Here is a 115343-nt window from a genome sequence, read left to right as displayed (position 1 = left end):
ATCATTACTATCCTCTTTTGTAAATGGGTGATTATTCCATAAAACAGTACCTCTATCGGCTGTAATAAAATCTAAAATCAATCTAAAAATAGTCGATTTCCCAGCACCATTCTTTCCAATCAATCCTAGAATTTTTCCATTATCCACTTTAAATGAAACGTCATTAACAGCTTTCAATTCACCAAATGATTTTTGTAAATGTTGCACTTCTAACATAAAAACACCTTCCTACATTTTTCTTTTTAAAATAGCATATACCACATTCATCACAATAAAAAATAATACTATTATTGTAGCACCCATTATTAATACGGTCCATAAAACAAGTTTTTCTGGTTGTTGATTTATTCCACCATATTTTTCATAATCAGCAACTAAAAAACCACCACAAAATCCTGTTATAGTTATGAGTATGGAAAAAGTGATTTTTGAGGCAATTAACCTAGATTTATCACTGATGAACAATAATCGTTCATCATTTAATTTAGCAAATTTCTTAAAACCTTTTGTTTGTATGTACAAATAAATAAAATATAAAATAAGTGTAAGTATTTCACCACATAATATACCCAACAAAAATCCCGAATCTTTTTTATACCCTAAATAGAGGATAAAAACAAAAACAAGAGAACTAATCATAGCTACAATACCTTGTCTATACTGTCTATCTAATTTTTTATAATTCCTAAAAAATTCTTTTAATTTATACATTTTCATCCTCCTGAAATATAAAAACATCTTCAATCGTTAAATGAAATATTTTAGCAATTTGATACGCTAATGGTAATGAAGCGATATATTTTCCTTGTTCTAACGAAATAATGGTTTGTCTGGTCACATCGACCATATCTGCAAGCATTTCTTGCGATAATCGCTTTTCTTTTCGTAATTCTTTAATACGATTATCTATTTTCATAAGCATCTACCTTTCATATTCTGTGCACCATATAAAATGTATTATTTCTTATACTGAAAGTATAGTATACTTTACATTTTGTGTCAAGTAAACTTTACAAAAAAAGTAAAGTCTATTTGACATATTATTTTTTACCAAAATATTAAATTTCATGTATAATAGACGTAGTTATGATTTTGGAGGTTATTTATATGAAGCATTTGCTAATTTTACATACTGGCGGCACTATTTCTATGAGCGAAGATCAAACAACTGGACGTGTAGCACCAACGGAATCAAATCCTTTATTAAAACATACAGAAACTTTATATTATCCAGCGCAAATTACTCAAGAAGATTTTTTTCATTTACCGTCACCTCATATCACACAAGTGGAAATGTTTGCTTTGAAAGAACGTATTGAAAGAGCCATTCAAGAGGGAATCAACGCTGTCGTTATCACACATGGTACAGACACTTTAGAAGAAACCGCATATTTTTTAGATTTAACATTACCAAAAGATATTCCTATTGTTGTCACCGGTGCTATGCGTTCTAGTAATGAACTCGGTTCTGATGGTTTAATCAATTTGCAAAATGCTATTTTAGTAGGACTATGTGATGAAAGTATTGGAAAAGGTGTTCTTGTTGTGATGAACGATGAAATTCATACAGCAAAATATGTCACAAAAACACACACAACAAATTTAGCGACATTCCAAACACCTACCTTTGGCCCTATTGGTTTAATTTCTAAAAACCGTGTATTGTATTTCCAAACGCTAACAGAATATGAAACATTTCCTATTAAAGAATTACATAAACAAAATATTCATTTAATAAAAGCTCATGCAGGCATGGATAGCTTTTTCTTAAATATGCTTACAAAAGAAAACACAGACGGACTTGTCATTGAAGCACTTGGTGCAGGGAACTTACCTCCGAAAACATTATCTGGATTAAAGCATATTATTGAACAAGATATCCCTGTTGTACTTGTTTCTCGTGCTTTTAATGGTGTCACACAAGATGTGTACGACTACGTAGGTGGAGGTAGACAATTAAAAGAAGCTGGCGTTATTTTTACAACAGGTTTAAGTGGTCAAAAAGCACGACTAAAGTTAATGGTACTTCTAAATACATCACTCACTCAACCTCTACATAAGCACTTTTAAGGAGAATATTATGAAAAAACGTATTGCTGTAATTGGTGGAGGTATTGTTGGTTCAACATGTGCCTTTTATCTTGCCAAAGCAGGTCACAACATAACCTTATTTGACGACGGGACAGGACAAGCAACAAAAGCGGCAGCAGGTATTATTAGCCCTTGGTTATCTCAAAGACGAAATAAAGTCTGGTATCGTTTAACAGCCAACGGTGCAAGTTTCTATCAAACATTATTAAGCGATTTACAAAGTCTTGGATATAACACTGATTTTTATCAACAGAATGGAACACTCGTCTTTAAAAAATCGGATAAATTATTAGATAAAATCACGAACTTAGCACATCAAAGACGGGAAATAGATACATTAATAGGTGATTTAAAACGGATGAGTGTCGATGATTTAACAACTTTGATGCCTGAACTCACTCCCCCTAGTCCTGCATTATTCGCATCTGGTGGGGCTTTGATTGATGGAAAAGATTTTATTGATACCTTACATCAAGCCTCTTCTCAATTTGATTTTCATTTTGTGAACACTAAAGTAGATATCACATCCCTAGAATTTGATGCGATTGTATTAGCGGTGGGTGCATGGTTGCCAGAATGCTTAGCACCTTTTGGACTAAAAGTAGACGTACGTGCACAAAAAGGACAATTATTTAGTGCTTGTCTATCCAATCAACAAACAGATAACTATCCTGTTTTAATGCCTCAAAGCGAAATTGATTTATTACCATTTAAAAATGGTAAATGGGTTATCGGTGCTACCCACGAAAATGATATGGGCTTTGATTTAACACCTGATTTAACCGTTTTAGAACAAATGAAAGCAGAAGCAAGTCATTGGTTACCAGAATTAGATAGATGCGATATGGAGGACATTCGTGTAGGCACACGTGCTTACACGAGCGACTACACGCCATTTTTTGGTAGTGTTCCTTACTTAGAAAATGTATATACCGCAAGCGGACTAGGTGCATCTGGTCTAACATCGGGTGCATACATTGGATATTTGTTATCTGAACTTATTCAAGAAAAAGAACTTCCAATGGATATTACACCGTATTCGCCGAGTAAGTATATTACTAAATAAATTTTATATAAAAAACATGGGGAACTGACAGACTCTAAATGTCAGTTCCCCTAGCATTAGTAGTTATTGCCCATTTCTGTGGTGATAATCTAAACGAGTTACTTCCAGCTTCTTTTAAACCCCCTCGAATTCGAGGGGGTTAAATCTGGATTGTCTAACTTTCCCAAATTCCTAAATATTCAATCGTATTAAAATTTCTCATCCAATTTGCCACAACAACATTAGGTTTTTCCTTGTTTTTATATCTCGCAATAATATAATCATTCTTAAAATCTTCTGTATAAACTTCTATTACCAAACCTTTAGCTTTAATAGTTTCTTTTTTTATTTTTATCAAAGTGATTTCCCTTTTCTAGTTCCCATGTATTGCTTAGAACCATGTAATATTATATGGCTCTAAACAACACATAGATTATTACTTTCTTGAGTTTTAATATTTTGTAGAAGTACTAAAATCTTTGATTTTATTAACATAATTATAGCATGAAAATCACCTGTAAAATCATATAGTCAAATCAATACTTACAGAAACTATATTCAAGTGACGTCTGAAGACTTGTCATTATATGTTTAATCTCCTAAATATTTAATGTAAATTTGGCAAGGGTTCCATTCATCCCATAAAGTTGGAAATACTTCTAACTCCTTATAACCTACCGAAGTATAGAAACTATTCGTAATATCATATTCTTTATAGTGGCCAGATTGAACTGTTTTCACTTGAGAATATATGTATCCCAATTTCTTAGCTAATTTTTCATACGCTTCATTTAATTGTGTTGCTGCACCTTGTCGGTGAAATTTCTTTTTTATTCCCATTACAAATATATCTGCACAGTCTGGGCTTGTAGTATTTAAAACTATAAATCCTACAATCTCATCTTGATAAAAAGAAGCCAAGAAAGGTTTGTCTTGTGAGTCAGTGATATATTCTTCTGTGCTTTCTGGCATACCAAACCATTCTGGGAGATCATAAAGAACTTCCTTAGAAATTTTTTCCTTTTCTTCCTTATCTTTTATTTCTTTAACGATAAATTTCATATTTTCTCTCCAATTTATTTGTTTTATATTTTTGTAGAAGGCTGTAAAACCTGATTTCATTGTTACTATCTACCATTTTCATAATGATGACACGAAATCCTTCAACAACATCAAAACCGACACTATCAAACAATAGGGATGGGATAGCATCATCACCCTCTAATAACAAAATGTAATCTTCAATTTTTTTTATGTTATCATAAGCTGACTATAAATGGTCATCATGATGTGTATTCTCATAAATACCTAGTAGAGTATCCACTATGCTAGTCATTCCCATACTATATGTGGTATTTTGCATATAATGAATATCCAATAATTGACTAAAATGAAAAGCAACAGCACATTTTACTAATACCTTTAACAATCTACTTGCACTTTTTATAAAACGCTTACCACATACAAACAACTGAATTATCAACTATTCTGACTTATAGTAGTTTTATTATATTTTTCTGATTTTATAATAAATCATATTGATGACCAAGATCACCAACATGATTTATTCATCTTCTCCTAAGCTTAATCCCGGACTAGCATTTAAATCTAGCTGAGCAAAATGTCCTCTTTGATATACGCTATAAGCTGCTGCACCAATCATGGCGGCATTGTCCCCACATAATTGAAATGGTGGAATCGTCAGTGGAATATTTGGAAACTGTTCGTTAAGTGTTTTTTGTAAGGTATGTCGTAATCCTTTATTGGCAGCCACACCTCCAGCTAAAACAAATTGTTTTACCGGATACGTCTGAATAGCTTTCACAGTTTTATGAACCAGTGTGTCAATAACACTTGCTTGAAAACTCGCTGCTAAATTTTCTGGCTCTATCGTGTCACCTTTTTGCTTGGCATTGTGCACAGCATTGATAACCGCACTTTTTAGTCCGCTGAAACTAAAATCAAAGTTGTCCTCTTTTATCATCGCACGTGGTAAGTTCATCGTGTCTTGTCCTTTATGCGCTAATTCATCAATCGCTTTACCACCTGGATAAGACAAATTCAAAATACGTCCAACTTTATCGTATGCCTCTCCAACAGCGTCATCTCTTGTTTCACCAATAATGTTAAATACATTATCTTCTGGCATATATACTAACTCCGTATGCCCACCACTGACAAGCAATGCCATTAACGGAAATTGTAACGGTTCTTGTAATTGGCTTGCATAAATATGTCCCGCCATGTGATTAACAGGAATCAGCGGTTTGTTGTGTGCAAAGGCTAGTGCTTTAGCAGCTGTTATGCCAATTAACAATGCACCTACTAACCCTGGTCCCTCAGTAACAGCCACTGCATCAATATCATGCATTGTGACATTGGCATCAACAAGTGCTTCATCAATCACTTGTGTGATTTGCTCAACATGATGTCGACTGGCAATTTCTGGAACGACACCTCCAAATCGCATGTGACTTTTTACTTGTGAAGCGACCACATTGGATAATTGCTCACACCCATTTTTAATCACAGCTGCACTTGTTTCATCGCAACTTGACTCAATCGCTAAAATTAACACATCATTCATCTTTTTTCCACCTATAAATCATCGCATGTTCAACTGGATTTTTATAATACTTTTTCCTAGTCGACATCAAACGAAATCCTATTTTTTCATAAAAACGTCTTGCACTCTCATTACTTTCACGCACTTCCAGAAAGCACGTATCAATATGTTTTTCACTAAAAAAGCTATGCATCATTTGCCATAAAGCTTTTGCATGCCCTTTTCCTTGGTATTTTGTTGACACAGCAATATTGGTAATTTCTGCCTCGTTTAAAATATATTGGCAACCAATAAAACCCTCTTTAGACACAAAATAAATAGTGCGATTTAATTGTAAATCATCTTCAAAATCTTTTTGTGACCAAGATAGTCCTGTTTCTTGGGCTATTTGATACAAAAAGAGAGCATCCTCGATATTAGCTTGTCGTATCATTAGTACTTCACTCTTTCCACAAGATGATGAACTTCTTGATGTTCAACTAACCATTTTTCCTCTGCTTCTGCTTTTTTCAAGTAAAGAGGTGTCAACAAGTGCGGGTCTACTGTATCGGCATTATCCGCTATTCTAGCAAGTACTCTAGCATCTGGATAAACTATTACAGACCGTGCATTTTCTAATGTTATAATGTCCTCTTGATAACTTTCTATATCTGGGCTAATAAAGACAATTTGTTTGCTGCACTGTTTTAAAAATTCCAGTAAAGAGTCAAAGGATATATGACAATTTTCTAAAATGACTTGTCCATTTTTATCATAAATACCGGCATAAACATGATGACGACGTGCATCAAAAAACGGCACAATCCACTCATCCTCTTGTGCTACATACATGTTCGCCAATAAATCTAAACTTGGTAGAGCAATCAGCGGTATCTTCAATGTATATGCTAGTGTTTTTGCATACGTTACTCCTATTCTCAATCCCGTATAAGAACCAGGACCATTGGAAACGATAATTTTTGAAATCTGTTGAGGTATTAACTGGGCTTGTTTGCACAATGTATCAACTGTTGAAGCCAACACAATACTATGCTGTAAAGTTGGATGAATATGTTCAAATGCCACTATTTCTTTATCTTTTTGTAAAGCAATGGATAATGTTTTATTTGATGCTTCTATTGCTAATGTAATCATAGTACCTCCATTTTTTCAATCTTACCTCTTATTTTAACGGATTGCTTTGCTTTTGGCAAAAAGATGATATAAAATAAAGAAAAAAATAGATATAAAGAAGGGATAAGATGCTAGAAATAAAACCGATTGAAGAAAAAGATGTCTATCACTTGTGGAAAATCGGCTTTTCAAAAGCCGATATGGAATGGACAAAATGGAACGGACCTTACTTTGAAGATTATGAAGTGTATACATTTGAAACATTTCAAAAAGAATTATCATTTTACAAAAATACTGATTACTGTTGGGGTATCTATGTTGACGATACTTTAATTGGTGCCTTGTTTAGACACTGGGAATATCAGAAAACACGGTGGCTTGAAATCGGGATTGTGATTTACGATGAAAACTATTGGAATGGTGGATACGGAACAGAAGCCTTACGTTTGTGGATACCTAAAACATTTAAAGATTTCCCAGAAATTGAACATATCGGCTTAACAACATGGAGTGGTAATAAACGTATGATGAGAGCTAGTGAAAAACTAGGTCTATTACAAGAAGCATGTATTCGTAAAGTACGCTATTGGCAAGGTGTTTATTATGATTCCGTTAAATACGGCGTGTTAAGAGATGAATGGGACACAATATAATCATTAAAAATGGTGAACTGACCTTTTAGATGTCAGTTCACCACTTTATTTAGGCTCTATAATAAATCGTGTTGGTGGGAATAATCCACCAACACGATTTTGTATATAAAAGTGGACAAAAAAAGAGAAATACCTGTATGATTAAATCACCACAATTAAACAAGGAGGTATTTCTCATGGATTATTATACAAAAAAATTATTGACATTAACAGATAAATCTTTCATAGCTGATGAACATTGGTTAGAAGAAAAAACAATAAATGGTATTCCACACCACTTTATTAAAGGTACTTGGACAAAGCCTTGCCACACCTGTCCACATTGTCATGCTAAAACACTCATCAAACATGGGACATATCAAACGAAAACATTATTACCAAAGTTTAGACAAATCAAAACTGTTTTACTTCTTAAAAGAACCCGTTATCGCTGTAAAACGTGTCTAAAAACCTGTTCTTCTTCGTGTTCTTTAGTCGATAAACATTGTTGTATTTCTAAAGAATTAAAACAACTTATTGCACTTGATTTAACGAAAAATATTTCAAGAAAACATATCTGCCAAGACCACTTTGTATCTGATGTGACCGTACAACGTGTCTTAGATAAATATACAAAACAAGTTAAACCGTCTTTTCATTATCTACCTAAGGTACTATGTATCGACGAATTTAAGTCTGTGACATCTCATTTAGGGAAGATGAGTTTTATCTGTGTAGACGGATTGACGCACCGTATTATTGATGTGTTACCTAGTCGCCAATTAGACCATTTAATCACTTATTTTAAACAATTTTCTAAAAAAGCAAGACATAGCGTTCGCTATCTTGTTATGGATATGAATGCCAATTATGGCAAACTTATTCAGAAGGTTTTTCCTAATGCCGTTATTGTCACAGATAGATTTCATATCATACAACATATACATCGGAATTTAAATACACTACGTATAAAAGAAATGAACACCTTTAAAAAAGAAGAAAAGGCTTATAAACACTTAAAGAAATACTGGAAATTATTATTAAAAGATGCCTTTGATGTAAATGATACAGACTATCACTATCACCAATCCTTTAAAACATATCTGACACACGCACAAATCCTGGATAGATTATTAGACTATAGTCCTGTTTTAAAACAAGCATATGAGTTTGTACAAGAGTTGAGATATGCTTATAGACAGCGAGATTTTGAGTCATTTATGGAGGTTATTCATCATATTGACCCGTCATTACCAGAGTGGTTTAGAAAGAAATTTGATATTTTTAAAACCTATCAGAATGGTATTTATCAAGCTTTTACCACACCTTATTCAAACGGTATCACAGAAGCTATCAACAATCATATTAAAGTCATCAAACGGATTGCCTATGGCTACAGACGTTTTTCTTATTTTAGATTGCGTATTTTAATCATACAACACCATTCTCAGTGGCAGAAAAAGAATGTGAAAAAGGTAGTGAATGGTTAATGCCATTCACTACCAACATACTCACTATTTCTCTCCACCAACACAATTTGACGAAGAGCCTTTATTTATATTTATCGTAGACTTTTATACTTTTTCAATCCAACCGTCTGGTGCATCAATATCACCATATTGAATACCAACTAATTCGTCATATAGGCGGCGTGTTACTGGACCCACTTCGGTTTCTGAGTAAAACACATGAATTTTATCTCTGTACTCAATCGCACCAATTGGTGAAATAACAGCTGCTGTTCCACATGCTCCCGCTTCACTATAATCTGACAATCTATCAATATAAACATCGCCCTCTTCTACTTCTAACCCTAGACGATGCTCTGCCAAATATAATAAAGAGTATTTCGTAATACTTGGTAAAATAGATGGAGATTTAGGTGTAACAAACTTTTTACCGTCTTTTGTAATACCAAAGAAATTCGCTGCTCCTATTTCTTCTATTTTTGTATGTGTAGCAGGGTCTAAATAAACTGCATCACTAAATCCCTGCGATTTTGCTTTTTTAGATACAATCAAACTACCCGCATAGTTACCACCAACTTTTGCTGCTCCTGTCCCATTTGGAGCGGCCCTGTCGTATTCTGTCACCATAAATCTTGTTGGTGTTAAACCACCTTTAAAATAAGCTCCTACTGGCATAACAAACACTGAAAAAATATACTCTGGCGCTGGAGCAACACCAATATTATCTCCTACACCAATAATATACGGACGTATATATAAACTTCCTCCAGTTCCATAGGGTGGTATATACTCTTCATTTGCTTTGACAACTTGTTTCACGGCATCAATAAATTTATCCATAGGTACTTCTGGCATTAACAAACGTTGACAACTTTTATTTAGACGATGTGCATTTTGATCTGGTCTAAATAAATTGATGCTACCATCTTTACAGCGATAGGCCTTTAAGCCTTCAAAAGCTTGTTGCCCATAATGTAATGCTGTTGACCCCTCAGAAATATAAATTTTATTATCTTCTGTCAACGCCCCATTGTCCCATTGACCGTCTTTCCAATACGAAATATAGCGATAAGGTGTTTTCATATAAGAAAATCCTAAATTTTTCCAATCAATATTTACTTGATTCGTCATACTTTTACCTCCAACTTGATTTACTTTTTATTGTATGGATTTCATCAATAGAAGTCAATATTTTTTATCATCAAATTTTAATCAAACTAGCGTTATATGTTCTTCTTCATGTATACTTTCATTATGAATAAGAAAAGAGGTACATCATGAATACAATTACTGCGATTGAAGTCCAAAAAAAGAAAAAAAATCGTTATAATATTTTTGTGAATGACACATTTAAATTTGGTGTTTCAGAAGATACTCTCATTAAATTTCGTCTACACAAAGGTATGGTACTAACCGATGACCTTGAGCATGAGATTTTATCTCATAATGACTATCAACGTGTTTATTTAAAAGGCATTCAGTATTTATCTTATGGCTTAAGAACAGAAAAAGAGGTGTATGATAAATTACTGTCTTTAGAGGATGTTCATATACCACTTATTGAGAATGCCATTAACCAGTTGAAAAAAGAAAAATATATCAATGATACTTTTTATGTAAAAGCCTTTATTCAAAATACATTAGCGACAACTAAAAAAGGAAAGCATGCCATTATCCAAACTTTACAAAAAAAGGGTATTGATACACAACTTATTGATGAAGGTATAGAACAATACTACTCACCTGATGAATTAGATACAGCCATTTCTGTTGCGTCCAAATATATACAAAAACAAAAGAAAATGTCAAAAAAAGCATTGTTAGAAAAAACAACGCAACATCTTGTACAAAAAGGCTATACATATGCCGTAGCCAAAGAAGCTGTTTCACATGTCGATATTGCTGTTTCAAAAGAAGATGAATTAGAGGCACTGTACGAGCATGCAGATACTTTGTACAAGCGATATGCAAAATCATACAATGGGTATATATTAAAACAAAAATTATCAAATGCTCTTTATCAAAAAGGTTTTTCATACGATGATATTAGAGCATATATCAATGATAAAATGGAGAACGAAGATGACAGATTTATTGAAAGATAATGGCATTATCTTATGGGAAAAGGAAAAAATCGAAGATTTTAGACAAACTTTATTAAAATGGTACGATGAGAATAAGCGTGATTTACCTTGGCGTCGCACAAAAGATCCGTATGCCATTTGGGTGTCCGAAATCATGCTCCAACAAACACAAGTTGTGACTGTTATTCCTTATTACACACGTTTCATGACACTATTCCCTACCATTACAGATTTGGCGAATGCTCCGGAATCTGTTTTATTAAAAGCATGGGAAGGATTAGGGTATTATTCACGTGTTCGCAATATGCAAAAAGCTGCTCAACAAATGGTTGCATTACACAATGGAAAAATGCCTCAAACATTAAAAGATATTTTGGCACTAAAAGGTATTGGCCCTTATACAGCAGGTGCGATTGCAAGTATTGCATTCAATCTTCCCGAACCTGCTGTCGACGGAAATGTGATGCGTGTTATGGCTCGCTTATTTGAAATCAATTTAGATATTGCTCAACCAAAAACACGTACTGTTATCGAAGCCTTAATGAAAGAACTCATCGACCCAAATAGACCGGGTGATTTTAACCAAGCTCTTATGGATTTAGGAACCGATATTTGTTCTGCTTCCAATCCTAAACCAGAGATTAGCCCAATTAAAAAATTTAATGCGGCATATCAAAATGGAACGATGCACATTTACCCCATTAAATCAAAAAAATCTAAAGCAACAAATGTTTATTATACAGCCTATGTTATCGAAAATGACAAAGGACAATTTTATTTGCAGCAACGCGAAGAAAATGGATTATTGGCAAATATGTGGCTATTCCCTATGGTTGAAAATAAAGTGTATGAGCAAACAGCTTTAAATATTTTTGAAAATGAAGAACCTTATACTATACCTGTTAAACAACCAACTAAAAAAGGAACTCATGAAGTATTTGAAAAAATTGGAACTGTCACACATTTATTTAGTCATTTAAAATGGCATATTGATGTCGTGAAAGTAGTTGGCCTACCTGCCAATATAAAAGGTATATGGGTACATCCAAGTGAGTTTCATAAGTACCCTATGCCAACACCTCAACAAAAAATGCTTACACTTATCAAAAAGCATAGATAAACTAAAAGGATGCACTCTATAAAACGAAAGAGGAAAATAAACGTCTGTTTTTCTCTTTTATATAATCCTTTTTAGTCAGTACTTTTAATACGAACGTATCCCAAATATTAAAATAAAGACACTCGAACATTTTTGTCATGTTCGAGTGTCTTTATTTTAAGTTTGTTTAACCTAAAGTTGCTTCTAACATCCACAACTCTTTATCATAAAATCCTTTAATACCAATTAACATATCTTGGCTTACGTGGTCGCCTTCTGTTGCATCAATACCTTTTTCTAATAGTGAAACGATAACTTTAAAGTCTTCTACAACCTCTTTAACCATTTCAATTTGAGATTTTTCTTTTGTATATGGTGCTTCTTTGATAGAAGATACTTCTAAAAATTCAGCTAATGTTGATACTGGTTTACCTTTAATCATTAAAAGACGTTCTGCTACTTCATCTAATTGTTCGTGAACTTCATTGTAGTAATCTTCAAATTTTTGGTGTAAACGGAAGAACGCTTCTCCTTTTACATAAAAATGGTGTTGATGTAGTTTAATGTATAATACACCTAAGTTCCCAACTAATTCATTTAATACTGTTTCTTTTGACATTTGATACTCTCCTTTTATATAAACAATTCTTATTTAGAATTATTATTGATAAGATAATTTTACCGTATGTTCTATTAAAAGTCAACTCTTATTTAGAATGATTTCAAATAAGATAATAAACTTAACAAATAAGAATAATTTTGTTAAACTATAGAAAAAACGTGGAGGCGTCTTATGAATGCACATGATTGGGTTAAAAAATTAAACTTAGAACCTCATTCTGAAGGAGGTTATTTCAAAAAAACATATCATAGTGATATAAATATTTCTTTGAAAACAACGACACGAGCTGTTGCAACGTCTATCCTATTTTTACTAAAAACGAACAATCCCTCTCATTTTCATCGTTTAAAATCTGATGAAACATGGTATTATCATGCAGGTCACCCATTGACTGTACACATGATTTTCCCAAATGGAGAATACAAAACTGTTTCTCTTGGATTAGGTGAACATGATGTTTTACAATTTACCGTACCTCGCGGTGTTATTTTTGGTTCAACAGTAGAAAGTAACAATGATGACGACTTTGCTATTGTTGGATGCTGTGTCACACCAGCTTTTGATTATGACGATTTTGAATTATTTACACAAAAACAATTACTTGCGATTTATCCTCAACATAAAGACATTATTCATCAATTAGCCTATGATGTATTGCCATAAACGAAAAACATCACTCTTATTTCATGAGTGATGTTTTTCGTTATAGGAGCTGTTTTAACACAACCCTAAAACAATATACTTTAAAGCATTTTTATGCTATAATGTAAAGTGATACGTTTGTATTCAATAACATAAAATATATAAATATTTAAGGAGATTATTATGATTTTTAAAGTAACTTATCAAGAAACAAAAACAGAAGCACCTCGTCGTGAACATACAAAATCATTATACATTGACGCAACTTCAAAAGTAGACGCACGTAAACGTGTTGAAGAAAATACACCATACAATATTGAATTTGTACAAGAATTAGATGAAAAACACTTAGAATACGAGCAAAAAAGCCCCGATTTTGCTTTAGTTGATTTCTAGTGAGTGGTGCTAGAAATGAAAATCAATTTACAAAATAACGAAACAGGTGTTTTCGCTCTTGGAGGGCTTGGAGAAATTGGAAAAAATATGTATGGTGTCCAATTTCAAGATGAAATCATTGTCATCGACTGTGGTGTGAAATTCCCAGAAGAACATCTATTAGGTATTGATTATGTCATTCCAGATTATAGTTATTTAATTCAAAATAAACATAAAGTAAAAGCTCTTGTGATTACACACGGTCACGAAGACCATATTGGTAGTATCCCATTTTTATTAAAAGAATTAAATATTCCAATTTACGCAGGTCCACTTGCTCTAGCTTTAATTCGCAATAAATTAGATGAACATGGTTTACTAAGAAGTGCTATTTTAAATGAAGTAAATGCTAATTCAGTTATTAAATTCAGAAAAACATCTGTTAGTTTCTATTTGACAACACATAGTATTCCAGAAGCCTTTGGTGTCATTATTAAAACACCATCAGGAAACATCGTTTCAACAGGTGACTTTAAATTTGACTTCACACCAGTTGGTGAACCTGCTGATTTACACAAAATGGCACGTATTGGTGACGAAGGTGTCTTGTTAATGTTAGGAGATAGTACTAACTCTGAAATTTCAGGATTTACAAAATCTGAAAAAGAAGTTGGAAATGCCATTCATGACATTATCAAAAAAATAGACGGGCGTATTATTTTTGCGACATTCGCATCAAATATTTCACGTTTGCAACAAGTTGTAGAAGTTGCCATTGAAACAGGTAGAAAAATTGCTGTATTCGGTAGAAGTATGGAAGCAGCTTTTGCCACGGGTCGTGAATTAGGCTACATTAAAGCACCTAAAGAAACCTTTATTGACGGACGAGATATTTCTTTATATCCGTCGGATGAAGTGATTATTTTGTGTACAGGTTCCCAAGGAGAGCCAATGGCTGCTTTAAGTCGTATTGCCAATGGTACACATCGACAAATTTCCATTCAACCAAAGGATACAGTTATTTTCTCAAGTTCGCCTATTCCAGGAAATACAACAAGTGTCAACAAAGTTATTAACTTATTGTATGCTGCTGGGGCAAATGTTATTCATGGAAAACTAAACAATATTCATACATCTGGACATGGTAGTAAACAAGAACAAATGTTAATGTTACGTTTGTTAAAACCAAAATACTTTATGCCCGTACATGGTGAATTTAGAATGCAAAAACTACACGCAGAAACAGCTGCACAAGTAGGCGTTCCACTTGAAAATAGCTTTATTTTAGAAAATGGTGAAATGCTTGCTGTTACAGCAAACTCTGCAAGACGTGCAGGTCGTTTTATTGCCAATGACATTTATGTTGACGGAAATGGTATTGGAGATATTGGGAATGTCGTTATTCGTGATAGACGTACTTTATCAGAAGAAGGATTAGTCATTGTTGTCGCAACCATTGATACAAAAGAACGTTTCTTATTAGCAGGACCTGAAATTTTATCACGTGGCTTTGTCTACATGAGAGAATCTAGCGAGTTGATTAGCGATGCTCAATCTATTTTACGTCAAGCCATTTATGACGTATTAGATAGCAATGAACCTTTAAACGAAAAACAATTACGCGAACTATTCATTGATACATTACAACCTTATTTATACGACCAAACCGAACGCAGACCAATTATTATGCCGGTATTAATTTGCTTATAAAATATGCGTTAAATCAATATCCCGATTGATTTAACGCTTCTTTTAACAAGGAGGTCTATCATAATGGACAATACTGATTTAATTAAACTTTCTAGACTCTTTAAAATAATGGGCGATCCAACTCGATTACGTATTTTATACACATTGAAAGAACAAGAAATGTTCGTAAACGACTTAGCAACAACATTGGATATGTCTATATCTGCTATTTCACATCAATTAAAAACATTAAAAGATGCCAAACTTGTAAAATCCTTAAAACAAGGAAAATTCGTCTTATATTCTTTAGATGACCATCATATCAATGATATATTAGAAGTCTCTTTAAATCATATTCAAGAACATTGTGAACATCATATCGAATAAATTAATCCAACTATAAAAAATTAGGGAACTAACACGTTACCATGTTAGTTCCCTAATTTTTTATAATACATTCTCTTTATATTTAATGTTTGAGTTAGACACTTTTAAGTTCTCATTCTTTATGATAAGTCACACCTGTATCATCTTTAAACGTTGTTGCATCAGTTACATCAAAAATAAAGCAATCAATCACTCCATATTTAGACTCAAATTGTACTTGCCAGTCATTTCCTTGTCCAACAGTTTTCTTCACGATTGGATGATAAAAAACATAGTATAATGAACCATATTTAGCATCATAACCGGGGACGTCTTTATTATATTTTATAAATGTAGGTTTACTTGGCTCATCTATTTTTTGATTTTTGTTTTTCTCAGTAGTCCCTTCAGAAAATTGATTTACTATCGTTGAAAATTGATTTAATTTTTCTAAATTTTTAGAATTTTTGTGATGACTATCATCAAGTGGATATACGGATAATATCATCTTATTATTTTCAAACCAAATATATTCAATACTACTATTTTCTTCTGCCTTATATTTTCCAGTTAATTGAAATCCCTCTGCAAGAGGCTTTATCGTTTGTTGAGTTTGAGACGCACAGCCTGATAAAAGAGCAACTAGCAATAGTAATAATCCTTTTAACATATCATCACATCTTTCTTTATTTATTTTGTCACGCTATTTTAATGTTAATTGTACTCCTATCCTTAGAAAAAGCAAGCGATTTCCTGTTTGCTTTCTTCTTTTTTGCTATAGTTTAAATAAAATATATATAAAATGAATGTTTTTATGTTATAATAATCGTATTCAATACGATTTAATGAAATACCTCTTGACAGTTGAACAATTGCTCAAGTATACTATATGTATCATTTGAACATACACTCAACTGTTACGGAGGTCTTTTTATGTCACATCATCACAACCATAACCATCACAATCACTCTCATGGACACGGACATGGGCATCATCATCACGATTATAGTCATGTCAGTGCAAGTAATTTACGTGTTGCCACATTATTAAATCTCGTCTTTTCTATTTTAGAATTTATCGGTGGCGCATTATTTAATAGTACTGCTATTTTATCTGATGCTGTTCATGATTTAGGGGATGCACTTATTCTTGTTTTTTCACTTATTTTAGAAAAGACAAGCAAAAGACCTGCCAATCAAAAATATTCTTATGGTTATAAACGCTTATCTTTAGTTGGTGCTATTATCAATAGTGTTGTTTTATTATCTGGGACAATTTTTATTTTTACAGAAGCTTTTCAAAAACTATTCAAACCTGAATTTGTGAATTCCGGTGGTATTTTCTTAATGTCTATTTTTGGTATAGCCGCAAACTTTATTGCTGCTATGAAATTAAATGGTGCTAAAAATATTTTAGATAGAAGTGTCTTTGCACATTTATTAGAAGATTTATTAGGTTGGGTAGCTGTTTTTATCACAAGTATTGTCATTTTCTTTACAAATTGGTATATTTTAGATTCTATTCTATCCATTGTTATTGGTTTAATTGTATTAAGAAATGTTATCAGCAATATTATTACAAGTTATCGCATCATTATGCACCGTACACCAAGTTTATCAGCACTAAAAAAAATCAAATCTGATATTCTTGCACTACATGGTATTGAATCTATCCATGATGTTCATTTTTGGACATTGGATAATGAACACCATGTGTTTACAGCCAAAATCCATACACATCAACCTAGTGAAGCATTAAGACATGATATTTCACATATTTTAGAGCATTATCATGTGATCGACTCCACGATTGAATGGATTTCACATCATCATGAACATTAAAAAACTCGAGAATTCGTAAAATAATCCTAGGGCGAACCGATACTCAATATCGGTTCGCCTGTTTTCATTATTCATTTCAATATGTTCCATGCTATAATAAAAATGAAGAGAGGTGACCATATGATTTCTATTTTAATTTTAGAAGACGAGGAAATTATTGCAAATGGGCTTTCATTTGCTTTACAAAGAGCTGGTTATACAACACATATCGCTTCAAACATCAAACAAGCTCAACACATTATAGCGGATACACCTATCCAGTTAGCTTTACTAGATATCATGCTACCAGACGGCAACGGGATTGATTTTGCACAAACACTGCCAAATCATATTAAATTTATTTTTTTATCTGCGATTGATGAGGAAGATACTATTGTCAATAGTTTCCACCTTGGTAGCCAAGACTATATTACTAAACCATTTCGTTTACCAATCGTTCTAGCACGTATTCAAGCTATTATTTCACGCTATCAACTCGAAATGCCTAGCTATATACGTGTACTTCATCATTTACAAGTTGATACACAACATTTAACAGTAACACCGCTAGGAGAAAATGAACCAATTAAATTTTCTAAAAATGAACACAAACTTTTCTTCTACTTTTTTAAACACATTAACCAAGTATTAACACGTGAACAAATTTTAGCGTATATGTGGGATAATGACGGCACATTCGTCAACGATAACACTTTAACTGTTACATTAAAACGACTTCGCCAAAAAATAGAATCGGATACACTCGTGATTGAAACATTACGCGGAATTGGTTATCGTTTGAAAGGAGATATTCATGAAAGTCTATCATAATCACGAAGCACGCAAATGGCTTTATGGATATTTTGTCTTATCTGCTTGCATCTTGTTACTGCTTCTTGGACTAGGTATATATTGGCAACAATTATATCGCACGCAATTACAAACAATTGCCACAGAGATATTTGCGATTAGTCAGACAAATGGCAGTTTCCGAGATTATTTTAATGGTGCTCCATTATCACAAGACGCTTTAAAAGAAGTTTCCAATTTACAAAACCATTTATTTGCACCTAAAAATATGTCCTTTGCACCAGAAACCATTTTTATATATTTATTCATCATTTGGTTTATTTTATCTGCACTTATTTTTGTCTGTATGACATTATATTTAAATAGTCTTTATAAAGAAATTGGTCAGCTAAAAGAATACGTTTCACATTTTGTTAATTCTGAAACAGTATACGATATTCGTTCGAATAAAGAGGGTACTTTATCTGCATTGAAAAATGAACTATATCAAACAGCAACAGCGCTACATTTCCAGTTTAAGACGACAAAAAAACATAAGGACTATTTGTCTAAAAATATTGCGGATATTTCCCACCAGTTGAAAACACCCTTAACATCATTACTAGTTGTCACAGATACGCTACTAGCACTACCCGTTGAAGAACGGAGTGACGAACAACTAGAATTACTCGAACCACAATTAGATCGTATCAATGTACTTATTCAATCATTATTGCTTTTAACAAGATTAGATGCCGGTGTCATCAAACTAAAAAAGGAAACAATAGACACAAAAGAATTCATAAACTCAATTCTTTCCCAACTAGATGTGCTAATTACAAATAAACATCTTGACCTACACGTTTCTTACCCCGACGGTGCAACATTATACGCCGATACATTCTACATTACTGAAGCTGTATCAAATGTGATTAAAAATGCTATTGACTATACACCAATGTACAAACAATTACGCATTTCGATTGAGGACACCGTTTTTTTCTCAACGATTTACATTTTTAACGAAGGAAGCCATATCGATAAAGAAGATTTACCATATATCTTTGAACGATTTTACCGAGGTAAAAAAGCTGTATCTTCGAGTGTCGGCATTGGACTTTCTTTAGCTTATGAAATCATCCAACAACATAATGGAAAACTCAGTGCGGAAAATACAGCTGACGGTGTATTATTTACATGCTCTATCCCAAAACCATAGTCATAAAAAGGCATACAACAAGGACCCAGAAATCGTGAAATGATTTCTGGGTCCTTGTTATTAAAAGGCTGTATAATTTTTAGGGTTGATGGCATAAGCCAGCAACCCTAATTTTATGTAGACAAAAAGGCAATTTTCTCTTAAATTAAAAGTACCACCAAATAATAAGGAGAAATTGCCTATGTCTAATATAACAGAAATCTTACTACAATTAAAGGATAAAAACATCACATTTGATCATGAAAACGTATCAGAGTGTGACATTCGACATAAAAAATCATTAGTCTTATACGGTAAATTAACCTATACACCAGATTGTTGCCCAAATTGTCACACAACCAATGGCATTGTAAAAAATGGGACACGTCAATCACGACTGTCTTTATGCCAAATTTCAGGACTAAACGCCTATTTATCACTCACTAAACAACGTTTTTATTGTAAATCCTGTCAATCATCATTTACAGCTGAAACACCTATTGTGGATAAGCATTGTTTTATCACGAACCGTTTAAAACAAAAGATAATGGACACTTTAACAGAAACCATTTCAGAAACCTACATCGCTAAACAACACAATGTATCTGTACATACGGTCAGACGTATTGTGGATAAGGTCGCCTCTACTTTAAAAGTAAATCACAACACGCAATTACCTCATCATCTATGTTTTGATGAATTCAAGTCAGTAAAATCTTCTGATAGTGCCATGAGTTTTATCTATTGTGATGCACTGACTCATCAACTGATTGACGTTGTACACGACCGTAAATCCAGCACGCTATTAGACTACTTTGCTAGATACGATACCCAGACAAGAAAAGCTGTTAAAACAATTACGATTGATATGTTTCGCCCCTATATTCAGATATCCAAGCAAGTATTTCCTAATGCACATGTCATTATCGACCCTTTTCATATTGTACAAGCATTAAATCGTGAATTAACGAAACATAGAGTGCATGTAATGAAAGCTTTACATCAGAATAATCGCCGTTTATACAACAAAATGAAACGTTATTGGAAGTTGTTTTTAAGTAACACAGATACACTAAGTAGTTATCCTTATCACCGTTTTCCACTGTTTGATTGGATGACGCATACACAAGGGATAGTCGATTATTTATTGGAACAAGTCCCAGAACTAAGAGCCACATACGATGTCGTTCATCAATTAAGAGATGCTTTACATAATAGAGATTTTGACCGATTTGAAGAAATACTCATATGGGCTAAACAGGAAGCTATTTCTCCTGGTTTACGTAGAGTATTAAGAACTTTCAAAGGGTATTTACCCTATATTAAAAACACCTTTATCTACCATCATTTGACTAACGGTGCACTTGAAGGTATCAATCATAAAATTAAAGTACTTAAGAGAAATGCCTATGGTTATCGTAACTTTTCACATTTTAGAAATCGTATTTTATTAATGTGTAAGTTATATGTACCATATACCGTACCATCTACTTCACTAGTTGCTTAATAGTTTAAGTCAAAAGTGATGTACGAATAGCTCCTTCCCCGCACAACGTAGGGGAAGAGACATGTATCGTGTACATTTTGGTGAGCCGTACATCACTTTGTGACTTAAAATAAAAAGATAGTGACGTAACATTTGTGACATCACTACCTTTTATGAGTCATCAACCCTATTTGACATAGAGCCTATTAAAAAACTAGTCTACTAATAAATGTTAAAGACTTTTTCATACCTCGTACAACCATAACATAAAAATTTTTGATGAATAGTATCTCTAAAAATTACTTCTAAAATTTCTTTATGCCTTGGACTATCCACTAAACACTTTGCATAACCTTTAATGACAAGATAAATAGCCTGTACATAAAAATCAAAGTTACCTCTAAACTCATTTTCAAAAGTATCTAAACTCCATTTTATGCTCTCTTGTGTATAGAATGATTTTATCATCTCATCACAAAATTGTTCATAAGTGGGTAAGTGTCCCCCGTCCATTTCGACATATAGACAATCTTCTTTATTCAGTGTTTCTGATAGTTTTTGCCATTCATGTTCATTTAAAAACAACATTTCATTGGTTAATGCCTTATCCACAACATAAACATCTAGTATTTCTTGTTCATCGACATTCGATTGTGTGTCCCACTTATACCAATGTAATAATTCTTCTTTTTCCTCTAAAGACTCTAACGAAAAACAGGCTTGAGAGTCGAATATAACCAAAGAAACTCTATCGGAACTATCTTTTATCATATCCTTCAAACCAAAGGATAATGTATGCCAATCTTTTAAACACGCATCTTTCAAAAGATAACTTTTTTGTATAATATCAAAAAAGGCTTGTTTTGTTTGGATTGTTTTTCCATAAAGAACCGTACAATTATCCAAATGAATATCACGTTTTTTGAATATATTTTCCCATTCTCTTTCAGATAAATAGTAAACTGCCATGTTTTCTCATTTATTTTTAGTCTACACAATACACATTGAACGATCGTTTTTTTCCTTCTACTACAACCTGCTCTACCTCTTCCTCCCAAAATGGTAAAATATATTCTTCAAAAACAAATATAATATATTCCTTCTCTGTCATATGCTCAGGATCCGTTGTTTGCCCTTTTTTTCCTTCATCTTTTAGCATAAATTGACTAAAATTCTTTATCACAAAACAAATAGGTGCTGTCCAATGAAACCATGATAACTCTCGCATTCTATCAAGAAACGCAGGCCAATTCGTACCATTGATACGTTCGGGTTCTGGAAAACGATAGCGGTGTTCATCGGGTAATCGGAATGTTTCTATCATGGCATCAATAAATGCATGCAACGTTTGGATGTCTTTGCCGTCTATTTCAAAATACATTACATTTTCTTTGTTCATATTATTATAAACAAATCCCCATTGTTTTGATGTGACATAATAAATTTTGTTTTTCACTTCTAAATTCTCCTTATTAGTGTTCTCTTAGAACCATTTCATAGTAAAATTGGACTTTAAACCAGAGACAAATCAATTTCATTGTCTCTGGTTTTTCTATCCTATGTTCTTTTTCTTACAAAATTCTTGTCATTTTCTATACTGAACTAGACTTATAATAGAAGCACTTATTCTCTTCTATTTTTGTTGCATTTCTGACTTCGTCACAGTATTTTAAATGATATCTGGGAGAAATATTTCAATACCAAAAGGAGCATCATCTAATCTCTTTTCTTCTCTTAAAAGGTTATTTAATGGGTTATTATTCAAGTTTAGTCTACACAATACACATTGAACACTCTTTTTTCTCCCCCAACAACAATCTGCTCAATTTCTTCTTCCCAGAACGGTAAGATAACTTCTTCAAAATTCCACATAATATATTCCTTATCTCTTATATACTCAGAGTCATTTGCATGTTCTCTATCACTTTTCGTTTCAACCATAAACTTTCTGAAATTCTTTATTACAAAACAAATAGGTGCTGTCCAGTCATCAAACCATAGTAAATCTGTCATTCTATCACGAAACGCAGGCCAATTCGTGCCATTGATACGTTCGGGTTCTGTAAAACGATAGCGATGTTCATCTGGTAATTGAAACGTCTCTATCATAGCATCAATAAATGCATGCACCGTTTGTATCTCTTTCCCGTCTATTTCAAAATACATTACATTTTCTTTGTTCATATTATTATAAACAAATTCCCATTGCTTTGAGGTAACATAATAAATTTTGTTTTTCATTCTTCCTATTACTCCATACTTTATAAAACAAGAAAACGTTACCACTTTTTCCGTGTTTCGTCAATATAAAACGTAGAAATTCTTTTTTAGAAAATGACATTTTGTCACTTTTTTGTCACTTTCATTTTTTATACTAAAGACAGAGAAAAGGAATACGATTAGGAGGAGATATTTCTTTTTATCATCATACATTTATACAATAAAAAATTATTAGGAGGAATAACTATGCCAATTTTAGAAGTAAAAAACTTATCAAAAATTTATGGAAAAGGAGAAAATCAAGTGGTGGCATTAGATAACATCAACTTGAGTATTGAGAAAGGAGAATTTGTTGCGATTGTTGGGTCAAGTGGATCTGGTAAATCAACGCTTTTACATTTATTAGGTGGGGTAGATAAACCAACAAGTGGTAGCGTGATTATCAATAATACGGATATTTATAAATTATCTCCTGATAATTTAGCTATTTTTAGACGCCGCCAAATTGGGCTTGTGTATCAGTTTTATAATTTAATTCCAGTTTTAAACGTTGTGGATAATATTACTTTACCCATTGAATTAGATTCACAAAAAATTCCTCAAGATTATTTAGAAGAAATTTTGAAAACACTAGGACTTTCTAATAGACGTAAACATTTACCGCACCAATTATCTGGTGGGCAACAACAGCGTGTTTCTATTGGACGTTCTCTTATCGCAAAACCTGCTATTTTTTTAGCAGATGAACCAACAGGGAATTTAGACAGTGATAACACCAAAGAAATTTTGTCATTACTACGTTTATCTCATCAAAAATATAATCAAACATTGATTGTCATTACACATGATTTAGACATTGCGCTGCAGGCTGACCGTGTGATTACACTATCTGACGGAAAAATTATCAAAGATGAGGTGATTCGTGTATGAATATTTTAAACAAATTAACATTAGCACAATTAAAAGAAAATAAAAAAAGAACGTTTTTAACAGGTTTGTCCATAACCATTATTATGTCTTTGCTTACCGCTATTGTCGTATTTCTAACGGGGATGCGTGCCATGTTCTACAATCAAACCGTACAAAATAATGGCGATTGGCATTTCCGAACAGTCGTTGATACGAAACAAGATTTAGAACAATTACAATCGGCTAGCTTTGTAAAAGATTTACTTGAATTTCAAGGTGTACCCATTCTTGATGAAGATTCTCCTAACAAAGAATTTTATGGCTATGCTTATAAATTAAATGAAGAAACATACAATAAACAAATTGGTTTCTTTGGAAAACTTTCTTCTGGAACACTACCAACTAAACCTAACGAAATAGCCATTACCAAAACTTCTCAACGTATAGAGGATTCAAACTTTACATCAGATAACCAAACAGGGAAAGGTACTATTGTCTATAAAATTGGCGATAACTATCCATTGTATATTGGGGGTGCATTACAATATTATAAAATAACAGGAATTATTAGTGACTATACTGCAAATAAATGGTTTTTCAGTGAGAACAATCCACTTCCCTCAAAAACGATTGTGTTGGGGCATGCAAATCATTTAGATGCATCGTTTTTTCCAACATTGAAAGCATACAATCATCAAACATTCGAATACAATCAGTCTGTATTAGCAACTTATGGCATCTTTGATAAAGAGAATAGTTTCTACACGGATAGCTTTGACAGCCTAAAAACTATGGCCTATTTTGTTATTGGTATATTGAGTATCATTTCTATTATGATTATTACTTCATCGTTTATGTTATCGTTAAATGAACGTTTAAAACAATTAGGTGCATTGGCAAGTGTTGGAACGACTAGACGACAAATCCGTTATATGTTGTTAATGGAGGGATTTTGGATAGGTAGTATCTCTATTATTTGTGGTATTATTATTGGTATTGTCGGTATTGGTATTTCAATCAATGTGATTAACAATATTTTAATGCGCATTCAAGAAGATGTTATTCAAATTCCAATGATAATTGATGCTCCTCTTCTGGCAGGGATTGCATTATTGGTTGCTTTTATTATTGTTTTGTCAACACTTATTCCTAGCATACGTGCAACAAAACGTACCGCTATTGAAAATATTAAGCAAGTTCCCTTTGTTCGCTATATTAAAATGAAGCAAAAAACGAAAACTGGCAAACGCAGCTTAGCTGCACGTGTATTCAAAACATCGGGACATTTGGCTCACAATTATAAAAAATTTAATAGTTCTCGAACTCGTATGATATTTATCATTTTAACATTGAGTTTAATTTCATTTAATAGTATTACAAACTTAATGATTGAAATGCAACAGGTGGCGACGGGAGCTATTCAAAAAGGTCAGCCTAAAACACTGTTTATGTCTTATGATTTAGTTGTTATGGATGTACAGAATACGGCGGATACAAAATTGTACGAAACAGCAAAAAACTGGACTGACGTTAAAGAAGTTATGTATGAAAAATACATACCCGTCGAAACGAATCTTGATATTTTAAAACAATCTAACCAAACGATACTTAGTCCTGCTCTTGCCACAGTATCCGAAAAAGAAGAAGCCGCTATTTTAAAATTAGCGAATATTTCTAAAGAAGAATTTGAAAAAGAAAACGTCGGTATTTTAGTCACTAAAGAATCTCTAACAGAAAATACATCATTAGTAAATAAAGAAACAGAGTTAGTAACATTTGGTCCTACAGCAATCGACACGAGTAAAATTAATATAACAATTTTAAAAGCGATCGACTTTACAACATTAACTGTCGGTTTATATCCTACTGAAACATTCCTTGTATCTAACAAAAACTATGCACGTATGGCAAATATTTTATACAAAGAAAATCATGTTAACGTTTATACGGGTATTACCACAACAAAAGATGCCGATGAAAAAGTGACAAATTTAATCAAAGATACATTTGATATTGAATTCATTACAAATACATCACAACAAGTACGTTCAATCAATGGATTTTTAAATATTATTCAAATCATCGTCTACGGGTTCCTATCACTCGTTTCTATCTTGTGCTTAACAGCAACTTTTAATAATGTGTCCTCTAATATTCAACTACGTCGTCGAGAGTTTGCGATGCTACGTTCTATCGGTATGACAACAAGCCAAATTAGAACAATGCTATCTATCGAAAACTTACAAGCAGGTATTACATCTATTATTGTTGCGATTTTATGTAGCATAGGGCTACAATATCTATTTTTAAATTCAATTACTGTTGGTTCAATGAAAGTATCTGGAATCATTTTCCACTATCCTCTTTCCCCAACAATCATTAGTAGCATCACTTTACTAACAATTTTAATGTTATTTAACATATTCAGCATTAGACAAGTTACAAAACATTCACTTGTTGAAGATATTGCTAACGAAACGTTATAACATAATTAAAATAAAAAGTGTGAAACGCCTATCTGGTGTTTCACACTTTTTTAGTTCTGTTTTAATAATAGTAAAACTGGCTACCACAATTTGACAAAAAATCTATTTTATTAAATGAATTTATCATGATTTTTGACGATACTGATACACAATACCTGATGTTAAAACTAAACTAAAACCAACTAACATCAATATAGATGACAAAATTGTGTTTGTTCCTGTTTTTGGTAAAACTGGTTTCTCGTTTTCACGAGATGGTGTAGTAGTTGTTGTCGTTGTTTTACTTGAATGTAGTTCTTTTGGTGGTACTGTTGGTGTATGATATGTATTTACAAATACTGGTTCATCTGGTGCTCCATTGTATAAAACAGTTGCTACTAATCTTCCAGCTTCTTCTGTCACTGTAATGGTAATAGCTATTTGTGTCATATCATAAGTAATATTTGCATTATCTCCAATAACTTCATTCATTACAAAATAATATGTACCTACTTTATCAAATGATAATGGTGTAAATGAAATCTTACCATCTTGTTTATTCGATACTTGTTCAATAACTGTATCATTTTGTTTTAAGACAAACATAAAATCTTGCCCATTTAACATTTTATTTTCTAAAACTTTTTTAGCTTTTAGCGTTACATCTACTGGTGTTGCTTTTGGTTCTGTATATGTGTTTGTAAAGACTGGTGTGGCCTCTGCTTCATCATAGGTTACTGTTGCCACTAGTTGATTGTTGTCACCTTTTGTCACCACCACTTTGACTTGTTTTTCTGTTACGTCATAGGTAATATTGGCTTGTTTATCATTTTTCTCTGAAATTGTGTAAGTAAATGTGCCCGCGGCATCAAAATGTTGTGGAGTAAATGTAATCGTGCCATCTGCTTTGTTTGTCGCTGTGGCGATTACTGCATTATCTTTTTTCAACTCAAAGGTAAATTGATTGTCCACCAACACTTTACCTGTTAATTCTTTTTTAGCTTGGAATGTTACATCTACCGGTGTTGCTTTTGGTTCTGTATATGTATTTGTAAAGACTGGTATTGTTTCTGTTTCATCATATGTGACAGTTGCCACTAGTTGATTGTTGTCGCCTTTTGTTACCACGACTTTGACTTGTTTTTCTGTTACGTCATAGGTAATATTGGCTTGTTTATCATTTTTCTCTGAAATTGTGTAAGTAAATGTGCCCGCGGCATCAAAATGTTGTGGAGTAAATGTAATCGTGCCATCTGCTTTGTTTGTCGCTGTGGCGATTACTGCATTATCTTTTTTCAACTCAAAGGTAAATTGATTGTCCACCAACACTTTACCTGTTAATTCTTTTTTAGCTTGGAATGTTACATCTACCGGTGTTGCTTTTGGTTCTGTATATATGTTTGTAAAGACTGGTATTGTTTCTGTTTCATCATATGTGACAGTTGCCACTAGTTGATTGTTGTCGCCTTTTGTTACCACGACTTTGACTTGTTTTTCTGTTACGTCATAGGTAATATTGGCTTGTTTATCATTTTTCTCTGAAATTGTGTAAGTAAATGTGCCCGCGGCATCAAAATGTTGTGGAGTAAATGTAATCGTGCCATCTGCTTTGTTTGTCGCTGTGGCAAGGACTGCATCACCGTTTTTCAATTCAAAGGTAAATTGATTATCCGTTAATGCTTTTCCTGTTAATTCTTTTTTAGCTTTTAGCGTTACATCTACCGGTGTTGCTTTTGGCTCTGTATATGTGTTTGTAAAGACTGGTATTGTTTCTGTTTCATCATATGTGACAGTTGCCACTAGTTGATTGTTGTCGCCTTTTGTCACCACGACTTTGACTTGTTTTTCTGTTGCGTCATAGGTGATATTGGCTTGCTTATCATTTTTCTCTGAAATTGTGTAAATAAATGTTCCTTCTGCATCAAAATGTTGTGGAGTGAATGTAATCGTGCCGTCTGCTTTGTTTGTTGCTGTGGCAACAACTTCATCACCTTGTTTCAATTCAAAAGTAAATTGATTGTCCACCAACACTTTGCCCGTTAATTCTTTTTTAGCTTTTAGCATTACATCTACCGGTGTTGCTTTTGGCTCTGTATATGTGTTTGTAAAGACTGGTATTGTTTCTGTTTCATCATATGTGACAGTTGCCACTAGTTGATTGTTGTCACCTTTTGTTACCACGACTTTGACTTGTTTTTCTGTGATGTCATACGTCACATTGGCTTGTTTATCATCTTTTTCTACGATTGTATAAGTAAATGTTCCTTCTGCATCAAAATGTTGTGTATCGAATGTAATTGTGCCGTCTGCTTTGTTTGTCGCTGTGGCAACAACTTCATCACCGTTTTTCAATTCAAACGTAAATTGATTGTCCACCAATGCTTTTCCTGTTAGTTCTTTTTTAGCTTGGAATGTTACATCTACCGGTGTTGCTTTTGGTTCTGTATATATGTTTGTAAAGACTGGTATTGTTTCTGTTTCATCATATGTGACAGTTGCCACTAGTTGATTGTTGTCACCTTTTGTTACCACGACTTTGACTTGTTTTTCTGTGATGTCATACGTCACATTGGCTTGTTTATCATCTTTTTCTACGATTGTATAAGTAAATGTTCCTTCTGCATCAAAATATTGTGGAGTAAATGTAATCGTGCCGTCTGCTTTGTTTGTCGCTGTGGCAACGACTGCATCACCGTTTTTCAATTCAAAGGTAAATTGATTGTCTGTTAATGCTTTTCCTGTTAGTTCTTTTTTAGCTTTTAGCGTTACATCTACTGGTTTAACAGCATTATCTTTTTTGTTAGAAATATTCAAACGAACAGGTGTTTTATCTATTTTCATTTCCGCACGCTTTGGATTGACATCTAAAATATATCCTGCTTTAGATTTTTTCTCAACGATAGTATATGTTCCTGGAACTAATTCTGGTGTAATCGCAACACCTTTACTATCTGTTGTGATTTCATAAGAAATAGAAGTATCATCTTCTTTTGTAACAACGAATACAACACCTTCTAATAATATTGTTGCATCATCAGCATCATACTTCGTGATTTTAATTTTTCCAGTTAAATCAGATTGTATGGTTGCACCAGCTTTTTGTATAGCAATTTGTTTTTGAGTATGTTGGGTAGCTGTATTATCTTCTCCTATATAAGAGTCAAATGTTTTTTGAGCTTCTCCACCAACTAATAACGATACAGCATTGCTTATTTCTGTTTGATCTCCAGGATTTGTTGTACGATATTCTAAAAGATAGCTATTTGTACCAACAGCATTCCCTAAATTTAATTCAAATGCGGTTCCACTGTCTTTTATGGTTAATAAAGCGATTGTTCCCGCAGGTGCTGCGTCAAACTCCTCTTTATTCATTGTGATTGATATATTTTCTTCAGATGTGACATCTGGTAAAAAAGATTCTTGATTATCAAATATTACTTTTTTTAATACAAATGAATCTTTTAAATAGGTTGTTAATGTATTATCTTCAATATTGATATTGTCTTTTACCGTAACATTTGTATCTCTATAATCATATTTTTGACGATTGATACGTACTTGCCAACCTAGTGTTTCTTCATTGCTATTATAACCAACTTTAAAAATACTTTCTCCAATTATTTTATAAGCATCTAAAGGATTTTCGACATAATTATATACCACCTCGTACGTTGAGCCGTCTGGAAATGTAAACTGATTACTTCCTTCTTGTAAACTCAATGTTGATTCTGCAGAAAATGCTCCTTTTACATTTGCTTCTTGTTCAATATTTTCATTAAAGGTCACTGTAATTTTTCCTGTATCTGAATCAGATACCATTGTCCCTAACTGAATATTCGTTTCTGGATGAATAAGTGGATATGAACCTGAAACTAAGTGAATATACTCAGGTACACTTACTGTAAAATAATCGCCAGATGCAAGTGTAGCACCTAATGAAGATAAATCATACTTACCTGTAAAAAACACTTTCGCATCTAGTGTTTTGGTAGTTCCTGTTTGTGTATTATTTGTTCCAGACAATGGTTTTGAACCAGAGCTGTCTTTTATAATTATATCGCTTAATGTCACTTGATTGGTTAAATCTCTTCCTGTTGCAAAAGCAGAAATACTCGGCATAAAAAGACTCAAAAACAGTATCATCAATGTGATATAATTGATTTGTTTTTTCATTTAATTATGTTCCTCTCATTAGTTAATTCAATAAGTGTACCCACCCCCGTAGGTACGCTTTTCTATTCTACTCTATTATCGTTTTCAATACAATAGCCAAACCAACAAAACCTCTCCTTCACATTAAATGTTATGGCTAAAACATAAGAAATTCCAAATCAAATAGTAAGAATGTATTTAAATCAGTATCTTTCTATTTATTAAAATTTATATCCTTTTTGTCCAATTTCTTTAACGAAAAGCAAAAGACAGTGAATAACTAAGTTTATCCACTGTTCAAATATTTGCTTTATAATACATCTCCGTTTGACGCAATCACTTGCTTGTACCAATCAAATGATTTTTTCGGTGTTCTTTTTAGCGTTCCGTTTCCTGTATTGTCTTTATCTACATAAACAAATCCGTAACGTTTTTTCATTTCTCCAGTTGAAGCGGATACTAAATCAATCCAACCCCATGGCAAATAACCAATTAAATCAACACCGTCTAACTCAACAGCTTTTTTCATTTCTTTGATATGTTCACGTAAATAGTCAATGCGATAATCGTCTTCAATATGTCCATGTTCATCAACTGTGTCATTGGCACCTAACCCATTTTCAACGATGAACAGTGGTTTGTTGTAACGCTCATACAATGCATTCATTGTGATACGCAAACCTACTGGGTCTATTTGCCAGCCCCATTCGCTTCGTTTCAAGTATGGATTAATCAGTGTTGGGAACACATTACCACTTGTTTTTTCTGAATTTTGTTCTAATGTTCCAGTTAAGCGTGACGAATAATAACTAAAACCGATATAGTCAACCGTGTTTTGTTTTAAAATCTCTAAATCATCAGATGCCATTTCCAACACAACACCATCTCGTTCCATTTGTTTTAATGCATAGTTCGGATAAGCCCCTCTTGATTGCACATCAACAAAAAAGAAATTATGTCTATTTTTTTCTGCCGCATCTAACACATCATTTGGATGACTTGTTTGTGCATAATATTGTCCAGCTGCAATCATGCAACCAATTTGCATATTTGGATTTATATCTTTTGCAACTTTTGTGACCAATGCACTTGCAACTAATTCATGATGAGCTGCTTGGTACAAGACCTGATTTTTGTTTTCGCCTGATTCAAAAGATATACCTGCTCCCATGAATGGTAAGTGCAATAACATGTTAATCTCATTAAAAGTCATCCAATATTTTACTTTTTGGCTAAAACGAGTAAACAGTGCTGTTGCATAGCGAACATAAAAATCAATCATTTTTCTGCTCTTCCAAGAACCGTATGTGTCTACTAAATGAAGCGGTACATCAAAATGGCAAATCGTTACAACCGGTTCAATACCATTTTCCAATAAAGTATCAATAATGTCCTCATAGAAAGCTAATCCCTCTTCATTTGGTTGTTCTTCTTCTCCAGTTGGAAAAATTCTTGCCCATGACACAGAAAAACGATATGCCTTAAATCCCATTTCTTTCATTAACTGAATGTCTTCTTTGTAATGTGTATACATATCAATGCCTTCTCTAGCAGGGAAATAGGTATCTTCTGGTACATCTTTATAGGATAGCTCTCCTCTCATCACAGGAAAACGATACTCACCTTGTGGAATGACATCCACACTCGCCAATCCTTTGCCACCTTTATCGTAGCCTCCTTCTACTTGATTGGCTGCCGTTGCACCACCCCATAAAAAATCTTTTCTTAACGCTACCATGATAATCTCCTTTATAAAATGGTTCCCATTTTTGAAATAGTCAAAAATGGGAACACTTATTTAGGGAAATTCCCTATTTATTGATTTTAAATAATTCCTCTCCTGCAAATACAGAAGTGTTCTCTGTTGGCGTAATTGACGTTACAGCTTCTTGATTTGTCACAAGAATAGGTGTTACACGTTCGTATCCTGCTGCATCAACTTTATCAAAATCAACTTCAACAAGTGGTGTACCCACAGCTACTGTTTGGCCTACTTTTGCCAATAGTTTGAAACCTTCACCTTTTAAATTTACTGTATCTAAACCAATGTGAATTAACAATTCAATACCATCAACTGTTTTTAATCCAATCGCATGTTTTGTATCAAAGATTGCAACAATCTCTCCATTAACTGGGGATAAAATTGTTGATTCTTCTGGAATAATCGCAACCCCTTGCCCTAACATACCAGAAGCAAATGTTGCATCACTCACGTCACTTAATGGTATAACTTTTCCTTTTACTGGAGAAACAATACGATCTGTTTGTAAATTTTCGCTTACTTTTTCAACTGATTCTTCTTTATACAAAACATACGTAATGATAAAAGATAATACAACAGATAATACTAAGCCTGCTAAAGCAACGTACAAGTAATACAATGTATTTTCACCGATATAACTTGTAATGGTTAATAAACCTGGTGAACCACCTGAGAAGTTACGTGCGTTCATAATACCTAAGAAGAAACCACCAATACCACCTGAAATCATTGTTGCGATTAAAGCTGCTTTGTTTTGTAATGTCACCCCGTATAAAGCAGGTTCAGTGATACCGAATATAGCTGTAATCCCTGCTGAAGATGCCAATGCTTTTTTGTTTACGTCTTTTGTTTTAAATGCAATCGCTAAAGCTGCCCCACCTTGTGAAACATTTGATGCAAGCATTCCTGGTTGTACGACTGTATCATACCCAATCGTCGCACGATTATTGATACCGATAGACACTAAACCATAGTGCGTTCCTGTCATAACTAAGAATGGAGAGAAAATACCTACAACTGTTGGTACAACCCATGGTCCAAATGTTTCTAAGAATTTAAAGAATGAACCTAACCATTGTCCAACAATCGCACCAATTGGTCCTAAAACTGTAAATGTCACAACAGATGTTACTAATGCTGTAATCAATGGAACAGAGAAAAACTTAATGGCTTTAGGTGAAATTTTATCCGCAAAGCGTTCCACATAACTCATGAATAATACCGATAAAATCACTGGAATAACTGTTGCTGAATAACCTACTGGTGTAATTGGTAAACCAAACAAATGAATACCCGCACCTGATTCTTTTGTTGCTGCTACTAAACCGACAAATGTTGGGTGTAATAAAAATGCCCCCATTAACATCCCTAAATATTGGTTTGTTTTAAATTGTCGAGCTGCTGTTCCACCTAAGAAAATTGGTAAGAAGTAAAATCCTGCATCTCCAATAAAGTTAAGAATTTGATAGTTTTGATCTTTTGTTGTCACTAATTTGAACACAACTAATAAAGATAAAACTGCTTTAATCATACCAGCTGCTGTAATAACTGGTAAAACTGGTGTAAAAATACCAGAAATCGTCGCCATCAATCTAGCACCGATTGTTTGTGGTTGCGTAGTATCCACTTCTTTTTCTTCCTTAAAGCCACCTAACTCAACTAAAGGACGATACACATTCGCAACATCACTACCGATAATAACTTGATATTGTCCACCACTTTGTACGACACCAACTACACCCGGTGTCTGTTTTAGAGCATTTGTATTTGCTTTTTGTTCATCTACTAAAACAAATCTTAAACGTGTTGCACAATGTATAACACTTGACACATTTTCTTTGCCGCCGACTTCTCTCAAAATCGTTTGCGCTAAATCTTTATAATTCATAAAGCACCTCTTTGACAATAATATGTTTGATAAAAAGTTGTTGCTTTCTATCTTTACGAAAGTATGATAACATCAGAGATAAGAAAAAGAAACACAATGAAAGCACTTACGAACACCGTTCTTTTTTCTGCTTGTTTTTTGTGTTTTTATTGCGAACACTGTTCTCAAATTAAGGAGTTATCATGTTAATTAAAGAAAAACTAGAAAACTTAAAATTCACAAATAGTGAACAAATTATTGTAGACTATTTATTAAAAGAACAATTGAATATTCAATACAAATCAACTAGCCAAATTGCCAAAGAAACATATAGCTCAAAATCAACAATTGTGAAAGTGGCTCAAAGACTTCATTTTAATGGGTGGAGTGATTTTAAAGAAGCTTATTTAAATGAATTAAAATACTGGGAAAATCATCATTTTGAAATTGATGCGAACTATCCGTTCACAAAACAAGATAATCTTTTAAAGGTAGCTCAAAAAATTGCTTTATTGGAACAATCAGCCATTGAAGACACTTGTTCATTGCTCGATTATGCCACTTTAAAACAAGCTGTATCTATCATACAAAAGGCAACCTACACACATTTATTCGCACTTTCTAATAATCTATTAATTTCTCAAGAATTTAAATACAACATGGCTCGTATTAAAAAGAGAGTAGATGTTCATACTGTTCAAGGTGAAGCAATGTTTGAAGCTACTCTTGCCAATAAAGAAGAATGTGCAATTATCATTAGTTATTCTGGGGAAACAGAAACTATTGTTAAAATTGCTCAACTATTACATCGGAAACAAGTTCCTATGATTGTCATCACCAATATTGGAGAAAGCAGTATTTCAAAACTAGCACAATGCGTCTTAAAAATGTCTACTAGAGAACGTTTGTATTCTAAAATTGCCACATATGCAAATGATGCTTCTATCACCTATTTACTCGATGTTTTATATTCATGTATTTTCCAATTAGATTATGAGAAAAACAGTGAATTAAGACGAGATACATCCATGATTTTTGAAGCAAGCAGACATACGAATTTCAGTCTTTTAAAAGAAAAATAAACAAATCTCACATATCTTGTACGTTTTGCTTAAAATAAAAGAGGTAAGTGGATACTAATGTACCCATTTACCTCTTTTGCTATCTATATTTATTCAATTCGTGTGCTTCCTCATATTCCTCTTGCAACCAATTATGAAATGTGGTCTTAGATACCCCTAATTGTTTTGCACCTTCTCGAATTGTGATTTCTTTTCTTTTCCACAAAGTATAAAATTCATGGAAATAACTTGGTCTTTTTTTCCTAGGTCTACCAAATTGTATTCCTTTTTTCTTTGCTTCTTCGATACCTTCCATTTGCCTTTGCTTTGTGTTTTCTCGTTCAACTTGAGCCACATAAGACAGTATTTGCAGTGCCAATCCAGAAATAAATTTACCTGTAATATTGTCAATTTCTGAGTTAGTATTCAATAATGGAAAATCTAAAACAGTAATGTCAATTTCTTTTTCCTTAATTAAATAGCGCCACTGCTCAATGATTTCGTCATAATTTCTTCCTAGTCTATCTATTGACTTTATAACTAACTCATCCCCCTTTTGCATTCGTTTTACCATTCTTTTATACATAGGACGTTTAAAATCTTTTCCTGATAGCTTATCAATATAAATATATTTTCTATCTATTTTTTCTTTAAGCATCGCTGTCATTTGTCTATCTATATTTTGTTCTTTTGTGGATACCCGTACATAACCATACTTCATTGTTCTTCCTCCTAATGATAAGTCATGGCTCGTTTCTCCTTACTTCACATAACATTCCAAACAAATGTAGATACTTTATCAAGTATACATTTTACATAATCAGCTTAATAGTTGTTTTTGTAAGATACAGTAAGTATCCTACACTCTTAACTTTAATGATTGATAAGACTATGCTATTTATATCTATTGGTTTTTTATACCAAAAATTATGATTATTCGTTACATACTACCCTTTTCCCCCATTTATTTTTTGTATTTTTTACTCATTATGTGACAAAATGTTGTCTTGTGTTGCTAAGAGTCACTTACCATCATCTCGTCCTATGTTGGTCATTAAAATTAAGCACAAAATAATAAAGAACGCTTATTTAAATAAGCATCATAAATAAAATAGTTGGCACTAATACACTTAATAGTACGTTTCTCTTCCAAAGGTGTACAAGTACAACAACCCCACTCATTATACATACAGTCAACATTGTTTTTGTATCTGTATATAAATAATCTTTGACTGAATACAACACAAGTAGTGTCATGATTGCCTGTGGCAATACATCTTTTAAATATTCTAATAAGCTAGGTACTTTTTTCATTTTTGATAAGACAATAAATGGTATTGCACGAATAAAAAAAGTGACAAAACTAGCTATCATTATCCCCAGTAGTACATATATCATACCATATTTTCTCCTTGTTTTTTATCATAAAAAAGGACGAGTAAAAAAATAATACAGCATAAACTATATATCAAAAAATACTTTGTCCCGAATAGATGTATCATTGCCAGACCTGTTACTCCCCCTATTAAAAAAGGCAATTTAGAAATTGATTGCTTCCACTGCTCAATGACAATCACAATGAATAAAGCCGTCATAGAAAATTCGACACCTTTCATATCAATAGGCAATGTATTCCCCAAAATACATCCTAATATTGTCCCACTAATCCAATAAATATGATTGAATAACGCAATATAAAAGGCAATATCTTGATGCTCATCTGTCAATTTGACACCGAGTAAGACAGAAAATGTTTCATCCGTTAATGAAAAAATCATGTATGGATATTTCCAACCCATTTTTTTGAATAACTCAACAAATCGAATACCGTAAAACAGATGCCTGCCATTGATAACAACAGTCATCAACGCAATGAACCATAATGGTGTTTGTGTTGCTAATAAAGATACTAATGCAAACTGCATAGAGCCTGCATAAATGACAATACTCATCAAAACTGCCCAATACCATTGAAATCCCGATTGTAACATCAACAAAGCAAATGCACTTCCAAGACATAAATACCCTAAGCAAATGGGTAAACTATGAAAAAACGCTTGCTTAAATGGTGTTTCTGTCATGAAATCCTCCTTATCATCCCAAGAAAAAAGAGTAAGAGAGTAATATTAAGAAGTAAAACACTCGTTTAACATTATTCTCTTATCCATAAATTTTAAATGTGTTGTTTCTATTATAATTGTCTATCTGGATTAATCATAATATTTTCAATTTTTTTCGCTTTACCACTCACGTCGTCTAGTTCAATAAAACATGCCGATAAAATTTTTCGACCACTATCAATCACTTCGTGACGAGCTGGTAAATGTGTTTGAAATCGCTCGATAATATTTTCTCTTTTTAATCCTAAAATACCGTCATACGCTCCAGTCATACCCACGTCACTTAAATATGCTGTTCCATTCGGTAAAATACGTGCATCATTCGTTTGAACATGCGTATGTGTCCCAACAACAGCAGAGGCAAGACCGTCCATAAACCACCCCAATGCTTGTTTTTCACTTGTTACTTCTGCATGAAAATCAATAAAAATATGAGGAGTATATTTGCGACATTCTTCCACAATTTCTTTACCAATTTTAAATGGATCTTCTAAAGCGTTCATAAAAACTCTACCTTGAAGATTGATAATAGCCAATTTAAGTTGATTCACGCTAATAATCGTATAGCCTTTACCTGCGACAGCTTTAGGAAAATTAGCCGGCCTTACAAGTTTTGGCGCACGGTCAATAAAATCAAAAATATCTTTATTATCCCATGTGTGATTTCCCATTGTAATCACATCAATACCTGCTTGAAGTAATTGCTTATATATTTTTTCAGTAATACCTTTACCATGAGCTGCATTTTCTGCATTGGCAATGGTTACTTGAGGACGATATTTTTGTTTTAATTTTGGTAATGTTTCTTCAAGCATTTCACGACCAATATTTCCAACTATATCACCTATAAACAAAATTTTCATGCTATCCTCTTTCTATTGTTGCACCGAGTACTTTTTCAAAATGGTCTAATGCAAACCGATGTCCATCTTCATTAAAACTTGCGACGGCTTTTTCATGAATAACAATTTTATAGCCTAATTCATAAGCATCAATTGCTGTATGTAAAACACAAATATCTGTGCATACCCCACATAAATGGATAACTTCTATATGTCTTTCACGCAAACGATGATCTAACTCTGTCCCTGAAAAAGCAGAATAACGGCGTTTGGCCATTTGATAACATTCCGGATGAGCTTTTGCATATTGTTCCAGTTTTCCATATAATACTCTACCTTGTGTATCTTCAATATTATGTGGTGGGTATAATTTTGTTTCAGGATGATACACATCATTACGTTCATGTTTATCAATCGCAAAAATAACATAGTCTTGACGTTTATTAAAGGTCTTAACCAGTTCCATAATCTTTTCTTCAATCGCTTTCCCATTTTCCCCACATGTTAACGCCCCATTATCATCAATAAAATCATTCGTATAATCAATGACAATTAAACATTCCATTACATATCCTCCAACATTGCTAAGACCATTTGTGCTGATTTTTCACCTGCTGTAACAATAAATTCATCAAATGAAACAGGTGCTTCATTGTCTGCATTATCTGAAATGGCACGTACCACAACAAATGGTACTCCTAATACATGACATGTTTGGGCAATAGATGCACCTTCCATTTCTGTACAAAGAGCATCTGGGAAATATTTTTGAATACGCGCAATACTTTCCGGAGCAGCTACAAATGTATCTGCCGATACAATCTCACCAACATTAGCTCGCAAAGATACTTTTTCGATTGCTTTTTGTGCGTGTGCCATTAACTGTTCATTCGCTTTGTAATATAATGGCATTTGAGGGATTTGTCCCACTTTATACCCAAATACCGTTGCATCTGCATCATGATAGGCTACTTGATTAGACACCACAACATCTCCAATGGATAAGCCTTTTTTCAGACTACCTGCCGAACCAGTGTTAATCACATAATCAACGTCAAATTGACTAATCAATAGTGTCGTTGCTATTGTTGAATTAACTTTTCCAATACCGGACTGTACTAGCACAATATCATGTTGATACAATCGCCCCGTAATAAATGTTAAATGATAACATTGTTTTTCAACAATATCACTCATCTTTGTTTTTAACAAAACTGTTTCTTGTGCCATAGCACCAATAATTCCTATTTTCATCTATTCTCTACCTTTCCTATTTCGTAAATGCAACATATAAAACAATACATAATAAAATACTGACAATAACGATGCCCCAATTTAAAAATCGGTTCATATCATTTAATCGATTGATTTTATATTGTTCTCTTTCTCTTTGTTCTTGCTCTTTAAGATGTGCTTGGTACATCTCATCTAATAACTGTCTATCTTCTGGTGTTAATATTTCAGGATCTTTGAAAAGCGTTTTTTCTTCTAGCTCTCGTTTTTTCCCATGATTTTTTTCCATACGTGATGCCAATATCATCACCTCACTGTTATGAATATTCTTTATTATAACATACTTTAAACAGATACTAAAACTATTCAAAAACAAGAAATTTTGATATAATAAAGACATCATTTAAAGCTACTAGAAATCACGTGGTTTCTAGTTTTTTCATGTAGAAAGGGATAAGTATGCAACTTAAAAACGACCATTTAACCCTCGCTGAACGAGGGACACTTATTAGTATCATTATCTACACAGTTATTGCATCACTAAAAATTATTCTCGGTACTCTTTTCAAATCATCGGCACTTTCCGCTGACGGTTGGAATAACTTTACCGACGTATTATCCTCCGTTGCCGTTTTTTTCGGTATCCGATTGGCAAAACAACCTGCCGATGAAGAACATCAATACGGGCACTGGAAAGTAGAAGGTATTTCTAGTTTAATGAGTTCTTTTATTATGTGTTTTATCGGATTACAAGTATTATTCTCCTCTTTTACATCACTAGTTCAACAAGAAGAACCTAATTTTGATTTAAGCCTAGCAGCCATTGGCATATTCGCCAGTGCCTTAATGTTTGCAACTTATTTTTATAATCATCGCCTTGCAAACCGTATTCAATCCATGGGATTAAAAGCCGTTGCACAAAATAACTTAGCTGATGCATTTACCAGTTTATCAACCGCTATTTCTATTTTCTTTGCAGTTTTGTTTAAATGGTATTGGATTGATAGTATCATGGCGATTTTTGTATCTGCCTTTATTTTAAATACCGCTTTTTCCGTCTTTAAAGAAAGTGCCTTCGCTCTGTCCGATGGCTTTGATACCGAACAATTAGAACCATTTAGAAAACTCATTTTATCTCACCCAGAAATACATGACGTCCGCTCCATAAAAGCACGTCATTACGGAGCAAATATTTATGTTGATGTCACAGTTTTAATGAATGCACACTTAACGGTAAAAGAAAGTCATGATGTGACTGAAACCATAGAAAAAGAATTAAGTGAACAATTTGGTGTAACCTTTACCGATGTTCACGTTGAACCTTATGAATAAAAACAACGATGAAAAACGCTCTTAAAAAATATGAGTTTATCAAATGTTCCAATATTATCAAACTAGATCTCATAAAAAGCGTATTGCTCTAAAATCTTTATGATAGAAAGCAATACGCTTTCTATCATTTAAATAAAAACAACAAAAACTCACTATTTCCACTCGATATATTCATATATCAAGTGTATAATAAATATAAGAAAGTGAGGAAATGACTATGAAAACAAAAAAATATGTTTTACTTACCTGTCTTTGTCTGCCGTTTCTTTTTCAACATAAAATAGAAGCAGCAACAAAACCTACCGGACAAACCATACACTTAAAAACAGGACAAACAATTTCCTATGACAATCATGCTATAAACGGTGGCATTCACTTAACAGAAAAAGAAAAAAGCCTTGTTGACAGTGTGACATTATATACACCATTACACAAAGGTACTTTTTATCACTACGGGCTATACAGTTCTATTCGTCTATTTTTCGATACAATGAACCTTGAACTAGGGCCTCAAAAAATAGGATTTTTTACGCATTAATCATAAATAAACGCTACCCACGGAAACGAATGTTTCCGTGGGTAGCGTTATGTTTTACTATGCTTTCTTTTTACCTACAAATACAATCAATAAAATTGCACCTAATAGTGAACCAATAATCCATGCTGCAAAAAATCCAAACGGATTGATAATACCATTTGTCATTAAAGCAAAGAATCCACCATGTGGTACACGGCTACTTGCACCTAATAACATACTTAATGCACCGGCAACACCACTTGAAAGAGCTAGAGCAGGTATAACTTTAGCTGGATTTGATGCCGCAAATGGAATAGCGCCTTCTGTAATAAACGCCATACCCATGACACAGTTTACTAATGCACTATCACGTTGAGATTCTTCCCATAAATCTTTTTTGATTAAAGCAGAGAAGAAAATTGCCATTGGCGGTACCATACCACCAACCATAACAGCTGCCATTACATCTGAACCAGCACCAGCCGCTGCTGTCGTTACTAAAGCTGTTCCAGTAGCATATGCTGCTTTATTGATTGGGCCACCCATATCAATCGCCATCATACCACCGACAACAAATCCAACAACCATTTTTAATTCTGTCGGAATAGAATCAATAAATGTTGTTAAACCATTTGTAATAGCTGCCATTGGTGCATTTAATACTAAAATCATTAAAAGTCCCATAATCAGTGTTCCAAAAATAGGGAATAAGAAAATTGGTTTTAAACCTTCCAATGATTTTGGTAACCATGCAAATGCTTTACGCAAGAATATAATAATACCACCTGCTAAGAAACCGGCAACTAATGCACCTAAAAAACCAGACGGTTGAATATGTGATGCTTCTACCAATCCATTGGAATCAGATAACACACCCGGATTCGCTAAAATACCACCCATAAAACCAACAACTAAACCTGGACGGTCGGCAATAGAATGACCAATAAAACCAGCTAAAACTGGTAACATCATTGCAAATGACAATTTACCTAATGTGAAAATAAATTGAGCAGCTGCATTGTAAGACGCATCTTTTGGATCAAACGCATTGATACCCCAGAAGAACGAAATCGCAATAAAAATACCACCTGCTACAACGAATGGTAACATATGAGAAATACCATTCATCAAATGTTTATACGCTTTACGCCCTAAACTTTCATTGGCAACATCTTGTCCCATTGTTTCACGAATATCTCCTGCTTTATAAATTGGTGCATCTGCCTTCATCGCACGCTCTACCAATTCATCCGCTTTATGAATACCGTCCGCTACTTTTGTTACAATGACAGGTTTACCATTAAAACGAGCCATTTCTACATTTTTATCAGCCGCAACGATAATCGCTGTCGCTTCTTCAATATCTTTTGCTGTTAAACGATTACCAATACCACCTTGGCCATTTGTTTCAACTTTAATCTTGATGCCTGCTTTTTTACCTGCTTGCTCTAATTTTTCTGCTGCCATAAAAGTATGTGCAATACCAGTTGGACAAGCTGTAACAGCTAAAACATACGCATCTGTTTTTGATGCTTCCTCTACCATTTCAGGTGTTTCTTCTGGTTTTTCTTCAAACTGCTCAATCACAGAAATAACTTCTTCTGGAGATTGTGCATTTAATAAAGCTGTTTTTGCATCCATATTCATCAATACTTTTGATAAACTTGCTAAAGCTTTCAAGTGTTCGCCACCTGCACCTTCTGGAGCAGCAATCATAAACACTAATTTAGCAGGTTGACCGTCAAATGATTCCCAGTTAATCCCTTGTGAAGAACGTCCAAAAACAATCGCTGGTTTTTGAATAGAAGCATGTTGTGCATGAGGAATCGCAATTTCATCTCCCACACCTGTTGTGGATTGTGCTTCACGCTTTTTCAAGTTTTCTACATACCCCTCAACATCACTTACACCTCCAACTTGTGCAAAGCGATTTGCTAAAACGGATAATGTTTCTTCTTTTGTTGTTGATTGCAAGTCTAATGTCATTGCATCTTTTATAAATAATTCTGATAATCTCATATATATTCCTTTCTACTATTGTATTTTAGTCACTGTTATTTGTGGTAATAATGTATCAATCAATTCTAATGTAGCAATACCTACCGAAAAAGCTGTTGCACTTCCCGTAGCTGCACCTTGTTTAAGTGCAGTCATATAATCTCCTGTTTGTAAGTAAGAGGACATAAATCCTGCCAACATAGAATCCCCTGCTCCTACCGAGTTCACAACCGTACCTTTAGGTACATTAGCTGTGAAAATTTGACCGTCTGTTGTGACTAACAAAGAACCCTCTTTCCCACGAGAAACAAGTACATTTTTTGCACCTTGTTTTTGTAATTGTTTTGCATAGTGGATAATTTGTTCTTCACTATCAATCACAACATCAAACAATTCGCCTAATTCATGATGATTTGGCTTAATAATAAATGGTTCATACGGCAAACATTGTGTTAATAATTCTTTTGTTGTATCTAGTACTAATTTTGTACCTTTTTCTTGACATAGTTTAGCAATCATCACATAATGTTCACTTGTCATGCCAGGTGCTTTATTCCCTGCTAAAAAGACTGTGTCTTCATTCGTCAAGACATTTTCAAAATACGTGTACAATTCTTCAAATTTCTCTTTTGAAACGTATGCACCATTCGCATTGATTTCTGTTTCTTCTTGACTTTTTAATTTCACATTGATACGTGTAATACCGTCTATCTCAATACGTTTCACTATAATATTGTCTTTTTCTAATTCTGACTGAATATACGTTCCTGAAAAGCCACCTAAAAATGCAACTGCTGTATTCACAAATCCTAAACGTTTTAAAATAACAGACATATTGATACCTTTGCCACCGGCAACGTAATTTTCTCCTACGGAGCGGTTTAAATCGCCCAAGGTAACACTCGGTACATTTATCACTAAATCAACGGCTGGATTAAATGTAATCGTATAAAGCATGTTATCCCTCCTTCACTGTATAAATATTGTGGTAACGCTGATATTTTTTAGGACAACTATCGACAACCAACATAGTATCTTCAAACGTCGCAAATTGATGAAATGATTTTTTATCGAATTTTGATGAATCGGATACAATAATTGTTTGATTGGCATGATTTTTCACGAGCTGTTTAATCATTGCCTCTTCTGAATCGGGCGTTGAGAAACCAAACGAAAAATCAATACCATTTGTTCCTAAAATAGCCATATCGAATTGATATTGTTGTAATTGCTGTAACGCCACACTCCCAATAATAGCTTGTGTCGTTTGTTTTAATTGACCTCCAACTAATAACGTTGGAATACCATATTCTAACAAAGCACTCACATGATGTACCCCATTGGTAATCACTTCATGCTTTGTTGCACTTAAAAAAGGAATAATATTGTGTGTTGTTGATCCCGCATCTAAATAAATTCTTTTTACTTGCGATAAAAAGTGCGTTGCAACATATTTACCAATCGCTTGTTTTTCCTTTGTATACCACACTAATTTATCGGTCAGTAAACTTTCTTCACTAGACGGCGTTAAACATTCTGCTCCACCATGTACTCGCTTTAGTTTTCTCTTTTCTTCAAGATACTGTAAATCTCGTCGAATGGTTGCCTGTGAACTTTTTAATGTTTCCACAAATTCAAGTACCGTGACACTCTTTTGACGTGCTAATAAGTCTAAAATCAAACGATGTCTTTCCGTTGCCAACATAAAACAGCCCTCCCTTTCCTATGCACCACCTATTATAACGATTTTTCAATCAAAATCAATCATTTTCGGTCATTTATAATCATTATTTTGACAAAAAATAAGGAAAGATAATGAGATTGTCTTTCCTTATTTATGTATTCTATTCAAAATATTTATTTATCATAAAAACATGCTTATTCACACAACCAATCAATAATATTCTTTTTTTCTATTCCGTTATAATTGGCACTTGGTTGTATTGTATCCATTGTTAATAAATATTTTGGAAATTGATCATTGATTTCTCTTAATGGACGTAGCTCCCGTTCAAGTGTTTCGGGTGCTAAAGTTGTTTCACTGACTTGATAATAAGCATACGTTCCTTTATCTGTGATAACCACAAAATCCACTTCATATTTCCCAACATTTCCAACATATACCTTCGCATATTTTCTACGCAATTCTAAATACACAATATTTTCTAAAAGATGTCCAAAATCTTCCTGATGATCTGGTAATAATAGATGTCGAAATCCTAAATCGACAGTGTAATATTTTTCTAGACGTTGCAATAACTCTCGCCCTTTTACATCAAAGCGTGGAACAGCATAAAAAAGCAGACTATCTGTTAATGCTTCAAGATAATTTTCTAAAGAACTATGAGAAATCGTCACATGTTGACTTATCAATGTATTTTTTATTTTATTGGTTGATACTAAGCTTCCAACATTACTCAACAATGTTCGAATAATTCTTTCTAATAATGACGTATTAGGATTTCCTATACGTGATACAATATCATTCACTAAAACAGAATGATAAATACCTCTTAAATATTCCACACGTTCTAAAAAGTTTTCTGTTTGCAAAAGATATGGAAAAGCACTAAATGCGTATTGATTAAAAGCATCTGATAATACAATATGGTCTTGTTTATTTGACAATCCTTGTATGTACTCTGAAAAAGATAGTGGTAGAACTTCTAATTCAACATAACGTCCTGTTAAATTAGTTGCTAACTGACTACTCATAAAATAGGCATTTGAACCTGTCATATAAATATCCACATTAGGTTTAATAAACAAACTATCTACTACTAATTCAAAATTAGGTACATGTTGAATTTCATCTAAAAAAATATAACATTTTTTATTCTCTATCAAATGCTCTTGAATATACGCATACAATCGTTTAAAATCACGCAATTCATAAAAACTTAAATCTTCAAAATTCACAGAAATAATTTGTTCTTCAAAAACACCACTTTCCATTAAATTTTTTTTGAAAAGTGTAAACAAAACAGATTTCCCAGCACGTCTAACGCCACTCACAATTTTAATGATTGGTTTATCTTTATGTCTTTGTAAAAATTCAAGATACATAGGTCTTGATACAAATTCCATATAATCACCTCAAGATGATTATACATCAAGACACAATTATTTTCAAAAATTTGAAAATAATTGTGTTTCAAGATATAAATTTCCGTTTTTTTGTAAATAACCTGTTTTCCATAGTGTTATTTCCAAAAATTTAGAAATAAATAATACACCCCGCCAGCTATGCCTAACGACATAGCTGGCGGATTATATCTAATTAATCAACTAAAACATTTTCTCCAATACTTAATAAACATAAATATTTTTTTGTAACCGGCTTATGTAAAATAGAGGTTAAGGCTGTCGCATAAACATTCATTTGTTGACGATAACGATTCATAATGGTTTCTACCGTTATATTTTGTCCAATATAGTCTGTTTTAAAATCATACAAAATAATCTCATCGTCATATTCTATATAGCCGTCAACAACCCCATGTATCAGCACTTTTTCATCTGTTTTTTCCATACTTTGAAACAGAAGATGTGCATTGACCGCTAACGAAAACGGCACTTCTCGGTGTAATAATCTCTGTTGTTTCAGCATTAACTGTCCTAAATCCGTTGAGAAGAAACGCAAAATATTATAACGATTTATTTTTTCAGCAACCTCTTGTGACATTAGCCCTTTTGAAACGAATTGATTAATATGTGTATCAATCATCTGCATTGTAACAGTCTGTTCTAAAGATATTGTTTGCATAACTAAATGAACAGCCGTTCCTATCATTGTATTTGTTACCATATCTTCCTTCATGAACATGGGTACCATTAAATCATCACTAACATAACGATTACCTTGACCTAAAGGTTGCATCTCAAGCAAATCTGGATCTTCTGCCATACGCTTCAATTCAGATACTGATTGATAGGTTGTCGTTTGCACTTGAGCCATATATGGATACACATGCTCAATCGTTTGAATAATATCTTGCATATCCTCCGAATGAGATACGTCTATTACCTGCTCCTGCACCCATTCAGTCACTGTTTTTATATCAGACACTTCGGATTGGTTTATCATTAAATCCTGTTCTTTAAAAAATTGAATGGTAAAACGAATCGGTGATTGTAACAGTACAGTTGGATATGTATAGACTGGTAAATAATTATTTTCTGCCATACGATGACGCACTAGTGCCATATTTATCCAAGATAATGCACTCTGACTAGATAAACGACTTCCCGAAGGTAACACAACTTCATTATAACTAGCAATACCGGATAATTTTTCCCAATAATCTTTTTCATTGACACAATTTCCAACTAAATATAATTTTTCTTTTGCTCTTGTTAATGCCACATATAATTTACGCATTTCTTCTGCCAATAATTTTTTCTCTTTATATCGGCTCATACCAAAACGAGCAAGTGTCGGAAATTGAAATTTTTTCTCAATATCAAAATAGTCTGTACCAATACCATATTTTTCAGTAAAGACATAGCTGGATTGACTATCTCTTTTATTAAACGATTTATTCAAGTCTAATACAAACACGACTGGAAATTCTAAACCTTTACTTGCATGAATGGTCATCAACTTAACAACATTTTCATTTCCAGTAGACAAAGATGCTTCGGATAAATCTTTATCTTTTTCTTGCATTTTTTCAATAAACTGAACAAATTGGAACAATCCTTTAAATGCCGTTTGCTCATATTCCCTTGCCCGTTCATATAAAGCATGTAAATTCGCTTGTCTTTGTCGACCAGACGGCAAACCTAATACATAGTCTAAAAAATGTGTTTCTTGGTAAATATGCCAAATTAACGACACTAAAGACTCTTTTGTTGCCATAAATCTCCATGTATTTAATCGTTCCATAAACCGTACTAATTTCTTATAAATCGCTTCATGAAAAGCATTTTGAGGTAATGAGCCACGCTCAAAATCAGCAACAAAAGATTGAACAGCTTCATAATATCCACTGGTACGTTGATTGATACGAATAGCTGCTAAGTCATTTTCATCTAATGCAACCAATGGAGAACGTAAAACAGAAACAAGTGGAATATCTTGATGCGGATTATCAATTATTTTTAACAATGACATCATAATCATAATTTCTGTTCGTTGGAAATAAGTTTCTGCTTCATCAATCTGAATCGGAATATGATACCGATTAAAAATTTCTTGAATGACAACATTATTTTTCTTTGTCGGCACTAATAACACAATATCAGCATACGTAATCGGACGTTGCTTAAATTTACCATTTTCTTTTTCTGTACTTTGAACTAAAAATGTTGATTGTATCAATCGCTCTATTTCCTTGGCAACCATCACGATTTCACCTTCTGTTTTTGTATCAATTTTAAACATTTCTGATACATCCATATCCAGTTCTTGTTCTTGATGTGTTTCTTTTTCATATAACAAAACAGAAAGTTCATATCCACTACCATCTGCATAAGCCTGACTTCCTTGAACAAGCATGGCATCATCGTCGTACGCCATATCTCCAACTTGTTGATCCATAATTTGTTGAAAAATAAAATTCGTAGCATGTAAAACTTCCCCTCTTGAACGGAAATTTTCTGCTAAAATAATACGTTTTCCACCTTGTTCATTTCCAAAAGCAAGATATTTTTCTAAAAATAAACTCGGATCAGCTAAACGGAAAGAATAAATAGACTGCTTGACATCACCTACCATAAACATATTTTTCCCGTTGGTTAAATACGATAAAATAGTTTCTTGTAAACGATTGACGTCTTGATACTCATCTACCATAATTTCTTCAAATAATTCTTGATATTCTAAAGCTACCGGACTAATATGTCGGTTTCCATTATGCATCGGTGCTAAAATAGACAATGTAATATGTTCTAAATCACTAAATTCAAGCACATTATACTCTTTCTTTTCTTGTGCATACGCCTTTGAAAATAAGGTCACAACATCAATCATTTCATCAATATACGGCAAAATCTTATGCAATAAATCAAGGTGAACCTGCTCTTGACAATAAAAAACAGCTTCAATCATATTCTCTACCGTTTTTTTCGCTTTATCACGATATACTTTAGCCTGTTCCGAAAATTCTTTTACATCGCTATCTTTTTTGATAGACGGAAAACGTAAAAATTCAATTTGTTTTATTGCTGCATAGACACTATCATAATCCTTATTTTCAACTAAACTATTTAAAACATACTCTATCAACACTTTTTCATCAGAGAGTAAACATGTGACTTTATCCAAACGTTCATCCCCATTTAAGCATTGTATCCCTTGCTCTAATTGAAAAACCGCATCTTCTAACATAGAAATAACATAGGGCTTAATAAGTGATTGAAATAAAACACTGTCTGTTAAATTATCCATATTATATAAAGACGCTAACCGTTTCAACCATTCATCTGGATTGGCATTTGCTCTTGAAAAATCATACAACGAAAAAATAAGATCTGTTAGTTTATCATCATACTTATCACTTGAGTAAGCTTTTGCCAACTGTCTAAATGACTGTCTATCATAGAGCTTTTCTTTTAACTCATGCCATACTTTTTCTTTTAAAAGCAGGATTTCTGTTTCATCTGTCATCAATCTAAAAACAGGATCCATATCCACACTAGCAAAATGTTTACGAATCACTTTTAAACAAAACGCGTGAATGGTGCTTATATTTGCTTGTGGCAACAATCTTAATTGCATTTGTAAATGACGCTTTGTATCGACATCTGTTTCAATATTGATAACATTTTTTAATTCTTTTTCGATACGCTCGCGCATTTCCTTAGCGGCTAATTCTGTATAGGTCACGACAAGCAATTCTTCTATTTTCGTTCCACGTCTTAATTTTTCAACAATACGCTTCGTTAAAACGGTTGTTTTCCCCGAGCCAGCAGATGCTGAAACTAAAATATGACTACCCGTTTCATAAATTGCCTCCCATTGCGAATCTGTAAAGGTTACATTAGTTGGTTTGACTGGTATCATCTGCATTCACTCCCTTTTCTTTCATTGCTTGTAACACATCTTCTACTGACAATAATTTTCGATATTGATTTTCTGGTAAAGTAGCATCAAATAAAGAAATACTTCTAAACTCATTTAAAGACGGTGTAAATGGTTCATCTTTAATAGGTGATAAAGGAATATCCCCAGATAAAATGCGTTGTCCAGCTTGTTTTATTTTCCATATTAAAAAGTCAAAAAAAGTATCTAGTGATTCTATTGTTGGCATAGTTTTTGTTTTATTAAATGTATTTGATTTTGTTAAACCAACCTTATAAAACATGGATACATCTGGGATTTTTTCCACATCTTCTACAGATAATGATAAAATACCATTAAATTTTTCTTGCGTATATGCCAAATCCGTCATATCGAATGTTTTGGTTTTCACTCTTTCATAAGGATAGCCTACATGATAATAAAAAGCACCCATCGTTTTTGTGTTTTCTAAATGCAACTGCTTTTTATTTTGTTCGAGCACATATAAATAGGTTATCAACTGTAACGATAATCCCTCATAAAAACGGCTTAAATCAAATTGTTTTGCACTTGATTTATAATCAACAACACTTAAATAATCCCCATTGACAACATCAATCCGGTCTATTTTTCCTCGTAAAGACAGCGTATAATCCGATAATAAATCAATTTTTGGTAAAATCAGTCCTGTCGACCCCTTTGTGTCAAAAACTTGTTCCGTCGCAATAACACGTGTATTGGTCTGCTTTTTAGCTTGATATAATTGTTGCATCACGTGTGTCAACGTATCCGTTAATAATTCTTTTGAAAAAGCCATACTTTTCGTCATTTGAAACAATCGGTACTGTGGTTTATCAAAAACAGTCGTCAATGCACGCTCAATCAATGTATCAATCTCTTGTTCGTACTGCTCCACTTGTTCAAAAAATATATCCAATGTATCATGAAAAACATTCCCTACATCTGCCGGTGTTAAAGACAACACAGGTCTTTCTTTTAACTTTAAGCCATACTGTAAAAAATGACTGTACGGATCTTTGAAATAACTTTCTAATTGAGAAACAGATAAGTATAAATGCCCTTGATATAACTCTAAAGCATTCGTTAAATGAACCGGAACATTGCGATACTCAAAACTCTTCATCAACGGCTTAAACACTTCATGATAAGGCGTCGTTTGTTGCATAAATGCAATTAAGTATCTATCTATTAAAGATAAAGTACTATCCGTATCATAATGTGTTCGTATTTGTTTCATTAAATAACGTATCACTTGTTTGCTTTTTCCTAATAATTGAGGCGTCATTCGTGTATCAAAACGCTTTTCTAACATTTCTATATATGTCGATTTTGGCTCATGTGTTTTTGGATAAAATAAATATAATTGTTCTGTTACACTCGCCAATAATTGATACACAACAAAAGGTTCTACCATTGTACGATCAAGCGTATCTAATTGTAAATAATGACCCGGTGCTAACACTTGCGTTAACCGATGTCTTTCTTCATCTGATAACAATGTTTTATTATCATATATTTTTGGAAACTGACTAGACGTTGCCCCTAAAACAAAAATCATTTTTTTAGTCGTGGCACGTCTACCGTCTAAACTTGAAATAGTGACCGTATCCAATGTAGGAGGTACTAAACTATACTCCGCCTCTTCAAAGCCACTCGATAATACCGTATAAAATGTTTGTAAATCAAATGGTATATTTCCTAGAACCATCACAAATTCATCTAATAATTGGATAAACGTCTGCCATGCCTGTTCATGTTGACGTGCTTTTTCCAACTGTCCTTGAGCAATGAAATCATCTCGCCACTGCTTTATTTTTGAAACTACTCCATGCTCCTTACAAAGCATGTATAAAGCAACTGCTGCATCTTTCATCGTACTTGCCTGCTCTAATGTTTCAATATATGGAAGCAATATACCGACAATACGTTCTCTTATATGCTCATACTTCCATTGTTCCTTATCCTCAATCCACCAACGTTTTCCGACATAACCATTTGCTAATAAATCATTTTCAAACACATCAATATCGTCTTGCGCACCTATCTCTAATAAATCTGATCGCAATAATCGCATCATATCCGTATATTGCCAATTCCGTTTTTGAATGGCATATAAAGATGCTAAAAATTCTGAAATAGGATGTGATGCCATGGTATCAGCATTATCAATAAAATAAGGTATTTGGCTTTCATGACACAAAGGTTTTAAAATCATTTCATAATCTTCAACTTGTCGCATCAAAATACTAAAATCTTTATAACGATAGTGCTTTGTCGCAACCAATCTACTTATCTGATTGATAACGGCTGTTACTTCTTCTTGTTTAGTGTCATACTCTTGAATAAATAAAGCATCTTGTTTTATTACATCATTATCTTTTCTTTCAACTGACTGAAAAGCTTCTTCCCAAAAAGAAACTATTTTCTGCATATCTTCACTATAACGCTCATATCCTTTTGTGACATCAACTTCTGAAATACGCACACTATTTTCTTGTGCTAATTGAATTAATCTTTCTCTTGTTATCATTGGAATAAGCGTTAATGGTGTTTTTTCCTTTGCTTTTTTGGATAAAGGCAAAGTTACTGATACCTTGTATGTTTTTTTCATTAAAGCAAGGATAATTTGTTGTTCCTTTGCAGAGAAATGTTCAAAACCGTCAATATAAATGGCTGTATCTGATAAATCCATTGTATGAATATGCTCGGCTAATTGGGTATATAAATCTTCTTTCTCAATATACTTACCTATTAATCTTTCATTAAATGCTCGATACAAAAGCATTAGTTCTTGCATCTTCACATACATATTTTCTTGGCTTTCTGTTGTATCGCTCGGTTTTTCTTTAAAAAAGGTATATAAATCTTCTTGTGAAATGGCACCCGAACGAAATTCTAAAAATAAATCTGTCAATTGCTTAATAAACCCTTGTTTATTAATTTGTGTACGATAAAAAACCAATTCAGATTGTTTTTCCAATAAAACATGACGAACAAGCATACTTAACCCAATTTTACTTAATTGCGGTTTCACAAGAACACCCGTGTCTTTTAATAAATACCATGCCAATCTTGAAAAACTATAAATTTGTATATCGATACTACCACTTATATCCTCATGATGTAATTGCGTTAAAACATTCATTTCTGAGTCGAATTTAATATGCTCAGGTACAAGATAAAATACTTGTTTTACTTGTTTTTGTTCAAGCAACGCTTTCATATCTGCTACACACCACGCTTGCTTATTCGTTAAAATATTTCCTAAAACAAACTGTAACATCCACGCACCTTCTTTCTCTATTTATATTATACGCAAAAAGAACAGAAATCTCATAAATTTCTGTTCTTTTTTGTTTATTTTTGTAAAATACGACTTAAAAAGGCACGTGTACGATCTTCTTTTGGATGATTAAAAATATCTTCTGGTGAACCTTCTTCTGCAATAACACCTTTATCCATGAAAACAACATGGTCCGAAACTTCTCTTGCAAAATCCATTTCATGCGTTACAACTAACATTGTCATCCCAGAATTAGCCAAATCTTTCATAACACGTAATACTTCTCCAACCATTTCCGGATCAAGTGCTGATGTTGGCTCATCAAACAATAACACATCAGGCTCCATTGCCAACGCTCTGGCAATTGCCACACGTTGCTTTTGTCCCCCAGATAATTGTGACGGACGGGCATTCACGTACTCCGCCATACCAACTTGTTGTAAGTAATGCAATGCTAACTGTTTTGCATCTTCCTCTGTTTTTTTCAAAACTTTTATAGGTCCAACTGTGCAATTATCTAATACATTTAAATTTTCAAATAAATTAAACTGTTGAAATACCATACCTAAATGTGTACGATATTTAAACACATCATGTGCTCCATCTAAAATATTTTCACCTAAATAATAAATGTCACCAGCTGTTGGCGTTTCTAGTAAATTGATACAGCGTAATAGGGTTGATTTCCCAGAACCACTTGAACCAATCAAAGTAACAACTTGTCCTTTTTTTACCGTAAAGTTAATATCTGATAAAACTTCTCTCTCACCAAAACTTTTATTTAAATGTCTAATTTCAATAACTGTTTCCATATTTTCTACCTACTCTTTCTCTTGTGCTTTTGACACTTGCATTTGATTTCCGCTTGCTAAAGAATAGCTTTGCTTACCAGATAAACGTTTTTCTAACCAACGTAAAATACGTGTAATCACAAATGTCATAATGAAGTAGAAAATACATGTTACTAAAAATGTTTGGAAAAATTGATAATTTGTTGCCGCAATAGATTTTGTCACAAAGAACAATTCTGATACACCAATGACATTTAATACAGATGTATCTTTTACATTGATAACAAACTCATTCCCCGTAGCTGGTAAAATATTGCGCAACACTTGTGGTAATACGATATATTTCATTGCTTGTAAATGTGTCATACCAATCGCTTGACACGCTTCAAATTGACCTTTGTCAATGGATAAAATACCACCACGCACCACTTCAGACATATAGGCACCGGTGTTAATTGACACAATCAATAATGCCGCAAATGTTTTATCCATATCTAAATGGAACAATAATGCTGACCCATAATAGACAACCATTGCCTGTACAATCATCGGTGTTCCACGGAAAATTTCAACATACGCATTCAATAACCAATTCACAACTTTTAAGAACACACGATATGCACCTTTTTTATCTGATAAAGGCACTGTACGAATCACGCCAATCAATAAACCAATCAATAAACCAACAATAGTCCCAATGAGTGAAATATATAATGTCACACCCATACCTGCAAATAATTGCGGATAATATTTTTGGAAAATAACACCCATTTCTTCTAAGAAATGTCCCGTTGTTTGTTCTGACGGACCACGTGATGCTTTATCCATCAATTCATCACGTTCACTCGTTGAAATTTCTGAAAGAACTGTGTTAATTTGTTCTTTTAATGGACTACCTTTTTTAACTCCGATTGCTGTTTGTACTTCTTCTGGCTTTGTTACAAATCCTTTTCCAGAAGCAAACTCAATCATTTTTAAATCTTTACTTGCGGCTACCACTTCATTGGCAACAGCTTTTTCAGATACATACGCATCTATTTTTCCACTTTCTAACGCAACACGCATAGCAGAAAAATCAGACATCGCTTCTTGTTTAACAGCACCTTTTAATTGATCAATCATATCATAGTGGAATGTGCCTAATTGTGCGGTTACTCTAGCACCAGCAAAATCATCTATGGAAGATGTATTCGCATAAGCACCGTCTTTTCTAACAATCATCATAAAGACCGATTCATAATAAGGTCCCGTAAAATCAATTTGTTGTGCTCTTTCTTCTGTGGGGGACATTCCCGCAATAATCGCATCAATTTTACCGGATTGCAATGACGGAATAAGACCGTCCCATTCCAATTTTACAATAACTAATTTACGATTTAATTTATCTGCAATTTTTTGTGCGATAGACACATCATACCCACCGGCATATTCTCCGTCTTCTATCGGAGCAGTTCCCTCACCAGCTTCACTTTGTGTCCAGTTGAAAGGTGCATAGTTTGCCTCCATCCCAACACGAAATTCTTCTCTTGTATCATTTGATGTATTATTCCCAGTACATGCTGCTAAAATAAACATCAAAAATGGAATTATCCATAATCTTCTCAATCTGTTCATACGATATACCTCTTTTTATATAATATTATGCAAATTTCTTTAAAACGTGTTTATAAATGAAATCATTTATAAACACTACATCTTATCTGCACCTATTATCATATACCTAAGAGCAACAATCGTGCTGAAAACACACGTTCGTGACGCAGGCATACAGCACCTCCTTAAATATAAAATAATGATTAGATATTATTCTAATCATTTTGTCATTTTACTATATCCTATTTGCATGAAATTGTCAAAGAAATTTACAAAACTTTTCAACAAATGCCTTATAAACAGGAAAAACAAGCAATAAAAATCATTAAATATATATAATAAAAAATTACATCAACAGAATTTTTATATATAAAGGCTGTATAATTTTTAGGGTTGATGGCATAAGCCAGCAACCCTAATTTTATGTAGACAAAAAGGCAATTTTCTCTTAAATTAAAAGTACCACCAAATAATAAGGAGAAATTGCCTATGTCTAATATAACAGAAATCTTACTACAATTAAAGGATAAAAACATCACATTTGATCATGAAAACATATCAGAGTGTGACATTCGACATAAAAAATCATTGGTCTTATACGGTAAATTAACCTATACACCAGATTGTTGCCCAAATTGTCACGCAACCAATGGCATTGTAAAAAATGGGACACGTCAATCGCAACTGTCTTTATGCCAAATTTCAGGACTAAACGCCTATTTATCACTCACTAAACAACGTTTTTATTGTAAATCCTGTCAATCATCATTTACAGCGGAAACACCTATTGTGGATAAGCATTGTTTTATCACAAACCGTTTAAAACAAAAGATAATGGACACTTTAACAGAAACCATTTCAGAAACGTACATCGCTAAACAACACAATGTATCTGTACATACGGTCAGACGTATTGTTGATAAGGTCGCCTCTACTTTAAAAGTAAATCACAACACACAATTACCTCATCATCTGTGCTTTGATGAATTCAAGTCAGTAAAATCTTCTGATAGTGCCATGAGTTTTATCTATTGTGATGCACTGACTCATCAACTGATTGACGTTGTACACGACCGTAAATCCAGCACGCTATTAGACTACTTTGCTAGATACGATACCCAGACAAGAAAAGCTGTTAAAACAATTACGATTGATATGTTTCGCCCCTATATTCAGATATCCAAGCAAGTATTTCCTAACGCACATATCATTATCGACCCTTTTCATATTGTACAAGCATTAAATCGTGAGTTAACAAAACACAGAGTGCATGTAATGAAAGCTTTACATCAGAACAATCGCCGTTTATACAACAAAATGAAACGTTATTGGAAGTTGTTTTTAAGTAACACAGATACACTAAGTAGTTATCCTTATCACCGTTTTCCACTGTTTGATTGGATGACGCATACACAAGGGATAGTCGATTATTTATTGGAACAAGTCCCCGAACTAAGAGCCACATACGATGTCGTTCATCAATTAAGAGATGCTTTACATAATAGAGATTTTGACCGATTTGAAGAAATACTCATATGGGCTAAACAGGAAGCTATTTCTCCTGGTTTACGTAGAGTATTAAGAACTTTCAAAGGGTATTTACCCTATATTAAAAACACCTTTATCTACCATCATTTGACTAACGGTGCACTTGAAGGAATCAATCATAAAATTAAAGTACTTAAGAGAAATGCCTATGGTTATCGTAACTTTTCACATTTTAGAAATCGTATTTTATTAATCTGTAAGTTATATGTACCATATACCGTACCATCTACTTCACTAGTTGCTTAATAGTTTAAGTCAAAAGTGATGTACGAATAGCTCCTTCCCCGCACAACGTAGGGGAAGAGAAAAATGTATCGTGTACATTTCGGTGAGCCGTACATCACTTTGTGACTTAAAATAAAAAGATAGTGACGTAACATTTGTGACATCACTACTTTTTATGAGTCATCAACCCTATTTGACATAGAGCCTATATAAAAGTAGCGAATGGTTCATGCCATTCGCTACCGAAATCCCTTTATCACATTATCAATGAAAAGGTAAAAATTTGATGAAAACTATTTCTCTTTACGTCTACGTGCTACAATACCTGCACCAAATAAGGATAATACACCCGCTAATAATGTATGTGAAGCAGATGTTCCTGTATGTGGTAATCGTTTATTAGCAAATGTTGCACGTGTTAAAGGTTCTTTATTATATACTTTTTCAGATTTTGATTCTAATGCTGCATCACTATTTTCATCTGGTTTCACAGTCGGACTAAAGTTTGGTCTAGTCAAACGGTTAATATCCAATGTTGGTAATGCATCTACCGTTGGGAATGTATTTGGTACGCCATTTATACCTTTACCATTTTCTCTTAATTTAATCTCTTTTTGTAGATGATATAAATTACTAATACGGTTGTATTCATCCTCTGCTTTTTTCAATTCTTCTTTAGCATCAGCTAGTTCTTTTTGAGCTTGTTCTTTGTTTTGTTTAGCTGTATTTAGCTCTTCTTGAGCATGTGTTAATCTATCTTGTAATACTTGTGGATCTACCGATAAATCTTCTTTTTCTTTATTTGCTTTTTCTAATGCTTTTGTAGCATCCCCAATTTTTTTATTTAAATCGTTCACACGATGTTGTGCATTATCAACACCTTCTTGTGCTGTTTTAACTGCATTTGTTTTTGTGATAACATCACGTTTTGCATCTTCAACACGTTTTCTAGCTGCAACTTTAACTGGGTCTTTTGCATCTAATTCTTTTTTCTCGGCTTGTAATTTTGTAAGTTCACCTTGTAAATCGGTTACTTTTTTATTTTGATTTTCTAATGTTGTAGAAAGTTGTTTTGCTTCTTCTTTTAATGTTGCCAATTCTTCACGTAAAGCAGTTGTATCGCTAGCCACTTTTGTTTCTGTCACATAGCGGAATGTTGTATCTGGTAAAAACTTCAACTGTTTACCATTAAAGCGAAGTTTTAAGCCTGTTGATTGACTTCCCACTTCTTGTAAAGCTGACAAATCGCTTGTTTGTGACACACCATCAAATGATACCCCATATCTTGTAAATCTTTTTTCTGCCTTGTCAAGAGCTATCCCCATTACAAACTCACCATTAGCCGATAAAATATTTTTGGCATGACCATAATTATGTCCCACATTTGTATATTCTGAAAACCAAATTAACACTGCACGATAAGCGACTTCTTGATCAGATAAATATTTATCATTTAACATAGCCATTTGAGTAACATTTTCATACACCAATTCAGAAGGTCTTCCGCCTGGATAATCTGTTTGGTGAAATTTACCTTTATTAGCTACTTCATCAGCATGATAATTAGCAAAATCTTGATATTTTGGATTTTTAGAAACAGTTACTTGGCCTTTCAATCCATTAATGCGTTTTAACTCATTAATATAATTTGCAGCATATTCCATAATTTTTTGGATATTTGGTGTGTATGCCTTACCTTCTTCTACTACAACTGTTTCTGTTTTTTGACCATCATAAGCTATTTTTTCCATAACTGGATTCTTTTCACGAAGTCCATCATAATAACCTTTCCAATTATTACTGTCTTTCTCTTCCTGTTTTGTGTCTGTTGCATTATCAATTTCACGTTGTTTTGCTGCAATTTCTTGATTTTTAGCAGTTAAGTCCGCTTGTGTTTTGTTACGCTCTTGTTCTGTTGTTGCTTTTTCTTGCTCTTTAGCTTTTATTTTTTGTGCATTTTCCTCAGCACCTGCAGATGGTTGTTTCTCTGCTTCTGCTAATGCTGTTTGCGCATCTTCTTGTTCTTTTTTAGCATTATCCAATGCTGTTTGTGCTTCTTCTTTGTTAGTATTTGCTGCTGATACATCTTGTTGTGCTTGCTCTAATTCTTTTTCAGCTTGTTCTTTTTTAGCTGTTTCTTCTTCAATCGTTTTTTCAATTTTTGGCAATTCTTCATCTTTATGTTCAGCACGCGTAATGGCAGCTTGTGCAGCATCGACATCGTTTTGTTTATTTGTTTCGGCTTCTTCTGCTGCTTTAACCGCATTTTGCTTGTCATCTACGTTTGTTTTAGCCTCATTTTTAGCCTTTTCTGCACTGTCGACCTCAGCTTGAGTAATCTCTTTGTCTTTATTTTCAGATACAGCAGGTTTTACTGTTTCCTCCGGTGTCCCTTCTTCCGCTTGTACTACACTCGATTGAAAACTAACTCCAGCAAATGTCGCAAGCGCTATTGTTGATGTTGCTATTGTTTTAATTGATTTTTTCATAATATTCCTCCTTTCAATTCATCACAGGATTTAAAACTAATTTCTTTTATAGAATATGATTTCTACGCCATATATTTTACTATATTATAGGATTATAAGTCAATAACACCCCGTAAATATGGACTTTATTTCATCGATTATCTTTTTTTATTAACTATCCTAAATATATTAGGATAAGAGAGGTAGATATACATGAATACACTAGGGGAACATATTGCAAAAAGAGTTAAAGAACTAAGACAAAAAGCCGGGATGACACAACAAGAGTTAGCTACAAAAGCAGACATAGATTGGTCCACATTCAATAGAATAGAAAGAGGTAAAAATAAAAATATACAAGTAAATACACTAGATAAAATTATTAAAGCATTGGAAATTGACTACCCTGAATTTTTTACGTTCACAGGTAGCAAGCATATAAAGAACCGTATTATTTCTAAAATTATGCTTTTAGATGATACGAATAAAATTTTACACATTTTTGAAGACATATTAAATTGGAAAAACCATTAAATAAGACTTTTCGGCTCTATCATAAATGGTGTTTGTCAACACGATTTATGATAGAGCCTATAAAAACAGGACTTTTCTGTACGACAGAAAAGTCCTGTAATAACGATTAACGTTTTGAGAATTGGCTTGCTTTACGAGCAGCTTTAAGACCTGGTTTTTTACGTTCTTTCATACGTGGGTCACGTGTTAATAAGCCAGCAGCTTTTAACACACCACGGAAATCTGGGTCTACTTGTAATAATGCACGAGAAATACCGTGACGAGCAGCACCAGCTTGACCAGTGAAACCACCACCGTTTACGTTTACGTAAACGTCGTAGTTACCTAATGTTTGTGTTAAGTTTAATGGTTGTTTTACAACTTCATGTAAGTATGCAAATGGAATGTAGTCTTCAATATCTTTTTTGTTGAAAACAATTTTTCCTGTACCCGGTACTAAACGTACACGAGCAGTTGAATGTTTACGGCGACCTGTGCCGATATATTGAACTTGTGCCAATGTAATATCCTCCTTAGATTAAGTTAGTAATGTCTAATACTTCTGGTTTTTGTGCAGCATGTGGATGCTCTGAACCACCGTATACGTTTAATTTTGTAAACTGTCTACGACCTAAAGAGTTCTTTTGTAACATACCTTTAACTGATAATTCTACTAAACGACGAGAATCGTTTGCACGTAACTCACCAGCTGTACGAGCTTTCAATCCACCTGGGTGGTTTGAGTGACGGTAGTAAATTTTATCTGTTGCTTTTTTACCTGTTAATTTTACTTTATCAGCATTGATAACAATCACAAAATCACCTGTATCAACGTGTGGTGTATATTGTGGTTTCATTTTTCCGCGTAAAACGTCTGCTACAACTGTTGAAAGACGTCCTAAAGGAACATCTGTTGCATCAATCACATACCATTTACGTTCTACTTCACCTGGCTTAGCCATATATGTTGTACGCATTATTTTTCCTCCAAATTCTGTTTCCTTGTTTGATACATAATAAGTTTCCGGGGCTCATCATGGGGCAAACAATACCGTATTTAATCATATATTATCGCATGTTATTTGTCAATGACTATCTTACTTTTTTCTTGTTGTTTTCTTTGCTTTTTTATAGAAAAGGCATAAAAGTACCTCTTAGTCAAAGACCATTTGACTAAGAGGAAATCACTGTATCTTATACACTACTCAAAACGAATCGCATGGAAAATATTTCTCTGCTCAAGTCTATTTAAAAAGAACTGTGTAACTGGTGCTAAACAAATCATATTGATCAATGTTCCCTCACGAATAACCAAACTTGAACCAAATGTTAACATAAATAAAACCGCCAACAACAATGTAATCACATCTACCCATTGACGTACTTTTCGAAACGTTACACCATACTTGTCAGCAATCACTTTACACGCAGCTTCCAATGGAAAAACAACTAAGTCTAAGCGAATAATAGCAGCTACTGCAAAACCAGATAGCACCACACCAGAAACAAACACTAGTACACGTAAAAAATAATGGTCTAGTGTTATCGGTGTTAAGACACGGTAAATCATTAAATTTACAACAATTCCTAAAATATATGCTGCCCCTACTTGTAACCATTGACGCCAGTGAAAATCACGACGTTGCAATAATAATTGAATAAACACGCACACGATATTGATACTCATTAAAACGGTACCGACTTCTACACTTGTTACAGTAGCAAGTGCACTACTTAAAGAATTGACACTCCCAAATCCTATATCTGCCTTTAATGTCAAGCTAACCCCCACAGCAGCAAGCATCATAAAAATCGTCGTTAATACAAAATTTGTCCCGATTTTTCTCATCTATTTTCTAACTCCTCTTATAAAATAAATATAGTATATATAAAAAAAGTCATTTTGAAAAGTGTTTTGAAAAGAAAATGAAAACAAATCATTTTAAATATGCTGCCCCCTTTTTTGAAAAGTATTTTATATAACTTAAAAAGCTTGAAATCGACCAGCTATTTCAAGCTTTTTACATCTTCACTCATTCTACGATAATAAAGGTTTTAAATATTGTCCTGTGTAGCTTTCTTTGCAGAGTGCTACTTCTTCTGGAGTACCCGTTACTAAAATGGTACCTCCACCAGCACCACCCTCTGGACCTAAATCAATGATATAATCGGCTGTTTTTATAACATCTAAATTATGTTCGATAACGATAACTGTATTTCCCGCATCAACTAATCGATTTAGTACTGTCATCAATCGTTTAATATCATCTACATGTAAGCCCGTCGTTGGCTCATCTAAAATATAAACCGTTTTTCCAGTTGCTACACGTTGTAATTCACTTGCTAATTTCATACGCTGTGCTTCTCCACCAGATAAGGTTAATGCCGATTGCCCTAATCGAACATAGCCTAAACCAACATCAACAATCGTTTGTAATTTACGTCTGATTTTTGGTACGGCACTAAAAAACACTAATGCTTCTTCAATCGTCATATCTAACACTTCTGCGATATTTTTCCCTTTATAAGTCACTTCCAATGTTTCAGAATTATAACGTTTTCCATGGCACACTTCACAAGGCACATATACATCAGATAAAAAGTGCATTTCAATTTTTAAAATACCGTCGCCTTTACATGCTTCACAACGTCCACCCTTAACATTGAAGCTAAATCGTCCTTTTTTATACCCTCTTACCTTAGCTTCATTTGTCATGGCAAACACATCACGAATATCATCAAATACGCTTGTATAAGTTGCTGGATTACTTCGTGGTGTACGTCCAATAGGGCTTTGGTCAATATCAATGATTTTATCCAATCCCTCAAAACCTGAAATAGACTTGAAGTCCCCCGGTCTTTCTTTAGAACGCCCTAATTCTCGCATCAATGCTTTTTTCAAAATACTATTTACGAGCGAACTTTTTCCAGAACCCGAAACACCTGTAACAGCCGTTAAACGACCTATTGGAAAATCAACAGACACATTTTTTAAATTGTTTTCCTTAGCACCTGTTACTTTTATCCAACCTTTATCTTCAGAACGACGTTCCTTTGGCACCGGAATTTTTTTCACACCAGATAAATATTGCCCAGTCAATGAGTTTTCATTACTCATCACCTCTTCAGGCGTTCCCGCAGCAATCACTTGCCCACCATGCTCTCCCGCAAAAGGTCCCATATCAATCAAATAATCCGCCTGCTTCATCGTATCCTCATCATGCTCGACAACCACTAATGTATTCCCCAAATCTCGCATTTTGTGTAAAGAACTAATCAAACGGTCATTATCACGCTGATGTAACCCAATAGACGGCTCGTCAAGAACATACAAAACACCAGATAAATTAGACCCAATCTGTGTTGCAAGACGTATACGTTGTGCCTCTCCACCAGATAAAGTTCCTGCCGTACGACTTAGCGTTAAATACGTTAATCCAACATTGCGTAAAAACGTTAAACGGTCATTGATTTCTTTCAAAATAGGTTTAGCAATCATTTCATCAGCAGGAGAAAAACGTAATTGTTCAAAAAACGATAAACTATCCTCAATAGATAAATCAGTCACATCAGAAATACTTTGCCCTGCAATTTTTACGGACAATGCTTCTTTATTTAGACGTTGCCCCTTACAAGTTGGACAACGTAACTCTGTCATATACAAAGTCATTTGTTCCCTTGTATAATCACTAGCCGTTTCATGATAACGTCTTTTAATATTATTTAAAACTCCTTCAAACACGATGTCCACATCACGAACACCGCCAAACTCATTTTCATAATGAAAATGAAATGTCTTTCCTTTAGACCCATTTAAAACACTATCTTGATGTTCACTAGACAAATCTTTAAATGGAACGTCCATTGGAATATTTGATTGTGTACAAAATTGTTCTAACATTGTTGGATAATAATTTGAACTAATTGGATTCCACGCATGAATAGCACCCTCTTTTAAGGTTAACGATTTATCCGGAATCACTAAATCAACATCAACAGATAATGTGCTTCCTAATCCGTCACATGCCGAACACGAACCAAACGGTGCATTAAATGAAAATAATCGAGGCTCTAATTCTCCAACAGTAAATCCACAATACGGACAAGAATGATGCTCACTAAAAAGCATGTCTTCGCCATCAATCACATTCACAAGTACATATCCGTCCGCTATTTTTAAAGCTGTTTCAATAGACTCGAACAACCGAGAACGACTTTCTTCTTTTACCATTAGTCTATCAACAATCACTTCAATCGTATGTTTTTTGTTTTTATCTAGTTCAATCTCTTCTCCTAAATCAAACATATCACCATTGACACGAACACGAATATAACCATCTTTTTTTAATTGCTCAAACACTTTTTTATGCTGCCCTTTTTTTGCAGAAATAACAGGTGCCAATACTTGCAGTTTCGTTCTTTCTGGCAAGCTCATAACCGTATCAACCATTTGTTCAACTGTTTGACTTGAAATGGGTGTGCTATCGTTTGGACAAATCGGTTTCCCAACACGTGCAAATAACAATCTTAAATAGTCATTGATTTCCGTAACTGTTCCAACTGTTGAACGTGGGTTTTTACTCGTCGTTTTTTGATCGATTGATACAGCTGGACTAAGTCCCTCAATGCTATCAACATCAGGTTTATCCATTTGACCTAAAAATTGTCGAGCGTAACTCGATAAACTCTCAACATAACGTCTTTGGCCTTCTGCATATAATGTATCAAAGGCTAAAGAACTTTTACCCGACCCGGATAAACCCGTAATCACGACAAATTGATTTCTTGGTATATCTACTGAAATATCTTTTAAATTATGGGTTCTTGCCCCATTTACACGAATCACATCTTTTGACATACTAATCTCCACTCACTTATTTTATCTTTATCCTAAAACAGCTTTTAGGATAAAGATTCGCATGTTTATTCTACCACCCTTGTTGACAAATTGTCAACAAGGGTGGCTTGTATAAAAAGGACTAAGCAAACTTAGCCCTTTTGTTATTTAATTTAATTCTGTTAGTTTACCAGTGACAGTATAAACAATGCGTTCACAAATATTAGTAATATAGTCACCTATACGTTCCAAATAGCCTGCCACTTGCACATATTCCATACCACCTGTAACAGTTTCTGGATTTTCCAAAATACCTTGTGTTGATTTATGAACAACTTTTGTTAAATAATCATCGACTTTCTCGTCCTCTTCTGCAACACGTTTTGCTTCTTCCACATCAAGACTGACGTACGCTTTTAGAACACGCGTCATCATACTTTCAACAACTAATGCCATTTCTTCTAATAGTTTTTCAATTTCTAAAATACGATTATTGCCTTTTACTGCAATCGTTGCTTGGGCAATACTAACCGCATGGTCGCCTATACGCTCTAAATCACTTGATGCTTTCATTACAGCAACAATATTTCTTAAATCAGATGCCACCGGTTGTTGTAAAGCAATCAATGTAAAGCAGCCTTTTTCTAATTGTACTTCTGCTTTATTGATATATTTATCTGCTTTAATAACTTGTTCTGCTAACTCAACATCATGTTTGACAAAGGCACTCACAGCATTTGTGACAGCTACGTTAACATCACTACCCATTTCTAAAAATTCATCATATAGCTCACTTAACTCTTCATCAAAAAATCTTCTCATTTATTATGCTCCTTTCTATTAACCAAATCTTCCTGAAATATAATCATCTGTACGTTTATCACTTGGATTACTAAAAATATGTGCTGTTTTATCAAATTCAATCACTTTTCCAGACAAGAAAAAAGCAGTATTGTCAGAAATGCGACTAGCCTGTTGCATATTATGTGTCACAATAACAATCGTATAATCAGATTTTAAATCATAAATCAAATTTTCAATTTTACCAGACGATACTGGATCTAGCGCAGATGTTGGCTCATCCATTAAAATCACTTCTGGTTTCACAGCTAAAACACGCGCAATACACAAACGTTGTTGTTGCCCTCCGGACATACCCGCTGCATTATCTTGAAGTCTATCTTTGACAGCTTCCCATAAATCCGCTTGTTTTAAACTTGTTTCAACAAGTTCATCTAATATTTGTTTATCATGTATACCATGTATTCTCGGACCAAATGCAACATTATCATAAATCGAAAATGGAAATGGGTTAGGTTGTTGAAAGACCATGCCTACTTTCTTTCTTAATTGTACCAAATCTGTTGTTGGACTAAAAATATTCTGTCCATCTACTTTGATTTCACCTGTTATCGTCACATTTGGCATTAAATCGTTCATACGGTTTAAACTACGTAAAAAAGTCGATTTTCCACATCCACTCGGTCCAATGAGTGCATTGACAGTATGTTCTTGAAATGCTAAATTCACATCAAATAACGCTTGTTTTTGCCCATAAAATAAATTGATATTAGTTGCCTCAATAATTGCCATATAGACCTCTTTCTGTATTTATCCAAATCTTCCTGAAATATATTCTTCTGTTTTTTGATGTGTTGGATTTCTAAAGATTTTAGATGTTTTATCAAATTCAATCACTTCTCCAGATAAGAAGAAAGCTGTTTCTGTTGAGATACGTGCTGCTTGTTGCATATTGTGTGTCACAATAATAATGGTATACATATCTTTTAATTCTGCTAAAACATCTTCGATTGCACCAGAAGATACAGGATCTAATGCCGATGTTGGCTCATCCATTAGCAAAACATCTGGTTTCATTGCTAACGCTCTAGCAATGCACAAACGCTGTTGTTGCCCTCCTGATAATGCCAACGCACTTTTATTTAATTCATCTTTAACATCATTCCAAAGAGATGCTTGTATCAAAGATGTTTCCACAATTTCATCTAGTTCTTGCTTATTTGTCATACCGTGACGTTTTAATGGAAATGCGATATTATCGTAAATTGAGCGACTAAATGGGTTGGGTCTTTGAAAAACCATTCCAATATTTTTACGCAACGCATACACATCTTCTTTAGGTGTGTTGATATTACGTCCATTATAAAAAATTTCTCCTTCGATACGGCACGCAACAATTTCACGGTTAATTAAATTTAATGCTCTTAAATAGGTCGACTTTCCACATCCACTTGGGCCAATCAATGCTGTAATCTCATTTTTCTTAAAAGCCAAACTGACATTTTTTATTGCTTGATTTTGCCCATAAAATATATTCAAGTCTTTTGTTTCAATCGTTATACTCATTATTATTTCACCTACTATTTTGCTGATGTCATTTTTTTGTATAAATACTGTCCAAAACGACGAGCTACAAAGTTAAAAATTAAAATAAATAATATTAAGACTGCCGCTGTCCCATTTGACACAGCTTGTGCATCGGGTACCACTGCTTCACTATTCACTTTCCAAATATGAACAGCTAATGTTTCAGCTTGTCTAAACATATTTAATGGACTTCTCGGGCTAAACGGATTCCAGTTTGTAAAATCTAGTGCCGGTGCACTTTGCCCTGCTGTAAACAGCAACGCTGCTGCTTCTCCAAAAATACGACCAGCAGATAAAATAATCCCTGTTAAAATCCCTGGTAAAGCTGCCGGTACAACAACAAAAATCGTTGTTTCCCATTTTGTTAACCCTAATCCCAATCCTGCTTGACGTTGGTCGTGCGAAATATTTCTTAAAGATTGTTCCATGACACGAACAAGAATAGGCAAGTTAAAAATCGTTAATGTTAAAGCTCCCGACAAAATAGAATACTTAAATTTCATAGCTGTTACAAATAACAACATACCAAACAAACCTACAACAATAGACGGTAAAGAAGATAACACATCTACTGATAGTCGTATAAATTCCGTTGTTTTATTTTTAGGAGCATATTCCGATAAATAAATAGCCGCTCCTAACGAAATAGGGGTACTAATCAATAAAGTTAAGACAAGTAAATAAAACGAATTCCATAATTCTGGTAAAATACCGCCACCTGCTTTGATAGATTCTGGATTACTTGTTAAAAAACGCCAATTCACATGTTCAATACCGTGAATGAGAACATATCCAACCAAACTGGCTAAAATCAAACAAATCACTCCTGCGATACTATATAACACAATCGTTGCGATTTTATCTTGTTGTTTTGCGTTCATCTTAACGTCCTTTCTTGTCAATGCGTTTTACAATAGCTATAAAAATAATTGACATCATCAATAGCAATAAAGCTAAAGACCATAATACATTATTTTCTAAACTACCAAAAATGGTGTTTCCCATACTCAAAGTTAAAATACTCGTAATGGTTGATGCTGGCGTCACTAAAGACGTTGGAATAACAGCTGTATTTCCAATAACCATTTGAACCGCAAGAGCTTCACCAAAAGCACGTGTCATACCCATTACGAGAGCTGTTAAAATACCACTTTTAGCACTTCGTAACACAACGTGATAAATCATTTGCCAGCGTGTTGCACCTAACCCTAAAGCACCTTGTCTATAATAGTCTGGCACCGCATTTAATGCATCCACTGTTAAACTCGTTACTGTCGGTAAAATCATGACAGACAATACAAAAGCAGAGGACAAAATACCAAACCCTGTCCCACCAAACGAGCGAACAAAAGGTACAATAACACTCAAGCCAATCAATCCATAAACAACAGACGGAATACCTACTAATAATTCAATGACAGGTTGCAGAAATTTTTTCCCAAACTTTGGTGAAATTTCTACCATAAATACGGCTGCGCCCATCGCAAATGGTGCAGCGATTAAAATCGCTAGTAAAGTTGCACTGACAGAACCAATAATCATTGGTAATGCACCAACATAAGCTTGTCCATTAGCATCTGTTGATGAGGGTAACCATTTTGTTTTAAATAGAAAATCAACTGGGGATACACCATCTACAAAAAATGTAGACAACCCTCGTTGTGCAACCATTAAAATAATGGTAAAAACAACAATTCCCATTAAAAGCGTACATAAAAATGTTATTGTTTTACCAATTTTTTCAAGAGTACGTTTTGGAATTCTCTTTTTTGTTTGTTGCATTGCTTATCTCCTAGTTTATTATTTTACACGAATATTTCCTTTGACATCTCTATCTATTGTCATTGTCTTAACGGGAATATACCCTAATTGTGACACAATATTATCTTGAACATCATCACTTAACATGTACTCAAGAAATGTTTTTGTAATCACATCTTTTTCACGTTTTGTATACATATGTTCATACGCCCATATTTTCCATTGATTCGTTTCAACATTTTCTCGAGTTGGCTCAACCCCGTCAATAGACAGGGCTTGATAATCATCACTAAAATAAGAAAAAGATACATAACTAATCGCACCTTTTGTGTCTTTGACAAGTTTTTTTACCGTTCCAGAATTATCTTGCTCTTGTGCGACAATTGGTTCTTGATTATTTAACCCATACTTTTCAAATGTCGCACGGCTACCAGAACCACTAGCTCTATTGATAACGATAATGGGCATATTTTGCCCACCAACCTCTTGCCAGTTTCTTATTTTTCCTGTAAAAATATCAATCAGTTGCTGATGTGTGATATCACGTACACCTGATTCTTTATTAGCAATCACACCGATACCTACCACCGCAACTTTATGGTCTTGTAATTCATATTTATCGACATCAATCTTTTTTTCTTCAGCAAATGTATCTGAATTACCAATTTCAACTGTTCCCATCACAATTTGACTTAATCCTTGCCCAGAGCCGCCACCTTGTACATTGATGAGTACATCAGGATATTGCATTTGAAATTGCTCTGCGGCAACTTCCACAAGCGGTTGTAACGCAGACGATCCTACTGCTGTGATAGATCCATTCATACTTGTAATAGATGTTTGACACCCACTTAATACGAAACAAATACATATCATCATCAAAAAAATTGCTTTTTTTCTCATGTTAATAGCATACCTCATTTATTTTGTTTTTGTTCCTAGCTGAATTGTAGCATATTTAAATTTCATTAGAAACCAAAAAACTAAATTAAAGCCTTTTCTTGAAAAAAAAGTAAATATCTCATAAAAATACTATCTTTTTCAAACAAATAGTACCCTGTTAAAGAAAAACGCATCTATCATAAATCGTACTAGTGAATAAAATCCACCAATCACCATTTTGTATATAAAAATGGATAAGCCTTTATAACACTATACACAACTATTCTTAGTGTTAAACGTGGATAAAACACAACCCCCACTCATGTTGAACCTATCAACATGAGTGGGGGGTTCCATATATTATTTTTTCAAGAATCTGCGAATGGATACAATAGATCCGAAAGCACCAATTAAAATACCTAATGCAGCTAGACCTGCCGCTAAATATAAAGCATACGGATTTGGTGGTAATAAACTATAATGTGTTGTAATTAACTGCGGTTCAATAATCGCATATAGCGTTGTATAACCTAGATAAATTAACCCCACTGGTAAAACACTACCTAATAATCCAATAAATGCTCCCTCTAATAAGAACGGCCAACGAATAAACCATTTAGTCGCTCCAACTAGACGCATAATTTCAATTTCCGTTTGACGTGATAAAATTGTTGCACGAATGGTATTCATAATTAACATCACAGCAATCAGCACAAGACTGACAATCAAAATACCACCCCAAAATTGCATACCTTTTGAAAAGGCTACAAGCACTTCTGTGATTTCGCCACCGTCATTTGCCTTGTACACATATTTCAGCTCTCGAATTTTATTGGTCACATCTTTAATATTTGACGATTGGTCAACCATAACAATATACGCATCTCTTAAAGGATTGGAATCCTCTTTAAACAATGAAAAAGAAGGATATTTTTGGATAATTTCAGAAAGTTGTTCATCTTTACTAGAATAAATAACCGTTTGAACATGCGGTACAGCTTTTAATTGTCTTTCAAGCGCTTGTTCATCTTCCTTTGTCGCAGCTAAGTCTACGAATACTTTTACTTCTAATGAATTCGTTGCATCTTGCGCCATATCACTTACATTTAACAAAACAGAAGCAAAAATACCTACTAAAAGTAATGTTAAACCTACTGTAATAATTGACAATAAACTTCTCACAAAGTTACGACTAACACTTTGCAACGCTTCTTTTATATGTCTAAAAAACATTCTAATCATCGTATCCGTATTCTCCTTCCTGTTCGTCACGAACAAGACGTCCGTTTTCGATTGCTAATACACGATGTTTAATATTATTCACAATAGAACGACTGTGCGTTGCCATGATAACCGTTGTACCATTTGCACTAATACGCTCTAAAATGTTCATAATTTCTAACGCTGTATCCGGATCTAAGTTCCCTGTTGGCTCATCGGCAATAAGAACACCCGGCATATTCGCAATCGCACGTGCAATCGCAATACGTTGTTGCTCTCCTCCAGATAATTCATTTGGAAACATTCTTACTTTATGCTTTAACCCTACTAAATCAAGCACTTCTAAAACACGTTTACGAATGACACTCGGACGTTTTCCAATAACTTCCATAGCATACGCAATATTTTCATACACCGTTTTTTTCTCTAATAATTTAAAATCTTGGAAAACAACTCCAACATAACGTCTTAAATGTGGTAACTCTCTTTGTTTAATGGTACTTAAATCAAATTTACCCACCTTAATATCGCCTGACGTTAAACGTTCATCACAATACATCATCTTAATGAATGTTGATTTTCCTGCGCCACTAGGTCCTACAATATATACAAACTCTCCAGGATTTATATTGACAGACAAATCACTAATCGCTGTCACGCCGTTCGGGTAACGCTTGCTAACATTTCTCATTTCAATCATTTTATTCACCCACTTACAAATTGTCTCTATCGAGCGCTTGAGTATTATACCATACTTTATAATTGGATTTAATGTTATTTAAGTTACATTTATATTACGAAAAACACGATTTAAAGAAAATAAACGAACATTACTTGTTAAAAAAGACAAAAAACAGACAATATAAACAAAAATACGAGCAATAATCTACTAGAAAATCAAAAAGACTTGAACAGATTACTTCCAAGTCTTTTTACTATTTTTCCAATGTCAAAAATAGAAACATTTACTCCATTTCACTCGGCTCTTGCAAACTCAACTTCAAATACGCATCAATAAACGCATCTAAATCACCGTCCATAACAGCTTGTGTTTGCCCCACTGAAAAATTCGTACGATGATCTTTCACCATTGAATAAGGATGAAACACATACGAACGAATTTGTGACCCCCATCCGATCTCTTTTTGCTCTCCACGAATAGTATCTAACTCAGCAAGACGCTTTTCTTCCTCTAATTGATATAATTTCGCTTTTAACATTCTCATCGCTTGGTCTTTATTTTGAAATTGGGAACGTTGTGATTGACTCTGCACAACAATACCTGTTGGAATATGAGTAATACGTATAGCAGAAGACGTTTTATTAACGTGCTGACCACCTGCACCACTGGCTCTATATGTATCAATGCGTAAATCTTCAGTACTAATCTCTACTTCCACATCATCATCAATCTCAGGCATCACATCGACCGAGGCAAACGACGTATGGCGTTTTTTGGCAGCATCAAACGGTGAAATACGCACTAAACGATGCACACCTTTTTCGGCTTTTAAATAACCATAGGCATTTATTCCTTTAATCAATAAAGACACACTTTTAATACCAGCTTCCTCACCGTCTTGATAATCCAATGTTTCCACTTGAAATCCTTTCTTATCTGCCCAACGTGTATACATACGTAATAGCATACTTCCCCAGTCTTGTGACTCTGTTCCGCCTGCACCGGGATGAATTTCAAGAATGGCATTACGCTTATCATGCTCGCCATCTAAAAGCATTTGTAACTCATACGCCATGAGTTCCTCTTGTAATTGACGCACTTGCTCTTGTAGCTCCTGCTCGTACAACTCATCTGGTTCCATTTTCACTAAATCATACAAATCAACAACATCTTGATAGTGTTGATATAGTCGATGATATGTATCATAGGCTTGCTTTTTTTGATTTAAACTATCAATTATTTTTTTAGCCTTTTCATTATCGTCCCAAAAATCAGGCGCCAACATTTGATGCTCATAGTCGGCAATATCAACTTCTAACCGTTCTAAGTCAAAGAGAGTGCCCAAATGTTACTAATTGATTATTGGCTTTTTCAATAAACTGCTTGATTTCTACTAGTTCCATATTTTCTTCCTTACTCTAATTTATAACGAAACCAAACAAGGCTAATAGCCTTGTTTGGTTTTGTCATTATACACTTGCTCTTAAATTTGATTTCAAGATAATGCGTGTTGTTTCAAACTCAATAGTTTTAATCATCGCATTAAATCTTTCAAAACCTTCATTTTGGTATTCTGTTAACGGATTTGTTTGTGCGTATGAACGTAAACCAACACCTTGACGTAAATGATCCATTTCATCAATATGGCTTGTCCATTCTTGGTCAACAACACGTAAAATGACAAGTTTTTCAAATTGTAATAAATATTCTGGAGATTGTAGTTGATCTACTTTTTCTTGATAAACAGTCATGGCACGTTCATTTAAGTACGCTTCAATTTCTGCGGCTGTTTTACCCTCTAAATCAGATAATGTGATTGTATCAGGATGAACAAGAACATTTCCTGCAAACATTAAGATACCGTCTAAATCCCAATCTTTTTTATCTGCACTTGTACGAGCTTCTACCTCGTGATGAATTGTATTTTGAATCATACCTTTCACAACATCAGATAAACTCTCTGTTTCATCAATCACTTGTTGACGTTGAGAATACATAATTTCACGTTGTTCACGCATAACATCGTCATACTCCAAAACACTCTTACGTGAATCATAGTTATTCCCTTCAACACGACGTTGTGCTGACTCAACTTGACGAGAGAACATTTTACTTTGAATAGACATGTCTTCATCTTCACCAGCTGATTTCGTCATGTTTACTAACACTTCACGCATTCTATCGCTACCAAAACGTTTCAACAAATCATCTTCAAACGACAAGTAGAATTGGCTAGCACCAACGTCCCCTTGACGACCTGAACGTCCACGTAACTGATTATCAATACGACGTGACTCATGACGCTCTGTCCCAATCACGCATAAACCACCCAATTCTTTAACACCTTTACCTAACTTAATGTCCGTTCCACGTCCTGCCATGTTTGTCGCAATCGTTACAGCACCACGTTGCCCTGCACTTGTAATAATCTCAGCTTCTTTAGCATGGTTTTTCGCATTTAACACTTCATGAGGAATACCCTCAGCAACCAATAAATTAGATAATAATTCTGATGTTTCAACGGCTACTGTACCAACCAAGATTGGTTGCCCTTTTTCATGACGTTCTTTAATATCTTTTACAACAGCTTTAAATTTTGTATGTAATGTTGGATATAACAAATCTGGTGAATCAATACGTGCAATCGGTTTGTTTGTTGGAATACATACAACTTGCATATTATAAATTTCACGTAATTCCTCTTCTTCCGTTTTCGCAGTACCCGTACAGCCGGCTAATTTTTTATACATACGGAAGTAATTTTGGAATGTAATAGTTGCCATTGTTTTTGATTCATTTTGAATCGTTACACCCTCTTTAGCTTCAATTGCTTGGTGTAATCCGTCAGAGTAACGACGACCATCCATAACACGACCAGTAAATGGGTCAACGATTTTTACTTCGTCATTGTCTACCACATAATCAATATCTAATGACATGATGTAGTTCGCACGTAAAGATTGGTCAATGTGATGCACCAACAATGTATTTGACACATCATATAAGTTTTCCAAATGGAATACACGCTCAGCGCGCTCAATACCTTCATCTGTTAGCACAATCGTTTTTGTTGGCAAATCAATCGTATAGTGCTCTTCTTCTTTTAATCCTTTTACAAAAAAGTCTGCTCTTAAATACAAAGCATTTGATTTTTCGGCTTCACCAGAAATAATCAATGGCGTGCGAGCTTCGTCAATTAAGATTGAGTCTACTTCATCGACAATCGCATAGTTCAATGGGCGTTGTACCATGTTTGCTTTTTCCGTAACCATGTTATCACGTAAGTAGTCGAATCCTAATTCATTGTTTGTACTATATGTAATATCACACGCATACGCTTCACGTTTTTCAGCAGGTGTTTTACTGTTCAAGTTTAACCCAACAGTTAGACCTAAAAACTCGTATAATTCACCCATTTCTTTTGCATCACGTCCAGATAAGTATTCATTAACTGTCACAACGTGAACCCCTAAACCAGAAATGGCATTCAAATATACCGGCATTGTCGCTGTCAATGTTTTACCTTCACCTGTTTTCATTTCCGCAATATTACCTTCATGCAATGTTACACCACCCATAACCTGTACTTTATATGGGTACAAACCTAAAACACGTCTAGCTGCTTCACGAACAACGGCAAATGCTTCAGGAAGCATTTTATCTAAATCTTCCCCTTTTGCGTAACGCTCTTTAAATTCTTCTGTTTTTTGACGCAACTCTTCGTCTGTTTTTGCTTCCATTTCATCAGCATAACTAAATACTTTATCTGCAATTTTTTCTAGACGTTTCAACTCACGTTTTTCATTTTCAACTAATTTTTTCAACAAATTCGCCACGGTTTCTTATCTCCTTATAAATTCTTATATCTATGATGTCATTTCACATGCCAATATCGACACTTTAACTAGTACATCATATCATTTTTTTTGTAATATTTAAACCCTTTTATACCACAAATTGATATATAACCGTTTTCCAAAGACAAAAATCAATCTTTCACACCATTCTTTATCTTTATTCGGCTATTTTTGAAAACACATTTGCATCATTGAATAAGCATTATTGTAAAAATCCAATACATAAAACAGTTCAACGTTGAACATTGCACAACGAATTGTTCTGACTGCTGTTAGAAACTCATGTGGGGGATAAAAGTTTGGTTGTATAATTTTTAGGGTTGATGGCATAAGCCACCAACCCTAATTTTATGTAGACAAAAAGGCAATTTTCTCTTAAATTAAAAGTACGACCAAATAATAAAGAGAAATTGCCTATGTCTAATATAACAGAAATCTTACTACAATTAAAGGATAAAAACATCACATTTGATCATAAAAATATATCAGAATGTATTATTCAACATAAAAAATCATTAGTCTTATACGGTAAATCAACCTACACACCAGATTGTTGCCCAAATTGTCACGCAACCAATGGCATTGTAAAAAATGGGACACGTCAATCGCGACTGTCTTTATGCCAAATTTCAGGACCAAATGCCTATTTATCACTCACTAAACAACGTTTTTATTGTAAAACCTGTCAATCATCATTTACAGCGAAACCCCCATGTAGATAAGCATTGTTTTATTACGAACCGTTTAAAACAAAAGATAATAGACACTTTAACAGAAACCATTTCAGAAACCTACATCGCTAAACAGCACAATGTATCGTGTACATTTCGGTGAGCCGTACATCACTTTGTGACTTAAAATAAAAAGATAGTGACGTATGAACAGCTCCTTTACCGCACAACATAGGGAAGAGAAATATTTTGGTAAGCCGTATAACTTAACGTCTGATACGAAAAAAGACTGTTGACACTCTTACTTTGTCAACAGTCTGAGAACCGTTTTTGCGAAAAACGATTCTTTTTTATTATAATTGTCGCATTGTAGGGAACAACAAGACATCACGAATAGATTGAGCATCCGTTAATAGCATTGTAAATCTATCAATACCGATACCTAATCCTCCAGTTGGCGGCATGCCATATTCTAACGCTTCGATAAAGTCTTCATCAATCGGATGCGCTTCATCATTTCCTTTATCTTTTTCTACCATTTGTGCTTCAAAACGTTCACGTTGGTCGATTGGGTCTGTTAATTCTGTAAAGGCATTAGCATATTCTTTTGTCACAATGAATAATTCAAAGCGATCTGTAAAACGTGGATCTTCTTCATTTTTACGTGCTAAAGGAGATACTTCCACAGGATGCCCATATACAAACGTTGGTTGGATACATACTCCCTCTCCAAACTCTTCAAAGAACGCATTGATAATATGTCCTACCGTTGTATCATGATCATTTAATTTTACATGATGTTTTTCAGCTACTGCTTTTGCTTCTTCAAATGTCATTTCTTGCCAGAAATCAACACCCGTTTGCTCTTTGATTAAATCAACCATATGCACTCGTTTCCAAGGTGTTTCCAAATCAATCTCTTGACCATTATATTGTAATACCGCTGTACCTAGTACACGTTTTGTAACATGACGCAATAAGTTTTCCGTTAAATCCATCACATCTGTGTACATTGTATACGCTGTATACACTTCCATTGACGTAAATTCTGGGTTGTGTGTCGTATCAATCCCTTCATTACGGAACACACGTCCAATTTCATAAACTTTCTCCATACCCCCAACCACAAGACGTTTTAGATGTAATTCTGTGGCAATACGTAAATACAATTCCATATCCAACGCATTATGGTGTGTGATAAATGGACGAGCTGTCGCACCACCTGCTAAAGTATGTAACACTGGTGTTTCGACTTCTAAATAACCTGCATCATCCATATAACGACGAATTTCACTTACGATACGTGAACGTAAAATAAAACGTTGACGACTTTCATCATTACTAATTAAATCTAAATAACGTTGACGATATTTTTGTTCAACATTCGTTAAACCGTGGTATTTATCAGGTAGAGGACGCAATGCTTTTGTCAAGTGAACAAACTCTTTGGCACGAACTGTCAATTCACCCATATCCGTTTTCATGATTGTCCCAACAACACCAACAATATCACCTAAATCAGCCACTTTAAAAATTTCGTATTGTACTTCACCAACTTGATCTTGACGCACATAAATTTGAATACGTCCAGATTGATCTTGTAAATGCGCAAAACCCGCTTTCCCTTTTCCACGTTTTGTCATTAAACGACCTGCAATTTGCACAGTAACAGGCTCTTTTTCAGCAATATCCTCTTTTGTAAATTCTTCAAATTCCACTTGTAAATCAGCTGCTAAATGATGACGCTCAAAACCACTAGCAAATGGATTCACATTTGTTTCTGCTAATTTTTGCATTTTTTCACGACGTACGAGTAACTGGTCGTTCAATTCCATTTTCACATCTTCTGACACTTGTTTCACTCCAATTCTTTTCATTCTTCGTGTCTATCATAACACATAGAACGTGTTCTTTCACTATTAAATCTCTATTTTTAAACTTCTTTCTTCAACTTCTTCAATAAAAGCATCCATCAAATCAATCATTTCTTGTTGCGTTGTTGCTTGATTGATTAAATTTTTCGTCTTGGAAGCACGCGGAATCCCTTTTAAATAGTAATTCGCATGTTGTCTAAACTCTCTTGACGCAACCACTTCCCCTTTTAAATCAACCAAACGTTGTAAATGCACCTTTGCAATATCAATCTTCTCTCTAGGTGTATGAGGCGGTAATAATTCTCCTGTTTCTAAATAATGCACGGTTTGTTTAATCATCCACGGATTTCCTAGCGCTGCTCTTCCAATCATCACTCCGTCAACACCCGTTTCATCTAACATACGTTTAGCATCCTCTGGTGTTTTCACATCGCCATTTCCAACTAGAGGAATCGTTTTTAACGCTTGTTTTACGTCCTTTAAAATTGTCCAATCAGCATATCCCTCGTACATTTGTACACGTGTACGTCCATGCATCGCTACCATGCTCGCACCCGCACGCTCTGCTGCCAGAGCATTCTCAACAGCATACAAATGCTCGCTGTCCCAACCTGTACGCATTTTCACCGTAACAGGCACTTTGACCGCATCTACAACAGACGCAACCATTTCATATACTTTATTCGGATCCAACAACCACTTAGCGCCAGCCTCCGCCTTAATCACCTTATTTACCGGGCATCCCATATTGATGTCAATAATCGCCGCTTGCGTATGCTCCTCCACATACTTGGCAGCCTCCACCAAGGTTTCTTTACTTCCTCCCATAATTTGTACACTTAAAGGATACTCTTGAGGCTCAATATGCAGCATACTTAATGTCTTTTCATTTCTGAATTGAATGCCTTTATCACTAATCATTTCGCATACTACTAACCCTGCTCCCATTTCTTTAACTGTGACACGAAAAGCAGCGTTACTAATACCTGCCATTGGCGCAACGACAACGGGATTTACAATATCAATGTTCCCAATTTTAAACATATTTTCTCCTTATTTATCATTTAACTTTTTATCAAATGCTGTTACCATTCGATAAAACAAATATATATCATCTATTTTAGTTTAATAACATATTAAAAAATCTCGCCCGTATGGGCGAGATAGACTGTCTATTAACGACGACGCTCTGCAATACGAGCTGCTTTTCCGTGTAACGCACGTAAGTAGTATAATTTCGCACGACGTACTTTACCATGACGAACTACTTCAATTTTTGCTACACGTGGTGTATGTAATGGGAATGTACGTTCCACACCAACACCGTTAGAGATTTTACGTACTGTATAAGTTTCACTGATACCAGCACCACGGCGTTTAATAACAACACCTTCAAATAACTGGATACGTTCACGAGTTCCCTCAACAACTTTAGCGTGTACACGCACTGTATCTCCAGGACGGAAATCAGGAATATCTGTACGTAATTGTTCTTGTGTAATCTTTTCGATTAGTTGACTCATCTCTTTTTCTCCTTCTTCTGCGAATATTCATATACGACATTTTCATATAGCGGAATACTCTGAATATGTGGTCGCCCACTTCGTATTATTGTAGCATTTTTTAAGTTACTTGTAAATATGTATGTCGTGGTAAATTTGAGGAGTAAATTATAGAATTAAGTTAGCCAGTGATACAAAAAAAGCATCTCATAGGATATACTTTTCATAATCACAAAAAAAGGATACCAAGAGATGCAAGAATACTATAACACAAAAGGCAAGCATATAACAGAAAAAGAACGTTACTTCATCGAAAAATGGAAAAAAGAAGGTAAAAGTAACCGAGAAATCGATAGATTATTAGATAAAAATTACCAAACCATCAATAACGAAATTAAACATGGACTCATCGATTTATCTTTTCATGGCGGCACTAAAGAATACTATGCTCAAAAGGCACAACAACTGCTACTCCTAACGAAATAACGGCTATTGAACACTGGATAAATCGTTATCGATTGATAAAGTTACTTAATTTTTGAACACCAACACGATTTATTATAGAATCAATATTCATGAAATCAGGCTGTATAATTTTTAGGGTTGATGGCATAAGCCAACAACCCTAATTTTATGTAGACAAAAAGGCAATTTTCTCTTAAATTAAAAGTACGACCAAATAATAAGGAGAAATTGCCTGTGTCTAATATAACAGAAATCTTACTACAATTAAAGGATAAAAACATCACATTTGATCATGAAAACGTATCAGAGTGTGACATTCGACATAAAAAATCATTAGTCTTATACGGTAAATTAACCTATACACCAGATTGTTGCCCAAATTGTCACGCAACCAATGGCATTGTAAAAAATGGGACACGTCAATCACAACTGTCTTTATGCCAAATTTCAGGACTAAACGCCTATTTATCACTCACTAAACAACGTTTTTATTGTAAATCCTGTCAATCATCATTTACAGCTGAAACACCTATTGTGGATAAGCATTGTTTTATCACAAACCGTTTAAAACAAAAGATAATGGACACTTTAACAGAAACCATTTCAGAAACCTACATCGCTAAACAACACAATGTATCTGTACATACGGTCAGACGTATTGTTGATAAAGTCGCCTCTACTTTAAAAGTAAATCACAACACACAATTACCTCATCATCTATGCTTTGATGAATTTAAGTCAGTAAAATCTTCTGATAGTGCCATGAGTTTTATCTATTGTGATGCACTGACTCATCAACTGATTGACGTTGTACACGACCGTAAATCCAGCACGCTATTAGACTACTTTGCTAGATACGATACCCAGACAAGAAAAGCTGTTAAAACAATTACGATTGATATGTTTCGCCCCTATATTCAGATATCCAAGCAAGTATTTCCTAACGCACATATCATTATCGACCCTTTTCATATTGTACAAGCATTAAATCGTGAGTTAACAAAACACAGAGTGCATGTAATGAAAGCTTTACATCAGAACAATCGCCGTTTATACAACAAAATGAAACGTTATTGGAAGTTGTTTTTAAGTAACACAGATACACTAAGTAGTTATCCTTATCACCGTTTTCCACTGTTTGATTGGATGACGCATACACAAGGGATAGTCGATTATTTATTGGAACAAGTCCCCGAACTACGGGCCACATACGATGTTGTTCATCAATTAAGAGATGCTTTACATAATAGAGATTTTGACCGATTTGAAGAAATACTCATATGGGCTAAACAGGAAGCTATTTCTCCTGGTTTACGTAGAGTATTAAGAACGTTCAAAGGGTATTTACCCTATATTAAAAACACCTTTATCTACCATCATTTGACTAACGGTGCACTTGAAGGAATCAATCATAAAATTAAGGTACTTAAGAGAAATGCCTATGGTTATCGTAACTTTTCACATTTTAGAAATCGTATTTTATTCATGTGTAAGTTATATGTACCATATACCGTACCATCTACTTCACTAGTTGCTTAATAGTTTAAGTCAAAAGTGACGTACGAATAACTCCTTCCCCGCACAACGTAGGGGAAGAGACATGTATCGTATACATTTCGGTGAGCCGTACATCACTTTGTGACTTAAAATAAAAAGATAGTGACGTAACATTTGTGACATCACTACCTTTTATGAGTCATCAACCCTATTTGACATAGAGCCTGAAATCAAAAACAAACGGACATCTCAAAATGTCCGTCTGTCACTCATTATTCTTCTTTATCATCCCTACGTCTTTTTTTCCAAGCAATAAGGAAAAGTCCCAATGCTAAAACTCCTACGCCAACAGCGATAGAAATCTGTTGTTCACCTGTGAAAGGAAGAAATACCGTAGATGCTTTTGTTAACACCGTTGTCGTTGTTTCATCCTTTTTGTTAGGTGGAAATACCGATTTTATGTTATTGTGAAACACAATATCACTTTTGGCAGTTTCACCAGATTTAACAGCAATAATTTTAGCTGTTAATCCATTCCCAACATCATTCAATACGCGTACCAAGACGGTATACTCACTTGAATCATAGTCAATCAATGGATTATCTCCTACTTTTTGTTTTACCGTATACGTATAGTCACCGACTCTTGTATACGTAAATCCTTTAAAGTAAGCTGTCGTATTCGCTTTAACGTCAAGTTCTTTTTCTGTACCGTCCTCAGATGTTAGGACAGCTTTAAAAACCGTTTCTTTATAGTAATTGGTATGATCATCTATCTGAATAGTCGCAGGAATATTCATTTCGTAGCCGGCAGACTCGGCAAAAGCGTCCACTTTATCCACCAGAGCAAATAACATGATAATGGTTACGAAATAAGTAATAATTTTCTTCATGTTTATATCTAACTCCTTTCTGACTAATTATTTCAAACTGATTCGCCCAAATACCAAAATACGTCCGTTTGTTGTGGTATCCGAACAAGTTGATAAACAAATCAACTGATCTGTTGGTTGAATACCAATTTCTCGATAATGCACAGCGTTCTTTTTAACGTGCTCAAAAACTTTCATAGCATCTCGGCTTGTCACATTATAGACAATTTCATCAGAAGCTACTGTTCTCATTGTCGCAAAAATACTCACACGGAATTCTTTTTCAAGTGCTGACAATGTCCCTGTTTGATGTTTATCAAAAAAATCTTTTTCTAAGAAATTTTCTAAATCACCAAACATCGCTCTATTGCTCATGTGATGCCCATAAATAACCGTATATGGATCAGTAAAATCTCGACTATTTTGAGAATCTAAAAAGATAGCACCAGATAAGGAAAAATTTCCATAAACATCTTTGTTAATATACTCTAATGTTGTTTTTCCAATAACAAGTGGATAATCAATATGCGTATCATCAATGGTTAGCCAACCACACACGTCAGCGTTGATTTTTTGTAAATCCACTAAGGATAATGGACTATCCTGATGTGGTTTATACGCCAATAAATCTTTAGATACAAAGGCACCTTGGCTAATTCTCATATTATCCCAAAGACAATAGCTACCAAAAAGTAACATAAGAATGGCTAAGAACAAGAAACACTTTTGAATCACTCGATTCCCCGCTCGTGCAAATATAGCAGCTTGTTCCATGAATTATTTCCTAATTATTCTTCTTCTGAACGTCTACGTAAGCTGAAGATAAGCATACCAGCTGCTGCCGTTACTAATAACACATATGGACCATATTCAAGTAATAAACCTGTTGGTGTTGTGATTTCTTTTTCGTTAATGAATAACACTGTATCATTCGCAGATATTGTTTTATCTGCAACAGCACTACCTACAATTTCATCAACTACGTTTTCACTAAGTTTATATTTTGTTGTATATCCATCATTAGTGTATGATTCCTCTGTGATAGTCACTTTATCATTTGATGATAAACCAGTGATTTCTGCATATTGGTCATGTTTTAATTTAATACTTACTTCTGAACCGCCACTTACAAGTTGAACTGCATCACGGTTATCACTGAATTTCACATTATATTTTTCACCGTCATCACCGACAACTTTTAATTTGAACGTAAATTCTTTTTGTTTGTCCCCTTGGTTACCACGAACTTCTTTTTTAACTTTTAATTTGCTTAACACTTTTTTAGGATCGTTATTTTGATTTGGTTCTGGGTCTGGATTATTGTTTGGGTTTGGGTTATCTAGAGTTGGTACGATTGGCGGAGTGTCAGTAGGATTCACACCATAGTCATTGATAAATGCGCCACCAAGTGCATCTTTTACTTTGTTATTATCTTTGTTAACAAATGTATAAGCGTACACTTCCATAGTACCATTTGCACCATTTTTTACATACACATCAAAATATTTTTTATCTGTACGATAATTCATACCTGCGTAGTTACCTACTGTTTCACTAATTACATAACGGTATACACCTGGAGCTTTAAATTTATCATTATTAATTTTTAATTTTGCTTTCTCTGCTGAATAAATCACGTTTTTTTCTAATGATGATTCTACTTCAGGTTTTAAGCTAATTGTATCTTTTTCAAAAGTAACCCCACCCTCAGGTCCTGCTAAAACAGCATTGTTTTGATCATTTGCATTCGCAGCTTCACCTGATTCGATTGTAAAGGTAAAGTCTGTTGCCGGACCGTAAACACCTCTTTCTTTACGTACCCATTTTTGGAACTCTAGGTGCTTTGGCACAGCTGCATTTTCTTCCGCACGAGCCACACTTGGAACATTTGATGCTAATAAACTTAAAGCTAAAGCTGACACGGCAAATTTTTTGATATTTTTCATAGTTATATCTTTCTCCTCATTTAAATATTAGATTTTCTTAAAATAGTAATAACTTTTCCTTTTATCATGTGAATGTTGACTGGTCCAAAATAACGACTATCTTTGCCACCCTCACGATAATCTGCAAGAACAAACACTTCTTCATTCGATAACTGAAGTGGATATGTCACACGAGAATCATATTGAGCTGTTGTTTGATAAATATAGCTTTCTGTCAACAAACTATCGTTTACTTTCACATAATTATCTCTTGTAATCTCTACCTTTTCACCAACTGTTGCAATAACACGTCCTAAATAATGTTCGCCATCTTTTTCAAAGTAAATGACGTCGCCACTACGCACACTCTTTTCTAAGCGATAATATAAGAATATATCTCCCGCACTCATACGAGGCATCATTTCATCATTTGGAACTGAACTCAGCCCAAAAACAAAACCAAAGAGGAGATACACACTCCCTAGCAATAGAATAAGATGTTTAAAAAATCGACTAATGTCCTCTTTATCACGCAATCTCTTTAAACGTTGCTTAATAATATCCTCAACAGTTTGTTCTTTAATAGATTTCCTTTTTTTCATCATGATGACTCCTTCTAGCATTGATGAGATTATCACGCTCTGCCAGTAAGGCCTCATACTTTGCATCGTGTATTGCGATTAATGTTTGATACTCTTGTTGCAAGTTAGCTAATTTTCTCCAAACATCCTTTTCATCTACACCGAAAAAGAATTTCTTTTTGAATTTTAATTTTTTGAAAAAGGCAAGTAATTCTGTTTCACTCTTAATCGTCATAGTGTCTACCTCTTTTTTGGAAAAGTACGATATATAAAATAGCTATGAGTGCAAATCCACTTAATAGCATTGCAGGGACACTATCAAAAAATAGTCCTGTAGGTGGAGAAGCAATCTTCGTATTTTTAAAGACGACATGAGCATTATCACTCGTTTCACCCACTTCATACTCCCAGATTTTTACTCCATTTCTATCCGCTAAACTACCTAATAGTTTTTTCTCCATTACGTTTGGATTATTCAATGCAAATTTCCATGTTTCGACATCTTGAACATGATCATTCTTTACTTCTGCAATTCGAATACCGGCACCCTCTGGTAAAACAGTAAAACGTTTGTTTGGATCTGGTTGATCTGCCGTTATTTGTTCTAAAGTTTTTGTTTCACCCGGACGAAGCGTAAAACTTCCGTTTATACTACTCCGAGATTCAAATACGGAACCAGGTAGATGGATTTTATAGTGAAAAGTAAATTCTCTATTAGGTGTATTATTATCAATCTGATTACCATCAACTTCTTTTTTCACGGTAATCAGCGCTTCACGTTGCCAACGCGCATACAAAGCATTTTCGCTTTCTTTGTTTAACGTATCGACATGAAACTTGTCTCCAGTTTGAGCGAATTCAGTATTCCCTGTCGGTTGAGTAGACCACCCTAAGAATTTATATCCTGCTAAAGTTAATTTATTCCCAAAGAATTTAGCTGAATTATTTCCACCAATTTTTGCATTATCATCATTCGCCTCAAATTGTTGAACTAAAGGATTTGGCTGTTGTCTTGAATAAAGTGATGGATAATTAAAATGATAGGTCACATCTACTTTTCTGTTTTCTGACCACTGTGCATACAAATGTGCATCCCCAGCAGGTAATGGAATAGCATCTCCCGGATAATAAGTCGTCCCTGTCCCATCAGCTTTCGTATTCCAACTAACAAAACCGTCTGACGTAGCCGGTGCTCTCCAGCCCCAGTTCGTTTCTATTTTCTCAACTTTACCGTCAACATCTGGAAAATCCGAATTTGTTGCTTTTTTTATTTCTCCAGTTGCCGTATTTGGATGATAATACAAATTAGCAACCGTTGTCGGTATCCATTGTGCAACCAAGGTAATATTTCTATTCACTTCTGAATTGAAACTATACAAATTACCATTTAGTTTCCAACCGGCAAACCGATAATTTGGTCGTGTTGGGTCTGTTGGTTTTTGCGCACTGTCTCCTGACGCAAGTGGCTGACTTGGAACAGGTGAACCACCATTGCTATCAAAAGTTACAGTCACATCAACCGGTTTCCAAATCGCATATAACACTAAATTACTTGCATCCATTTTATAAGAACCATCAAATTTTATAAATTTAGAACCAGCTGGGTCTAATGCCCACCCTTTCCAAACGTAATGTGACGGAATATTTGCCGGTCTACTAGGTTCATTTAAGTTATAAGAGGCATCTAATGTTGTACCATAAGGAATACCTGTTTTATTCCCAACTGTTGTCGCATTCCCATACTTATAATCAATAGTGTACCGTTTTCTATCTAAACGAACATCATAACCTATTCTCTTTGGTGCAAGTCGACTTCCCTCTGTTGCAGGAAAAAATCTATTTGCATTATGATCTGAAGCAGATACAATTTCATATCCTCTAAATTTATTGGTTAATGTAAAGGCCGTTCCACTTAGTTCAGCTTTTTGTCCATGCACCAAACGATATGAACCATCAGGTTCTTGAACATACCAATAAATTGTATAAGCATTTCTGTTATCTATAAGAGAGGTATATCTTAAATGAACGGTATAATTAGCAGGAGCTATCATATGTCGCTCCTCAAATCTAAAATCTGGCCAATAGGTTGTTGTAATAGTAACATCAGACCGTCTTCTCCCTGTATCAAATGTAAAGTGCGGTGTCCCATTCGTTAATTCAGGAAAATCAGTAATCGGTGACTCCCAAAGTCCGACTGATGTACGGAATGGTTTTTCACTTCTCTCTCCTTCGTAATAACGAACCGTTACTACCTTTCGGTCATAATAAACATTGATAATGGTTGATCCGTCACCTTTTACTGTATCATGACTTCTTTCAGCATAAGAAAATCCAAATCCTTGCTCATTCTCTGGAGCAATAGATGTAGGTGTCGCACTGCCCGTATCGACATTAGATACAACTGTACTCTTCCAATAATCATAGTCATCATGAGTCGGATCAGCTTGCCCAAGGGGATGTGTTACTTTTTGTTTCCAATAAACAATCGTATAACTTGTTTTACTTGGTGTCCATTTAGCATAAATCGTTGTATCACGTTGCGGTCTAGCATCCCAGTTAAATGGGACTTTTAATTCTTTATCCGCAAACCACCCTGCAAATGTGTACCCTTTTCTAACTGGATCTGCTGGTTTTTTGGTTTTATTTTGTTGATTGGCTAAAACATAAACTGGAGAAAGTGACTCTGCTCCATTTGTCTCAAAATAAATCCAGCGGGCCGGTTGTATAATTGGATAAAGATCCATATCCGACGTCACAGGTGTACCCTCAGCAACCGGTGTACGTCCATCTAATGTTCTCGACCAACCTGTCAACACTTTTCCATCATCTGCTACAAAAGGAATATTTTTAAAATCTAATACATCATTACCGTCTGAACGTGGATATTTTTGTGTAAACCACGCTGGTGCACCTTGTTGTGATTTAGATAAGTACCGTACAAAATACGCTTTTTGATATCGTGCATATAGTTTAGTTTCTTGGTCGTTTCTCAATGGACCTTCTACTGTAAATTTATTATCCTCAAACTTTGTTCCACCTGTTTGAGCAGTATACCAACCTGTAAACACATACCCATCTTTGTATACTGTTGGTGGCTTGCTTAGTTTTTCTCCAGTAGATAGTCTACGAACATATAACTCTTGCCCTTGTTCATCATAAAAACGATACGTATGAACTTTATGACTACTTAATCCCGTTCCTATGTAAACAGAGAAACTTTTTGCGTCAAAAGTAACGGTATCATCTTGCGTTTCTTTTGGTATCACTTCCTCCTTTTGTTGAGTATCCCCTTCAACGTGATAAATCTTAATATTCGAAGCATTTTCAAGAACGGGGTTTGACACACTTACTTGAATACTATCAGACTCTTTTGGATTAAAAACACGCCCATTTGTATCATAAATCGTAATGTCATAAGCAAACAAAACTGTTTCAGCCCCTGTCGGTACTTCAGCAGGATATGCTTTGACAGTCGCACCTTGTGGCATTTTCCCACTCAATGTAATAGCACTAACTTCTTCTGCCAATTCTTGATAACTAGCATCTTGATAGATAGTTGCTTGTAATGTTTGATCCACCGTATCGACATCGTATTCACTACTAAGATTTCCAGCTATATTGGAATTATCTTGTTCTGTTTGCTGTTCTTCGGCAAATAATGTCCCTGAATAGTACAAATTTGTCGATTGTACAACTAATAACAGAACTGTAAACCAAATCAACCATTTTTTCTTTACAGTTTTCACATCTACATTTCTACCCTCTTTCTTTAATAAAATAAACCACTAAAAATACCCCCCCCCCGAGTTTTTCGGGTTTGGGAGGCATCGCTGCTACGTCGACTAACAGATGTTATTTTATCATCTTGAGTATTGTTGTCAATAGAAATCTTAAAATTATTTTATTCAAATTTTATTAAAAATTTATATTATACATATTTTTTCTTTATAAAACATAAGATATATTCCACTTCGTTCGACTTTTATTTTTTATAAAACCTTATTATAACAACAAGTTTCTCACCCCTTTTATCCTCTATTACTTTTTCATTTTATTTGTCGTGAATATTTTCTAATAAATTTATAAAAAAATTTAAGTTCAAAAAAATGACAGCGTTTTACTTTTTAATTGACACATCTCCTTCACATTGTTACCATTAGTGTATACAAAATCTATCATATACGAAGAGGACAAAACAATGACAGCGACGCTTTCAAATGAGGACATTATTACCGAAATTATTAATTTAGAAGCTATTTTAAATTTACCAAAAGGGACGGAACATTTTGTAAGCGACGTCCATGGAGAATATTTTGCTTTTCAATATATTTTGAGAAACGCATCGGGAAATGTACGTGCGAAATTAAATGATTTATTTGGTGGGCGACTGACCACTTCGGATATTTCACAGCTGACAACATTGATTGTTTATCCAGAAGAAAAATTAAGCCTCATTCAAGACAGTATGGAAGATTCTCTTTTGAAAAACTGGTATGCGGTTACAATTTATCGTTTGATCGAATTTTTAGAATTTGTTGCGAGTAAGTATACACGTTCAAAAGTAAGAAAAGCATTACCTAGTCGATTTGTTTATATTATCGAAGAACTACTTTATAAAAGTAATGTAGGAGGAGATAAACAGAAATATTATAGTGCCATTGTTGACAATTTGATTGCGTTAGAACAAGCAGATGACTTAATTATTGCTCTGTCCTATGTAATGCAACAACTGATTGTCGACCATTTGCACGTCGTTGGTGATATTTACGATCGCGGCCCTGCTCCCGATGAAATTATGGAAACACTCATGCACTATCATTCTGTCGATATCCAGTGGGGAAACCATGATATTTTATGGCTTGGTGCCGTTTCTGGCTCGCTTGTGTGTATGGCAAATGTTATTCGTATTTGTGCTAGATACAATAATTTAAGCATTATTGAAGATAGTTACGGTATAAATCTACGTCCTTTATTTACATACGCAGAAAAATATTATAAAGACTTCCCTAACTTTAGACCTAAATTACTACCCAACCAAACACTTGGGGAAGAAGAAGCAAAACAAATTTCTAAATTACATCAAGCCATTACGTTTTTACAATTTAAACTAGAAAGTCAAATCATTAAACGTCGTCCTGAATTTGATATGGCAAATCGCCGTCTTCTAACACAAATTGACACAAAACACAATACCATTACATTGGACGGAAAAGAATATCCATTACAATATTTTGATACATCTATGCTGAATGACAATGACCCCGAAGCCTTAACCGATGAAGAACGTCATATTTTAGCGAAATTAAATCGTTCATTCCAAAACAGCGAAAAACTAAAACGCCATATGGATTTTTTACTAGAGGTTGGAAGTCTATACACTCTTTACAACGGAAATCTACTCTACCACGGTTGTGTGCCCCTAACAGAAAATGAACAATTTGCTTCGTTGACATTGGAAAATCAAAAATACCATGGTAAAGCTCTTTTTGATAAATTTGAAAGCTATGTACGGTATAGTGCTGCTCATCCACACATACAAGATGATTTCTCAACGGATATGATGTGGTATTTATGGACCGGAAAATATTCTTCTTTATTTGGTAAAGATGTCATGAAAACATTTGAAAGATATTTTATCCAAGACAAAGAAACACATGCAGAAAATAAAAATAAATACTACTCTGCACGTGAAAACTTAGAAACAGTCAAAATGATTTTAAAAGAGTTCGGTGTACCTACAAAAGATGGGCACATCATTAACGGTCATACACCAGTTAAAGAAATCAAAGGCGAATGTCCAATTAAAGCAAATGGTAAAATGATTGTGATTGACGGTGGTTTTTCTCTACCTTACCATAAAACAACAGGTATCCACGGTTATACTCTTTTATATAATTCTTATGGCATGCAGCTTATCACGCATAAACATTTTGACACAAAAGAAGTGGCTTTAAGAGAAGAAACGGATGTTTTATCTACAAAACGTATTGTCGACCGTGTACTCGAAAGAAAACGTGTCCGAGATACAACTGTTGGCAAACGACTGCAAGATCAAATTAACACACTATATGCATTATTAAATAAAGAATAATAAGTAAGCCCCCGATATTTTTGTATCGGGGTTTGCTTATATCAAAATAATTACGATATGTGATTTTTATCACAAATTAGGACTTTTTATTAAAAATTTTAAATGTAAATAAAATAAACAAACTACTTTATTTCTTTAAAACATTGGTATATAATAGGTTTGTAATAAACATTTGAGTAATTTCTCAAATGTGAATAAAATCACTAATAAGAAGGAGTGTTTATATGAGAGCAGCAGTTGTCACAAAAGAAAGTAATGGTCGTGTGGAGATCGTTGAAAAAGAAACACCAAAAGTAGGTTACGGAGAAGCATTGGTTGATGTGGAATACTGTGGTGTGTGTCATACAGATTTACACGTAGCACATGGCGATTTTGGTCAAGTACCTGGTCGTGTTTTAGGTCATGAAGGAATTGGTATCGTTTCTGAAATTGGTCCAGGTGTTACTAGCTTGAAAGTTGGAGATCGTGTTAGTATTGCATGGTTCTTTGAAGGTTGTGGTAGTTGTGAATACTGTACAACAGGACGTGAAACATTATGTCGTAAAGTAAAAAATGCAGGATACAGTGTTGACGGTGGTATGGCTGAACAATGTTTAGTAACAGCTGATTATGCTGTTAAAGTTCCTGAAGGATTAGACCCAGCACAAGCAAGTTCTATCACATGTGCAGGTGTTACAACTTACAAAGCAATTAAAGTTGCTGATGCAAAACCTGGTCAATGGATTGCGATTTACGGTTGTGGAGGTTTAGGAAACTTAGCTATCCAATACGCTAAACATGTTTTCAACGCTCATGTTATTGCGATTGATGTTAATCAAGACAAATTGGATTTAGCTTTAGAAGTAGGTGCTGATATTGCTTTGAATGCAAAAGAAATTAGCGACACAGCTGCATATATTCAAGAAAAAGTTGGCGGTGCTCACTCAGCTGTTGTAACAGCCGTTTCTAAAGTAGCATTCAACGACGCTATTAACTGTGTACGTGCAGCAGGTAAAGTTGTTGCTGTTGGTTTACCTTCAGAAACAATGGACTTACCAATCGTTAAAGCTGTTTTAGACGGTATCGAAGTTATCGGTTCTCTAGTTGGTACACGTAAAGACTTGGAAGAAGCATTCCAATTCGGTGCAGAAGGTAAAGTCGTACCAGTCGTTCAAACACGTGCTTTAGACGAAGTAAACGATGTCTTTGAAGAAATGGAAAACGGAACAATTCAAGGACGTATGGTTATCGACATGAAAAAAGAATGCAGCGGATGTGCTTGCTGTAACGGATAATTTAGTATGTTTAACAACAACCCCGTAGCCAATTGTGGCTACGGGGTTGTTGTTTTCTATAATATTGGCAAATCTTATTTCTTCATATATCTCTAATATACAAAATATTCATATCAACTAAAAAGAGTGACGACATCTTGTCATCACTCAAAATATTTCTAAATATAAACAATATTTAACTCTCCGAATTGAACATTACCATCTATCATAAGTGTTTTTTCATAGGCAAGAATATTTTGTGCTTGGGTAACTTCTCCTAGAAAAACTGTCACATTATTGATGACTTGCCAATTTTTTGGAATAAATAAAGTCATTTCTCCAAAGGACACAGTCACATGTATTTGTGCTTGGCTATCTCGTATTTTTGCATCATCAAAAAACACTTTACTTTCTCCAAATGAACAACTAAAGGACATACCGTCTACGTTATTCGTATGCACATATTTTGTACTACTTGAAAAAGATGTACGACTAACTGAATGTGCTTTTTCATCATACATACCATCTCTTACTTCTTCAAAATCATCACCGTCAATAATAGATTCATTTTGAAATTTCGCATGATAATACACTTTTTTTGGTTTATACTGCTCAAAAATCATCGTGATACCAACGTAAGCTAAAACAGCTGATAGTATAACTGTCCAATATGGTATATCTACAAATTTAAATTCATGATTGTAGAACAAAAATCCTGCAACACAAGAAGTGAACACACCAAATAAATTACGTCCCATAATACTTTTAATCAGCCAATTTAATAAAAACACCGTTACAATAATAAGCATCAACGGTATATTTGGTACCACTTTAAAATAATGCAATATTACTAATACCGATAAGAATAGAAAACCCAAACCCCATAATTGTTTTTTCATTGTTTTACCTCGTTTCATTTAATCTATCTTTTAATGTTTTATAGTAATGTCTAGACACATGCACTTGTTTATGTGTCTTATAAAAAGAAATCGTACTCGTTCCAGAAAAAGACTTATCCAATGCATAAATCTTTTTGGTGTTGACAATAGTCGACTTGGAAATACGCACAAACTCAATCGGCATATTTGATTCTATCTCGTATAATTTTAATTTGATTGTATACGTATCCCTCTCTGTATGTGCACACACAACATTTCCTTGCGTTTCAAAAAATAGTATATCTGAAATTGGTATATAATATTCGCTATTTTCTTTATAAAACACAAAATTTAAAGAACGCTTTGCACTCATCTCAATAGCTCTTTGTAAATTAGCAAGCCGTTCATCAAATGCCGGTGCCTTGATAATGACTTCAATATCTTGAAGTAATTCATCCAACTCTATAATTACCCTCAACCATACTCTCTCCTTTCGCATCGTTTTCTTCCTGTGTATTTATATCATATATAATTTCAATGCGTATGACCATAATAATCCCTCATTTCTTTATAAAAAGTATATCTTTTCCTTGTTAAAAAAGATATATTTTCACGACAAGTGGTATAAATCAGCATATAAGTGGTATAAAATACTCGGTCAAAAACATTTTAGAACAAAAGTTAATATATGTCATATATCAAAAATAATCATCTTTCATACTCTTACTGATAGGACATTATTACTTTAGAATATAATTATAAAAATTTATTTTTTAGCTATGGTATTTTTCTATCTGATATTAAAAAACAAATAGCTAGGCATCAATCTATACAAACAGATTGATGCCTAGCTATTTTGTTCTTTACTAAACCTCATCTTTTTAGAATGATGATACACGCTTAAGACACATCGTCTAAACATTGTTTTTAGTAAAATAGTCTAATTAGAATTTCTTTTTTGAATGACCCCCCTACTTTTTTATTGTATATTGAAATTTAGTATTATTTATTGATGACAATAGTTATTATAATAATCGGTTATTGATACGATTTGATATGCAACTAAATATTATAGAGCCCAACTTTTATAATTTAAGAGCTAAAATACTCATTGTGAATCGGTTATTTAAAAAGAAAAAAACTCATTATCTATTGATAAAGTTGCTTCATTTTTAGTCACCGACACCATTTCACATACACTCAAAAAAGCAGGCTCTTCGTCAAATCGTGTTGGTGGATTATTCCCACCAACACGATTTATTATAGAACAAAAAACGCTAGTGTTTGACACACTAGCGTTTTTAACATATTACTCATCATCATCGTCATCTGTTTGTAATAAAGCATTGACATAACAAATGTTTTCTTTTGTGTTTGCGATAAGATCTGTTTCTTGTCCAACGAGAACACTATTGATAAAACCAATAACCATTGGCATGCTCATACCTGCATATAAATCAAATGATTTTGCACCTGACATCAATAAGCGTGACGCCACATTACAAGGCGTTCCACCCATTAAATCAGCAAATACAGTGTATTCTTCTAATCCGTCTGTTAATGCTTCAAATTTTTGTTGAAAATCTTCAGGACCTTCTGACGGTAATAATGGAATAGCATGAATATAATCTTGCGGTCCCATAATCATTTCTGTACTTGCCTTTAGTGCTTCACAAAAGACACCATGACTAATTAAGATTAAATGTTTTGACATAATTTTCTCTTTTCTATTTTGCAATAATTGGCATATTTACTAGATGACCTAAACCAGCTAAAGCAACAATCAACGCGATAACAATAAAGATTGCTTTAGTTGATGTCATACCTTTTTTACCTAATAACCAGTATACAAAACCTGTTACAGCAAGTGGTACTAATTTAGGGAAAATAGAATCTAGAGTATTTTGAATATTGATTTTAACACCAAATACTTCTGGTACAGCAACGAATTTAATGTTTACCATTGTTGCAACTAAGGCACCAACCATGAATACCCCTAATAATGTTGCCGCATCTGTTAAAGCTGCTAAACGAGCTTGCATTGTTGTTACTAGAGAAACCCCTTCTTTGTGGGCAAACTCTAATTGTTTCCAACGGAAGAACATAATTGCAATATTTGCTAAAATCCAGATTAGGATACCAAATGGTGTTCCGTTGTTTTTACCGCCAACTTCTTGTACAGCCATATTGGCAGCAATCGCACCAAAGATAGCTGGAATTGTTGAACCGAAAATTGCATCCCCAATAGAAGCGAATGGTCCCATTAAACCAGTTTTAATACCTGAAACAGCTTCTGCTGAGTCTACACCTTGTTCTTCTTCTAAAGCTAAGTCAATACCTGCAATAATTGTATGGAAGAATGGAGATGTATTGAAGAATTGAGAATGAGTTTTCATCATTGTTTTCAATTCTGGTGTTCCGTCACCGTACATTTTACGTAATTGAGGTAAAATCATGTATAGATAGCTTGACGCTTGCATACGTTCATAGTTCCAACCCCATTGATATGTAAATAAACTACGACGGTTAATTTGATTAAAATCTTCTTTTGTTAATTTGTAATTAGATTTCGTCATCGTCAACTTCTCCTTCCGCTGCTGAACTTGCTACTGCTCCTGATGGAACATTAAAACTATTTTTGAAATGAATAGATGCTAAAGCAAAACCAATTAAAGCAACACCTAAAACTGGTAAACCTTGGAATACACCAGTAAATTCTTTAGACAATCCTGCTACAGCTCCACCTAATGTTTGTACTGAAGCAAATAGTACGCTTAACATTGCTGTTAACACAAACCCTAAAATTAAATAAGGGAAGTGTTTTTTCACTGGTAAGTAACGTAATAAGATAGCAAAACCGACACCAGGTAAAGCACCACCGGCTACTGTTAAACCAGTTGCTAACCAAGGAATATTTGTGTTAATAAAGTCAATGATACCTTGAACAGCACCTTGACCTAAAGCTAATGCAAAGAATACTGGTAATGCACGTGATAATGCCCAAGGGAAAGCACCTAATAGGTAGTCACGTTCAATTGCTTTATAGTTGAAGTTTTCAATATCTCTATCAATTTTGTGTTGGAAGAATGTTGTTAAGAAACGACCTAACACGTCAAATTGGATAAGTAATGTTGCTACTGGTACCGCAATAGTTGCGATTGCTTGTTGTGGGTCAATTTTGAATGCTACTGAGAATGCTGTTGCTAAAACTGCTCCTGAGTTAGCATCAATACGTGAAGCCCCACCGAATGTTCCAACACCTAGAACAACTAATTGTAAGCTACCACCAATAAATAGACCTGTTTGTAAATCTCCCATAACTAACCCTGCTACACAACCTGCAAAAACTGGTGACCCAGCTGATGATACGATTGTTAATTCATCTAAAATTTGATATGCAGCATATAAAGTTAGTAATAATATTTGCCACCAATGAATCATAAATAATTCCTCCTAATAAAAATATACTTACTTATTTATTTAATAATTTCATAAAATCTTCCACCGGATCACTTGGAACCATTTGTGCGACTAATTTAACTCCTTTCTCATTCAATTTTCCAAATGCTTCGATGTCAGCATCTACAACATGAATTGTTCGTGTTACTGGTTTAGTTTCAGGTGTTTGTGACATATTACCAACATTTAATTCTGGAATTGTCACACCTGCTTCTACTAAACGTAGGAATCTGTCTGGTTTGCGTGCTACAATCAATAAACGTTGAGAGTCATATTTTCCCTCTAGAATATTATTGGCAGCCTTTTCAATAGGCAGCACACTCAATTTAACACCAGGTGGTGTTGCTAATTTTAGACCGCTTTTTTCAATAGCGTTTTCAGCAACTTCATCATCAATAACCATAATACGTGAAATATTAAGTTTTGTTGACCATAAATTTGCTACTTGACCGTGGATTAAACGGCCGTCAATACGACATGCAACGATAGCCATATTTTCTCCTCCTTAATATATGAACATATTGTTTTCACACTCTTATTTTACCACTTTTTTCAAAAACAGCAATCGTTTTCAATAAAAAAATCAAAATTTTCATCAATTTTTTATAATTGGTTGATGTGATAAACAAATATTCGATTGATAAACACCTTCTGTTTCAAACACCACAATATCATTTTTTCCTTGTTTCCATACACCACTTGGTGCATATAAACTCATGATTGGCCCAACTTCCCAAAAACGTCCGATATGATAGCCGTTAATAAATACAGCCCCCTTTCCAAATCCTGTCATATCAACAAAAGTATCCAGTGGATCTTCTATTTCAACACTATATTTATAAAATGCAGGTTGATTTTCTACCCACTCTTTTGAAAAATCGACATCTGTCACATTATCCAAAGGCAATGTATAATGCTCCCAATTTGTTAGAAAATGTAAGTCTGCCGTCACACCTGTACGGATACCTTTATGCTGTGTGTCCGCCAGTAGTTTATGCCCGTAATTGACACGTCCCATATTTTCCACAAGAATATCTATTTGATTTTCTTTTTCTGGTACGTTTGTTAAAATATCTTCACCTACATCAAACTGATATTGTGTAACAATGTGTTTCCCATTTAAATAAAATTGTATTCTATCGCTGGCATCAATCACTCTATATCGTTCTTCTTGTGCATCTTGTTCAAGTTTTGTACGATATAATGTGTACCCAACATTTTGTCCTAAAGCTTCCATTGTTTTTGGGTATTTTGCGTAAATCGGATCCGCAATAGAGTGAAGCGTGTTAAATAAACTTACTTTGCTCTCCAACGGAATATCACAAATAGCCATTGTTCCTTTCACAAGAGGTGCTTTTTGTACCAAATGTGGAAATTTTTCTTTTAACATCTTAGAAACAGCCATATATTTCGCTGTCGGATTACCTTGTTCATCTAATAGGGCATCATAATCATAAGATGTTACTTGCGGCAAATCTTTTCGTCCACGGGCAGAACATCCATTCATAAACCCAAAGTTTGTACCACCATGGAACATATATAAGTTAATACTTGCCTGTTTCATGACATCGTAAACGGCTTGTGCTAATTCTTCTGGATCGCGTCTAATCACAGGCTCATTCCAACGATTAAACCAACCATCCCAAAATTCCATACACATCAATGGGAATGTCTTTCCATATTCTTCAAAAAATGCTTTTAAATTCCCAAAATTTTCATCTGCTTTGGAACCAAAATTACCCGTTGGTAAAATATCGTCTTCAATCATACTCCCTGCTCGCAACGTTGCTCTCCATGCGCCATCAGAAGTAAATAAAGGAACTGTTATCCCTTTTTCTCGCATTAGTTGCTTTATTCCCCTTAAATACTCTTTATCTTCACCGTAAGAGCCGTATTCGTTTTCTATCTGACACATCAATATATTCCCACCATTGTCGAGTTGGTGAGGTACTAATTTAGATAATAACGTATCATAATAATTAGAAACGTACTGTAAATAACGTTCATCACTAGAACGGATACGTATCGACTCCTCTAATAACCAAGCAGGAAAACCACCAAATTCCCATTCAGCACAAATATAAGGAGACGGTCTAACAATCGCATATAATCCTATTTCCTGTGCAAGTGTCAAAAACTTTTCAATATCTAATCCATTGTCAAAGTGATATTCATTTTTTTTAGGTTCATGAAGATTCCAAGGAACATACGTTTCAACTGTATTAAATCCTAGCGCCTTCAAATTATACAAAGAGTGATACCAATCTTTAGGGTGAACTCTAAAATAGTGAATCGCCCCTGACAAAATATGAAACGGTTTACCATCCAAAAGGAATGTATCTTTAATTTCAAACCGTGTCATAGTTCCACCTCCATCACACTACATTATGTTAATATAATAATTCTCATTTTTTTATTTGTCAATATGCACATTATGGATTATCATAATATTATAATATAAAAAGGAGAATAATATGAGTATACCTAAATACCAACAAATAAAAATAGATCTAGAAACCCAAATCAAATCCGGTATTTTTAAAAATGGAGATAAATTTTACACAGAAGCTGAATTGGCAAAAATGTACCACGTCAGCTCGATTACAATTATTCGTGCTTTAAACGAATTAGTAAAAGACGGCTATGTTGTGCGTTATCAAGGAAAAGGGACATTTGTATCTCGTTCAAGAAAAGGAAAACATGTTGAATTTTCTGATATAGAAAAATTCTCGGCAGATGAAGATACCGTCACTGTTTTATCTATTACAAAAGGAAACGATCCTTTTTATTTAAAAATGCTACATTTATCAGCAAAAGAACATTATTTTTGTATCGAACGTGTTAGAACAGCAAATAACACGCCATATATTTACCAAAAAACGTATGTCAACAGTAAATTTATTCGTAAAGATATAGAAAATATGAACGAGTATTATACATCTATTTACACTCGTTTTAAAGATGACTTTAACATTGATATGGAAAGTCAACGCTTTAAAGAAACGAATGAAATTATGTTAAATCTACCTGAACATGTTCAAACAATTTTAGAGTTAAAAGATATGGAACCTGCTGTATTACAAATCAGACGAACAAAATCAAGTGTTTTTTCAAAACAAATTTTAGAATATGTTGAATCTTACAAACGATGGGATTTCTATAAATTTGAAATCAGTTCTCTATCTCATAAATAATTAGAAAATTTTACCGGTAGTTTCTATTCGCTAATACAATAAAAAACGGCTGTATAATTTTTAGGGTTGATGGCATAAGCCAGCAACCCTAATTTTATGTAGACAAAAAGGCAATTTTCTCTTAAATTAAAAGTACCACCAAATAATAAGGAGAAATTGCCTATGTCTAATATAACAGAAATCTTACTACAATTAAAGGATAAAAACATCACATTTGATCATGAAAACATATCAGAGTGTGACATTCGACATAAAAAATCATTGGTCTTATACGGTAAATTAACCTATACACCAGATTGTTGCCCAAATTGTCACGCAACCAATGGCATTGTAAAAAATGGGACACGTCAATCGCAACTGTCTTTATGCCAAATTTCAGGACTAAACGCCTATTTATCACTCACTAAACAACGTTTTTATTGTAAATCCTGTCAATCATCATTTACAGCGGAAACACCTATTGTGGATAAGCATTGTTTTATCACAAACCGTTTAAAACAAAAGATAATGGACACTTTAACAGAAACCATTTCAGAAACGTACATCGCTAAACAACACAATGTATCTGTACATACGGTCAGACGTATTGTTGATAAGGTCGCCTCTACTTTAAAAGTAAATCACAACACACAATTACCTCATCATCTGTGCTTTGATGAATTCAAGTCAGTAAAATCTTCTGATAGTGCCATGAGTTTTATCTATTGTGATGCACTGACTCATCAACTGATTGACGTTGTACACGACCGTAAATCCAGCACGCTATTAGACTACTTTGCTAGATACGATACCCAGACAAGAAAAGCTGTTAAAACAATTACGATTGATATGTTTCGCCCCTATATTCAGATATCCAAGCAAGTATTTCCTAACGCACATATCATTATCGACCCTTTTCATATTGTACAAGCATTAAATCGTGAGTTAACAAAACACAGAGTGCATGTAATGAAAGCTTTACATCAGAACAATCGCCGTTTATACAACAAAATGAAACGTTATTGGAAGTTGTTTTTAAGTAACACAGATACACTAAGTAGTTATCCTTATCACCGTTTTCCACTGTTTGATTGGATGACGCATACACAAGGGATAGTCGATTATTTATTGGAACAAGTCCCCGAACTAAGAGCCACATACGATGTCGTTCATCAATTAAGAGATGCTTTACATAATAGAGATTTTGACCGATTTGAAGAAATACTCATATGGGCTAAACAGGAAGCTATTTCTCCTGGTTTACGTAGAGTATTAAGAACTTTCAAAGGGTATTTACCCTATATTAAAAACACCTTTATCTACCATCATTTGACTAACGGTGCACTTGAAGGAATCAATCATAAAATTAAAGTACTTAAGAGAAATGCCTATGGTTATCGTAACTTTTCACATTTTAGAAATCGTATTTTATTAATCTGTAAGTTATATGTACCATATACCGTACCATCTACTTCACTAGTTGCTTAATAGTTTAAGTCAAAAGTGATGTACGAATAGCTCCTTCCCCGCACAACGTAGGGGAAGAGAAAAATGTATCGTGTACATTTCGGTGAGCCGTACATCACTTTGTGACTTAAAATAAAGGCTCTATAATAAATCGTGTTGGTGGGAATAATCCACCAACACGATTTTGTATATAAAAGTGGACAAAAAAAGAGAAATACCTGTATGATTAAATCACCACAATTAAACAAGGAGGTATTTCTCATGGATTATTATACAAAAAAATTATTGACATTAACAGATAAATCTTTCATAGCTGATGAACATTGGTTAGAAGAAAAAACAATAAATGGTATTCCACACCACTTTATTAAAGGTACTTGGACAAAGCCTTGCCACACCTGTCCACATTGTCATGCTAAAACACTCATCAAACATGGGACATATCAAACGAAAACATTATTACCAAAGTTTAGACAAATCAAAACTGTTTTACTTCTTAAAGAACCCGTTATCGCTGTAAAACGTGTCTAAAAACCTGTTCTTCTTCGTGTTCTTTAGTCGATAAACATTGTTGTATTTCTAAAGAATTAAAACAACTTATTGCACTTGATTTAACGAAAAATATTTCAAGAAAACATATCTGCCAAGACCACTTTGTATCTGATGTGACCGTACAACGTGTCTTAGATAAATATACAAAACAAGTTAAACCGTCTTTTCATTATCTACCTAAGGTACTATGTATCGACGAATTTAAGTCTGTGACATCTCATTTAGGGAAGATGAGTTTTATCTGTGTAGACGGATTGACGCACCGTATTATTGATGTGTTACCTAGTCGCCAATTAGACCATTTAATCACTTATTTTAAACAATTTTCTAAAAAAGCAAGACATAGCGTTCGCTATCTTGTTATGGATATGAATGCCAATTATGGCAAACTTATTCAGAAGGTTTTTCCTAATGCCGTTATTGTCACAGATAGATTTCATATCATACAACATATACATCGGAATTTAAATACACTACGTATAAAAGAAATGAACACCTTTAAAAAAAGAAAAGGCTTATAAACACTTAAAGAAATACTGGAAATTATTATTAAAAGATGCCTTTGATGTAAATGATACAGACTATCACTATCACCAATCCTTTAAAACATATCTGACACACGCACAAATCCTGGATAGATTATTAGACTATAGTCCTGTTTTAAAACAAGCATATGAGTTTGTACAAGAGTTGAGATATGCTTATAGACAGCGAGATTTTGAGTCATTTATGGAGGTTATTCATCATATTGACCCGTCATTACCAGAGTGGTTTAGAAAGAAATTTGATATTTTTAAAACCTATCAGAATGGTATTTATCAAGCTTTTACCACACCTTATTCAAACGGTATCACAGAAGCTATCAACAATCATATTAAAGTCATCAAACGGATTGCCTATGGCTACAGACGTTTTTCTTATTTTAGATTGCGTATTTTAATCATACAACACCATTCTCAGTGGCAGAAAAAGAATGTGAAAAAGGTAGTGAATGGTTAATGCCATTCACTACCAACATACTCACTATTTCTCTCCACCAACACAATTTGACGAAGAGCCATAATCTACCAACACGATTTTGTATATAAAAGTGGACAAAAAAAGGCTTAAAAACACTGTTTTCAAGCCTTTACATATTATTTATTAAATAATGCTTTATATTTTTCATATCCTTGTGCTTCTAATTCTGAAACAGGTACAAATCTTAGTGCCGCTGAATTAATGCAGTAGCGTAATCCTCCTAATTCTTCTGGTCCGTCATTAAATACGTGTCCTAAATGTGAATCTGCTTGTGCACTTCTTACTTCTGTTCTCACTCTAGCAAGTTTTTCATCAAGATGCTCTGTTAAAAAATGATCTTCGATTGGTCTTGCAAAAGAAGGCCACCCACAACCTGCGTCGTATTTATCAGTTGAGCTGAATAAAGGTTCTCCACTAACGATGTCTACATAAATACCTTCTTCATAAAAATCATCATATTCACCACTGAATGGTCTTTCAGTTGCTGAATTTTGTGTGACTTCATATTGAATATCCGTTAAACGTTGTTTTAATTCTTCTTTATTATATTTTGTCATATTTTTTCCTTCTTTCTTTTAAATAATGTGTATACCATAATAACTTTTTGTATGATAACGCATTGACATAATTAAGCCGACACCTATCATATTACCTAATAACGCAGAACCACCTTGTGAAATAAAAGGCAATGGAATACCAGTTAAAGGTAAAAGACCAATATTCATTCCGATATTTTCAAAAACGTGGAACATAATCATGGAAATAACGCCCACAGAAATATACGTGTAAAATTCATTCTTCGTTTCAAAGCAGGTTCTTACCATTTGATAAATCAATGTAAAGTAAATGAAAATCAAAAAGACAGCACCTAAAAATCCTGTATTTTCTCCGATAGTTGAAAAAATCATATCGGATTCACGAATGGGAATATGCACTTGAGATATTCCAATCCCTTTTCCTAAAACACCGCCTGTTGCTATTGCTAAAATGGCATTTCTAACTTGATAAGACCCTTGTGCTGCATGAGAAAAAGGATCTAACCACGCATCAATACGTGTAAATTGGTACGGTTTAAAACCGAAAAACATCAAAATATGCCGATGATAAACAGCCAAATATAAAATCAATGCACCGAACAAAAAAACACCTAAAAATAGTGGTAATAGAATTTTAGAGGAAATACCCGACATCAAAATAATCCCTGATACAATCGCTAAAATAACGAGTGTTGTTCCTAAGTCATTTTCTAAAATAACAAGAACGGACATCGGTAGTGTCCACAAAAAGATTTTCAGTAATAGTTGCCCATCTGTTCTTAATGTACGTTCTCGATACGTGACATTATGGTTTGTCACAACTCGAGCAAGCATTAAAATCAACGCTATTTTTGAAATTTCTGCAGGTTGAAAACTAAATGTCCCAAATCTAAACCAGCTTCTTGCTCCAAAAGTTGCTGCTGTTGTTTTGTCATAGAAAAAAAGCACAGCAACCAGTAAGATAATCGCACCGACATAAATAAAAGGTACTAATTTCCATATTTGTTTTGCATCAAATTGCATAATAATGGCAATCACGACACTGCCAAGAATATACCACACAATATGCATCACTGTTGATTGTAAACTTCCTTCATTGATTAAAACGGTTGTGGCATATAATGTTAATACACTTATGACAAATAAGATAAACACGGTTAAAATAATGCCATAGTCGATGCGTGTTATCTCTTTTACTTTTTGACGCATTCTTTACAAAACTCCTTCATCCACATTTTCAAAATCTTTAGAATAATATACTTCTTTGATATGCTTTTGTTCGTACTGTGCTTTTTTCAGAAAAGGCATATATTTATAGTCATGATACAAAACATTTAACCATGCTCCAAACAAAATAACCATAGATACGACGTATAACCATAGCATCAATACGATAAAAACACCAATTGTACCGTCTGTTAAAGCGTTGTTTGTCGCATTGCCAATGTAAATCGAATATAGTTGCGATGCCAACAAAATACTTGTCGTTGAAAAAACAGCTCCGGGTAAGGCATATCGCATTTTCCATTTGACATTTGGTACAGCGTAATACATAACCCACAACAAAATAAAAATAATGCTAAATGCAACAATCCATTTGAAGTTATCAAAAATAACGTCCATACCTCCACGAATAATCGTAAATTGTTGCAATAGCCTTAAAATAGTGCCTCCATAAGCAAACATTAAACCGACTAGCATAATAATGATCACAAACATTAACGACATAAAAAAGGCAAATAGTCTTGACACTAAAAAATTTTTTCGTTCTTTTGTGTGGTAAATATCATTCAGTACTTTTTGAATGACATTAAACGCCTGCGAACTTGACCACAAGGCAACGATAATCCCTAAAAATAAAGAGCTACCACTATAAGAATGTAAATAATGTTGTAACATTGTGTCCACTAATTCTCGAATACTTTCTGGTAAAAATGTGTCTAAATACTCTTTCACACTGTCATAACTAATCGGTAAAAGAGGAATAATATTCCCAATCACAAGAATGATTGGCACTAATGATAGCAAAATATAAAAAGTTAATTGTGCTGCTTGAGAGCCAATATCGACACGTTTCATATTAAAAGATACAGCCTGTTTAAACACTCTTAATTTTTTTAACATGTCATAACTCCTTACTTTTTTATCTTCATTTTATTATAGCAAACTATACTCCAATAAAACAGTGCGAAATTCTTTTTGTTTCGCTTACATAACAAAAAGTTTGGCATCAATCTTTTCACAGATTGATGCCAAACTTTTTAATGTACATATAATGCTGGGTTGACATATCCCGAGTACATTTGTGTAGACATACCAAAATGTAAATGGATACCTGTTGCTAATCCTGTTGCACCAATAACACCTAATGCTTGTCCTTGGGATACTGATTGTCCAACAGATACTTGTAACGTGCTTAAATGCCAATAATGTGTGTACATTCCGTTCTCATGTTTAATAATGACACCAATACCACCATAACTATCTTTACCTGCAAATACGACAACTCCTCCGGCTGAAGCGGTAATTAAAGCTTGTGAATTACCATTCACATAATCTATGCCATTATGCACATCTGTATATTTCTGTCCATTTAATAGAGTCAATTGTCTAGCCACGCCAAATGGACTTGTCACAGTTGGCTGACTAATTGGATAAACAAATCCTGTTTGTCCTGTATTAATAACTGTCGATTTTGCCAAAGCAATTTGTTGTATCCGTTCTTGTTCTTTTTTTAGCGCCTCTTGTCTGTCTTGTTCTCGACGTTTTAGTTCTTCATACTCACGCTTTGCCTGCTCTTGTTTTTCTTTCGTTTTTTCAATATCCGTTTCTAAATCTTGCTTATCGCTAGCTAATTGTGACAAAGCTACTTCGATTTCTGTTGTTTTAATGAGTAAATTTGATTTTAAAACATCCAACTCTTTCACACGTTGTGCATCTTCCAATGTGATTTGTTCCAGTTTCTCTCTCTTTTCATTCAACTTATCTTTATCTATTCGTTGCTGTTCTAATATATCATTTGATGCACGCGTCAATTCTGTCAATGCTAACACTTTTGAAAGTGCCTCTACAATATTTTCCGACGCTAAGATAGACTGGAAGAAATCGTCTGTCGTATCATCGACTTGTATATGTCTTGCTTGCTCTTTAATACGTTCATCACGTTTGATAATCAACTCCTCTAATAAGGCACTTTCTTCTTGCAATCTTTGAAATTCTTTTTGATTATCTTCTATCTTCTTTTCTACATCATGTATCGTATTTTCAAGCATTTCGATTTCTTGCATCGTTTGTTTTAACTCAGAAGATTTTTCTAATGTTGTTGCATCAATTTCTTTTATTTTTTCTTTTTGTTGAGAGATTTTTGTATCGTATTCGTCTGCAAAAGCAACCGGTATAACTACTTGGCATAACAAAGCACTCATACAAAAAATAGCACATAATTTATAATGCTTATGCATTCGTTTCACTCTCCTGTCTTTTTACTCACTTTTTATTTAACTAACTTTTCATTAGTAGACAATAGACTAACACATCCTTTTAAAATCTCCTAGTAAAAACGTACCTATTTACAAAAGTGTAAAGTTTGTCATCATTTTGTTACATACCACTTTTACAAAAAAAATTTAATTATGGTATAATAACAACATTCTATTGATTGGAGGAATTTTATGGAACCTTATGTGATTGCACTTGATTTAGACGGAACACTATTAAAGTCTGATCATACAACATCAGATTTCACAAAAGATGTCTTAAAGACACTACAAGACCAAGGACACCACATCGTCATCACAACGGGGCGTTCATTTCGTATTAGCGAGGATATCTATCACTCTCTATCGCTAAAAACACCAATGATAAACAATAACGGCGCATTGGTACATCATCCTCTAGACAAAGAGTGGGAACATTATCATCAACACTCTATTTCACTTGACACAGCAAGGAAAATTATCGCCTTACAAAAAGAGTTAAATCTTGGATTTATTGGAACTGAAACACGTCATAATGTTTATGTGTCGACACTAGATTTACCAAAAAGCGAGTATTTCCCAGAACCTGTCAACGGTTTTCAACTGCTTTCTCAACCAGAGGTTTTACCGGAAGAGCCTATTTCTTTTGGGTGGTTTTCATCATTAGAAGAACAACCTATTATCAAAAGCTACTTAAAAGAGCATTTAAACACATCATTAGATATTCGTACATGGGGTGGTGCTTTCCCCTGTTTAGATATTACACCTGAAGGTGTTCATAAAGCAGCTGGTTTAAATTATTTATTGACTATTTTAAACGTTCCTAAAGAGCGTCTTATTGCTTTTGGTGATGAAGATAACGATTCAGAAATGCTATCTTTTGCTGAGTATGGTATTGCCATGAAAAATGCCATCCCTTCCATTAAAGCAATCACTAAATACGAAACAACATATACAAATGAAGAAGATGGTGTCGCTCACTATTTAAAATCTTTTTTTAATATATAAATCGTTCGCCTCATTCTTTTTTAACAAACAAAAAAAATCTATATGTTTTTACCGTTATTTCAGATATAATATAGACGCTATATCATGTCAGTGTACATGACTAAAGGAGGCGTTCTCTTGTTTTCAAATATAAAGGCAGTTTTTCAACGTTTTGAGTTGAACTGGATCTTCATTTTCACAACGATGACAATGATGCTTCCGTTCCCTATTGCCTGTATAGGTATACTCTTAGCTACTTGTTATTTACTATATAAAAAGTCTTTTATAAACTTAATCAAACATTCTTATATACATAAACTCATTTGGCTATTTTTTCTTTTGTCTAGTACCGTATCTGCACTAGCACAAAATTTAATTGGTTTTTTTGTAACAATAAGTCTTGTTGTTTTCTATATTTACTTTACATATTACACAACACTTATTGACAAAAAAACATTCCAAAAAATATTAGATATAATGCTTCATTTTAGCATTGTTCATGCAATATATGCTTGGTTAGAAGCGTATCATATCTTACCACCAATTGATTATCATGCAATGAGCAAACATTTCATTACATGGAATGACGGACGAGCAGATTCATTTTTCTTTAATCCAAATTATTATGCCTTGGCATGTGGATTTTTCATTTTAATCGCTGGATATAAAATGTATCATGCAAAATGTCTAAAAAAACAAGGCTGGTACGCTTTTATTGCCTTTTTAAACGGTTGTGGTCTACTCTTTACATTGACACGAACCATTTTACCTTCCTTGCTTATTTCATTGATAACCTTTGGATTTTTAGTTGAATCAAAAATATTTAGACGTTTTATTATCGTTGCATTTATATTGAGCATCATTTCTGTTATTATTTTTTACAGCAATGTTCCTCGCTTTGAATTAAATTTAATTGACGAACACATTGATATTCGCACAAGTATTTGGCAAGCCTCTATAGAAGAATTTTGTCATAAACCATTCGGTCAAGGTCCTTTAACGTATATGACGATTTATGAAAAATATGCAAGTTATCCAACACAACATGCACACAATATGATTTTAGATACACTATTAAACTATGGCTTTCTTGGTGCAAGTTTGCTGATTGCCTTATTCACAAAATTACTTATCCAGTTACATCGAATAAAAAACACTGGATTATTAAAATCTCTACGTGCTCTATGTATGAGTTTTATTACCCTCGTTTTAGTTAGCGGATTGTTAGACGTCACGATTTTTTGGGTACAAACGCTATTTATTTTCATGACCGTTTGTCTAAGTACAACAAATTTATTAAAAGAAAAACAAAACACATCTCCTTCATCATAAGAGATGTGTTTTGTTTTTCTTCTCAGACTGTTGACAATAGCGATAAAAAATCCAACGTATTTCTCCAGTTTTGAAAAATACGTTGGATTTTGCATTTAAAAATGATAAATAAAGAACTATATTGTAAAAAATGGCTATCTCTCGTGAGTAGGATTGCCATTTTTTTCATGTTTTGGGCAGCACAAGATAACCAAGTGTACTGCTGCATCTTGGCTACTCCTCTATATTGTGCAAACCGATACCCATGATTTTGTTTAGAGTCTGCAAAGCTACGCTCAATCGTTTCTTTCCGTCGTTTATATAGTGCTTTCCCAAACGTAGATAATCGACGTTCACGACATCTATCGTATACATCAGCATCTATCGCTCGACGTAGTATCCGTTTATTACTGTTATCGCTTATACGATACTGCTTATATCCTTGTCTATCAATGTTTCTGTAGGTGTAAATTTCTCCCGTACGTGTATCCGTAAAACAATCTCTAGATGAATCATATCGAAAAAACTTATGGTCAGGATTGCGATGAAAACGTCTATACCCAATCACAGAAAATATCTTTTGCTCTTCTAAAAATTTTAAAATGTCTTTTTTATAATATCCGCTATCTAACGCGACACAATTCACATTAAAATGAAATGTTTCTATTATATGTGTTAATCGTGACACATACGGTACACTATCATGCACGTTCCCCGGTGTAATAAAGCAGTCTACAATAAAATTGTGTTTACCATCGACACTACGATGGTCTAAGTACATAAATCCTTTTTCTTTATTATCCCGATGGTAATAGCCGCTTTCTTTATCAGTCGTACTTTCTTTTATGTTTTTAGAGATGATTTTATCTGTGTAGCTAAAAGGCTTTTTTCCAATAGCTTCTCGTTCGGCGTTGATTTCGTTTTCTAAATCTCGTTTACGTTCTTGAACCACTTCAATAACAGCGTTTCTAAATTTATTTTTATTGGCGTTTGCTTTAATGTGTGTGGAATCTGTGAATAAAGCTGTCCCACTAATTAAATGATGTGAGATAGCTTGGTGTACAATAGTATTAAATATATCTTCAAACACAGACGTCCCTTGAAAACGGCGAATATAATTTTGAGAGAAAGTAGAATAATGTGGGGTAGGTTTAGAGAAAGGGAGGTTTAAAAACCATCTAAACGCTACATCCGTTTCGACACGTTTAATGGTTTCTCGCATGGATTTAATGCCATAAATATCTTTTAAAAAGACCAATTTAAATAAAACAACAGGGTCTAAACTATTGCGACCATTCGTATGACTATAATAAGGAGAAGTAATTTCATAAATAAAGTTGAAATCAATTGATTTATCAATTTTACGTAGTAAATGGTCTTTTGGTACTAATTCGGACAATGTGTTTAATATGATTTCATCATTTGGGTGAGTTTCTTTATAAAACATCGATTTTTCCCTCCTTTTTCTTATCTCTATTATACCACTTTTAAGCGTTATTATCGTATCAGACGTTGTGGTACGAATGGCTTCGTTCTCGCACGTAGTAGAGAGCGAGCGATGTATCGTGTACATCGTGGTAAGCCGGACAACTTAACGTCTGATACGAAAAAAGACTGTCGACATTTTAATTTGTCAACAGTCTGAAAAGAAAAACAAAACACATCTCCTTCATCATAAGAGATGTGTTTTGTTTTTCTTCTTTACATAATGTTTATAGTAATATCGTATACATCTTTGATTAAACATATTAAATGACATCCACATAACTCAAGACTAACCGTTTGAACTATTAGGACACTACCTTTTTAATGTTACTGATTAACTCATAAAAGATAACGCCTATTACTCTATTAAATCAAAGATGTAACGCTACTCAAAAAGGCTTGAAATCAATATGTTCAATGAAATGATGTCAAACCTTTTTACTATTTCAGAAAGTATTTCATCAACCACTATCCGTTGATATAAACGACAGGCTTCCCTATTTTTACTTTTAAATTAATCTCTTACAATAAAACATCATTTTTGCCGGTTTTATGTTTAGCCTCATTTTGATTGTTCAAAATATGACAACGATTGAATAACATCAGAAACAACTTCTCCGTCATTCAAGGTTACAATACGTTCACACTGTTGTGCAATATGCTCATCATGCGTCACAATAATGACAGTACGCCCTTCTTCATGTAACGATTTTAAAATATCAAGAATTTCTTGACCTGTTTTGGTATCCAATGAACCAGTAGGTTCATCTGCCAAAATGATTTCAGCTTGTTTGACAATGGCACGCGCAATAGCAACACGTTGCTTTTGCCCTCCCGATAATTGATTAACTTTTTTCTGTTTTAAATCAGCAATACCAACTAAATGCAATGTTTCATCAACACGTTTTTTAATATCTGAAATAGATGTTGTTTTATCCAACAAAAGAGGTAATGCCACATTACTTTTTACCGTTTCCTGCTCGATGAGTGCAAAATCTTGCATCACAAAACCAACGGTATTCAATCGTATATTTTGTTGTGCCTTTTTCGTAACCACTTCATTATGCAGCACATACGTTCCCGATGATTGTTCTGCCAACCCTCCAATAATGTGCAATAATGTTGATTTTCCAGAGCCAGATTTACCAACAATTGCCACAAGCTCACCTTTATTGATAGATAATGTGACATCCTCTAAAGCCACACATTCATTCTTTTTGTTTTCTTGAAAAATTTTATGGATATGATTTAATTGAATTGTCATCGTTATCCCCCTCACTCATAATAATATTGGAAAACACCTTGTTTTTTCAAGGCAAGTAACGAACATCCTAAAGTCACAAAAACCATGATACTAACAATACCTATCATTGTGACTAAATGGGACGGATTTATATAATAGAAGTAATAATGTCCTCGTCCATCTGATACGTATCCTAATATCATCAATCCAGCAAAGCATAAAATACTCAATACCCCAATCAAACACATATACAATGTATAGATGATGCCAATTTCTTTTAATGTTGCCCCACACATGTGCCAAATAGAAAAACGACGTAATTGTTGATACACATTTAACACAGATACACTAAACATTCCAATGACAGAAGCAAATACGACAACGACCATATTGATTAAATCTTTTTTAACTTTATCCGCATTAAGCTCTTGCGTTTTTTGTATCATATCAGACACAATATCTGCTTGACCAAGTTGAGATAGCTCTGATTGTAACGCTCTTACCTTTGTCATCTCTGTATCTGGTTTAATGTAAACCATGATATTTTCTTCATAAGGATTCACTTTTCCTCTTAATTCATCGGATATTCGTCCCAATAGAATCGTTCGCCCTTGTATAATATTTTGAAAAATCATAGTCGTATCTCCTAAATAATTTCGTCCTCCTTGTGACCAAAATAAAGGTAATTTAGCAATATCGTCTGATTGTACGACTGTAAGAATTTTCTCTTTACCGTCTATCATTGCTTTAATCGTATCCCCTACTTGATACACTTTATTCCCATTTGAAATGGCAATTACTGGTAATTTATCACGTTCCGTATTTAAAATAGGATATACTTTTTCTACCGTTAAAGCATCATATAAAAGCATGCCGTGTGTATCTTTAGACGTCTGTACACTAACTTCTTCAAATGTAGAAACCCCCTCTACAAAATCATATTTTTCAAGTATTCTTTCTACTTGAGGTACTAGTCTTTGTCTTAAACCTATATCGTCTATATGTCTTGATATTGGAGCAAAATTTATACTTTTTTGTAAACCACTTTGCGTTAATACTGCTTCATTTTGAAACATATTATCCGTACGATTTAAAACAATATTGAATAAAGAAAACATAAAGGCTAATTCAAGACAAATCAATAGATTCAACCATTTTTGTTGTTTAAAAATAGTTAATGCTAAATAGATTTTTTTCATTTTATTCCTCCTTTACGTAACAAGACTATAAAAACAAGACAAACCAATACTAAATTGATAACAAGCGGAGTCATGCATAATATCCATAGATATTTCAGTAATAGAGTATTTCCTAATATTGTATTTAGTGTCACAAACCCAATAAAAGCAATTAGAAAACTGATAACATAAAAAATAATTGTTTCTATTAGTAAATAAAATAAGATAGATAATTTTTTCATTCCTAAAAGGTCATAGATTAAAAACTCTTTTGCTCGAGAGCGAAGCATAAACACATAGAGTGAAAGAATATTTAATAAAATGATAATACTAGCCAGCATTAATAAATATTTAAAAACTTCTAGCTCTGATTTTTCTGCTTGATCCATTTTATTTTTCACTGAAACATTAAAATGATTTTCAATATATTCTTGAATACTTTTTATCGAAAAAACAAACTCTGATTTTACATGAACGTGAATACTGCTCGGTTTGTATCGTTTTTTATAATGCTGATAAGACATTTGTACCGTTGCAATAGGATCATCTATTTCTCCTATTATATGATACTCTTGATTATCTAAAGTTAATTTTTGTGTCTGTTTTAACTCATCATAAATCCTAGATGACACAAAAATATCATTTTCTTGTTTTAAAGCCTCATCTTGTACATGAAGTACAGCGATAACAGAATAAATAAATTGTTCAGGAGCATATTCACTTTTTACTTTTGTATTGAACTCAATTTTTTCAAACCGTGTATCTTTTTCTAAAAATTCCCACAGATTATCTGACATCTCCATTGGGTTTAAAGTCAGTTCGTGATTATATGGTTCTTCCTTAGCTTTCTCAATAAATTCCATTTGTGTGTGGTATAAAAATAAAAATGCACCTATTCCCATAGACATGACAAGCACATAAATAAAGGTTAATAATTTATGATTTTTGATAAATCTACTTAATAGTTGATTATATAATATGAGTAATTTCATGATGTCACCCCTTACAAATTACAAAATACTGATACTCATTTCTTTTATTACTAGCGAATTGTTATTGATGATGTACCAATTTTAGATGTTGCTACACCATATGCATAAGTAGCTTTATCTTGTCCTCCCACTTCGGCTACTTCATAGACATCTTTACTTACTTCAGAAGCTCTTCTTTCGCTTTTAGTTCCATCTGGTGTATATATAACGACATATA

105 protein-coding genes and 3 pseudogenes (2 of these 108 only partly in view) are annotated in these 115343 nt (G+C 33.9%); 35 read left to right on the top strand and 73 right to left on the bottom strand.

Annotation, left to right across the window (positions count from 1 at the left end; genetic code table 11):
* The 3 genes in view from H1220_01385 to H1220_01375 are tightly spaced (at most 12 nt apart) and all read right to left on the bottom strand, a layout consistent with a single transcriptional unit that may run on beyond the window.
* Window positions 1-216 carry the start of an ABC transporter ATP-binding protein gene (locus tag H1220_01385; GenBank protein ID QMI86053.1) on the bottom strand. Its footprint begins 684 nt before the window's first position, so only the first 216 of its 900 coding nucleotides appear in the window; it begins with the start codon at window positions 214-216; the stop codon falls past the left edge of the window.
* 12 nt (window positions 217-228) lie between these two features.
* Window positions 229-711 carry a hypothetical protein gene (locus H1220_01380; GenBank protein QMI86052.1) on the bottom strand — a complete coding sequence of 161 codons (483 nt, stop codon included), beginning with the start codon at window positions 709-711 and terminating at the stop codon, window positions 229-231.
* Window positions 704-910, bottom strand: a complete 207-nt coding sequence (locus tag H1220_01375) for a helix-turn-helix transcriptional regulator (GenBank protein QMI86618.1) — start codon at window positions 908-910, stop codon at window positions 704-706. The genes H1220_01380 and H1220_01375 overlap by 8 nt, the downstream gene beginning before the upstream one ends.
* A 197-nt stretch (window positions 911-1107) precedes the next feature.
* Here H1220_01375 and H1220_01370 point away from each other — a divergent pair, with 197 nt between their 5' ends.
* Window positions 1108-2070, top strand: a complete 963-nt coding sequence (locus H1220_01370) for an asparaginase (protein QMI86051.1) — start codon at window positions 1108-1110, stop codon at window positions 2068-2070.
* A gap of 10 nt (window positions 2071-2080) precedes the next feature.
* Window positions 2081-3157: an FAD-binding oxidoreductase gene (locus H1220_01365; GenBank protein QMI86050.1), complete on the top strand. Its 1077-nt coding sequence runs from the start codon at window positions 2081-2083 to the stop codon at window positions 3155-3157.
* Window positions 3158-3191: 34 nt separating this feature from the next.
* Here H1220_01365 and H1220_01360 read toward each other — a convergent pair.
* The 6 genes and pseudogenes from H1220_01360 to tsaB all read right to left on the bottom strand — a co-directional run bounded on the left by H1220_01360 (window position 3192) and on the right by tsaB (window position 6836).
* Window positions 3192-3494: pseudogene (locus tag H1220_01360) on the bottom strand (DNA-binding protein).
* 233 nt (window positions 3495-3727) lie between these two features.
* Complete coding sequence (locus tag H1220_01355; protein QMI86049.1) at window positions 3728-4198, bottom strand: GNAT family N-acetyltransferase; 471 nt, start codon at window positions 4196-4198, stop codon at window positions 3728-3730.
* 208 nt (window positions 4199-4406) lie between these two features.
* Window positions 4407-4565, bottom strand: a complete 159-nt coding sequence (locus H1220_01350; protein ID QMI86048.1) for a hypothetical protein — start codon at window positions 4563-4565, stop codon at window positions 4407-4409.
* 135 nt (window positions 4566-4700) lie between these two features.
* Window positions 4701-5723, bottom strand: coding sequence for a tRNA (adenosine(37)-N6)-threonylcarbamoyltransferase complex transferase subunit TsaD (gene tsaD / locus H1220_01345; protein QMI86047.1), 1023 nt, complete (start codon window positions 5721-5723; stop codon window positions 4701-4703).
* The gene (gene rimI / locus H1220_01340; GenBank protein ID QMI86046.1) at window positions 5716-6135 is read right to left on the bottom strand and encodes a ribosomal protein S18-alanine N-acetyltransferase; all 420 of its coding nucleotides are present in this window, start codon (window positions 6133-6135) and stop codon (window positions 5716-5718) included. The genes tsaD and rimI overlap by 8 nt, the downstream gene beginning before the upstream one ends.
* Window positions 6135-6836, bottom strand: a complete 702-nt coding sequence (gene tsaB, locus H1220_01335) for a tRNA (adenosine(37)-N6)-threonylcarbamoyltransferase complex dimerization subunit type 1 TsaB (protein ID QMI86045.1) — start codon at window positions 6834-6836, stop codon at window positions 6135-6137. The genes rimI and tsaB overlap by 1 nt, the downstream gene beginning before the upstream one ends.
* Window positions 6837-6943: 107 nt before the next feature.
* Between tsaB and H1220_01330 the strand changes: the two genes are divergently transcribed.
* Entirely contained in the window at window positions 6944-7468 is a 525-nt protein-coding gene (locus H1220_01330; GenBank protein ID QMI86044.1) for a GNAT family N-acetyltransferase, read from the top strand.
* A 68-nt stretch (window positions 7469-7536) separates the two neighbouring features.
* A complete protein-coding gene (locus H1220_01325; GenBank protein QMI86043.1) occupies window positions 7537-8937 on the top strand; it encodes an ISL3 family transposase in 1401 nt (466 codons plus the stop codon).
* Between the two features lie 84 nt (window positions 8938-9021).
* Here H1220_01325 and H1220_01320 read toward each other — a convergent pair whose 3' ends face one another.
* Entirely contained in the window at window positions 9022-10047 is a 1026-nt protein-coding gene (locus H1220_01320; protein QMI86042.1) for a branched-chain amino acid aminotransferase, read from the bottom strand.
* Window positions 10048-10193: 146 nt separating this feature from the next.
* Here H1220_01320 and recX point away from each other — a divergent pair, with 146 nt between their 5' ends.
* Both recX and mutY read left to right on the top strand, forming a co-directional pair.
* Window positions 10194-11021 (top strand): recombination regulator RecX, encoded by an 828-nt coding sequence (gene recX, locus H1220_01315; GenBank protein QMI86041.1) that lies wholly within the window; start codon window positions 10194-10196, stop codon window positions 11019-11021.
* Window positions 10999-12120 (top strand): A/G-specific adenine glycosylase, encoded by a 1122-nt coding sequence (mutY, locus tag H1220_01310; GenBank protein QMI86040.1) that lies wholly within the window; start codon window positions 10999-11001, stop codon window positions 12118-12120. Before recX ends, mutY begins: the two co-directional genes overlap by 23 nt.
* Window positions 12121-12286: 166 nt before the next feature.
* Here the strand turns inward: mutY and H1220_01305 are convergent, their stop codons facing one another.
* A complete protein-coding gene (locus H1220_01305) occupies window positions 12287-12718 on the bottom strand; it encodes a DNA starvation/stationary phase protection protein (protein QMI86039.1) in 432 nt (143 codons plus the stop codon).
* 174 nt (window positions 12719-12892) lie between these two features.
* Between H1220_01305 and H1220_01300 the strand changes: the two genes are divergently transcribed.
* From H1220_01300 to H1220_01285, 4 genes are all read left to right on the top strand, one after another.
* Window positions 12893-13384, top strand: a complete 492-nt coding sequence (locus tag H1220_01300) for a cupin domain-containing protein (protein QMI86038.1) — start codon at window positions 12893-12895, stop codon at window positions 13382-13384.
* A gap of 162 nt (window positions 13385-13546) precedes the next feature.
* Window positions 13547-13759 (top strand): DNA-dependent RNA polymerase auxiliary subunit epsilon family protein, encoded by a 213-nt coding sequence (locus H1220_01295; protein QMI86037.1) that lies wholly within the window; start codon window positions 13547-13549, stop codon window positions 13757-13759.
* A 15-nt stretch (window positions 13760-13774) separates the two neighbouring features.
* Complete coding sequence (locus H1220_01290) at window positions 13775-15448, top strand: ribonuclease J (protein QMI86036.1); 1674 nt, start codon at window positions 13775-13777, stop codon at window positions 15446-15448.
* 63 nt (window positions 15449-15511) lie between these two features.
* Window positions 15512-15814, top strand: coding sequence for a winged helix-turn-helix transcriptional regulator (locus H1220_01285; GenBank protein QMI86035.1), 303 nt, complete (start codon window positions 15512-15514; stop codon window positions 15812-15814).
* 112 nt (window positions 15815-15926) lie between these two features.
* Here the strand turns inward: H1220_01285 and H1220_01280 are convergent, their stop codons facing one another.
* Window positions 15927-16463, bottom strand: coding sequence for a hypothetical protein (locus H1220_01280; GenBank protein QMI86034.1), 537 nt, complete (start codon window positions 16461-16463; stop codon window positions 15927-15929).
* 263 nt (window positions 16464-16726) lie between these two features.
* Here H1220_01280 and H1220_01275 point away from each other — a divergent pair, with 263 nt between their 5' ends.
* The 4 genes from H1220_01275 to H1220_01260 all read left to right on the top strand — a co-directional run bounded on the left by H1220_01275 (window position 16727) and on the right by H1220_01260 (window position 21108).
* Window positions 16727-17635 (top strand): cation transporter, encoded by a 909-nt coding sequence (locus H1220_01275; protein QMI86033.1) that lies wholly within the window; start codon window positions 16727-16729, stop codon window positions 17633-17635.
* A 120-nt stretch (window positions 17636-17755) separates the two neighbouring features.
* Window positions 17756-18445, top strand: a complete 690-nt coding sequence (locus H1220_01270; GenBank protein QMI86032.1) for a response regulator transcription factor — start codon at window positions 17756-17758, stop codon at window positions 18443-18445.
* Window positions 18429-19622 carry a HAMP domain-containing histidine kinase gene (locus H1220_01265; GenBank protein QMI86031.1) on the top strand — a complete coding sequence of 398 codons (1194 nt, stop codon included), beginning with the start codon at window positions 18429-18431 and terminating at the stop codon, window positions 19620-19622. Before H1220_01270 ends, H1220_01265 begins: the two co-directional genes overlap by 17 nt.
* A 181-nt stretch (window positions 19623-19803) precedes the next feature.
* Entirely contained in the window at window positions 19804-21108 is a 1305-nt protein-coding gene (locus H1220_01260) for an ISL3 family transposase (protein ID QMI86030.1), read from the top strand.
* A gap of 201 nt (window positions 21109-21309) precedes the next feature.
* On the opposite strand, the gene H1220_01255 is transcribed toward H1220_01260, so the two are convergent.
* The 3 genes from H1220_01255 to H1220_01245 form a co-directional block, all read right to left on the bottom strand.
* The gene (locus H1220_01255) at window positions 21310-22056 is read right to left on the bottom strand and encodes a hypothetical protein (GenBank protein ID QMI86029.1); all 747 of its coding nucleotides are present in this window, start codon (window positions 22054-22056) and stop codon (window positions 21310-21312) included.
* A 16-nt stretch (window positions 22057-22072) separates the two neighbouring features.
* The gene (locus H1220_01250; GenBank protein ID QMI86028.1) at window positions 22073-22543 is read right to left on the bottom strand and encodes a hypothetical protein; all 471 of its coding nucleotides are present in this window, start codon (window positions 22541-22543) and stop codon (window positions 22073-22075) included.
* Between the two features lie 311 nt (window positions 22544-22854).
* Window positions 22855-23328: a hypothetical protein gene (locus H1220_01245; protein ID QMI86027.1), complete on the bottom strand. Its 474-nt coding sequence runs from the start codon at window positions 23326-23328 to the stop codon at window positions 22855-22857.
* A gap of 225 nt (window positions 23329-23553) precedes the next feature.
* On the opposite strand from H1220_01245, the gene H1220_01240 reads away from it, so the two are divergent.
* Both H1220_01240 and H1220_01235 read left to right on the top strand, forming a co-directional pair.
* Entirely contained in the window at window positions 23554-24237 is a 684-nt protein-coding gene (locus H1220_01240) for an ABC transporter ATP-binding protein (GenBank protein QMI86026.1), read from the top strand.
* Window positions 24234-26702 (top strand): ABC transporter permease, encoded by a 2469-nt coding sequence (locus H1220_01235; GenBank protein QMI86025.1) that lies wholly within the window; start codon window positions 24234-24236, stop codon window positions 26700-26702. Before H1220_01240 ends, H1220_01235 begins: the two co-directional genes overlap by 4 nt.
* 123 nt (window positions 26703-26825) lie before the next feature.
* On the opposite strand, the gene H1220_01230 is transcribed toward H1220_01235, so the two are convergent.
* From H1220_01230 to H1220_01220, 3 genes are all read right to left on the bottom strand, one after another.
* Window positions 26826-30854: a hypothetical protein gene (locus tag H1220_01230; protein ID QMI86024.1), complete on the bottom strand. Its 4029-nt coding sequence runs from the start codon at window positions 30852-30854 to the stop codon at window positions 26826-26828.
* Between the two features lie 289 nt (window positions 30855-31143).
* A complete protein-coding gene (gene ascB / locus H1220_01225; protein ID QMI86023.1) occupies window positions 31144-32571 on the bottom strand; it encodes a 6-phospho-beta-glucosidase in 1428 nt (475 codons plus the stop codon).
* Between the two features lie 73 nt (window positions 32572-32644).
* Complete coding sequence (locus tag H1220_01220) at window positions 32645-34483, bottom strand: PTS glucose transporter subunit IIA (protein QMI86022.1); 1839 nt, start codon at window positions 34481-34483, stop codon at window positions 32645-32647.
* 182 nt (window positions 34484-34665) lie between these two features.
* Between H1220_01220 and H1220_01215 the strand changes: the two genes are divergently transcribed.
* Window positions 34666-35544, top strand: coding sequence for a MurR/RpiR family transcriptional regulator (locus H1220_01215; protein QMI86021.1), 879 nt, complete (start codon window positions 34666-34668; stop codon window positions 35542-35544).
* Window positions 35545-35623: 79 nt separating this feature from the next.
* On the opposite strand, the gene H1220_01210 is transcribed toward H1220_01215, so the two are convergent.
* The 7 genes from H1220_01210 to H1220_01180 form a co-directional block, all read right to left on the bottom strand.
* On the bottom strand, window positions 35624-36244 hold the full coding sequence (locus H1220_01210; protein ID QMI86020.1) for a recombinase family protein: 621 nt from the start codon (window positions 36242-36244) through the stop codon (window positions 35624-35626).
* A 368-nt stretch (window positions 36245-36612) separates the two neighbouring features.
* Window positions 36613-36921, bottom strand: coding sequence for an AzlD domain-containing protein (locus H1220_01205; protein QMI86019.1), 309 nt, complete (start codon window positions 36919-36921; stop codon window positions 36613-36615).
* Window positions 36918-37604 (bottom strand): AzlC family ABC transporter permease, encoded by a 687-nt coding sequence (locus H1220_01200; GenBank protein QMI86018.1) that lies wholly within the window; start codon window positions 37602-37604, stop codon window positions 36918-36920. Before H1220_01200 ends, H1220_01205 begins: the two co-directional genes overlap by 4 nt.
* Before the next feature lie 110 nt (window positions 37605-37714).
* Entirely contained in the window at window positions 37715-38506 is a 792-nt protein-coding gene (locus H1220_01195) for a TIGR00282 family metallophosphoesterase (GenBank protein ID QMI86017.1), read from the bottom strand.
* A gap of 1 nt (window position 38507) precedes the next feature.
* Window positions 38508-39050, bottom strand: coding sequence for a cysteine hydrolase (locus H1220_01190; protein ID QMI86016.1), 543 nt, complete (start codon window positions 39048-39050; stop codon window positions 38508-38510).
* Window positions 39050-39739: a 5'-methylthioadenosine/adenosylhomocysteine nucleosidase gene (locus H1220_01185; protein QMI86015.1), complete on the bottom strand. Its 690-nt coding sequence runs from the start codon at window positions 39737-39739 to the stop codon at window positions 39050-39052. The genes H1220_01190 and H1220_01185 overlap by 1 nt, the downstream gene beginning before the upstream one ends.
* Window positions 39740-39755: 16 nt before the next feature.
* Window positions 39756-40019: a hypothetical protein gene (locus H1220_01180; GenBank protein QMI86014.1), complete on the bottom strand. Its 264-nt coding sequence runs from the start codon at window positions 40017-40019 to the stop codon at window positions 39756-39758.
* 158 nt (window positions 40020-40177) lie between these two features.
* On the opposite strand from H1220_01180, the gene H1220_01175 reads away from it, so the two are divergent.
* Window positions 40178-41050: a cation transporter gene (locus H1220_01175; protein ID QMI86013.1), complete on the top strand. Its 873-nt coding sequence runs from the start codon at window positions 40178-40180 to the stop codon at window positions 41048-41050.
* Between the two features lie 217 nt (window positions 41051-41267).
* Window positions 41268-41588: a hypothetical protein gene (locus tag H1220_01170; protein ID QMI86012.1), complete on the top strand. Its 321-nt coding sequence runs from the start codon at window positions 41268-41270 to the stop codon at window positions 41586-41588.
* A gap of 57 nt (window positions 41589-41645) precedes the next feature.
* Here H1220_01170 and H1220_01165 read toward each other — a convergent pair whose 3' ends face one another.
* From H1220_01165 to H1220_01130, 8 genes are all read right to left on the bottom strand, one after another.
* Window positions 41646-43586 (bottom strand): PTS sugar transporter subunit IIA, encoded by a 1941-nt coding sequence (locus tag H1220_01165; protein QMI86011.1) that lies wholly within the window; start codon window positions 43584-43586, stop codon window positions 41646-41648.
* Window positions 43587-43601: 15 nt separating this feature from the next.
* Window positions 43602-44522: a 1-phosphofructokinase gene (pfkB, locus tag H1220_01160; protein ID QMI86010.1), complete on the bottom strand. Its 921-nt coding sequence runs from the start codon at window positions 44520-44522 to the stop codon at window positions 43602-43604.
* Window position 44523: 1 nt separating this feature from the next.
* Window positions 44524-45270: a DeoR/GlpR transcriptional regulator gene (locus H1220_01155; protein QMI86009.1), complete on the bottom strand. Its 747-nt coding sequence runs from the start codon at window positions 45268-45270 to the stop codon at window positions 44524-44526.
* A 173-nt stretch (window positions 45271-45443) separates the two neighbouring features.
* On the bottom strand, window positions 45444-46652 hold the full coding sequence (locus H1220_01150) for an ATP-binding protein (protein QMI86008.1): 1209 nt from the start codon (window positions 46650-46652) through the stop codon (window positions 45444-45446).
* A gap of 193 nt (window positions 46653-46845) precedes the next feature.
* Window positions 46846-50571 carry a helicase-exonuclease AddAB subunit AddA gene (gene addA / locus H1220_01145; protein ID QMI86007.1) on the bottom strand — a complete coding sequence of 1242 codons (3726 nt, stop codon included), beginning with the start codon at window positions 50569-50571 and terminating at the stop codon, window positions 46846-46848.
* Window positions 50549-53872 (bottom strand): PD-(D/E)XK nuclease family protein, encoded by a 3324-nt coding sequence (locus tag H1220_01140; protein QMI86006.1) that lies wholly within the window; start codon window positions 53870-53872, stop codon window positions 50549-50551. Before H1220_01140 ends, addA begins: the two co-directional genes overlap by 23 nt.
* Before the next feature lie 74 nt (window positions 53873-53946).
* Window positions 53947-54684, bottom strand: coding sequence for an amino acid ABC transporter ATP-binding protein (locus H1220_01135; protein QMI86005.1), 738 nt, complete (start codon window positions 54682-54684; stop codon window positions 53947-53949).
* Window positions 54685-54693: 9 nt separating this feature from the next.
* The gene (locus H1220_01130; protein QMI86004.1) at window positions 54694-56277 is read right to left on the bottom strand and encodes an ABC transporter permease subunit; all 1584 of its coding nucleotides are present in this window, start codon (window positions 56275-56277) and stop codon (window positions 54694-54696) included.
* A gap of 468 nt (window positions 56278-56745) precedes the next feature.
* On the opposite strand from H1220_01130, the gene H1220_01125 reads away from it, so the two are divergent.
* Window positions 56746-58050, top strand: coding sequence for an ISL3 family transposase (locus H1220_01125; GenBank protein ID QMI86003.1), 1305 nt, complete (start codon window positions 56746-56748; stop codon window positions 58048-58050).
* Window positions 58051-58322: 272 nt separating this feature from the next.
* Here the strand turns inward: H1220_01125 and H1220_01120 are convergent, their stop codons facing one another.
* Window positions 58323-60518, bottom strand: coding sequence for an LPXTG cell wall anchor domain-containing protein (locus H1220_01120; GenBank protein QMI86002.1), 2196 nt, complete (start codon window positions 60516-60518; stop codon window positions 58323-58325).
* 192 nt (window positions 60519-60710) lie between these two features.
* Between H1220_01120 and H1220_01115 the strand changes: the two genes are divergently transcribed.
* Complete coding sequence (locus H1220_01115; protein ID QMI86001.1) at window positions 60711-61031, top strand: helix-turn-helix transcriptional regulator; 321 nt, start codon at window positions 60711-60713, stop codon at window positions 61029-61031.
* A 106-nt stretch (window positions 61032-61137) separates the two neighbouring features.
* On the opposite strand, the gene rpsI is transcribed toward H1220_01115, so the two are convergent.
* The 14 genes from rpsI to secA form a co-directional block, all read right to left on the bottom strand.
* Entirely contained in the window at window positions 61138-61530 is a 393-nt protein-coding gene (gene rpsI, locus H1220_01110) for a 30S ribosomal protein S9 (protein QMI86000.1), read from the bottom strand.
* Window positions 61531-61543: 13 nt separating this feature from the next.
* Window positions 61544-61987, bottom strand: coding sequence for a 50S ribosomal protein L13 (gene rplM / locus H1220_01105; GenBank protein ID QMI85999.1), 444 nt, complete (start codon window positions 61985-61987; stop codon window positions 61544-61546).
* A gap of 224 nt (window positions 61988-62211) precedes the next feature.
* Window positions 62212-62859 (bottom strand): YitT family protein, encoded by a 648-nt coding sequence (locus H1220_01100; GenBank protein QMI85998.1) that lies wholly within the window; start codon window positions 62857-62859, stop codon window positions 62212-62214.
* Between the two features lie 189 nt (window positions 62860-63048).
* Entirely contained in the window at window positions 63049-65868 is a 2820-nt protein-coding gene (gene uvrA, locus H1220_01095; GenBank protein QMI85997.1) for an excinuclease ABC subunit UvrA, read from the bottom strand.
* Window positions 65869-66015: 147 nt separating this feature from the next.
* Entirely contained in the window at window positions 66016-66669 is a 654-nt protein-coding gene (phoU, locus tag H1220_01090; protein QMI85996.1) for a phosphate signaling complex protein PhoU, read from the bottom strand.
* 18 nt (window positions 66670-66687) lie between these two features.
* On the bottom strand, window positions 66688-67440 hold the full coding sequence (gene pstB, locus H1220_01085) for a phosphate ABC transporter ATP-binding protein (protein ID QMI85995.1): 753 nt from the start codon (window positions 67438-67440) through the stop codon (window positions 66688-66690).
* 18 nt (window positions 67441-67458) lie between these two features.
* Window positions 67459-68214 carry a phosphate ABC transporter ATP-binding protein gene (gene pstB / locus H1220_01080; protein ID QMI85994.1) on the bottom strand — a complete coding sequence of 252 codons (756 nt, stop codon included), beginning with the start codon at window positions 68212-68214 and terminating at the stop codon, window positions 67459-67461.
* A 14-nt stretch (window positions 68215-68228) separates the two neighbouring features.
* Complete coding sequence (gene pstA, locus H1220_01075) at window positions 68229-69116, bottom strand: phosphate ABC transporter permease PstA (protein ID QMI85993.1); 888 nt, start codon at window positions 69114-69116, stop codon at window positions 68229-68231.
* 1 nt (window position 69117) lies between these two features.
* Entirely contained in the window at window positions 69118-70017 is a 900-nt protein-coding gene (pstC, locus tag H1220_01070; GenBank protein QMI85992.1) for a phosphate ABC transporter permease subunit PstC, read from the bottom strand.
* A gap of 18 nt (window positions 70018-70035) precedes the next feature.
* Window positions 70036-70899 (bottom strand): phosphate ABC transporter substrate-binding protein PstS family protein, encoded by an 864-nt coding sequence (gene pstS / locus H1220_01065; protein QMI85991.1) that lies wholly within the window; start codon window positions 70897-70899, stop codon window positions 70036-70038.
* A 339-nt stretch (window positions 70900-71238) separates the two neighbouring features.
* A complete protein-coding gene (locus H1220_01060) occupies window positions 71239-72120 on the bottom strand; it encodes an ABC transporter permease (protein ID QMI85990.1) in 882 nt (293 codons plus the stop codon).
* Window positions 72113-72799 (bottom strand): cell division ATP-binding protein FtsE, encoded by a 687-nt coding sequence (ftsE, locus tag H1220_01055; protein QMI85989.1) that lies wholly within the window; start codon window positions 72797-72799, stop codon window positions 72113-72115. The genes H1220_01060 and ftsE overlap by 8 nt, the downstream gene beginning before the upstream one ends.
* A gap of 265 nt (window positions 72800-73064) precedes the next feature.
* A protein-coding gene (gene prfB, locus H1220_01050; GenBank protein QMI85988.1) for a peptide chain release factor 2 occupies window positions 73065-74184 on the bottom strand; the annotation gives its coding sequence in 2 pieces (ribosomal slippage) (window positions 73065-74123 and window positions 74125-74184; 1119 coding nt in all).
* Window positions 74185-74250: 66 nt separating this feature from the next.
* Window positions 74251-76617: a preprotein translocase subunit SecA gene (secA, locus tag H1220_01045; GenBank protein QMI85987.1), complete on the bottom strand. Its 2367-nt coding sequence runs from the start codon at window positions 76615-76617 to the stop codon at window positions 74251-74253.
* Between the two features lie 437 nt (window positions 76618-77054).
* On the opposite strand from secA, the gene H1220_01040 reads away from it, so the two are divergent.
* The gene (locus tag H1220_01040) at window positions 77055-77360 is read left to right on the top strand and encodes a transposase (GenBank protein ID QMI85986.1); all 306 of its coding nucleotides are present in this window, start codon (window positions 77055-77057) and stop codon (window positions 77358-77360) included.
* Complete coding sequence (locus H1220_01035; GenBank protein ID QMI85985.1) at window positions 77278-77472, top strand: transposase family protein; 195 nt, start codon at window positions 77278-77280, stop codon at window positions 77470-77472. The genes H1220_01040 and H1220_01035 overlap by 83 nt, the downstream gene beginning before the upstream one ends.
* Window positions 77473-77662: 190 nt before the next feature.
* Here the strand turns inward: H1220_01035 and lysS are convergent, their stop codons facing one another.
* From lysS to rplS, 3 genes are all read right to left on the bottom strand, one after another.
* Entirely contained in the window at window positions 77663-79186 is a 1524-nt protein-coding gene (gene lysS, locus H1220_01030; protein ID QMI85984.1) for a lysine--tRNA ligase, read from the bottom strand.
* A gap of 42 nt (window positions 79187-79228) precedes the next feature.
* The gene (gene dusB / locus H1220_01025; GenBank protein ID QMI85983.1) at window positions 79229-80227 is read right to left on the bottom strand and encodes a tRNA dihydrouridine synthase DusB; all 999 of its coding nucleotides are present in this window, start codon (window positions 80225-80227) and stop codon (window positions 79229-79231) included.
* A gap of 131 nt (window positions 80228-80358) precedes the next feature.
* Entirely contained in the window at window positions 80359-80706 is a 348-nt protein-coding gene (gene rplS / locus H1220_01020) for a 50S ribosomal protein L19 (protein QMI85982.1), read from the bottom strand.
* Window positions 80707-80937: 231 nt separating this feature from the next.
* On the opposite strand from rplS, the gene H1220_01015 reads away from it, so the two are divergent.
* Both H1220_01015 and H1220_01010 read left to right on the top strand, forming a co-directional pair.
* Complete coding sequence (locus tag H1220_01015; protein QMI85981.1) at window positions 80938-81171, top strand: helix-turn-helix domain-containing protein; 234 nt, start codon at window positions 80938-80940, stop codon at window positions 81169-81171.
* A 213-nt stretch (window positions 81172-81384) separates the two neighbouring features.
* Window positions 81385-82689 (top strand): ISL3 family transposase, encoded by a 1305-nt coding sequence (locus H1220_01010; GenBank protein QMI85980.1) that lies wholly within the window; start codon window positions 81385-81387, stop codon window positions 82687-82689.
* Window positions 82690-82919: 230 nt separating this feature from the next.
* On the opposite strand, the gene H1220_01005 is transcribed toward H1220_01010, so the two are convergent.
* Genes H1220_01005 through H1220_00980 form a run of 6 tightly spaced genes read right to left on the bottom strand, consistent with a single transcriptional unit; the run spans window position 82920 to window position 89771 of the window.
* A complete protein-coding gene (locus tag H1220_01005) occupies window positions 82920-83540 on the bottom strand; it encodes an LPXTG cell wall anchor domain-containing protein (protein ID QMI86617.1) in 621 nt (206 codons plus the stop codon).
* A gap of 27 nt (window positions 83541-83567) precedes the next feature.
* A complete protein-coding gene (gene srtB / locus H1220_01000; protein QMI85979.1) occupies window positions 83568-84293 on the bottom strand; it encodes a class B sortase in 726 nt (241 codons plus the stop codon).
* A gap of 14 nt (window positions 84294-84307) precedes the next feature.
* The gene (locus H1220_00995; GenBank protein QMI85978.1) at window positions 84308-85465 is read right to left on the bottom strand and encodes a hypothetical protein; all 1158 of its coding nucleotides are present in this window, start codon (window positions 85463-85465) and stop codon (window positions 84308-84310) included.
* Between the two features lie 20 nt (window positions 85466-85485).
* Window positions 85486-86046, bottom strand: coding sequence for a signal peptidase I (lepB, locus tag H1220_00990; GenBank protein QMI85977.1), 561 nt, complete (start codon window positions 86044-86046; stop codon window positions 85486-85488).
* Entirely contained in the window at window positions 86024-86260 is a 237-nt protein-coding gene (locus tag H1220_00985; GenBank protein ID QMI85976.1) for a hypothetical protein, read from the bottom strand. The genes lepB and H1220_00985 overlap by 23 nt, the downstream gene beginning before the upstream one ends.
* Window positions 86250-89771 carry an InlB B-repeat-containing protein gene (locus tag H1220_00980; GenBank protein QMI85975.1) on the bottom strand — a complete coding sequence of 1174 codons (3522 nt, stop codon included), beginning with the start codon at window positions 89769-89771 and terminating at the stop codon, window positions 86250-86252. The genes H1220_00985 and H1220_00980 overlap by 11 nt, the downstream gene beginning before the upstream one ends.
* Window positions 89772-90223: 452 nt before the next feature.
* On the opposite strand from H1220_00980, the gene H1220_00975 reads away from it, so the two are divergent.
* Both H1220_00975 and adhP read left to right on the top strand, forming a co-directional pair.
* The gene (locus tag H1220_00975; protein ID QMI85974.1) at window positions 90224-92116 is read left to right on the top strand and encodes a fructose-1,6-bisphosphatase; all 1893 of its coding nucleotides are present in this window, start codon (window positions 90224-90226) and stop codon (window positions 92114-92116) included.
* A 224-nt stretch (window positions 92117-92340) separates the two neighbouring features.
* Entirely contained in the window at window positions 92341-93390 is a 1050-nt protein-coding gene (gene adhP, locus H1220_00970) for an alcohol dehydrogenase AdhP (protein ID QMI85973.1), read from the top strand.
* 158 nt (window positions 93391-93548) lie between these two features.
* On the opposite strand, the gene H1220_00965 is transcribed toward adhP, so the two are convergent.
* From H1220_00965 to H1220_00935, 7 genes are all read right to left on the bottom strand, one after another.
* Window positions 93549-94268 carry a hypothetical protein gene (locus tag H1220_00965; GenBank protein ID QMI85972.1) on the bottom strand — a complete coding sequence of 240 codons (720 nt, stop codon included), beginning with the start codon at window positions 94266-94268 and terminating at the stop codon, window positions 93549-93551.
* Window positions 94269-94272: 4 nt separating this feature from the next.
* On the bottom strand, window positions 94273-94725 hold the full coding sequence (locus tag H1220_00960) for a LytTR family transcriptional regulator (GenBank protein QMI85971.1): 453 nt from the start codon (window positions 94723-94725) through the stop codon (window positions 94273-94275).
* An 831-nt stretch (window positions 94726-95556) separates the two neighbouring features.
* Entirely contained in the window at window positions 95557-95961 is a 405-nt protein-coding gene (locus H1220_00955; GenBank protein QMI85970.1) for a PTS fructose transporter subunit IIA, read from the bottom strand.
* A gap of 13 nt (window positions 95962-95974) precedes the next feature.
* A complete protein-coding gene (locus H1220_00950; GenBank protein ID QMI85969.1) occupies window positions 95975-96823 on the bottom strand; it encodes a PTS system mannose/fructose/sorbose family transporter subunit IID in 849 nt (282 codons plus the stop codon).
* Window positions 96810-97688 carry a PTS sugar transporter subunit IIC gene (locus H1220_00945; protein ID QMI85968.1) on the bottom strand — a complete coding sequence of 293 codons (879 nt, stop codon included), beginning with the start codon at window positions 97686-97688 and terminating at the stop codon, window positions 96810-96812. Before H1220_00945 ends, H1220_00950 begins: the two co-directional genes overlap by 14 nt.
* Window positions 97689-97719: 31 nt before the next feature.
* Window positions 97720-98199, bottom strand: coding sequence for a PTS system mannose/fructose/N-acetylgalactosamine-transporter subunit IIB (locus H1220_00940; GenBank protein QMI85967.1), 480 nt, complete (start codon window positions 98197-98199; stop codon window positions 97720-97722).
* A gap of 102 nt (window positions 98200-98301) precedes the next feature.
* Window positions 98302-100068 (bottom strand): beta-galactosidase, encoded by a 1767-nt coding sequence (locus H1220_00935; GenBank protein QMI85966.1) that lies wholly within the window; start codon window positions 100066-100068, stop codon window positions 98302-98304.
* A gap of 112 nt (window positions 100069-100180) precedes the next feature.
* Here H1220_00935 and H1220_00930 point away from each other — a divergent pair, with 112 nt between their 5' ends.
* The 6 genes and pseudogenes from H1220_00930 to H1220_00905 all read left to right on the top strand — a co-directional run bounded on the left by H1220_00930 (window position 100181) and on the right by H1220_00905 (window position 103897).
* Entirely contained in the window at window positions 100181-100900 is a 720-nt protein-coding gene (locus H1220_00930) for a GntR family transcriptional regulator (protein QMI85965.1), read from the top strand.
* A 162-nt stretch (window positions 100901-101062) separates the two neighbouring features.
* A complete protein-coding gene (locus tag H1220_00925) occupies window positions 101063-102367 on the top strand; it encodes an ISL3 family transposase (GenBank protein QMI85964.1) in 1305 nt (434 codons plus the stop codon).
* 132 nt (window positions 102368-102499) lie between these two features.
* Window positions 102500-102877: a transposase family protein gene (locus tag H1220_00920; GenBank protein ID QMI85963.1), complete on the top strand. Its 378-nt coding sequence runs from the start codon at window positions 102500-102502 to the stop codon at window positions 102875-102877.
* 44 nt (window positions 102878-102921) lie between these two features.
* Window positions 102922-103041: pseudogene (locus tag H1220_00915) on the top strand (hypothetical protein).
* Window positions 103012-103419 (top strand): transposase, encoded by a 408-nt coding sequence (locus H1220_00910; GenBank protein ID QMI85962.1) that lies wholly within the window; start codon window positions 103012-103014, stop codon window positions 103417-103419. The pseudogene H1220_00915 and the gene H1220_00910 overlap by 30 nt, the downstream one beginning before the upstream one ends.
* A pseudogene (locus tag H1220_00905) lies at window positions 103403-103897 on the top strand (transposase). The gene H1220_00910 and the pseudogene H1220_00905 overlap by 17 nt, the downstream one beginning before the upstream one ends.
* Window positions 103898-104034: 137 nt before the next feature.
* Here the strand turns inward: H1220_00905 and msrB are convergent.
* The 4 genes from msrB to H1220_00885 all read right to left on the bottom strand — a co-directional run bounded on the left by msrB (window position 104035) and on the right by H1220_00885 (window position 107915).
* Window positions 104035-104475: a peptide-methionine (R)-S-oxide reductase MsrB gene (gene msrB, locus H1220_00900; protein ID QMI85961.1), complete on the bottom strand. Its 441-nt coding sequence runs from the start codon at window positions 104473-104475 to the stop codon at window positions 104035-104037.
* Between the two features lie 18 nt (window positions 104476-104493).
* Window positions 104494-105663: a rod shape-determining protein RodA gene (locus tag H1220_00895; GenBank protein ID QMI85960.1), complete on the bottom strand. Its 1170-nt coding sequence runs from the start codon at window positions 105661-105663 to the stop codon at window positions 104494-104496.
* A 3-nt stretch (window positions 105664-105666) separates the two neighbouring features.
* Window positions 105667-106578: a YihY/virulence factor BrkB family protein gene (locus tag H1220_00890; GenBank protein QMI85959.1), complete on the bottom strand. Its 912-nt coding sequence runs from the start codon at window positions 106576-106578 to the stop codon at window positions 105667-105669.
* A gap of 137 nt (window positions 106579-106715) precedes the next feature.
* Window positions 106716-107915 carry a peptidoglycan DD-metalloendopeptidase family protein gene (locus tag H1220_00885; GenBank protein ID QMI85958.1) on the bottom strand — a complete coding sequence of 400 codons (1200 nt, stop codon included), beginning with the start codon at window positions 107913-107915 and terminating at the stop codon, window positions 106716-106718.
* 210 nt (window positions 107916-108125) lie between these two features.
* Between H1220_00885 and H1220_00880 the strand changes: the two genes are divergently transcribed.
* Both H1220_00880 and H1220_00875 read left to right on the top strand, forming a co-directional pair.
* Window positions 108126-108938, top strand: coding sequence for an HAD family phosphatase (locus H1220_00880; protein QMI85957.1), 813 nt, complete (start codon window positions 108126-108128; stop codon window positions 108936-108938).
* A 318-nt stretch (window positions 108939-109256) separates the two neighbouring features.
* Window positions 109257-110249, top strand: coding sequence for an O-antigen ligase family protein (locus tag H1220_00875; protein ID QMI85956.1), 993 nt, complete (start codon window positions 109257-109259; stop codon window positions 110247-110249).
* A gap of 22 nt (window positions 110250-110271) precedes the next feature.
* Here the strand turns inward: H1220_00875 and H1220_00870 are convergent, their stop codons facing one another.
* From H1220_00870 to H1220_00850, 5 genes are all read right to left on the bottom strand, one after another.
* Entirely contained in the window at window positions 110272-111675 is a 1404-nt protein-coding gene (locus H1220_00870; GenBank protein QMI85955.1) for an IS1182 family transposase, read from the bottom strand.
* 600 nt (window positions 111676-112275) lie between these two features.
* Complete coding sequence (locus tag H1220_00865) at window positions 112276-112977, bottom strand: ABC transporter ATP-binding protein (protein QMI85954.1); 702 nt, start codon at window positions 112975-112977, stop codon at window positions 112276-112278.
* An 11-nt stretch (window positions 112978-112988) separates the two neighbouring features.
* Complete coding sequence (locus H1220_00860) at window positions 112989-114155, bottom strand: hypothetical protein (GenBank protein ID QMI85953.1); 1167 nt, start codon at window positions 114153-114155, stop codon at window positions 112989-112991.
* Entirely contained in the window at window positions 114152-115126 is a 975-nt protein-coding gene (locus H1220_00855) for a hypothetical protein (protein ID QMI85952.1), read from the bottom strand. Before H1220_00855 ends, H1220_00860 begins: the two co-directional genes overlap by 4 nt.
* A gap of 50 nt (window positions 115127-115176) precedes the next feature.
* Window positions 115177-115343 carry the 3' end of a hypothetical protein gene (locus tag H1220_00850; GenBank protein QMI85951.1) on the bottom strand. The gene runs 232 nt beyond the window's last position, so the window shows 167 of its 399 coding nt (coding positions 233-399); its start codon lies beyond the right edge, outside the window — the gene reads right to left on this strand; its stop codon occupies window positions 115177-115179.

The organism is Carnobacteriaceae bacterium zg-84 (genome assembly GCA_013874835.1).
Taxonomy (GTDB): Bacteria; Bacillota; Bacilli; order Lactobacillales; family Aerococcaceae; genus WM01.
The sequence above is the reverse complement of the archived record's forward strand: the minus strand, read 5'-3'. Positions and strand labels throughout refer to the sequence as shown.

Excerpts from the sequence above, each read along its gene's own strand:
- H1220_01380 (QMI86052.1), bottom strand. The coding sequence starts at position 711 with ATGTATAAATTAAAAGAATTTTTTAGGAATTATAAAAAATTAGATAGA.
- H1220_01370 (QMI86051.1), top strand. The coding sequence starts at position 1,108 with ATGAAGCATTTGCTAATTTTACATACTGGCGGCACTATTTCTATGAGC.
- H1220_01365 (QMI86050.1), top strand. The coding sequence starts at position 2,081 with ATGAAAAAACGTATTGCTGTAATTGGTGGAGGTATTGTTGGTTCAACA.
- H1220_01355 (QMI86049.1), bottom strand. The coding sequence starts at position 4,198 with ATGAAATTTATCGTTAAAGAAATAAAAGATAAGGAAGAAAAGGAAAAA.
- tsaD (QMI86047.1), bottom strand. The coding sequence starts at position 5,723 with ATGAATGATGTGTTAATTTTAGCGATTGAGTCAAGTTGCGATGAAACA.
- rimI (QMI86046.1), bottom strand. The coding sequence starts at position 6,135 with ATGATACGACAAGCTAATATCGAGGATGCTCTCTTTTTGTATCAAATA.
- tsaB (QMI86045.1), bottom strand. The coding sequence starts at position 6,836 with ATGATTACATTAGCAATAGAAGCATCAAATAAAACATTATCCATTGCT.
- H1220_01330 (QMI86044.1), top strand. The coding sequence starts at position 6,944 with ATGCTAGAAATAAAACCGATTGAAGAAAAAGATGTCTATCACTTGTGG.
- H1220_01320 (QMI86042.1), bottom strand. The coding sequence starts at position 10,047 with ATGACGAATCAAGTAAATATTGATTGGAAAAATTTAGGATTTTCTTAT.
- recX (QMI86041.1), top strand. The coding sequence starts at position 10,194 with ATGAATACAATTACTGCGATTGAAGTCCAAAAAAAGAAAAAAAATCGT.
- mutY (QMI86040.1), top strand. The coding sequence starts at position 10,999 with ATGACAGATTTATTGAAAGATAATGGCATTATCTTATGGGAAAAGGAA.
- H1220_01305 (QMI86039.1), bottom strand. The coding sequence starts at position 12,718 with ATGTCAAAAGAAACAGTATTAAATGAATTAGTTGGGAACTTAGGTGTA.
- H1220_01300 (QMI86038.1), top strand. The coding sequence starts at position 12,893 with ATGAATGCACATGATTGGGTTAAAAAATTAAACTTAGAACCTCATTCT.
- H1220_01295 (QMI86037.1), top strand. The coding sequence starts at position 13,547 with ATGATTTTTAAAGTAACTTATCAAGAAACAAAAACAGAAGCACCTCGT.
- H1220_01290 (QMI86036.1), top strand. The coding sequence starts at position 13,775 with ATGAAAATCAATTTACAAAATAACGAAACAGGTGTTTTCGCTCTTGGA.
- H1220_01285 (QMI86035.1), top strand. The coding sequence starts at position 15,512 with ATGGACAATACTGATTTAATTAAACTTTCTAGACTCTTTAAAATAATG.
- H1220_01280 (QMI86034.1), bottom strand. The coding sequence starts at position 16,463 with ATGTTAAAAGGATTATTACTATTGCTAGTTGCTCTTTTATCAGGCTGT.
- H1220_01275 (QMI86033.1), top strand. The coding sequence starts at position 16,727 with ATGTCACATCATCACAACCATAACCATCACAATCACTCTCATGGACAC.
- H1220_01270 (QMI86032.1), top strand. The coding sequence starts at position 17,756 with ATGATTTCTATTTTAATTTTAGAAGACGAGGAAATTATTGCAAATGGG.
- H1220_01265 (QMI86031.1), top strand. The coding sequence starts at position 18,429 with ATGAAAGTCTATCATAATCACGAAGCACGCAAATGGCTTTATGGATAT.
- H1220_01260 (QMI86030.1), top strand. The coding sequence starts at position 19,804 with ATGTCTAATATAACAGAAATCTTACTACAATTAAAGGATAAAAACATC.
- H1220_01255 (QMI86029.1), bottom strand. The coding sequence starts at position 22,056 with ATGGCAGTTTACTATTTATCTGAAAGAGAATGGGAAAATATATTCAAA.
- H1220_01245 (QMI86027.1), bottom strand. The coding sequence starts at position 23,328 with ATGAAAAACAAAATTTATTATGTTACCTCAAAGCAATGGGAATTTGTT.
- H1220_01240 (QMI86026.1), top strand. The coding sequence starts at position 23,554 with ATGCCAATTTTAGAAGTAAAAAACTTATCAAAAATTTATGGAAAAGGA.
- H1220_01235 (QMI86025.1), top strand. The coding sequence starts at position 24,234 with ATGAATATTTTAAACAAATTAACATTAGCACAATTAAAAGAAAATAAA.
- H1220_01230 (QMI86024.1), bottom strand. The coding sequence starts at position 30,854 with ATGAAAAAACAAATCAATTATATCACATTGATGATACTGTTTTTGAGT.
- ascB (QMI86023.1), bottom strand. The coding sequence starts at position 32,571 with ATGGTAGCGTTAAGAAAAGATTTTTTATGGGGTGGTGCAACGGCAGCC.
- H1220_01220 (QMI86022.1), bottom strand. The coding sequence starts at position 34,483 with ATGAATTATAAAGATTTAGCGCAAACGATTTTGAGAGAAGTCGGCGGC.
- H1220_01215 (QMI86021.1), top strand. The coding sequence starts at position 34,666 with ATGTTAATTAAAGAAAAACTAGAAAACTTAAAATTCACAAATAGTGAA.
- H1220_01210 (QMI86020.1), bottom strand. The coding sequence starts at position 36,244 with ATGAAGTATGGTTATGTACGGGTATCCACAAAAGAACAAAATATAGAT.
- H1220_01205 (QMI86019.1), bottom strand. The coding sequence starts at position 36,921 with ATGATATATGTACTACTGGGGATAATGATAGCTAGTTTTGTCACTTTT.
- H1220_01200 (QMI86018.1), bottom strand. The coding sequence starts at position 37,604 with ATGACAGAAACACCATTTAAGCAAGCGTTTTTTCATAGTTTACCCATT.
- H1220_01195 (QMI86017.1), bottom strand. The coding sequence starts at position 38,506 with ATGAAAATTTTGTTTATAGGTGATATAGTTGGAAATATTGGTCGTGAA.
- H1220_01190 (QMI86016.1), bottom strand. The coding sequence starts at position 39,050 with ATGGAATGTTTAATTGTCATTGATTATACGAATGATTTTATTGATGAT.
- H1220_01185 (QMI86015.1), bottom strand. The coding sequence starts at position 39,739 with ATGAAAATAGGAATTATTGGTGCTATGGCACAAGAAACAGTTTTGTTA.
- H1220_01175 (QMI86013.1), top strand. The coding sequence starts at position 40,178 with ATGCAACTTAAAAACGACCATTTAACCCTCGCTGAACGAGGGACACTT.
- H1220_01170 (QMI86012.1), top strand. The coding sequence starts at position 41,268 with ATGAAAACAAAAAAATATGTTTTACTTACCTGTCTTTGTCTGCCGTTT.
- H1220_01165 (QMI86011.1), bottom strand. The coding sequence starts at position 43,586 with ATGAGATTATCAGAATTATTTATAAAAGATGCAATGACATTAGACTTG.
- pfkB (QMI86010.1), bottom strand. The coding sequence starts at position 44,522 with ATGCTTTATACGATTACATTTAATCCAGCCGTTGATTTAGTGATAAAT.
- H1220_01155 (QMI86009.1), bottom strand. The coding sequence starts at position 45,270 with ATGTTGGCAACGGAAAGACATCGTTTGATTTTAGACTTATTAGCACGT.
- H1220_01150 (QMI86008.1), bottom strand. The coding sequence starts at position 46,652 with ATGGAATTTGTATCAAGACCTATGTATCTTGAATTTTTACAAAGACAT.
- addA (QMI86007.1), bottom strand. The coding sequence starts at position 50,571 with ATGATACCAGTCAAACCAACTAATGTAACCTTTACAGATTCGCAATGG.
- H1220_01140 (QMI86006.1), bottom strand. The coding sequence starts at position 53,872 with ATGTTACAGTTTGTTTTAGGAAATATTTTAACGAATAAGCAAGCGTGG.
- H1220_01135 (QMI86005.1), bottom strand. The coding sequence starts at position 54,684 with ATGGAAACAGTTATTGAAATTAGACATTTAAATAAAAGTTTTGGTGAG.
- H1220_01130 (QMI86004.1), bottom strand. The coding sequence starts at position 56,277 with ATGAACAGATTGAGAAGATTATGGATAATTCCATTTTTGATGTTTATT.
- H1220_01125 (QMI86003.1), top strand. The coding sequence starts at position 56,746 with ATGTCTAATATAACAGAAATCTTACTACAATTAAAGGATAAAAACATC.
- H1220_01120 (QMI86002.1), bottom strand. The coding sequence starts at position 60,518 with ATGAAAAAATCAATTAAAACAATAGCAACATCAACAATAGCGCTTGCG.
- H1220_01115 (QMI86001.1), top strand. The coding sequence starts at position 60,711 with ATGAATACACTAGGGGAACATATTGCAAAAAGAGTTAAAGAACTAAGA.
- rplM (QMI85999.1), bottom strand. The coding sequence starts at position 61,987 with ATGCGTACAACATATATGGCTAAGCCAGGTGAAGTAGAACGTAAATGG.
- H1220_01100 (QMI85998.1), bottom strand. The coding sequence starts at position 62,859 with ATGAGAAAAATCGGGACAAATTTTGTATTAACGACGATTTTTATGATG.
- uvrA (QMI85997.1), bottom strand. The coding sequence starts at position 65,868 with ATGTCAAAAGATGTGATTCGTGTAAATGGGGCAAGAACCCATAATTTA.
- phoU (QMI85996.1), bottom strand. The coding sequence starts at position 66,669 with ATGAGAAGATTTTTTGATGAAGAGTTAAGTGAGCTATATGATGAATTT.
- pstB (QMI85995.1), bottom strand. The coding sequence starts at position 67,440 with ATGGCAATTATTGAGGCAACTAATATCAATTTATTTTATGGGCAAAAA.
- pstB (QMI85994.1), bottom strand. The coding sequence starts at position 68,214 with ATGAGTATAACGATTGAAACAAAAGACTTGAATATATTTTATGGGCAA.
- pstA (QMI85993.1), bottom strand. The coding sequence starts at position 69,116 with ATGAACGCAAAACAACAAGATAAAATCGCAACGATTGTGTTATATAGT.
- pstC (QMI85992.1), bottom strand. The coding sequence starts at position 70,017 with ATGCAACAAACAAAAAAGAGAATTCCAAAACGTACTCTTGAAAAAATT.
- pstS (QMI85991.1), bottom strand. The coding sequence starts at position 70,899 with ATGAGAAAAAAAGCAATTTTTTTGATGATGATATGTATTTGTTTCGTA.
- H1220_01060 (QMI85990.1), bottom strand. The coding sequence starts at position 72,120 with ATGATTAGAATGTTTTTTAGACATATAAAAGAAGCGTTGCAAAGTGTT.
- ftsE (QMI85989.1), bottom strand. The coding sequence starts at position 72,799 with ATGATTGAAATGAGAAATGTTAGCAAGCGTTACCCGAACGGCGTGACA.
- H1220_01040 (QMI85986.1), top strand. The coding sequence starts at position 77,055 with ATGTCTAATATAACAGAAATCTTACTACAATTAAAGGATAAAAACATC.
- H1220_01035 (QMI85985.1), top strand. The coding sequence starts at position 77,278 with ATGCCTATTTATCACTCACTAAACAACGTTTTTATTGTAAAACCTGTC.
- lysS (QMI85984.1), bottom strand. The coding sequence starts at position 79,186 with ATGAAAAGAATTGGAGTGAAACAAGTGTCAGAAGATGTGAAAATGGAA.
- dusB (QMI85983.1), bottom strand. The coding sequence starts at position 80,227 with ATGTTTAAAATTGGGAACATTGATATTGTAAATCCCGTTGTCGTTGCG.
- rplS (QMI85982.1), bottom strand. The coding sequence starts at position 80,706 with ATGAGTCAACTAATCGAAAAGATTACACAAGAACAATTACGTACAGAT.
- H1220_01015 (QMI85981.1), top strand. The coding sequence starts at position 80,938 with ATGCAAGAATACTATAACACAAAAGGCAAGCATATAACAGAAAAAGAA.
- H1220_01005 (QMI86617.1), bottom strand. The coding sequence starts at position 83,540 with ATGAAGAAAATTATTACTTATTTCGTAACCATTATCATGTTATTTGCT.
- srtB (QMI85979.1), bottom strand. The coding sequence starts at position 84,293 with ATGGAACAAGCTGCTATATTTGCACGAGCGGGGAATCGAGTGATTCAA.
- H1220_00995 (QMI85978.1), bottom strand. The coding sequence starts at position 85,465 with ATGAAAAATATCAAAAAATTTGCCGTGTCAGCTTTAGCTTTAAGTTTA.
- lepB (QMI85977.1), bottom strand. The coding sequence starts at position 86,046 with ATGAAAAAAAGGAAATCTATTAAAGAACAAACTGTTGAGGATATTATT.
- H1220_00985 (QMI85976.1), bottom strand. The coding sequence starts at position 86,260 with ATGACGATTAAGAGTGAAACAGAATTACTTGCCTTTTTCAAAAAATTA.
- H1220_00975 (QMI85974.1), top strand. The coding sequence starts at position 90,224 with ATGACAGCGACGCTTTCAAATGAGGACATTATTACCGAAATTATTAAT.
- adhP (QMI85973.1), top strand. The coding sequence starts at position 92,341 with ATGAGAGCAGCAGTTGTCACAAAAGAAAGTAATGGTCGTGTGGAGATC.
- H1220_00965 (QMI85972.1), bottom strand. The coding sequence starts at position 94,268 with ATGAAAAAACAATTATGGGGTTTGGGTTTTCTATTCTTATCGGTATTA.
- H1220_00955 (QMI85970.1), bottom strand. The coding sequence starts at position 95,961 with ATGTCAAAACATTTAATCTTAATTAGTCATGGTGTCTTTTGTGAAGCA.
- H1220_00950 (QMI85969.1), bottom strand. The coding sequence starts at position 96,823 with ATGACGAAATCTAATTACAAATTAACAAAAGAAGATTTTAATCAAATT.
- H1220_00945 (QMI85968.1), bottom strand. The coding sequence starts at position 97,688 with ATGATTCATTGGTGGCAAATATTATTACTAACTTTATATGCTGCATAT.
- H1220_00940 (QMI85967.1), bottom strand. The coding sequence starts at position 98,199 with ATGGCTATCGTTGCATGTCGTATTGACGGCCGTTTAATCCACGGTCAA.
- H1220_00935 (QMI85966.1), bottom strand. The coding sequence starts at position 100,068 with ATGACACGGTTTGAAATTAAAGATACATTCCTTTTGGATGGTAAACCG.
- H1220_00930 (QMI85965.1), top strand. The coding sequence starts at position 100,181 with ATGAGTATACCTAAATACCAACAAATAAAAATAGATCTAGAAACCCAA.
- H1220_00925 (QMI85964.1), top strand. The coding sequence starts at position 101,063 with ATGTCTAATATAACAGAAATCTTACTACAATTAAAGGATAAAAACATC.
- msrB (QMI85961.1), bottom strand. The coding sequence starts at position 104,475 with ATGACAAAATATAATAAAGAAGAATTAAAACAACGTTTAACGGATATT.
- H1220_00895 (QMI85960.1), bottom strand. The coding sequence starts at position 105,663 with ATGCGTCAAAAAGTAAAAGAGATAACACGCATCGACTATGGCATTATT.
- H1220_00890 (QMI85959.1), bottom strand. The coding sequence starts at position 106,578 with ATGTTAAAAAAATTAAGAGTGTTTAAACAGGCTGTATCTTTTAATATG.
- H1220_00885 (QMI85958.1), bottom strand. The coding sequence starts at position 107,915 with ATGCATAAGCATTATAAATTATGTGCTATTTTTTGTATGAGTGCTTTG.
- H1220_00880 (QMI85957.1), top strand. The coding sequence starts at position 108,126 with ATGGAACCTTATGTGATTGCACTTGATTTAGACGGAACACTATTAAAG.
- H1220_00870 (QMI85955.1), bottom strand. The coding sequence starts at position 111,675 with ATGTTTTATAAAGAAACTCACCCAAATGATGAAATCATATTAAACACA.
- H1220_00865 (QMI85954.1), bottom strand. The coding sequence starts at position 112,977 with ATGACAATTCAATTAAATCATATCCATAAAATTTTTCAAGAAAACAAA.
- H1220_00860 (QMI85953.1), bottom strand. The coding sequence starts at position 114,155 with ATGAAAAAAATCTATTTAGCATTAACTATTTTTAAACAACAAAAATGG.
- H1220_00855 (QMI85952.1), bottom strand. The coding sequence starts at position 115,126 with ATGAAATTACTCATATTATATAATCAACTATTAAGTAGATTTATCAAA.